Source organism: Photorhabdus khanii NC19 (assembly GCF_000517265.1).
GTDB classification, from domain to species: domain Bacteria; phylum Pseudomonadota; class Gammaproteobacteria; order Enterobacterales; family Enterobacteriaceae; genus Photorhabdus; species Photorhabdus khanii.
In genome coordinates, this window is sequence record NZ_AYSJ01000004.1 from 57,672 (window position 1) to 168,995 (window position 111,324).

Here is a 111,324-nt window from a genome sequence, read left to right on the forward strand (position 1 = left end):
TCTGCGCGATTTCTCCGCGTTCAACCAGCAGCCTGCCAATACTCCGATAAGCCTGTCCATTCTTACCTGAATAACCCAAAAAGGTCAGCGGCTCGCCGTCACCAAAATCGACATAACCACTGCCCTGCACTTCCATAATAAAGTTATCAATCAGAGAATTACTATAGCCAATGATCAGGCTGGAGCTGAGGGCACCATTGTATATCGCAGCCCGGCTTGGTAAATGATATCTGCTTTTAGACGGCATACGGTACAAGGGATATCTAAACTCCCCCTGTTTAACGCGGCGGGCCTGTAACACCGGCGTATAATAACCCGTGAATTGGACATTACCGTAATTATCCACACCTTCCATCTGGTAAGCGCGTAAATTAAATAAATTTAATTTACTGGTTGCACCGCCAGCCAGCACCCAGTTCTGAACTGCGTCAAAAGTCGAGCTATTACGATTATACAAGCGGGGAGCAGACTGACTGATAAGCATAACCTGCTCTGAAAAATCTTTAGCATTAACCGGCCTGCCCTGAGCATTGGGCTGATTAACCAGCAATAAATCCTGAGTGATATGACCATCTTTATATTGTTGGCCCTGGGCTGTTGGACGGGAATGACATCCAACTAACAGTGAAATCACGATCCCACACAGAAAATACTTACTCCAGAATGTCATTGCTGCCTTCTCTCTTACCGACATTGCCTAACGGCAAACAATACCAAACCAACAAAAATAATGAAACTTACCACAAAAAAAATAACTTAACGAAACAGCGACAAAAACGAATACAAAAACACCAACATGCAGAGTAACCAATCAAAAAAGTAACAAAACAAACAATTTTTAATAAAAAAACTTGCAACAGATCTGATCCTGAGTATAGTGCCCGCATCGGACGCGGGGTGGAGCAGCTTGGTAGCTCGTCGGGCTCATAACCCGAAGGTCGTCGGTTCAAATCCGGCCCCCGCAACCAACATAATGAGATAGTTCGATATTTGCGAATGAGGAACCTATTCCGGCAGGCATTAATGATGCAGGAAAACATAAATTAGGTTCTTAACGGACGCGGGATGGAGCAGCATGGTAGCTCGTCGGGCTCATAACCCGAAGGTCGTCGGTTCGAATCCGGCTCCCGCAACCAATTTTCGCAATTCAGGGTATTAAAACAGTATCAAAACGGACGCGGGGTGGAGCAGCTTGGTAGCTCGTCGGGCTCATAACCCGAAGGTCGTCGGTTCAAATCCGGCCCCCGCAACCAATTCTTAATGCGTTTCAGCATATAAATTCCCAAAACAACCTCTGGATTATTTTATCTCCACCACATTTGCATATCTGCGCGGTTTAATTGCGAATATTCACCTATAGTCATTTCTGGCTTGACAGATTATCGTTTATAAACAACGACAAAAGCTATGGTACGTGACACCAAGGCTCAAATTGCCATTGACCGACGCATCATACACATGGAACTAGGCAACTTTAGCGACCATAAACCCCTATCCGAAGGTGTCAGGGAACTGCGTATCGACGTAGGGCCAGGATATCGGGTCTATTACGCCAAGTCTGGCTTAACTATCGTTCTGCTGCTTTGTGGCGGTGATAAACGCAAGCAAGACGCGGACATAGCCCGAGCATGTGAATACTGGCGCGAATGGAAAAGCAGAAACAAATAGGAGAACGAGTTATGAAAGACAGATCACACGACGACGCAATGGCCGAAGTGTTCCGCAAAGATCCAGCTTATGCAATCGAACTGCTAAACAGCATCCTTGAGGATGGAGAACAAGCCGAACTACTGATTGCCCTTCGCCAAATGACCAAAGCCTTCGGTGGCATTCGTAACGTGGCTAAGGAAGCCGAGTTGAATCAGAACCAGCTCTATCGCACCTTGTCAGCCGAAGGCAACCCAGAGGTCAGAAATCTAAGCGCAATCCTGCGTGTCATGGGCTTACGCCTAGCAGTTCAACCCATCACTACCCACTAGCAGGGCTACAATAAATTTAAATCACCACCATTATTAAAATACGCTTTGATACCCGCGAAAATGGACTCCGCTACCTGTTGCTGGAAACGCGCTGTTTTCAGCTTTCGCTCCTCTTCCAGATTACTGATAAACGCAGTTTCTACCAGAATAGAGGGGATATCCGGTGCTTTCAGTACCGCAAACCCAGCCTGATCCACCCGGTTCTTATGCAGTTTATTCACCTTACCCATGCGCTTGAGCACTTCACTGCCAAATTTAAGGCTGTCATTGATTGTCGCCGTCTGTAGCAAATCAAACATGGTATGATCCAGATACTTATCACCGCTTTTACTTACGCCACCAATCTGGTCGGCTTCATTTTGCGTTTGGGCCAGAAAACGTGCGGTATTACTGGTTGCGCCTTTAGTAGAAAGTGCAAAAACCGAAGAACCACGCGCAGCCCGGTTAGTAAAGGCATCAGCATGAATAGAAACGAATAGATCAGCCCGCATCTTACGTGCTTTTGCCACCCGGACTTTTAGCGGGATAAACACATCTTCATTACGAGTCATATACACTTTCATGCCCGGTTCACGCTGAATAATAGTTCGCAATCGACGGGAGATTTGCAGAACAACATCTTTCTCACGGGTTTTATATTTACCGATAGCGCCAGGATCTTCCCCGCCATGTCCAGGATCGAGCATGATAACAATCGGCCTGTCTTTACCTGCTTTACCTGACTTCGGTATTTCCGCTGGTAAATCCTCGGCCAAATTACCTTTATTGTACTCTTCAAGCAGAGCAAGTAATGGATCATCATCCTTATTTGCTCCCGCTGCGGGATAAATATCCAAAACCAAACGATGCTTGAATTCCGCCACGGGTTTCAAAGTAAACATATGCGGGCTGACCGATTGTTTAACTTCAAACACCAGACGGACCGTTTTAGGATCAAACTGCCCCGCCCTGACCAGTTTAAGATAAGGATCGCGGGATTGAATCTGCTCCCCCATCCCTTTGAGGGTATGATTTAATTGCACACCTTCCAGATCAACCACAATTCTGTTTGGATTTGTCAGCGTGAACTGACGATATTTGAGTGGAATATTGGACTCAAGAGTCACACGGGTATAACTGGATGCAGGCCAAATACGAACCGCAATAATTTTTGATGACGCTGCATAACCCACTTGGCTGACACTAAGCAACCACATTGCTGCGGCTCCCTGCAACAAGCGACGTCGTGACAGATTAAGATCTGAATGACTCATCTACTATTTATTCCATTCATAAAATACAAATATTCAGGGTGACTTTCACCTAGAAACAGCCAAGTGGAAAACACTAACCAACCAACATTATACTGTCATCAGTAATAAGCATTTTATATTTGGCAAATTATTCACGTCCACATATATATCGCAATGTTTTTGTTTTAATTGCCTCTTGCCATTTTCTTTCAAAAGGAATAAAAATACATAAATTACGAATAAAAATTCAATCGAGGGTCTGTTATGAAAGAACGCAGCACCGAATTAGTTGAGGGATTTCGCCACTCGGTTCCATACATCAATGCACACCGTGGCAAAACTTTTGTTATCATGCTTGGCGGAGAGGCTATTGCTCACGAGAACTTCCCGAACATCATCAACGACATCGGATTACTGCATAGTTTAGGCATCCGGCTGATAGTCGTTTATGGTGCCAGACCTCAAATTGAACAAAACCTTGCAACCCATCATTATGAACCGATTTACCACAAACACACCCGCGTTACCGATAATAAGACATTAGAATTCGTCAAACAATCTGCTGGCTTACTACAACTGGATATCACTGCACGTCTTTCTATGAATCTGAATAATACCCCGTTACAGGGAGCAAATATTAATGTTGTCAGCGGTAACTTTATTATTGCTCAACCCCTTGGTGTTGATGATGGTGTGGATTATTGCCACAGTGGAAAAATTCGCCGTATTGATGAGGCAGCTATAAATCGTCAGTTAGACAATGGTGCAATAGTGCTCATTGGTCCGGTTGCAGTTTCCGTTACCGGCGAGAGTTTTAATCTGTCATTTGAAGAAGTTGCTACTCAATTGGCTATCAAGCTACAAGCTGAAAAACTAATTGGTTTCTGCTCTACTCAAGGCGTACAAGGCAAAGACGGAAAAATTCTATCTGAAATTTTTCTTAATCAGGCGCCAGATCTCATTAAAGAGCTGGAAGCTGAAGGTGACTATTATTCAGGTACAGCCTGTTTTTTACGGAGTGCCATAAAAGCTTGCCGTCGTGGCGTTCACCGCAGCCACTTATTGAGTTATCAGGCAGATGGTTCTCTGGTTCAAGAATTATTCTCCCGTGATGGTATTGGTACTCAAATAGTCATGGAGAGCGCGGAACAAATACGCAGAGCGAATATTAATGACATCGGCGGTATTCTCGAACTTATTCGTCCGTTGGAACAGCAAGGCATTTTGGTTCGCCGTTCAAGAGAACAACTTGAGAGAGAAATAGATCAATTCATCATTATTGAACGCGACAACCTGACTATCGCCTGTGCTGCCCTTTACCCCTATCCTGGTGAGAAAATTGGGGAGATGGCTTGTTTAGCGGTTCATCCTAAATACCGGAGTTCTTTAAGAGGTGAAGAACTTATGAACCGCATTACAGATCACGCGAAACAGCTCGGACTGGAAAAACTTTTCGTCCTGACTACCCGCAGCATTCACTGGTTCCAGGAACGGGGTTTTGAACCGGCGGAAATCTCAATGCTGCCAATTCAGAAACAAGTGCTATACAACTACCAACGCCGCTCTAAGATTCTTATGTTGAATTTGGAACCTCAGTAATGAGCTGATTAATGTTGAAAAATAACTCATTACCATTGGGAAAACGTCCTGTCTGGCGATCGATCAGATCGCCTAAACCGGGCTCGATTTTATCTGATTAAAATATAGATCCCAGGGAACACCGATAATGCCCTCAGCGATACCCTGAGCCAGCATTTCCATCAGCTTGGCAAATCGGAAAAAAACCGCGTACTGCTGGCAGATGTAATTCATTTGGACAAGTGATAAAAAAGGCTTCGCCATCAACGGTGTTACCTACTCACCCTAGACCCCTATTACAGATGTTTATGTGGATCTTGCGCCTGATGCAACACCCCCAACACTTCGATACCAGTCGGAACTTCCCGATAGTAAATAATGTGGCTCTCAACGGGAAAACTCAGCACACCATAGTGAAGATCTTCACTACGATCACGACCGGGGGATGGGTGACGATCAAGAATTTACGTCATAGTCACACGCAATGAAGTTGCATAAGCCTCCGCGATATTCGCCCCCCACCGGCGCATGGAATAGAGTTTCATTGCACGAATATGCTCTCTGGCCTTCTTAGTAAACCGAACACTCATCCTTAAGCCTTACCCTCAAGCTCATCAGCCGTCAACGGTGCAAACACATCATCAATACTATGCAATTCGCCACAGTCAGCTTGTGCAATAGATTCAGCCAGAACGGCTTTTAAACTCTGTAGCTTGAGCTGCACGAACTGGTCATACTCTTCAGGAGAAATGACCACGGCCACACGCTTACCATGCTTACTAATTTCCACAGGCTCACGCTGCACCTTCATAAGCAGATCACCAAATTGGTTCTTAGCTAATTGTGCGGGAATAACTTCCATACATCACCTACCGTCTAAAATGGCTTGAATAGCTATTATAGCTAAACGTGCAAAAAATCACCAGCAATCAAAAACAGCCAAGCTAACAGATCCTCAACGAAATAGATGTGGGGACACGGATCTGTCGGGAGCCAGATGCGGTAATTCTGCAAGTCCGGTTCTGAGGAGGGGCCTACCTGGGTGACCGGGTAGGTCTACTCATCCCAGGACCCCTAAGACATTCCTGCAAAAGTTAAAATAACACTTTTCCTTATTTTATTTTCAGCCTTAAGTTAAAATAACGCGCAGTCTTATTTTAACTTTAAGCTATGTAAATAAGGAGTAAAAAACCTTGCAACGCGGATCTACAGGTCACTATGTCCCAAGTATTGCTGGCGGTGTCGCCTGCCAGGCTTTTGTGCCTCATCCCCTACCACCGATACCGCCACTTGATATTAATAGCAAATTGCAACGACGGATCAATGAGGCCATGTTAGCACTGGGTCGATTAGATGCGATCAGTACGTTTTTACCAGACGAGCATCTGTTTCTTTACAGTTACGTCCGTAAAGAAGCCGTTATGTCCTCTCAAATTGAAGGTACTCAATCGTCCCTCAGCGATATAATGTTGTTTGAAATGGAAGGGATGCCTGGTGTGCCAATGGATGATGTACAAGAGGTATCTTGTTACGTTAATGCTTTATCATTAGGTGTACAACGTATTCAAGAGTCCTATCCCATCACTTTTCGTTTAATCAAAGAACTACATACCGCTTTGATGACATCAAGGAGAGGTATAAGCCGTGGACCTGGAGAGTTCCGTCAAAACCAAGTGTGGATCGGTGGTCATCGTGCTGATGAAGCTACTTTTATCCCGCCTCCGGCTAATGAATTGGCTGATTGTTGGGCCGCATTGGAGAAGTTTATTAACGATGTTCCTGAGCCGACAGATCCATTGATAAAAGCAGCTTTAGCTCATGTTCAGTTTGAAACTATCCATCCATTTATGGATGGTAATGGTCGGTTAGGACGCTTATTAATTCCCTTAATTTTAGTGGAAGCAAAGGTTCTGAGTCAGCCTCTTCTGTATCTATCCGTCTTTTTTAAAAAACATAGACAAACCTACTATGAACGTCTGCAACAAGTCCGCATAACTGGTGATTGGGAAGCGTGGTTACTATTTTTTGTTGATGCGGTTACGGCTACAGCGACACAAGCAGTCAATATCGCCCAACAACTTTATCAGTTACACCGTGAGCACAAAAAACTGTTGCAGCCATTAGGGCGTATAGAGAACTCAGCGAGCCAGATATTGGATGCGTTATTTGAGCATCCTATCGTCAACATTAATAAATTGGTGCAACTTACAGGGCTGACACCGGCAACAATTGGCAAGGTGATGGAACGCTTATCTCAGGCTGATCTCGTATTGGTCTCTGAACTTACCGGCCAAAAACGCAATCGCGTGTATGCTTATAACCGCTATATAGAAATTTTAAACCAAGATTTCTAACAAAACCATATTAATATCACATGGCAGGATTCCACTTTGTTTATCCTGCCATGTTTAATTCATTTATCAGCGATTCTATACTGCGCTTATTTTACATTTACCTAACTTGCCATAATCATTTAAAATCACGAATACAGAGGTATTAAATCTTTTATATCAAATTTATCTTGATAAATCAGTCTATAAATCGTCTCATGATGCAAAGATATCCCTTTATGTTGCTTCAAATAATCAGCCACTTGTTCAGGACTTAAGTCTTTCCAAATTAACCGTTTTATCCATCTTTTGACTTCCGGCGTTATTTTCACCGCTTTCTTAGCAAAATGACGACGAGCCAGTCCCTTCAAAATGAGCCTGTTCAGGGCAGTATGTCTGGACTTCTTGGTTTCTCTTCAATTCTCTGCTGATAGTCGACGGGCTTCGCTTAAGTAACTGAGCAATGAAACACTGTGAAAAACCCGCTTCTTTTAAACTGGAAATCGGGTATCTTTCTGTTTCGGTTAGTTGTGTACAGGTCATAGTGCGTTTTCATGTGGTGGGAAAGATACCTACTCTAGCAACTGGCCCCTTTCTGAAAAATTGCACTTATTAGTCTAATCAGAAAAATATATCGTTGATTTCACTTTCACTATTATTTTACGCCAATTAATCGCGAATTCAAGTCAGTGATTCTGTTTAATCACATTGAGGCAGTTAATTCTAACCCATTAAATTTCTCATCGTTATTTATTATATCCCGCAAAAAATCTTCAATTTGACCAAAATAAAATTTCGTTATTAAAAGAAAATAAGTGCATTCTTCCTTCCCTTTTCCATTCTCCCATTCGTATGGTAATTAACCAAATTGTTGCACATTGCCCAAAGGAGGATAACGACTGATGGCCGCTGAAAAACACTATGCCGTCATTGACGGTGCCAGCGAACCCCGATTGTTCTTTGTTCTGGAACATTTTAATCCCCCGGTGACCTGTCTTTATAATGAGTCTTTACAACCTGAACTGCTTAAAGTCGCGCCTTATTTAGTGGAAGTCACAGAAAAAGTCGGACTTTATTTGGCGGAATGGCAAACCCCCTGGGGAATTTGTCTTCATTCACAGGCGGACATGCGAACATTGCGTCAACATCTGCGTAAATCTCTTCAGGTATTATTACCGGATCAAGATAAACCGGTCTTTTTCCGGTTTTATGATCCGCGCAATATCTGGGAATTTCTCAGTGTTCTGAGTGACTGGGAAATTCACTGCTTTCTGGGGCCGATAAATAAAATTACCACCTCCCTGATGGGGATTAAACAGGAAGATAATTTTCACGCTGTCAGAAAACAATTTCCTGCAGAAGCGCGCTCCAGGCAAAAGATGTTGCAAATTGCCCCCGAGCAATATGCTCAGTTAAATAACCTGTTCGAGCAAAGATTTATTAATAAACTGACGCGACTCATTAATGAAATCAATTACCATAATGGAGCCGGCACCATAGCGCTGCCACATTCAACCCTGTCGGCAATTGCAGATAAAATATTGCAAGATCCCCTCCCGAATCCGCATTATTTCCCCACTTATCTGGATGAAGAGACCTTTATTCAGCATAAAAACCTGGCGGAGGATTGTTTTTATTTTTGTCAGGAGAACGAAATCACCGATGAGCGTTCCATCGGGGGATTCCTCTACCTGCTGCTGGAGAGAAATATGGGTCAGTTTCAGCAAATTCCACCGACCTGGTTAACCGGACTCCGGGACACTCAATGGCCGGGCTATTATCGGATGGAAACATTATTAAAAAGCGAATTAGGTTTTATCCCCAACTAAACGGCCAATAAGATAATTAATATGACTGAACACACTATTTCACCCCGTGCCGGCGTTGCCTGCATGACCTGTAACAACCCGGATCCCTGCATCTACAAAATAAGCGTCACTTTTGGTCAACATACTCAAGTCTGGCCTGAAAAGCCGGCAATTAAAATGGACCTGATTGATCATGGGAAAGGACAAAAAGGCACAATACACATTGAAGATAAATGTCATAACGCCCCTAAACATCATGCTGTGCTGACCGGGGGACAAAAAGAGGCAACCATAGCGTTTAATACGCCTCAAGCGGTCACGTTATTCTATAAAGATAAGTCAGAAGACACGGAGATTGAAAATGGTTTGCAAAGTGTCTGGTCGTATCTGTCTAATCTTGCCAACCCGACGGATATGTACAGCGATCCCCGTTATTATCAGTTAATAGCGCAAGGATGTATCAGTGCTCAAAAATACGCGACGATGGCAGTTTACCCCTCAGTCAGTTTTATGGTTTCTGTCGGATTCAGCTTTGATTTTTCTCATGGTCAACGGTCAATGAAGGAACGGCGTGATGAACAGGCAAAAGCGCGTAATACCATGGAAAATGTTAAACCTAAAAACGGCAATAAGCTGCGTGCAGGGTGGACAGTTAATACGGATGAATTTTATATTTCCAGAGAGACGGCACTTCATGTTGAGTATGCGTTAACGGTTCAGGATATAGATTATTCAGCCAAATTTGCCGAGGTTAACAAGGTCAGGAAAACCCGGCAGAGTTTAGACGCCATCAAGCGGGTGGAAAAACTGTTAGGTTATACCCAAAAATACCTGGTGCCTGCTCCTGACTCAAACGGTAAAGGGACCCGTAATTACCTGCTGTTTGACCTGAATATAACCCCCATCAATATTGGTCTGGCTTATGCTTATGACCGCACCACCTCAGTCGATGACAGTAGCCATTTTTTGGGTTTCAGTGCCGCCCCTTTTATGGGCATGAGCGCAAAACTGGATCTCATTCAACTGGGTGCGGCGTATTGCAAGATAGAGAGTATTGCTGCCAAATTCAGGAAAGCCCTGGCGCGCAGAAATGCGAAGGATGAAAACTATTTAGAGCTTGAATGTTGCATTATTTTAACCTGTAACCTGTCCTTTCAGCTCGGGGCGGCCTATAAACAAAAACAATGGACGTTCGATGTCGGTGATAAGAATGATCTGAAATTGGGTCTGGCAGGGAAAATAAACGCGGCCTTTAAAACCCATATTATGATCATGGAAATTGCGATGAGTGCTGGCGGGGTTATAAAAACGGCGGCGGGTTTTAAACTCGATCAACATGATGGGGGGATTGATCTCGCCGGGTATCATGATGGGATTGTTGCTGAGATTGAGGTAGCTGCGGATATGAAGGCAGATAGACAGAAAAAATCCATGGTTAAAATCAAAAAGAAGTGGAAATGGATTATTGCCGATCCGTTAAAAGTCAGTGAATCCCCATTAAGAATTAATTTGATAGGAGAAAAACGGCCTGTTGTTCAGCCGGAAATAGTCCCGGGTGCTGAAACTGCATCGTGGGAAATGAATTATGACCCTAACTCTAAACCTAAGCTGGATAAAATCCCATTTATCAATGCGGGATTCCCAAGAATGTAAGCAAGAGTAAAAGGATAAAAAATGAAATTAAAACTGTTATTACTGTTATCAGGAGTGATTTTTATGTTAAGTGCTCAAGCAAATGAACCGAGGCTATACATTCGCAGTTTATTCGATATTCAGTATGCCTTTTGTGCCATTAAAACTAATGATGTACTGGGAATGGATAATCGAGATTCGGCCCGGGAAGGTCGGGGATTTGGTAGCGCCAGCACAGCTTCCATGTTGTTAATGGCTAATGGCGAAAACGAAATCAGTTTGGAATTCGGGGCATTGGACTGGTTTGCATCAGATGAAGTGTCAGATAAAGCCCGCGCTCACTTTAATCCTGAAGCGAAATGCAAGCTGGAACTGACCGCTATGCGAGGTAAAAAGAGTGAAGTGCTGACGGCAATTGAAGTGGCAATGGATAAAAACGGCCAACCGGTGGCAACCACACCAATGAATGAAACTAAATATGCCGCTATCAGCACGCCGGTTGTGCGCCATGTGATACAGGCAGACAATGTAGAAGCTGGGCATATAGAGAAAAAATACTTTGATCCCAAAGAATTTCCACCCAATATGACTTTATACCGGTTTAGCCGTAGCGTAAAAATCAGCGGCTTGCCTGATTGGGAATGGGTGAAGGCAACGCCCTACACGGATACGTCTGAACAACGTCAGCAACTGCAACGGGCTTATATGGCGGTCTGGAAAACCTATAATACCAAAGATATAAATACCATCCGGGAACAACAAAAAACGGCGCTCAAAGCCTGGGCTTGGGCCACTGGTGAAAGTGAAGAGAGTATTTTCACTAGTAAACCAATTTACAGTAATATCAAAGCAAAAAACTTCAAAATGATACCGATTAATTGGGATGACTACCGAGTTAAAATAATGAATCAGGGCAGGATGGTTAAATTGGTGAATAAATCAGATCCTGAGAGTTCCCCACTATCTTATTATTACATTGATGATGAAGATGGGGAAACAGTTCTGGCTACTACCACACCAATCTTCTCATTAATTAACGGTCGTTTTGTCCAGGTGATTTAATGGATGTAATATCGGGTTATTTAGCCCGATATTCTTTCTTAATGGATAATGCAGTAAAAATTGGTAACATCGGCACAGCGTATATAGCGAAAGTGAGGCGACACCGATGATTGTGGATTTTTACAGTATTAAAGTTGGATAATATCCCATTTATCACCCTCCCCCAGGAATGTAAGAATAAAAAATGCGATTAAAATTGTTATTACTATTATTAGGATTAATTATTATGTCCGGCGATAACTCACATGAACCAACTATTAGTAATAGGTGAATTCACATAATAAATGCAACATCGTTAATCTGGAAATAAACATGTTCGTATTCCTTTAAATAATTCATTCGGTGTTTTCCCTCCCCGTGTTTTTCAGGGGGTTATTAAATGAGTTTACTGATTTATTTAAACACCATTTGAATAGATGTCGATCGGTAAACTGTTTTTTTCGGTGATTCGTTAACAACTGAGGATAAAAAACAGATATCCATTAATGCCAGATTTTGAAAAGGTACAGAGTAACTAAAAACGGCTGATTCCCTATCATGTTTAATGTATTTATAAACGACGTTATCCTTCGCTTATTTTACATTTACCTGTCCTGCCATAACCATTTAAAAGTATGAAAACAGATGTATTAAAGCTTTTATATAAAAGACGGATTTAACTATAAGTGCAGTTTTTTAAATGACATTAACCATGAACAGAAAACTTAAAATAAATCAGCGAGAAAAAGAATATTATCCGAAAAAATATAACGGGGTATCTTTATACCACCAAGCTATTTACGGATTGATTTATGAAGATAAAAGACTTATAAAAACTGTTCATAATTGCCAGTAAAACAACGCCAGTAAAGATAAAATCGAATATGATTAACATTGATTAAATATCAGCATTTATATACCGATATAATCTTTGATTATCTGATTCGAGCTTATAGTGAAATAATTAAGAATGTTGCGCTTGTATCATAGTAATTATGGTGGTTAGCTACCATCATATGAGATTTTCACAGATATGAAAGGTATGTATTTATTTGTAATTTTTATTCCGTGGAATTACTGATTTATCTCTCGAAAATAACAGTACACCGACAAGAACAATATTCTGTGGGCCATTTATTATCAGCCCACAGGAAATATTAACTATTCACTATTTCAAGCTAACCGCCAGTTTTGCGCAGATTGCTGTAATGTCCAAAGATCGTGGTAAATCCCTCGATTTGCCAATAATTGCTGGTGCTGTCCTTGCTCTGCAATTTCACCATTATTCATCACCACAATTTTGTCTGCATATTCAATGGATGACAATTTATGTGCAATAACCAACACGGTTTTATTGGCTATCAATGACTGCATCGCTAATTGGATGTCTCTTTCATTTTCCGGATCAAGCGAAGCCGTTGCTTCATCCAAAATAATCAGAGGCGCATTTTTGAGTAATGCCCTTGCGATAGAAAGCCGTTGCAATTCTCCGCCAGAAAGGTGTATCCCATCGGCACCGATTTTCGTATTCAACCCATCAGGCAATTTATTCAGTAAACTATCCAATCTTGCCAAACAACAGACTCGCAATAATTCTTCATCACTGGCATCAGGACAGGCAATTCGCAGGTTATTACCAATCGTATCATTTAGCATGTAATGACTCTGGAATACCACACTGATATATTGCTGCCAATATTCCACCTCCATCGAAGCAATATCGACTTTCTGGTTGTAGCCGCCTACCCAAATACGTCCTTCAGAAAGTTGCCAAAAACGGGCTATTAGTGCAGCCAGCGTTGATTTTCCTGAGCCAGATGCCCCAACCAAAGCGGTCACTTTATTCGCTTCAATAGTTAGATTTATTCCTCGAAAAATTTCTGGTTTATCGGGATAAGCAAAATACACATTATCTAATTCAAGCGTCATATTATTGAGCTGCGGCCGGGTATTTCCCTGCGATAATTCAGGCAATTCAAATACTTTTTTAACCCGTTCTGTTGCCAGACTAAAATAATTCAACTCAGCCAGAAACATTGACATATTCAATAATGGCCGGAAAAAACGTACCGCCGCAATAAGAAATACCAGTACCTCCGCTAATGACAAGGTGTGCCCCAACCACCCCCAAGTCAGTGCGATCAATAATACGATAAATCCGCATTCCACCAACAAATTAAAACTGTATATCGGCCAGACGCCCGCTTTTTCAGCCGTTAGCGATTGCTGATAAGTCGTCGTAAGTACATTATTCAAACGGCCAAAAGCCTGACCAAGCATCCGATAAGATTTCAACACTTTCAGGCCATCAATATACTCCATCAAAGCATCATTAAGTTTGAATAGTAATTGCTGCATCCGACTTTGCCAGCGGCGCGCATATTGTCGCATCAGTAAATAAGCACACACCGCCAAAGGTAAAGTTGAAAGCATAGCCAGTGCCATACGCCAATCTTTTAATAATAATCCGATAGAAAAAAAACAGAGTACGGAAGCCGTTGCAATTATTGGTGCATACAAGTGCGTGAAGATATGTTCGATCATATCGATATCTTTCAGCAATGTATTATTAACGCCACTCATATCCGTCCGCTGAAAAAACCCCATCGGCATACGGCGTAAATGTTCTCCCAGATTTTTACGTAATGTACGCCCGGCATCGAAACCAATCTGTGCAATATTGAAATAAAGTGTACGAGCCAGTAATACCCGAACCAACATCAGAGCCGCACAACCGCCTACCAGTTTAAACTGATACATCATATCGGGCATATCAGAGAGCATGTCGAGAATGATGTAGTAAAGAAATGCGTAAGGCGCTGATGCCAGAAAAGCATCCAATATGGAGAGGGCCACCATACCTGAAAGCCCTTTCAGTGGTTTTCCAACCAGACGGGAAAGATTAAACGCCTTAAACATGTGAAACCTCCTGGTTACGCATAGCCACATGCCAGCTTTTTGCCGCCTGATGAGCATCCCACATATTTTGATAAAGTCGGCACTCCTGCAAAAGTTGCTGATGCGTTCCTTCCGCCACTTTACCTCCATTATCCATCACAATGATTTTATTAACATTGACCAAAGTATTCAGCCGATGAGCAATCACCAGCACCGTGCGCCCTTTCATCAAATGGGACAGTGCCTGCTGGATTTTCACTTCATTTTTCGCATCCGCATAAGCGGTGGCTTCATCCAAAATTAAAACCGGAGAATCTTTTGCTATCGCTCTGGCAATAGAGATCCGTTGAGCCTGCCCGCCACTGAGCGAGCCTTGCTGAACCACGGTTTGATATCCTTGCGGTAATTCACGAACAAATTCATCAACGCAAGCCGCTTTAGCCGCAGCAATAATCTGCGATTCCGTAATATCCTGATTCCCCATCCTGATGTTATTCATAATGGTGTCTTCAAAGATAAATACATCCTGAAAGACAAAACTAACCAGCGACATTAATTGATCCAAAGGCATCGCGGTAATATCGCTTCCCCCAATCAAAATACAGCCTTGCTGATACTCATATAACCGGGGAATAAGTTGAGCCGCGGTTGTTTTCCCGGCCCCAGAAGGGCCGACAAACGCGGTAATTTCCCCTTGCCGCGCGGTGAAAGAGAGAGCATCTACCGTAGGAATAACCGCATTATTATGGCTGAATGTGACATGTTCAAAACAGATGTCACTACCATCAATTGGCTGTGGAGCACCGCCCTCCCGTTGCCGGGGCTGCTCAGAAAAATCACGGATATTTTCCACACCTTTTAGCATTTGGCTGAACATACCCGCAAATTGCAGCAGGTTGTAGAGTGGCTCCATCAAGCCAATTCCCAACAGCATGAAGATAAATAATGTCGCCAGCGCCACATCCCCTTGGGCATACAGCCAGATACCAACGGGCATAATACATAACAATCCCAAATCCAACGCCAGCTTAAACAATGCCGCAGGCGTTCGGGTATCGACAAGCCATCCTGTGACTAATCGATGATGTTGTTCCACGGCATTGGCATACCGCTGATGGGAGTCGACTGTCATATTGAAAGCTTTGACCAGTGGCATACTTTTCACAAAATCCACCACGCTGGTATGCAAATCTGCTACAACCTGATGATAAGCTCTGATACGCGAATCAAACCCCTTGAAAATCCAGCACTGCATGGCAATGGCTACCGGCAAAGGGATCAACGCCAATAACGCCAACCTCCAGTCAAAGAAAAACAGCAATGTGGCCGCTGCCAGCGGTGAGACAATAGCAGCAGCAATATCCGGTAAGTGGTGAGCAATGAATGTTTCGATTCTACCAATATCGTCTGAGATGATTTTCTTCATTGTTGCAGAGGTATGACGATTAGATGTCCCCAACGGTAAATCACCCACTCGTGCAATCACTTTACGGCGTAATTCAAACAGAAGCTGGAAAGCCGCTTTATGCGATAACAAACCGGAAAATAGTTGCAATATGATCTTACCCGCCAACGCCATGACTGCCAGACCGACCAACCACCATACCTGTGATGCAGCCGCATCCGGCTGATGCAGAAAAGTATCTATCAGGCGATAGATCAACACATAAGGCACCAACGCCAACAAAGAGTAGATAACGGCTAAGGTCATGGAAGCGATCACGCTTTTCTTTTGAGTCCCGATCAGTTTCATCAACCAAGAAAAAGCGCTGTCATCTGATTTCATTGTGGTACCTCAACTCGCTGAGGTTGAACCGACGGGCGGTTAATGATCGACGAAACCAGACGGAAACAAACTGCCACAATAACAATTGTGGTCACACTTCCTACCACCGCCGCATAGAAAGCATGGGTGAATCCCCAATAGTGTGCCAACGTTCCGGCAATGACCATTGCCGCACTACTACCAAGCACTTCACAACATTGCAGCAAGGTAAAATTGGTTCCTGGCTGAATAACATCCTGTTTGCTATCACCTTCACTCCAGCACATGAAACAAGAGAAGAAAGAGACGCAGCTCAGATTGAAAAAGAAACCTTCCAACATAAAGAAGATAAAGACCATAGTGGGATCTGTTGATGAGACAGTGAGTGAAATCGCCAGCCCTAACCAACATAACGCACTGGCAATCAGCCCACTTAATGCCAAAGTCGGGCTGGAAAACCAGCGATGAAGAAAACCCGCCGCCAACGCGCCAGTGATATAACTGATAATTAACACACTGCCGGAAATCAGAGCAATAAATTCCAGATTAACGCCCATATCTACGAGCAGAGGTGATATCAACCCAGCACCAAGTGTGCTAGCGAACTTAAACAACAATGCCATCAAAATAACCGGCAAACTTCCCTGACGGCGGAATATTTTCCAGACGGAAGCACTACCCGGTTTAACAGGAAGCTGCTGATCGATATTGAATTTGTCCTTATTAAGCATAAATGGAATATGGCAAACAATCTGAACCAGTAAAAAGAACAGCACCATGTTGTGCCAACCCACAGAGCTGAAAACATAAAGGCTGAGAATACCACCAACCAGCATTCCCAAACTAAACCCGGCAACCTGACCGACATTCACTTTGACATGACGACTGCCGGCAAAAGTGCGCACTGCCAGAGCATCAACCGCCACATCCTGGCTGGCATAAAGAAGATTAATGAATGTGAGTATGATCAGCAAACCGATGACATCAGTTTGTGGGCTGAAAAACCACAGAGAAGCGACAGCAAGCAATGAAAGTATTTTAAATAGTTGAATCCAGGCTAATCCGGCAGAAAGTTTGCCAAATCCCCACGGTTTATGGTTTTCAATGAAAGAAGCCCAGATAAATTTGAATGCCCAAGGTAACATGCATAAACCAATAAGACCGATAAACTGCATATCAGCCCCTTGCTGCCGTAAAATCCCCGGCAAAGCAAAAATTGCCAACCCCAGAGGAGCACCTTGCGCGCAATAAAGGCCAAATAAACCAACAAGGTTATAATTATATTTCATGATATTTCCTAAATTTATTGATTGCGCAATGATACTATGAAGCAGCAATATTACTATTGATATAGTCAAATAAAACTGAAGATTGATCATTGAGGTAAAAATGCCCGCCATCAAATACTTTCAGTTCAAATTTATCGTTAGTTATCCACTGCCACTGCGCCATCTCTTCCGGAGAAACTTCCGTATCGCGTTCCCCAGCGCAAGCAAATACCGGGCAATCAAGTTGTTGTTGGCAACGGCGTTGATATGTTTCAATAGCCTGAAAATCCGCACGGAAAATGGGCATTAACAATGCCTTTAATTCAGGCATGGTCTGATAATCAATCGCAGAACCACCCAGAGAAGTAATTTTGTTCAGCAGTTGCTGCTCATCCCGACGGTGATAATCATTACCACTATTTTTGTGTGGCGGCAGACGGGCAGAAACAAATAATGCGCGAATTTTTCTACCCTGCTGTTGCATACGCAATGCCACCTCAAACGCCAGCGCAGCGCCCATGCTGTGCCCGAAAAAATAAGTCGGACGTAAAGGCAAAATATTCAAGACCTCAACCAAGCTGTCTGCTAACTGATGAATACAGGTTTGCAACGGCTCGCTAATCCGCGAGCCATGTCCAGGTAATTGAACGGCATAAACCGCAGTATCTTTTGAAATTCCGTCACGCCAGGGGATAAAGTATTCTGCTCTGCCCCCGGCATAATGAAAACAGATCAGTTGGCTACCGGTTCCCGGTTTTATCAGTCGCACTGCTCTATCAAGCGATACGTTATCAAACATAGTGAACATCCCCCTGTTGTTGCAGAAATTCGCTGATCTCCGGTTGAGGTGGAACAGGATCAGGCACATGCAAACTTTCTGGGTTACCAACCTTACTCATTAAGGTTTTCCAAACAGAGGCCATTGTCAGTAAATATTGCGCCATGCGGGGATCAGGCCGTTCAATCTGTATGGCAAATTGCCGCAAAGCATGACGAATAGCCTCGGGCCAGTGCTGATTCGTGATCTGTTCCAGACTTGGACAACAGTCATACAACGAAACAGAAGTTGGCGGTTTAAAGTAATGGGCAGCCTGTTGTGGTAATAGAGGCTCCCTTACCCCACTGGTTGTACGCTGACGTGGTATATGGAAGCGTGAATTCCACAACACCGGACCATGTGTATTCACCAACAGCAAATTACCACTGGGCAGACCGACGCAAATACGTTGCATAATGTGGAAATGGTTATCAGGATCGCCGGGATCAAGCTGATTCTGCAAATTCAGGATTAATGGGATCCCCATAATAACCCCTTGAATAGTGGTATAAGGCGGATAACTGGTGGCCTGAGTCAGCAATTGTTTATCCCAGTGATGTGCGTCGCCAAAAGCAAAAGGGGTGAATTTTCCTAATGCACGTCCCAGAATATCCAGTAAACCGCAAATCACTTGAACGCCACAGGTAGCTTCAATAAATAAAGGTTGCTGATGCTGCATAGCCTGTTGCAAATAATCAGTAAATTGCCGTACTGCCGGAACATTCGGATAGTGCGTATTGACGGAGTAACAGCAATTATTCTGGCGAGCCAGTTTCAAACATTCCGCCACATCACGCTGATAAACCGGATGTTCCTGTAAAACATGAATTCCTCTGCTCAACAATTGTTTTGTCAGTTCACTGCCCGCGCCACCGACAATGGCAGAACGTACCACGACACAGGCAATATCAATATCATCCGGCAACTGGGAAACGTGTTCATACAAAGGTACCTGATATTCAGCCGCCAGCCGCTGCGAGCGCTCACTGCCACGGGCAATAATGCCCGCCAATTCAAAACCAGGAAAATGGGTTTTAAACGCTGACAAATAAACCTGACCGAACAACGTACCACAGACGACGACACGTAATGGACGACTCATAGTTCCCCCTCAACATAATCTGCACTTTGACGCGGTTTTATTTCTATCTGCCAGTATTCAAAGGCCCCCATGTGCTCAAGCCCTGACAATAACTGCTCTGCATCAGCTAAATCAGACAGCCATTTCAACCCTGATTGTGGTGTTTTGAGCATCATATCCGCCGCCAATGCAGCAACGATCCCGGTAAAACGGTAACTATCAGTAAAACGCCCTCTGGCAATGAGAGTCACGGGTTGCCCCACCAATACACCTTCTGCTTCCAGCAAAATATGTTGCTGTTGACCATAATGATGCGTTAGTTCTTCACTCTGGCTGATCAGCTGTTTAATTCCCTGCTCACCATTAAATTGATCCGTCAGCAATAGCTGACGATCTGCAAGTAAATTAAATGCAGCGAAATCAACCAGATTGAGTTGCCGGGCAACTCTTTCCAACTCAAAACTGAGATATGGCAGGGCATCAAATGCCCTGTTAGCAGTTTCAGGCTGAACATTTTTTTCTATGGCTGCCCGTTGTAACGCTCCTCCAGATAAGATATGACCTGCTTTACCATTCTGCTCATTCAAGCTATCAATAAAGTCAATGGCGGAAGTCACCGTAAAAGGTTCTATTCCGCCAAGATATGACCGCACTTTACCCATTGTTTTCAGCCGGTTCGCGGCTAAAAAAGGTAAGATCGAGGCAAATCCCGGCACATATCCCGCGCCCAAGACACAAGCGGATTTCTGTAATAAAGGGGCTAATTTTTCATCTGCGGCTAATTGCTGCCAGACAACAGGCTCTCCTGCAACATCCAAATAGTGCGTTGCCGAAGCCAATGCTGCTCTGGCAATTCTGTCCTGAATTTGCGAAGCAGGGCCTGCGGCATTAATGATCAAAGAAAACGGCTGACAAAGTTCAGCCAGTGCTTTTTCATCAAATAAATCTATCTGATGATAATCAGCTAATTCAGCACAGGGGCGACGCCCTGCACCTGACACCTGATAACCCAATTGATTCAATGCAGCAACAACAGAGCTTCCAACTGCTCCCGTAGCGCCTATTACCAGAATTTTCCTATCCCGATTCATTTAGTTCACCTGTGCTTTGCACTGTTCAAGATGGTTTACCAGTGGCATCACATTATCTGATTTAATACAGTCAAAATGGTCGCCATTCAGTGAAAGATAATTTACGTTTCCAAGACAATATTGCTGCCAAAATTCTTTCATGTCCTGCTGGAGCGCAGGCAGCAAATAAGTATCACTATTTTGGCAGGCAAACGTCAGATCACCGGCAAAATAATCTGGCTGATAACGGCAAACACCCCGAATGCTGTGACGGAAAACAGAACACATCCGGATCCACTCTTTCTCAGCAATCTCATTTTTACGGATAGCGCTAACCAATTGCTGTAAACGCTGATCTTCCGGGATATCCACCACCGCCATATAAGCATCGGCAAAGGCATCCATTCCGCGGGCACGGGCATATTCAGCGACGGAATGACGATCAATGACCTCTGGCTTTTCCGCCAGCAAAGCTTCATAAACGGTTTCCAGTTGTTCCTGAGGCAACGTCCATGGACATTCCACTGACAATCCCCAGATAATCGCCATATCTATCATCAACGGATCATCAATCAGGTAAGGGATCTGATAACTGCTGGCAATCGTTACTGAAGCAACAGGTGTCTGATTTTCCATCGCCTGACGCGCCATTTCAAAGGCCAATAACCCACCCATGCAGTAACCAAATAAATGGCAATGACCAGGCAAAGATTGAATATCACGCAGATAATGTCGTGCCAATTGAGAGATTAATTGCTCAGACGGAATTTGCAGGAAAGCGTCTGTATCGACCACACTCAGCGCATAAACCGGGCCAGAAAGTTTTTCAGTCAAAGGCAGGCAAGGCAATACCGTACCACTGCCTTCATGCAGAATAACGACCGGATCACCATGACCTTCCTTCAATAACGTCAAACAAGAATGGTTATCTGATGATCTCTTACCCTGCTCTGACTGCGTACGCAAAAATGCCGCCAGTGCACGAACGGTTGGCTGCTGTAGCACCTGACGCAAGCTGCCTTCCCACGGAACGTTACCTTCCCCAAGCTCCTGACGAATCCGGCTTACCCACTGCGTTATTAATAATGAGTCACCACCGCTGGCGAAAAAATCATCATCAAGACCAATATTATTATGCCCAAGCAGTTCCCGGCACAGCGTCAGTAAGGTCTGTTCCAGTTCGTCACTGCTGTTGCTTTCTGCTACTGGCTCATTCCCGCTATGCTCCGGTAAATCCGGCATACCTTTACGATCAACTTTGCCATTAGCTGTCACAGGCAAACGATCAAGTACGGTAAGGCGAGCAGGCACCATATAAGCAGGCAGTTGTTGTTTTAATGACGCCAACAATTCTGTGCTGTTGCATGGTCTACGGTTGAGATTAAATTGCGCCAAAATAAAACTCTGCCCCAGTTGATAAAGCGCATCTTCTGCTGGCGGATAAGCCCATAACGTCTCCGCACCCACATCGTTCATGGCATTAAGCCAGTTTTTCTGCGGCATAAACGGCGAATCCAGTTCCAGCCGTTCATCGGCAAAATCACTCAGGCCATGCTTAAATTCCATCGAAGTCATCAACTGGTAATTATCCCGTGTTGCTTCAATCACCAGCAGCCATCCATCCGGTGCCAGTAACTGGCGCAGATGTTCTAATCCCTGACGGGCAATAACCGCATTGTGCAGAACATTAGAAGAGACAATCATGTCAAACTGCCCACAATCCAACCCTTGTTCTACCGGTGTACGATTGAAATCAAACAACCGGTAACGAACAAAATCAAACTGCTGATAACGTAATCTGGCCTCATTCAGGAAGAAGGGTGAAATATCGGTAAAGGTATATTCGACGTTCCAGTCTGCCAGTTTCGGGATCAACACGTTACTGGTGCCGCCCACACCAGCCCCAATTTCCAATACCCGCAGGCAACGCCCTTCTTCATGGTTAATCTGAGCCGCTTTTTGTTCAGCCGCAGCCAGCAACAAGCGATTCATCATTTTACTGATCAGATTGTTTTGGTAAGTTTTGATCGCCACATCCAGCTTGCCATCAGGGAACAGCAAATTTAGCGGATCTTCTTTGCCCTGCAACAATTCCGGCAGACACTGGCTACTGCGTTCCAGATAGGTAAGCAAGCCTTGGTCATCATCCAATGCTGACATCAAGTCATAACATTGTTGCCAACACTGCTTGATTTCATACTCTGAAACATCAGCATTGAGCTGGTAATACTCTCCTTGTTGCTGAATTAACTGATGCTGAACCAACGCTCTCAACCACCGGCGTGTTAATTGCCGGTTTTCTGCCGCAATACTGCCGTTTTCCATCACAGAAGCGAGGGTAGCGGGCTTTCCTGCCTGTAAAGCGCCGACATCCACCAACGCACCAACCATATGCAACAGGGCCACACGATCAAGGAACCAAACCAGCTTTTCTACCTTTTGCTTATCTATCGTTGCTTCAATATCGCTGGCAACTGAGCGTACTTTTTGTAATGCCATCTCATAGCGCTGATACAGCTTTTCTGCCCGTTCCAAAGAATTTTCTGTCGCCGCTTCAACAAAAGCGTGTAATCCTTGATTATGCTTATCCCCTTTTACGACAACCGCAGCCTGAGCCACACTATTATGTCGCTCCAACACGGCTTCTATCTCACCTGTTTCCACCCGATAACCACGAATTTTTACCTGATTATCACAGCGCCCAAGAAACTCAATCACGCCATTGACGGTATAACGCCCCCGGTCTCCCGTGCGATACCAGCGTTGTCCCTGGCTGTCAGTGATAAAGTGATGGCGAGTTTTTTCTTCATCCTGCCAATAGCCCTGAGCAACACCACGGCCGCCAATCCAAAGTTCTCCCGCAACCCAATCAGGGCAAGGTTCTCCACGGAGATCCAAAATACGGAACTGCTGATTAGCCAATGGCGTGCCATAAGGAATGCTGTTGTGATAGGTTTTTGCCGGTTCTATCGGCCAGATATTTGACCAAATAGCAGCTTCCGTCGCCCCACCCAGGCTGAATTGATAAGCATTTGGCGCATGTTGATAAATAGCGGTTGGCAAATTAAGCGGGATCCAGTCACCAGACATCATCACACAGCGCAAGCGACCAATGGATTCCTTCCCTCCTTCAGACAGGTAACGGGTCAGCATCGTCATTTGCGCCGGGACAGAGTTCCACAACGTAACCTGATGTTTATCAATTAGCCGCGCCCATTGTGCAGGGTTTTGTAAATCCTGTTCCTGCGGCAATATCAACGCGCCACCTGCGCTAAGTACACCAAAAATATCATAGACAGAAAGGTCAAAACTCAGCCTCGCCAGTGCCAGCATGCGATCAGTCGATGTGACATTCATACGGCGATTGATATCGCTGATGGTATTCAGCGCCGCATCATGGCTTATCATCACGCCTTTCGGTTGCCCGGTACTGCCGGAGGTATAGATAATATAAGCCAGATTATGCGGGTCATTTTGCTTCACTGACACAGCGGAAGTAATTGCCAGTTCTGACACATTCTCGGTGCTGGCAGCATTAAACCCCTGTTCCCGTAACTGTTGAGCCAAAACCTCATTATCTGTCAATACTGCACTAACCTGTGCATCAGTAAGAATTTGCAATATCCGTGGCAACGGCTGTGAAATATCAAGTGGCAGATAAGCACCACCAGCGATTAAAATCGCCAGGGTTGTAATAACCTGCTCCGCACTTTTTTCCATCAATATCGCGCTATGTCCACCTTGGGGTAAAAACGCGGCCAGTTTTGTTGCACGTGTTACCATTTGTTGATAGGTCATCGGCCCACATGCATCAATCAGCGCCAATGCATCAGGCGTTTTACCGGCCTGTTCCAAAACACCCTGATGTAATAGCGCCGATTTAATCATTTCCTCAGTCGCATTAACCTGTTGCCGTGTTTTTTGCTGGTATTCCGGCAGATTAATGACGAGTACCTGATCCCACACATCAACCTGTTCCAATACCTGATATATCGCGCCAGTAAAGCAACTGAACATATCGCGGATCAAATCCACCGGGAATACACCCTCCATGATATCCCAGTTGATCAATAACCCTCCATTACGGGCCATCACCTGGCAATCAATCCATACCTGTGGGGTCTGGCTGATACCATAGCCAATCTCAATATCCATCGGTAATTGGCTGATAATATCCTGCGCCTGCTCTTTACCCTCGCCAACTAATGCACTGGTAAATACTATCGGCATTCTCGCAGCTTCTGCTCCCCTCTGTCGTGCCAGCTCACGCATCACCTCAATACCACTGAATGCGTTATGCTCCAAATCCTGCCACAGTTGCGCCTGTAGATTTTTCACCCGCTCCAGCAATGAGAGGGGCTGACTGATATCCGCCTGCAATAGGCTAACGCTGGTAAAATCCCCAACCATCCGGTGAATATCTTCATGAAGATCACGGCGGTTCATTACTGTCAGATTGAGACAAAAAGATTTCGTTTCTGACCAGCGGACCAGTGTTTCACTAAAGAGCGCCAAAAGCAGTGCAGAAGGAGAGACGCCTTGTAAACGACAATGTTGCTGCAATTGCTCCCACTGTTTAGCAGTGAGTTGCAAATCGTAACGGCTGAAACGGGGAACAACGCCACTTTGTACCGGAAGGTGAGGTAATTGTGGGCTTGCAGGCAACTCAGGCAGACGTTGCAACCAATATTCACGCGCGCCGGCATAGCTGCGCTGACGGTGGCGGTGTTGCTCAAACTCCATCACATCACGGAAACTGGCCTGTAATGGCGCAAATTCTGTCTGCGGCTGTTGATAACCTTTTAATAGTTCTGCCAGCAAAATTTGTACACTGAGAAAATCCGCAATCAGCAAATCAATACTGAAATGAAGGCAAGATTTCCCTGCTGCCTGGCTGACTTTCAGATCAAACAGCGGCCAACAATCTGTCTGATAAACCCGGTGAGACAGGGTTTGCCGAAGTTCTTCCGGCGAAGAAGAGTGGCAATCAATGGTGAAATGATGCACTTCCGGCAAAATCTGTTGCTGCCCCTGAACAGTAAATACCGCCCGCAACATATCATGGCGTTGGATCAGTTGATTCCATACCTGCTCAAGACGTTTAACATCCCAATGTTCAGTCAGAATTTCAAAATAACCATGACAACCCACACCACCATAATCGAACATTGAATGACGCCCGACAAAATAAGCTGACTGCACATCACTTAGAGCGAAAGGCAAATGCTTCTGTGCCGGGTTTACCACAAAATTCTGTGGTTCCTGCCACTCCTGTATTAACGCAACAATTTGTGGTTTCAAATTCTTCAACTGAGCAATAACGTGATGACTCATCACTCCCTCAGGCGCACGAAACTTCAACGCCTCACCTTCCAGCCAGAATTTAGCCTGTTGTTGTTCAAGTTGCAGTAAAAGCTGAACCGCTTGTTGTGAAGCTGATAGCTGTACTGTTTTTTTCTGTATAGTTTCCTGGCTATTCATAGAGAACCTTCCTCAAAAATCATTTCCGCTTCCTCTGCGGGGGCGGATTGTAGTTGTTGCGCCATACGTGCAATGGTTTGCAGGTTGAAAACCTGCCAGAGTGGCAAATCAATGTTATGACACCGCCTCAGTTCAGAAGTGAAACGGGTTGCAATAAAGGAGTCGCCGCCGAGGGCAAAGAAATTGTCATGAACGCTGAGTTGCGTCAGATTAAGCAATGGCAACAGCACATCTGCCAGTTGTTTTTCCAATGGGCTTTCCGGCAACGTGTCCATAGCCTGACTGACAACATTCCGTGGTTGTTGCTCAATTATTTTGCGATCCAGCTTGCCGTTGTCTGTCAACGGCCAGCAAGATAGCCAACCAAACTCAACCGGAACCGTATATTCTGGTAATTGTGCTGACAGTTGTTGCCGCAACAGCGACCAATCCGGCTCTTGCGATGCCAAGACGCAAGCTGAGAGGGATGGACGCTTGCCACGTTGATTAACAAATACCAACGCGTCTTCAATACCGTCACAACCTTTCAAAGCCTGTACGATCTCACCCAGCTCAATACGGTAGCCGGAAATTTTAACCTGCTGATCACGCCGTCCCAGGAATTCCAGTACGCCTGTTGGGTGATAACGCCCCATATCGCCAGTGCGATACCAACGCTCCCCTTGCCAGGAAATAAACTGATTGGCAGTACGCTCATCATCACCGAAGTAACCCAGCGCCACACCATGACCACCAATCCACAGCTCACCGGCAACCCAATCAGGGCAATCCTCTTTTAGTTCACTGACTACACGGAACTGCTGGTTCGGCAACGGTAATCCATAAGGAATAGATTTCCATTCAGGATCAAGCTCGTCCACTAACCAGTAATTCGACCAAATGGCCGCTTCGGTCGCGCCCCCCATAGAAACCAGTTGTACCTGTGGTATCCAGCGCTTCAAACGCTCAGGCAATGCAAGGTTAATCCAGTCACCGGAGAGCATGACCAGACGCAAACTGGTAAGCGCATCGGTCTGTTCATCGTTTTCACACAGTAACAGGGCCATTTCCAGTAGGGCTGGTACGCTGTTCCATAACGTTATCTGGTGCTGTTTTATCAGAGTCAACCAATGTGTAGCATCCTTAGAATAGGTTTCAGGTACCGTGACCAAAGTCCCGCCCGCTGACAGCACACCAAAAATATCCCACACAGAAAGGTCGAAATGCAGCGCAGACAGCGCCAGAACTTTGTCCTGTTTATCAACACAATGCTGCCGATTGATCGCTTCAATAGTATTAACCGCAGCACCGTGACTTATCGCTACGCCTTTAGGTACGCCTGTGCTACCAGAAGTGAAAATAATGTAAGCCAGATCCTGAGCTTGTGAATGCCAGGGTTGAATCGCCGTTGTTGTCAGCGGTGACTGGTTAATATCAACAATTGCGACCGATCCCGTCCATTGCAAGTGGCTATCTGCCACAACACGAATCAACCCCGCCTGCTGGGCAACCTGTTCCCGGCGCAGCACAGGCCATTCGACAGAGATGGGAACATAAGCCGCTCCCAACCACTGAACAGCCAGTACCGCGACGATTTGTTGATAACCCCTTGGTAACGCAACACCAACACAATCACCTGCACAAACGCCTTGTTCAACCAAAACCTGAGCCAATCGTTGCACATGTTGTTCTAACTGTTGATAACTGACCTGCTGCCCACCATCAATAATCGCTGTTCGATCCGCAAACTGTGTCATCGCTTGCCCAACACGTTGATGCATTGGTGTAAAACGCAGTTCCTGATGCGTATCATTAACCCGTTGACGACACTGCTGCTGTTGTATCGGCAGTGCTACATTCACCTGGGTATGCCAGTCCGGAATCACACTTAACTGTGTCAGCAAATCACAATATGCACTGAACATCGCATCGATCATGCCTTGTGGGAACAGACCATCAACCACATCCCAGTTGAAATGTAATTCTCCATCCTGCTCATAGACTTGATGATCGATCCAAACCTGAGGAGTCTGAGAAATTCCCCAGATAGCCGGCGGGAACGGTTGTGCACTCTCTTGATAAGGCATGACTTCTGCCCCTAACGCACTGGTAAACACGACGGGCATAGCCAAATCGGTAACTTGCCGTTGTTTATTCAATTCACGGATAACCCATACCGCCGAAACATCAGTATGAGCCAGATCTTGCCAAAGCTGTTGCTGTAATCGCTGTGCTCTATTGAGCCAGTTTTCATCGGCTAAATGGTGACATTCCAGTAACAGAAGCGAAGTGAAATCCCCCAGAATATGGTTGATATCAGGATGTAATGGCTGACGATCAAACAACGTCACATTGATACTCAATGAAGCCGATTCTGACCATTTCGCCAGCACCTGTGCATAACAAGTCAGCAACAAACAAGAAGGCGTCACTTGATAATGCCGGGCTTTTTCTGTCAAAGTTTGCCACTGCTGCCGTGGCAAAACAGATTGCCAACGTTTAAACCGGGGAGTCCCCAATGACTGCGGATCACAAATCAGTGGCAGCTTTGGCGCTTCAGGTAATTCTGCCAGCCGCTCCTGCCAGTAATTTGCCGATTTACGGCTCTTCTCTTCATCAGAAATCACCGTGGTGAGATAATCTCGGAAACCAATCCCAACGGATGGCAATCCCCCTTCCGGTTGCTGATAAAGCTGCTCAAGTTCGGTGAAGAAAATGCGCATACTCAAGCCGTCAAGGATCAAATTATCCAACCCGATATACAGGCGATTGCGCCCATTATCTGACTGAATCAGCGTCACATGGAACAACGGCCATTGTGTCGGATCAAGTACCCGGTGGGATAAGCTTTCCCGCAATTTACTGGTTTCTTCTGACCATTGCTGCTCAGAACAGTGGATCACGTCTAGCGCAGGTTTTGGCTGCTGTGGCAACACCCGTTGCATTCCTTGCTCATCGAATACAATTCTCAATGCATCATGACGGGCAATCAATGCGGATAAAGCCTGTTCTAACCGCGTTGCATCAAAAGGCTGGCCTTCGTATTCGTTATAATAATGAGTGGCAACCCCACCGAGACGGAAACCAGCCTGACGCCCCATCAGATAGGCGCGTTGTACATCTGTAGGCGGGAATGGCTGATAACGTTCACTTTCCTGATGTTGCAGTTGCATCACTTTTGTTGTTGGCAGTTCAGCAAAAGTCATCAATCGAGCAAAGTCACGCAATACCGGGGAGGAGAACACCTGAGCCAGTGAGACATCTACAGCCCCTTCTGATTCCAACGCCACAACAATCCGGGTGGCATGTAAACTATCACCACCAAGCAGGAAGAAATTGCTGTCAGCCATTGGCTCTGTACCCAATACCTGTTGCCAGACTTTAGCCACCAGATATTCGGCTTTTCCTGACAATTCGACGCCCTGTGCAGATTGCAGAATTTCCTGCTCTGCCCCGTCTACAGCTAATTGTTCAAGTGCTTTGCGATCTATTTTTCCATTAGCACTCAATGGGAGTTTATCTAAAACATGCAAATACTGCGGCAACATATAAGCTGGAAGATAATTTGTCAGATGCTGCGTCAATTCGTGGCGATTAACCATAACGTTGCTACTACGGTTTTTGCACATCAACAGTACGGAGTTTTCCCCCATTACAGTGACAGACTGCACGGGTAAATCACTTTGCAACAACTGCTGTTGCCAACGTTTCTTATCCAGTAACGGATCTCGCTGGCCTTGTCGCAGATCAGTAAAACCATTTTCATCTTGCAGCAGTAACACCGTTAATTGTGCCAGCGGGCTGAGATATTGGCTTTCAAACACCAATACGCCACTGCCGGAAGATGCCAATACTTGCAGATCAGAGATTCCCCGACGGATATCGGCATAACGATGCAGTGCATTATTACTGATGACCAGATCGGCACTATAATCTACCGCTTCCTGCACTGTGCAAACCTGGCTCTGATGCGGATAACCTGACAGACGATATTTCGCCAATTCACGCAATGAACCGGCCTGCTCAACTAAGCAATATTCAATCTCCAAATCAGATAATAGACCGAGTAACTTGCCTGCAAACAGACCACTGCGGCCATTCAGCTCTGCAACTCTGACAGGCCGCTGCAATATCGTGGATAACCGGCGGATTTGATCCGCAATAAGGGTAATGAACACTTCAGTTTCCGGTGAACCAACAACCAGAACTTCCGGTGACAATACAGGATCGTCGATAAGCATTAGTGGGTTCTGTTTCCCCTGAATCACCTGAGCAATCCAGTCACAACACCCATCAAGCGCCCGATAAATTCCGCCCATTCGTGATGCCAGAACCGGCTTGTTATCTGGTTGCCACCCTTGATTCAATTGCCAGCCTTTTTCACTTTCAGATAACCATCCCTGATGAGTCAACCACTCCAACCACTGAATAAACAGTGGTTGATAACGGGGTATCACCCCTGCCTGTTGATAAAGTATTTCTGCACTCTGTGGCTGAGTAAGTGTCAGTTGCAAAGAATCAATCAATATCTTTTGCAACAGCGATAACGCGATACGCTGTTCATCATCCTGACTGCTTTCCGCCTGAATAAATGATGGCATTTCAGGTAATACATTATCGGCTAATGTTGAAGAATCACCCGCTGTCACCTGACCTTCAACAAACAATCTCAGATGTTTCTGTGGTTCAGATAAACACAATGCAACGGCTTTGCTGATTGCAGGGTGACGTAAAACCACCGTTTCAATTTCACCCAGTTCAATCCTGTAACCATTCAGTTTAATCTGGCTATCTTTGCGGCCAAGAAACTCAAGGCATCCCCCCTGCCAAAAGCGCCCATAATCTCCCGTCCGGTAATAACGCTGCCCTTGATACAGAACAAACTGAGTGTCTGTTTTTTCCCGGTCGCCGTAATAGCCCAGCGCTACGCCTTTCCCGCCAATCCACAACTCTCCGGCGACCCAATCAGGGCAATCCCGTTGTTGTGAATCCATGACTCGGTAATGCTGATTAGAGAGCGGATAACCGTAAGGAATTGAGCGCCATTCTGACGGGATAACATCGATATCAATCGCGTTAGACCAAATTGCTGCTTCCGTTGCTCCCCCCATTGCCGTTAATTGAGCCTGACTTCCAACTTCACGCAAACGGGGAAGCAGATCCAAGCCAACCCAGTCACCGGATAACAATACCTGTTGCAATGAATCAGGCAAACCACGGGGATCACTTTCAGCCGCCACCAGCAACATATCAAACAGCGCCGGGACACTGTTCCAGACTGTCACCTGTTCCTGATGCAGCTGTTCCAGCCATTGCTTTGCTTCCCGCTCATGGCCCACCTCAGGCATAACCAAGGAACCCCCTGACGCAAGAGGGCCAAAAATGTCATACACCGACAAATCAAAATTCAGTGCCGACAGGGCATATACCCGTGTTTTTTCCCGCTGACCATAACGGCGATTAATATCATCAATTGTATTAGCGGCGGCCTGATGAGATACCACAACACCTTTAGGTGTACCGGTAGAGCCAGAAGTGAAGATGATATAAGCAGAAAGTTCCGGTTCCCCATAAACCACCTGCGATAATGGCAGTTGTGAGTCACCGGTCTGCTCAATATTCAGAACCGCATCAAACCAACGACTAACCGGCTCCTGATATTCATTGTTTGTAATAATCAACGAAATATCCGCCTGACTGATGATGGTCTGTAAACGGGCTGATTGCTGCGCGACATCCAACGGAACATATACAGCACCAACACTCAAGCAAGCCAAAACAGCAACAACTTGCTCTGTACCTTTTGGCAACAATAATGCCAGGTTATCTCCAGCTTTTACTTTTTGCTCTTTCAACCTGTAAGCCAGCTCCAGTACATCCTGCTCAAGTTCACCATAACTGAGTCGTTGATGAGGCGTGATAACTGCGGGTGAATTTGCCCACAATGCCGCAATCTCATAAAAACGACGATGCAGTAAACGTGGCGTAAAAAGCATACCATCACGATCTTTAGGCTCTGTGCGCTGTTCAATAATTTCCGGCGTGACATAATGCGAAACCGGCTTTAAGAGGCGTTGAGGGTCATCTGTAATTGCGCTGATCAGATGCGTCATAAAACTAAACATTTGATCAAGCATGCCTTGAGGGAATAACCCATCTACGCAATCCCAGCTGACTAATAATTCCCCTTGATGTTCCATCACCTGGCAGTCAATCCAGACTTGTGGCGTCTGGGATACCAGATAATTCAGCTCTCCCAGTTCATTACCACTAAGCAGATCACGGCCAAGATTACTGGTGAATACCACCGGCATGAGAACTTGATGCCCGCATATCTGCGACCAGTCCCGCATAACCTGTATTGCGCTGTAATCCACATGATCCAGATCTGACATAAACTGGCGATTGAGAGCCCGGCAGTTTTCTAAAATGCTGTTCCCTGCCTGCGAATGACAAGCCAGTAACAGTAATGTTGTGAAATCCGCGACTAAATCAGGCAGTTGAGGATGTTCTCCGCGGCGGTTGAAAATCGTCAGATTCAACGTGAAATCCGGCGATTCAGTCCAGCCACGCAATGTTTCAGCAAAGCAATTCGCCAGCAACATGGAAGGGGTTATACCATTGCTGCGGGCAATTTCCTTCAATGATAACCAACGCTGTTGCTCCAGACTCCACTGACGATGATGGAAATCAGGCTTATCAATATGTTCCGGTTTAACTGCCAGTGGTAACTGAGGCGCAAAAGGCAATTGCTCAGCCAATCTTTTTTGCCAGTATTGACGACTGTCGATTAGCTGACTATCAGCGGCCTGTTCACACAAATATTGCGGGAAGCTGTAATTTAATTGAGGAAGAAGCGCACCCGGCATCAAAATAAACTGGCTTAGCTCTTTCAACAAAATCTGAAGGCTCATCGCATCCGCCATCACCATATCGATATTAATATGTAAGCGACTGCTATTGACGGTATGGCTTACCACCACGCCAAATCCGCTTTCAATTGTCAGATCTGCAACTTTAGTTTCCAGATGTTTCCTGAGAGCGAATCGCTTCTCTTCCAATAAATTCAGTGAAAGTTGTTGCCAGTCATAAGATTCAATGGATACCGGCTGGTAAGCGGTAATTTCCCCTTTACCATCACCGGTAATACGCATCCGCAACATATCATGGCGTTGATGTAATTGATTAACTGCCCATTCAATATCACGGTTCTTCAATAGCGGACAATCCAGTTCCAGATAGACCTGACAAGCGATTCCGCCCAGCGTCTGCTCTTTTTGCCGCCCCGTCCAGTAGGCTTGCTGAACTGAAGTGAGTTCAAAAGGTTCGCCATCCCATTTTATAACCGGCTGTGCTGACGCTTTTGAGACATTTTCAGGTTGAGCAGCAGAAAACCAACACTGTTGCCATGCGGCTAATGTTGGCTGTTCGAATAAAGAAGATAATGACAGCATGACATGCTGTTTTTTGCACTCATCCACCAGATCCAACATCTGCAATGAATCAATGCCCAAATTGAGCAAATTATCATCCATTGCTAATGCCTTAGACTCAGTTCCCAGCACGTCTGCTACCCAATTGATAACGAAATCAAAGCCAGTATGACCTGAGAAAGTCTCGGATTGATCCTGTGTTCCCTGTTCAACTAAGCGAAGTTCTTCTGGCCAGTAACTCTGACGATTAAATGGATAGAGAGGAAGTTGTGCTAGTGCAAATCGGCTAACTGGCATGTTCCCAGCATATTTAACCCAGTTATAGGATTGCCCTTGTAGCCAATCGTAAGGATCACTGCCCTTTTCTAGCATTTTTATACGATCAACTTGAATTGGCTCAACATGGCGTAAATACGCAATCAAAGTGGCTAAATTCTGATAGCTGATTAGCACCCGCCAACCAAAATGATGATGACGTTTCTTCAACCAACCATTGAGCAGTTCACCAGCTTGTTGCTGATGATTTTCCAGCAAATCCGCCAGTTGATTAGCCATCTGTTGCAATGCTGATGCACTACAGGCTGAAAGCGGTAATAAACCATTTTCAACACATGGCGCAGGAATAGTGGGGTCAGATAAGTTTGCTTTACTCAGCACTAAACCCGCCATCGTGCCGGTAAAACTGAATGAACTGATTGCAACTCGTTCTATTCGGTGAGATTCAGTCTGTTTACTGTAACGATAACGTGGCATTAACGCTGACAATTTAGTGCTGAACGAGGCCAGAGTTGGATGACCAAACCGTTGTTGTTGTTGTATCTGTGCCACAGCCCGAACCACAGAGGCCACACCCGCAGCGGCTTCCAAATGACCAATCTGTGCTTTACAGGCGGCTAACGGCAATGGTTGGTGTCGTTTACCATAAACACGGTCAATAGCTTGTAACTCAATCGGATCACCTAAAGCTGTACCTGTGCCATGCATCTCCAGCAAATCAATATCATCAGGCGCAATATCAGCCTGTTCCAACAATCGCTTAAGCATGGCTGACTGGGCTTGTGGATTCGGAGCCGTCAAGCTGCTACTTTCACCATCCTGAGCGACACAACTGGATTCAATCACGGCCAACACCGGATCACCATCATCCAAAGCCTGTTGGTAAGGTTTTAGTAATAGTAATGCCGCACCTTCACCTCTGACATAGCCATCCGCATCTTCACTCAGTGTAGCGCACCGACCCTTAGGCGATAACATGCCCGCGTTTATCAATGTCTGTTCAATCTGCGGTGACAGTAAAATATTCACTCCACCCACAACAGCCGCATGGCATTGCCCTTGCTGTAAACTGTGTATCGCCGTATCCAATGCCACCAGAGAAGAAGAGCAAGCCGTATCAATAGTGAGTGCCGGGCCTGTTGTTCCATAGAACTTCGCTAATCGGCCAGAACTTGCACTCGTATTAATCCCAGTAGCCAAATAACTTTTGGCATATTCAGGATTATTCAGTTTCAATAATTGCTGACCAAACTCACTACCGCTCTGACCGATAAAGAAACCCGTATCTGATTGTTTCAGTTGCTCCGGCAACCATCCTGCCTGTTCGAACAGATGCCAGCTTAATTCAAGCAATAACCTCTGCTGAGGATCAAGTAATACGGCTTCCCGGCCTGAAATGTTGAAGAAACGGGCATCAAATTGATCAATATCTTCCAGAGCGCCAATAGGAAGCGCAAACTGGCGAAGTTCCGAATTGCTGGGCCTGACAGCTAGTGATCCTTTTGCCAACCATTGCCCATATTGTTGCCATGTGTTACTTGTTTGCCCCGGCAAGCGACAACTTATCGCAATAATTGCAATCTGTTCATTTTTGGTTGATTCAGATTTTGTAGCAGATACCGTGATTTTTTCATCTGATAATTTATCAATATATTTAGCCAACTGAGTAATAGTTGGGTAAGCAAATAAATCAGCAGGGGTTAGATTACAACGCCAGATTTTATTTATTTGCTGGCAATAGCGGACAGCTAACAGACTGGTTAACCCCAATTCAGCAAAACCACAGGCAGGATCTGGATTATCTACATGAAGCAAACCGCAAAGAAGCTGATAAAGCCAACCGGGCAGGGAAGAAGATTCTTTTTTGTCAATATCACACGGCAAAGCAAAGAGCACTTTGAGTTGGTTATTCTCAAAATCAGCCAACATTTGTTTGCGCCGGATTTTTCCACTGGAAGTTTTCTTCAATGTTCCATGGGGCAATAACACCACATTCGCCAGCGAAAGCTGAAAATCCGATGCGACTCTGGCAGCAATCTGCCGGGCAATGGCCTGTAATTTAGTCCCTTCAAGGTGGCGATAAACTTCGGCAAAGACAAACAACTCACCGCTTTCTACCTGCTGGCAAGCACAAGCTCCACCGATTTTTACGTCTTCACATCCCATTTCAATACTGGCTTCAATATCATTTGGCATGTAATTTTCGCCGGCGACAATAATAAGATCTTTATGTCGCCCACAGATATAAAGTTCTCCCTGCCAGATAAAGGCTAAATCACCCGTCCGCAAATAATAGCTTTTATCTATAGACTGATTAAGGCAAGCCATAAAAGTCTGTCGGCTAAGTTCGGGGTCCTGCCAATAACCAGGCGCTTTGGAATCGCCATCAACCCAAATTTCACCAACCCGCCCTTCCGGTAATATTTCACCGGTTTCAGGATCAACAATCCGCAGTTTCCATCCACTGACAACCTGCCCTGAACTCACCAGCTCACGACCATTTTCCGCAGGAACAGCGTAACCAGCAACAAGTCTATCTGCATCAAAACGCTGGCTAATGAATGGCATCCCGGCGGGTTTGCGGCTGATGACGAGTGTTGCTTCCGCCATACCATAGGCGGGCACAAAGCTCAAAGGGGTAAAACCTGAGACAGAAAAGTGGCGGGCAAACCGCGGCATAGTTTCAGCCCGGATAGGTTCTGCGGCATTCAGTACCATTTTAAGCGAAGAGAGATCAAATTCTGCTGCCTGCTCTTGAGTGATACTATCAACGCACAGTTGCCAAGCGAAATCTGGTGCGGCTGTGGAATTTGCAGAATAATCAGTAATCAGCTTTAACCAACGGGCAGGATCAGCCGCGAAATGGCTGGGAGAAATAAAGTTGCAACAACCGCCAGATAATAGTGGCGTCAATAATCCGCAAAACATGCCCATATCATGATAAAACGGTATCCAATTGGCGGTAATAATACGTGGCTGGCAATCGCGATGTAATTCAAGCAATATCTCATGTTGGGCCTGCATATTTGCATCAAAATTGCAGACAGCTTTCGGCTTACCGGTAGAACCAGAAGAATATTGAAGAAATACTGGGCCATCATTCGGACACATTAGCTCTTTATATTCATTAGCTGATGGTATTTCTGATATATCATTCTCCGTAAGAATATCATCTAGCACAATAACCTGACGACCTACATGCCATTGCCGTTTCTCAATTTCATCAACCGAGCTTTTTAAAGTAATAATATATTCTGGCTGACAATCTTCAAAGATATGATTAACTATATCCGCTACTCGTCCAAGACGATGGCTAGCAGGTAAGTTAACCGGAACAGCCGTAACACCACGGATGATACAAGCTAAAAATCCCAAAATAAACTGAGTATTACCCGGTATCAGAATAATCGCTTTAGCATTTTCGCGGTAACTTATATGGCGTGCAATATAGCTACTGAGACAGATAATATCTTTATAGTTAAATTCTTGTGTATTATCCTTAAGGCAATATCTTAAAACCGTTTCGTCAGGTTGTTTATTTGCATATAAATAAAGAGTATCTCTTACCCACCCTGATAAATTATTTTTATCATTCATACCTTAATTCCTTACAATTATTACTATCATTTAAAATGGTCGTAATAGCAGGCAGTGAAAAATTTATAAATAATGCATAGCATATAAGAGCAGTTAATAAATTTAACTACTCTTATACACCACCACAACAGGGATTGTTGTGGTGGTTTGTGTAATCATTCAGTTTACTATTTATCAGAACTTAATATTGACTGTCGCACCATAAGTTAGAGGTTCTCCTGCACGACCATACCAACCGTTCTCTCCAGTCATTGGGTCACCCATTGGGAATGCACGAGTAACATAAGTCTTATTTAACAAATTCTTCGCCCAGAATGTAATATCGTAATCTGGTGTTTCATATCCAGCCCGAAGATTCAACAAGCCATAATTAGACTGCTTCTGAGAATTAGCATTATCAAAATAAACTTTACCAGCAACATTATAATCCGCACGGATAAAGTATCCGTTCAAGAAACTATAATCGACACCGACACCATAGGTGTAGTTTGGTGTATTTGCCGGGCGTTTATCTTTATAATCAGTAACACCTACAATTTTTCCACTTTTGTCATAAATATTGTCTTTAAACTCAGTAAAGTGAGCATCATTGAAACCTGCATTAGCAGATAATGTCAGCCCCTTAATCACTCTCCAGGAAATTTCCGATTCAAGCCCTCTACTGATTGATTTCCCTGCATTCTGGGTAACGGATTCTGGATAAAACTGCTTTTCAACCTGCTGATCGGTAAAGTCAATCCAAAATAATGCGGTATTCCAGCGCACTGTCTTATCCAACCATTCTGATTTCAGACCAATTTCATAGTTGGTTGTGTATTCAGCATCAAAACGGCGCTGATCCTTAGGTGCCAAACTGTTAAACCCTCCACTTTTATAACCACGGGCAATACTGGCATATAACATAGCGTTATCCGTAGCATAATAATTGACCCCAGCTTTCGGTAACCAGGCATCAAAAGAGAGTTTATCCGTCAAATTTTCTCTGGTTATTCCTGAGAAATTTTCTGTCTTGCCGAATTTCAGATTCTTTTTCTCATAGTCATAACGCAGCCCAGCAACCAGCTCTACATTATCCATAAGATAATAACTGGTATTACCAAACAGAGCATAATTATTGGTCTTAACGTTGGTATTCTTAACCTGATATCCGAACTGTAACATCCTGTAATCAATATCTAATTTATCATCCTGATTGAAATAATACATACCAATCAACCAGTTAAATGGCCCGGTATTTTTAGAATTAAGACGTAATTCCTGAGAGAAGTAATCTTGTTTACGGTCAATTAGCAATTTTGAATGTGATTTACGGGTAAAATCGAGATCCTGGTAATCTTTTTTATCTTCTGAAGTATATGCACTAATTGAAGTCAGATCCATGCGATCCCATTGATAAACCGCTTTAATAGATCCTTTATAAATATTAGCATCTGATTTACCTGCATAATCAGAATCTATCGATTTTGTCCCTCTCTTTATTTTATCGAGCGGTGAAAATGAAGCGTTTCCATTTCTGCGGTTTTGTGCATCAAACGTAGTAATAATATCCCACGGCCCATCTGATGGCTGCCAGCGCAGCTTAAATCTGCCGTTAAAATCATTAATATCATTTATATTCTTTTTATTATCATAATCCCGTTTAAAATAACCGTCGCTATTCAAATAACGTAATGCTGTACGGTAAGACCAATCGCCATATTCATCAATGCCACCACCTAAAATAGCTGTAGTCTGCAAACGATTATAATTACCATATGAAAAGCCAAGTTTCCGTTCGGTTACCGGATCGGGATCTTTGGTAATGATATTAATGACCCCCGCTTCAGTATTGCGGCCATATAATGTTGCCTGTGGGCCACGTAATACTTCAATACGTTCAATATCCAGTAATTCGGTATCAAATGAATGGCTATATACACCATCGGTAAAGAAACCGACCGCTTGTTCCCCTTCCATTCCGGGCGTCACACCACGTAATGAAATAAACCCAGCATCAGATGGGTTACCTGCTTTTATCATATATAAATTGGGAACTTCTGAAACGACTTCGTAAAAGTTTTCAATCCCTTTCCGTTCAATATCAAAATCAGATAATGCCGTCATACTTATTGCTGTTTTTTGCTGATCCGCAGAAACTTTCTCCGCAGTTACAACAATGGTATCCAACGAATCTGTTTTGCTATTTTTATTTGCCAAACTCTGATGAGAATAAAAAACAGATAACACAGCAATAGTGGTTACGCTATGCTTTAACATAGATAGCTAATCTCCAAGAAGAAGCGGGTATAGGCATTCAATAATACCGGCAAAAACGCTTTTACCATCCATTAGTAAAAAACTTGAGGAATTATATAAACAACTAAAAAAAAATGCAAATGCAAATGATAACCACTTGCATTATTATCATTGTGAAGAAAATAACACACCTCAATTTTCAATTCAACTTATTGTTTTAATTAAGATTAATTATTATCCAAATTTGTTAAGGCGGTTAAATTATTCAGATCTGAGACACAAACTGAGTCCTTGCCAAAACACAGAACATAGCTCAAATACTTAAGTCCCTATTTCATTAGGCTATTTTATTTACTGTTTTTATAGTAAAGAGTAAGCCCAAGCAATACAAAATAATTATTTATCCACTCAATGCATTTTAAATATTTCATTATTATCTAATATAAATATGCCGAAATGATGAAAAAATTTAAATATATAGATACAGTGTATTATTAATATCATCAGCCTGACGCTATTATATCCAATAAACCAAACTCAAATTTACTGATAATAAATTTACCGCTATCACCTCGACTCATTTTTTCTAACAATAGGAAACATTGACTGCCCTCCCTCTGATCCGAGGCTGTCAACAAAGACCGGCGTTTCTTACTAATCCACCTACTGACTCAGCCGTTCAGCCAGCCCGCTTCGCCTTTGTGTCGGCGTCTGAATAGCCTGACGCAATACCGCCTCATGTGCATAAAGAGTCAACTTTTCTCTGGCACGGGTCATCGCTGTATAGACCAGTTCGCGGCTGACAACCGGTACAAACTGTGTTGGCAATACCAGAGCCGTATGCTCAAATTCTGAACCCTGGGATTTATGTACTGTCATCACATACGCGGTTTCATGCTGTGGCAAACGACTCGGCTGAATCCCTTTAATCTGTCCATCGGACAGTTGAAAATACGCACGCAGCTCATTATTTTCGTCCCTGAGCATAATACCGATATCGCCATTAAACAGGCCGAGTGTACTGTCATTACGGGCAATCATGACTGGCCGGCCAGCATAACCACGGCTGAAAATCCCAGCGGGGCGACGGATCAGCCCCTGAAGATGCAATAGCTGTTCTATTCGCTCGTTAAGCCCACTAACACCAAATGGCCCCTCTCTGAGTGCACACAACAAGCGATAGCGGTTAAATTCAGCCAGAATTTCTTTTGCAGGCGCCTGCTTTGCCACCAGTTGCAAATAAGAGTGATAACCCGATACCGTTTCTGTCAGCAACCGCTGATAATCTTCGTCCCCAAACAACGGGTAGAAACAGATATCATTCAATGGCTGTTGCAGAATAGCCAGAGCTTCCCGGCTCTTTCCCTGATTAACTGCCGCAGCAAGTTGCCCAATTCCTGAATTTGCATCAAAGCGGTAGCTTTTGCGCAACAGACACAGACGATCACGAACCTCTGGAGCGTTTTCCTGATCGCCTGCAACCAAATGGCATCCCGTCAACCAACTTAGTTGTTCCGCTCTTACAGCGCTGTATCCCAACTCAGCAAAACGGCAAATATCCCCCAACACTGCTCCAGCTTCCACTGACGCCAATTGATCACGGTCACCGAGCAGAACGATTTTCGCCTTGGGTGGCAATGCATCAATCAACCTGGCTATCATGGGTAAATCCACCATTGAAGCTTCATCCACCACCAGCACATCCAGATTCAGTGGGTTATCCCGGTCATAACGCAACCGCTGGCTATCAGGTTGAGCGCCCAACAATCGATGAATCGTCTGTGCCTGATCTGGCATAGATTCAAACTGTTTCTCTGTCAGAGGCAATTTTCTAACTACGCTGTTAAGAGATTCGGTCAATCTGGCGGCCGCTTTTCCTGTCGGAGCCGCCAGTTGGATAACCTGCTTTTTATCCGGACTAAGTTTGATTAAGGCAGCCAACAACTTAGCAACCGTTGTCGTTTTACCGGTTCCCGGCCCGCCAGAGATAACCGAAACTCTGCTAGTCACTGCTACAGCGGCAGCCACCCTTTGCCAGTCCGCGGTTTCATCAGACAGAATGAATAATTCATCCAGAATAGTTCTCAGCTGCTCTTCCTGAATACTATCGGCTGATTGATTAGCAGAGAAAAAAGCAGCCACCTGGCATTCACTTTGCCACATCCTCTGTAAATAAAGTCGGCCATACGAGAGCACAACAGGCGTTGGTTGAAAACCATCACTGACGGCGGCACAGTTTTCCAGTGCCGCCAGTAAACTCTGCTCATCAGGTTTTCCCGCAATTTGCCATAGTTGCTCCGCAAATTCACGATGTCGCCCATCAAAAAAATGTTCAGGTGTTATCCGGTTAACCGGCAGGCAAACGTGGCCGGTACCGGTTTCAGCACTCAACAACGCCATTACCAGCAACAGAACAGGATCTTCATCCTCAATCAACGTATGAGCAAACTGTAAATCCAATGAACGCAGGAGCCTGAGGTCTACGGCCTGTCGTAATAACGAAATCATCAATTTTTCTCTTTATCAGGCTGTTCATTACCACGGAAAAGCAGATCCAAAGCATCGACAAATTCAGCCGCAGCGCGACAACTGAAAATACCATTTCCCGGCTGTTGTTTATCGATTCCCCTCAGGAACAGATAAATCACACCGCCAAAATGTTGTTGGTAATCATAATTAACCAGTCTGTGACGCAAGTAACGATGCAATGCCAGTGTATAAAGCTGGTATTGCAGATCATAACGATGCTCAATCATGGCTGTTTCCATCGCTTCTCGGGTATAAGCCTGACTCCCCTCGCCCAACCAGTTTGATTTGTAATCCAATACATAAAACCGGCCTTGCCAACAGAAGACCAAATCAATAAACCCTTTCAGCATCCCTTTCACCTGCTGAAACTCCAGTTGAGGGCAGCGGGCAGAAACAGGGTCGTAACGACGCATCACCGCATCCAGCTCCTGAGATAGCAAAAGTTGTTCGACCGGCAGATAAAACTGCATTTCATCCTGTTGGTGATGAAGCGGAATTTCTGCAAGCTGTATACCGTCATCACTCAATGGAGTCGTAAAAATATCTGCCATCCACTGTTGTAATACCCCACTCCAGTGTTCATCAAACCCGGCCGATTTCAGTTGTTCTGCCAACCATTTCTCATCAGGCAATTGGCTGAAATCAAGCTCTTCCAGAATAGAGTGCAAAAAAGTCCCCGCAGAGGCTCCCCGTGGAAACGTATGTGGTGTCATTTCAGGTTGTTCTGCTATTTGTTTTTCACCACTGGCATCAACATCCAACTTTGGCGCGATAGACTGAACAATAACCTCAATAGACTCTTCTCCAACAATACGGGGGGAAGTATTACCATAATGAACAGCAGAGTTTTGTAAACCAGAATAACTGGTGATCCGCCAATCATCCTGAATCCTGCGATTAAACTGCCTTGCCGACAGCAATAAATCATTTTGGCTTTGTGATTGCCATGGACGATCATCAGTATCACCGATTGAGGAGACAACAATTCCATCCCCACTTAATTCTTTAAGACATTTCGCCAGAAAATCAGCATCACCTTTAACTCCTTTTTGGAGCAGGTAACCCAGAGCACACTGATGCAGATCGGTATCTCCGGCCTTTTTCTTATTACCTTTTATCAGCGGAGCCACACCGACACTGCAATGGTAAACAGAGCGCGTCAATGCGACATAAAGCAAACGCAAATCTTCTGCCAGCCGCTCTTGTTCCGCCAGTTTGATCGTTTCCTCATCAGGAAAAATATCAAGGCAAGTAGCAAAACTTGTACGATCATGATATATCGCCCGTTTCTGCGCCCTGAAATTACAAACAAATGGCAACCATACCAGCGGATATTCCAATCCTTTAGATTTATGGATAGTACATATTTGTACCAAATGGCGATCACTTTCCAGCCGCATTTGCTGGCTTTCCGACTGCGGATCAGGATGAGATATTTGTTGAGCCAGCCAACGAATAACCGCATGTTCACTGTCGAGTTGTAAAGATATCTCCTGCAACAACTCACCAATATGCATCACATCCATCAAACGCCGTTCACCCTCATAACTCACCAGCAAATTTTCGGCAATATGATGGTTTGTTATTACTGCCCGTAACATCGGTAATACACCACGGCGTTGCCACAGGCGGAAATAACCATCAAACTCATCAACTAACTGATCCCACGCCTTTTCATCATGATTCAGCTTGTCTATCTGACGAGCAGTCAAACCAAACAAACCACTGGCAAGTGCACTTCTCAGAACACGTTCCTTCTCTGGCGACAATACCGCTTGCAGTAACCAAAGAACATCCTTTGCTTCCGCGGTCTCAAATACGCTTTCCCGGTTAGAAAGAAATACGGAAGGAATAGATAACAAGTTAAGTGCATTACGGATCAGTATGGCTTCCTTTCTGCTACGCACCAAAACAGTCATGTCGGCAGCCGTCACAGGCCGGGGATCATCTCCTTTATGTAACAGCGCACGTCCTTCACTGCCAGCCTGCAACCAATCACGAATTTGCGCGGCACAAAGCCGTGACATTGTTTGTTCATAATCTCCGGTAGAAATCCCTTCTCCTGGCTGTAACCAGAAATTCAACGCTGCCTGCTCTTGACCATCATAGCTAAAAGAGAGTCCCCGGTTTTTCTCTGCCGCAGAAACTTCAATAAAGGGGATCTGTTCAAACAAAAATGGATTTTCTGAACGCATAAACAACTTGTTTATTGCCTGTACCATTGAGCAGGCAGAACGCCAGTTTGTCTCCAGAGTATAGTGAGCACTTACCTGAGAGCGGGCACGAATATAAGTGAAAATATCTGCACCACGAAATGCATAAATAGCCTGCTTAGGGTCGCCGATAAATAGCAACCCATTTTCAGGCTGATCGCCATAGATGGTATGGAAAATTCGGTATTGCTGTGGATCGGTATCCTGAAACTCATCAATCAACGCAACCGGATAGCGCTGACGGATAGTTTGAGCAAGCAAATCACTGCCCGGGCCTTTCAAAGCATCATCAAGACGGGTTAATAAATCATCAAACCCCATCTGGCCACGTATCAATTTTTCCCGGCGGATTGATTGGCGAATTTCAACAATCGCTCTGGAGATAATCAAATCACGTAAGGTCAGTGGTTGCTGATATAAATCATCGATAGCAACAAAAAGTGAATGCTTAGGTACATCACCTTTCTTTGTCTTTTCTGCTAATACCGACTGCCGGAATTTCTCCAGCTCTTTTGGCAACTGATAATCCTCTGTAGGTTCCTGAACCCAATCAGTGACTCTGTTCAGCCAATTTGGTAAGTGCTTACTACTATAACTTCTCTTGTCTACACCGGAACCCGCAATTAAATCATGCAATTTTCCAGCCACTTCATTCCATTGGCATTTAACACCGCTGATCAACTGGATAATTTTCTCATGACGGCTTAACAGCGTTTCATCACTGTCTGGCGCATCAACAATATGTGGCATATCCCCTTGTAAATAAGGGTGTAATTCAGCTAACAGTGCTTCCGGCCCACTCCATTCCTGACTGATGACCATTGCCATTGACAACGGCAATGGATAGCAGTAACGGCGCCAGAAATCAGCACACCCTTGTTTTTCCAATGGATGTTGATCCTGAATTAATGTCTGTTCAAACAAAATCCCAGATTCAAAAGCATTATGCGCCAACATTCTCTGACAAAAACCATGAATGGTATAAATCGCGGCTTCATCCATCTGCCGCTCGGCTGCCAGCAACCAGATAGCCGCTTGTTCTTTATCCGGGATTTCATCCAATAGCTGTTGATAGTCGGATCCTGCACTTTCTACTTCGCTTCGAATACAAGCCAGGCGAAGTTTATGAATATTTTCACGGATTCGGCCACGCAGCTCATCTGTTGCGGCTTCAGTAAACGTCACCACCAGAATTTCTTCCACGCTTAAAGGCCGTGGAAAAGCGGCATCTTTCCCCAATCCAAGTAGCAAACGGAGATATAAAATGCCAATGGTGTAGGTTTTACCCGTCCCAGCAGAAGCTTCGATCAGCCGCTGACCATTCAGCGGCAGAGTTAATGCATTAAGCCTATGGACAGATATCTCTGTACTCACTGAGTTCTTACCTCAACAGGTAACTGTTTCTGAAGTTCAGTGACATTATGATAAGTTTTCCAACCTTTCAATTTCGCATATCCATCCGGGTTTGCTGATTTGCCAATCACTTGGGAAATAAATGACAGTCCGCGATGTTTGACTACCGCATCCTGATAGAAATGAATCAGTTGCTTCTGTGTGGTTTTCTTTAGTGCCTCCAGCATCTTATCTCGGCTATCAAAACTAAAGTTATTGCGACTAAAATCACCGGAGAAACGGGCAACTTCGGAATAGAAAGTTTGTGGCGGCTGCTGCCTTTCATTAATCAGCGCATTTTTGTACTGCTCAAAATCAGTTTGAGACATCGCTTCCAGTTTACCCGCGGCTTTCTGATAGAAATCCAGATAACGCTGATTCAAGTATTTTGGTTGTTTACTGTTACTTTGCAGCAGGAAACCCAACCCCCACTGTTCCCCGACACTGGTATTGAAAGCAAACACCGCATACCCCAATTGTTCCGTCGTTCTTAGCTGCTCATAGAACCAAGGCTGAAGCATATTGCTCAACAAACTGGAATAAACATAACCTTCTATGCGGTCATACCCCGTCGGGATATAAACTTCAGCTAAAGCACCGTCGGTACTGCTGCCAGCACGCTGGAAATTAACCGGGTAATTTTTATCAATCACCACCTTGTTCCCACTCCACCAGTGACTTCCTTGATTCGCCAGTTGATGATGGGCAGATTCAGCAATAACTTTGCTCTGCTGTTCGGTCAGGTTTCCCATGATCATCATCTGCAAAGCAGCGTTTTTAATCATCTCATGACGATACTCAACAATATCCTGAACGGTGATGGTTTCCAGCTCTTTCAATCGAACAGATTGTTCAGTGTAAGGCACCCCAGAAAGGCGCTTCAATGGCTGCATAGCCATTTCATAAGCTTTACCGTTATGAGAAACCTCGATCTGTTCACGATACCAGGATTTAGCTTGTTCCAGTTGACTCTCAGTTGGTGTAAACGCCATATAATTACTGATTAAAGAGGTTAAGAGTTGCGGCAAATTCTGAGTGTAGCCACTGACGCCTAATTGCAGTCCCTGCGATGCGCCACTGGAGATATTCATTCCTGCAACGGAAGCCTGATAACCCAACTGGTCAAGGGAAAGCCCTGCCAAATAATCAAGCAAAGAGGAAGTTACCTGCTTACGGGCACTATTCAGACTTTCCGCATGGCGCAAATCAAGAACGATGCTGGCTTTAGGCTCATTAGCAAAATATTGGCTCGGCATATAGAACAAACGGAGATTCTGCTGTTCAAGAATCATCTCAGGATGCTTCTGACTTTTACCTGCTTTTATCAGTTTCAAGTCGTCAGGAATATAAGGATTTGGCACCGGCAGAGAAAAGTTCATTTGTTCCTCTAACTGCTGCCATTTTGTCCGCTGCTGCGATGTGATTCGATCAACCTGATAAGGCGCCTGGACAAAATAAGCCTGTTTATTGTGCGGCTCTTTTGGGCTGATATACCAGATACGCGCATTTTCAGGCGTTAATTCAGCAAGCCGACTGGCAATTGCTTTCGGATTATAATCATCAGCCACATAGCCGGAATTCAATACATTAGAAACAGGAACTCGCAGCATTGCATCCGATAACCATTCGATATAATGCATATCACGAACGATAGAAGCATATTGGAAAGAGAGCTTCAAAACCTTAGCGATCTCATCAAAATAGCTTTTCTGAATGCCTTTTTGTTTTAACAAATTAATATAGGCAAAAATAGCCGCAACAACCTGATCCCGCTGTTCAAGCCCTTTGTCTGTCAACGTCACATAGATAAAAAAGATGCCTTTATTGCGGTCAATCATCGGTGCCGCACCTGCGTTGATACTTTCAGCCAACCCTTGAGATTGCAGCCAGTCTGATAACGTATTCAAACTGCGGTTACCTATCATATAACCGAGATATTCATCCGTTTTACTGCGAAAATCAGCACTGTTATTGTCAATACTGAACTCCAGTTGCAACGCTTTTTGCGGTTGAGCAGGAACATAATGGATAATAATTCCTTTCTCTTTTTCCGTTACTGCCGGGACGGTAATCGCCGGCACGCTCGCTTTTCTGTCCGGTATCCGGCCAAAAGTATCAACAGCAATTTGAGCCAGTTTATCAATAGGCTGATTACCGTAAATGACACCTTTCATCAGATTGGCTGAATAATAGTGCTGATAGAAATCCACCAGTTCTGTTTGTAATTGACTCCCCGGTTTATCTTTCAGCGTTTCCAGATTACCACCAGAAAAACGGGCATTGGGATGCTTAGGGTTCAGGGTTTCTGATCGTATTTGGGCAACCCGCATCCCATCGCGAGAACGCGCCATTGTCAGTTCCGCATTGACTGCGTTTCGCTCCCGATCTGCGTTTACCGGGTCAAGCAGAGGTTCAGCCAGTGCATCAGCCAGACGATCTGTGGCATCAGCTAACGCTTCATTTTCTACTTCAAGGTAGAAAGCCGTACGGTAAGAGGCGGTGCTGGCATTATAACTACCGCCGTGTTTTTGCAAAAACTCAGATAAACTACCCGACTGTGGGTAGCGCGCAGATCCCATCAGAACCATATGTTCCAGATAATGTGCAAGCCCAAGCTGGCTGTCAGGGTTTTCCATACTCCCAACCGGAATCGATACCGCTGCCAGTGATTTTGTCGCCTTCTCATCAGACACCAGCAAAACCGTCATATTGTTTGCCAATTTGATTCCCTGATACTGACGGTGATCATTTTCGCTTTTATAAATTGTCTCTTGCAGTGGCTGCCACTGTTGTGTTTGCGCATAACCTGCCGTTTCCCAGAAAAGCAGGAACATCACAGCAATCATGCGGACAAGATGTTTATGCATTATCGGATATTCTCCCTATGTATTCTGATATCGCGCTATCGGTAACAAATAACTGAGCGCTTCTTGTTTAAGTTTTGCTAAAAATAATTTATCAGCTTGCCTGAAAGCCCGCTGAACATAAGGATCATCACCTTCCCCTCTGCGCCCTTGCTCCCCAAGCCAGGCTTTCAGTAGCTGGCTTTCAGCTTTTGATTGGATTTCATCACTGCTGTCAATCTCACCCGTTTCTTTATTCATGCATGTTGAAAGCCACACCCAACCACTTTTACAAAATAAGGGCAAAGGAATTGTTCTTCCGCGTTGATAACCTTCAACCAATTGATTCAAATAATCTTTCGCTTGTTCTGACGGCACAGGGGCAAAGCGCCATTCACTGTTATCTCGCCCATAACTGCGGCTTTCCCCCTGACCACCAGCAAGACAGTAAGCCAGATGTTCAATCCACAGCTGCATACCATCATTTGCTGTCAGACTAGCCGGCCGCCAACGTAGTAAACCATCCGGCTGTACCTTATTAATTCGTCCTGTCAGAATGACTTGCCCTAAATCATGATGTAAATCGACAGAGAAAGTCTCTATTCGTTGTTCACGAATTTTATCCGCCAGCGGTTGCATCTCTTTTTGCTGCTTCAACCAATAAACTTCACCAAAAGCACCAAAAGGCAGCCCTCCAGCCGCACGAAGTCGGTTGAAGAGCGGCTCAGGCGATTGTTGTTCAATGAGTGTATTCAACAATAGCTGATTAAATTGATAACGTTGAAGATTATCCAAAACAAAAGGTTCTTCCTCAGGTAACTCCGTTTCTTCAATGACAAAGTTTATTTTCAGACAACGCTGGAAAAAAAACCGAACGGGATGACGGTAAAAGCGGATTAAATCATCAAGTGTAATTTCCCGAATGTGTTCCGTTTCGACAGGCTGACAAAATTCAGAATATGCAGCACCTTGCTCAGTCGCTGCCGGTAGCCACTCTCCGGCATAACTTTGCTGATAACTGCCCGGTATAAAGTTTGCCGGCGCAAATGGAACCCGGGTATGAAGAGACAACAGATGTTTTCTGATATTAGCGGCGCTTTCATCAACGTTCAGTTTTTCATTGCCTGGCAAGCAGAAACTCTGGCAAACATAATCCAGCAATTCATTAACCAGCACTGAAGGGTTGCATTCCGTATCATCACGAATGGATTTACCGATGTAACTAATATAAAGAAACTGTTCAGCGGATATCAGCGCTTCAAGGAATAAATAACGATCATCATCCCGCCGTTTTCTGTCTCCCCTTTGACTTTTTTCTGCCATCAGGTCAAACCCAAGCGGTGGAATTGAACGGGGATAAATACCGTCATTCATTCCCAATAAACAGACAACCTTAAAGGGGATAGAACGCATTGGCATTAGGGTGCAAAAGTTGACAGACCCTGCGAGAAAACGCTGACTTATTTTTTCATCATCAAACCGGAGAGCCAATTCATCCCGCAACAGAACCAGTGGCACGATTTCCTGATAGCGGGCATTCAAGCCATTACCTATCACTTTCTGCCACTGCTGCTCTATCATTGCCAGTACTAATTCAGTTTCACTGTCTGCGACGAAAAATGCTTCCAGCAATTGCTGACAGACAGGTAACCAACCCATTAGCGTCTGATTCTCACCCAAAATTTTGCGCCAGTAGCTCAATTGCATTAAAAACTCAGCTAATTGCCCGGCAAGCTCCGCCGCTAAACCGCTGGATTCATCATAAGGCAATACCTCTTTCCAAGGGCCTGACCGGCTATCCATGGCATAACCCAACAACATTCTGGTCAGCCCAAAACGCCATGTATGCTGGCCTGTCACCGGCAAGGACAGCTCTTCCACATTGTCGTCATCCAGCCCCCAGCGAACACCAGATTCTTCAACCCAACGCCTTAATAAACGTAAACCCTCTTCATGAATTTCAAATTTATTCGCCAACGCCGGAACTTCCAGCAATGCTAAAACCTGCTCAGTGGTAAAACGGCTTTGAGGTAAATCAAGCAGTGTAATAAATACCTGTAAAATTGAATGCGCTTGACGGGCTTTGCGATCAGAAATTGCGAATGGAATATAACGTTCAGCAGAGACATTACCAAATACCGCCTGAACATAGGGCGTATAATTGTCGATATCCGCGACCATCACAATAATATCCCTTGGCGTCAGTGATGGATTATCTTCCAGTAACCTTAAAAGCTGATCCTGTAAAATTTCCACTTCCCGTTGAGGGCTATGGCAAACATGGAAAGACAAAGAACGATCCGAAGGAGCAAGCAGCCGTTTTTGCAGGCTATTTTCAAATGTTTCTTTTGTTGAACCAATCTGGGCATGATCCTCCAGATAGAGAATATCCCTTTGGAGCTGATGTAACACGTTATCTTGTTCTAATTCGACAAAAGCGTGAACATCCGAACTTTGCTCAAGCTGCGACAGTAAATAAAGATTATCACGCCCTAATCGCCCCCATGACGCCAACAAGGGGTTACTGATATCCTGTTCACCTTCATCGTTAAACAGTGATTGAGCATTGCTAGGATCTTTAAAATATTCCAATTCCTGCTTATTTTTATAGTGACGCGGTTTACGGCTGCTCAGTTTTGCCAGAAAAGCATAATTCTGAATATCTCCCCAATAGTATTTACATGGGTTGGTAAACATCAGGTGAATATCAATATGCTGTCCCAATGCCTGTAAGGCTTGTAAATACACAGGCGGCAAAGCCGAAATACCACAGATAAATACCCGTTTCGGTAAGCAAGCTGAAAGTTCAGCACTGTTTTCCAATATCGAAATAAAACGGCGATACAAGTTAGCACGATGCCATTGAGGTTGTTGTAGCTGGTGGGTATATTCCGTTAATTCTAGCCACAATCTTTTCTGCCATAACTGATTATCACTCAAACCATCAATAAGCTGCCCTTGCTGCCAGCTTTCCAGCCATTGCGGGCGATAAACAAGATATTGGTCAAACAGGTCAGCAACCCGCCCGGCCAATTGATGAATTTTCCGTTTATCAAAATCCTGATCAAGATAGTGCCTAAGTGGGACAAATTCTGCTTCTGGCAATAATTGAGGCAATAACGCCATCAGTTTCCATGTCATGGCATCTTTACTAAAAGCGCTTTCTTTCGGGATATCAGGCAATACTTTGGTAAACATATCCCAGATAAAAGTAGCCGGAAGTGGAAACGAAATATTGGCTGATATCCCTATTCTTTCAGCCAGTTGGATTTGCAGCCACTGTGACATTCCTGGGCTTTGTACCAGAATGACTTCCTGCTCAAACGGATCAGTCAGTGGGTTATCTCCGATAAGTATGGTTATCAGCTCTTTAAGAAGATCCAACTGATTAGAATGATAAACCTTGAACATCAGGACTCCCGTTTGAACAAATCCACCGGCTTGCTTTACTTTGCTGATTATAAGACGTTGTTACTATAACTGTAAGCTGATAGCAATCAGATAACTGATATGTCGTCTGAAATTCAGCATGCCATCCCGGTGGCGGTGTTAATTCTGATAAAGCACTTTGACCTGCAATTAATTCATATTGTTCCAGGTATCCATAAGATAATTTATCCGCCTTTGATTGTTGCCAATGTTGCTGAAATCCAAATAATAGTGCCTGATGATAACGCATTAATCCCAGTAAAGAGACAGAAAAGACCATAACGGCAACCATAACTTCGGGCAAACTCATCCCTAATTGATGAGCATGAAAAAGATTTGGTTTCATAAACAAAACCCCGTATCTGCCTCGGGACAGAAATCCAGCCAACCGCTTTCTACCGGAATAAGAGAATCACTTCCACCAGAAGAGATTAATTTCATCCATTGATACAATCCGACAGATTGCCCGGATGCCACTTCTGCCACACCTTTCAGCAGAAAAAAATTACTTGAGTACCTTTTTAAACAGCTTGTTAAATGGAACTCCTGCTGTTGCAGGCAATACCACTCTTCTGTTTTATCACGATAAAGTAGCCATGACTGAGCCATTCCCCATGACAATGCAGATTCTGCTTGCTGAAAAGCTTTTAAATATCTGCGTTCATCAACCATCATGATTAATGCGTTATCCAGATGATGATGTAAAGCTTTCAGCATCATAAGGCTCACAGCCAGCAACATCAGCACTGAAATTAACAATACATTTCCTTGCTGAAATTGCAGGCAAACATTTGGAGAATGCTCAGTCACGGTACTTATCCCCTGATATTGCGCAAACGTATTACTGCCTGATATTGGTAGTTTATTGATGGATGTTTAAACCAATGTGCAATAAGCGTCAATTTGATAAAAACTAAACCATCTTTTGTTGGTAATTTTTCTGCTTTAAATGAATCTACCACTATCTCATTTGGGTCAAATAGCCTTTCCCAGCCATTTTCCTGACAGTTACCCGCACCTCTTTTCCATTCCACTGATTTATTACTAAGACGATAGCCAAAGAATTCTGATTCACTGTGTTCTGGTGGCTCCCATTGGTTATTTATATTAAGATCGTATGCAATAATCAGGCATGAACCCTCACTTTCATCATTTCTATTATTGATTAATATTGGCTTTCCATCGCAATAATGCTGGCAATATCCTGCACGACGAATGTCTTTTTCTATAATATACAATGTTTGTTTAACAAAATATCCTAAACGATATCGCTGATATAACTCCATTACTTGTCTGGTTAAAACCGGGTAACTTTTGGCAATCGCCAGTAAAATAATAGTACCAATAGCCATTGCTACAATCACTTCTAACAATGTCATTCCAGATTGGTTTTTATGTTTTATCATTACAATAGAGTATCACTTATTTTATAAGAAAAAGCATAATTAACCACAAGCCGGAATACTATTAAACTTATTATTACTACATGATCTTACTCTTCCTCGTGAAGAAAAAATAACTGATATTTCACCTGCGGAATTAGCCAAGATAAAACTCGCGGGCATCATCGTATTTCTTATTCCATGAAACTCTATCTGCTCCTTAGTTGCTGAGCTTATAACAACATCCTGATAGGATGATTTTATACCCTCAACATTCTCTAAATCACAATCAGCAAGTGCAGATCTAGAAAGCGCTATACACCACTCTTTTCCCGTTTTCAGCCACAATATCACCTCTTTATTCAGATAATTCGCCATAGATTGCTGCCTGGCGATAAATGTCAATACTTTCTGTACTGATTCCTGTAACCTGACTCTTTCCTGATGATCACCCCATTCTTGTATCCCCCATAAAGAAAATATTGAAACCAGAACAATAACAATCATCAATTCCAATAAGGAAAAACCTAATTGATTATCAATATTATCACTACCAATTATATTAATGTTATCTTCCATTAACAATTCCTTACATCCTTTCGCAAAACATTCTATTTGTTTTAAAAACAGAATAAACACATAATTGAATTTTATGCGAGAGTGCATCAATAAAAAAATAACAACATATTATTGTTACATTTAAATTGCGTAGAGCCTCGCAAAAATCAATAAGGATAGACGTTTTTGTTTCTTATTATTATCATGCATTGTAAGCTTATATGGCTATAAGGAAGAAGTTTCATAAATATAATCAAAAAAAACTCTTCATATATCGTATCCCACGCAGAATACGACAGACTAACCGACGACTTACTGGAGAAACAAAGCATGATCAATCTTGCAGTCGTTCAGGAACGGGCTAACGCTCTGTTTTCAGAGATCCCTTGGCTGACCTACATCGGCTTTGTGTCGGATTCCCGCTAATTCCTGCAATGATACTTGTCCTTTCAACAAAATCTTTTCGTTATCAGTGTATGATCAGTAGTTGATACAAGAGGGTAATTAAATCTTGGTTTGTGCTTGCGTATGCCAATATCTGAATTTCACCCCCGACTACATCATAAATGGCACGGAATTGCCGATCTTTGGAAAACCACTGGTGAAATTGAATTCCTTTATCCAGTAACATTGAGGAATAGCCGTATGCTAACGGGTTTTCCCCAATCAATCTCGATGATTCAATCAGTAAATCATCTACCAAATTTTGAGCCGCTTCCAACCCCATTGTGTAAACCTTGTAGTCTTCAATAATAGAAAGTGTCTGGTAGGCTGTTTCAGCAACTTGAACTTTATATATCACGTCCGACATTCCCTGCGTCTACGAAGTGCTTCTTCAGGGGTCATTTTTCTACCATCCATGATATCTTTCTTAGACAGCATAGCGATTTTAAGCAACGCCATCGCCTGTCTTTCTGCGTTTCTATCGGCTTGCTCCCTCTCACGTTCTGCTACCGGTTGAATAAACAATTCAGATATTCCGTTTTTGGTAATAAACAAGCCGCCCTCGAAATTCTCTGGGTTACTGAGTAGATCCCTAGCTTTTTTTTGAGAAATGGTATTCATGGTCTTTTTCCTCCTACTTCTGTGTATCTGTATATTATACCACCAAAATGAAAAGGGGAACAATTTATAATAAATTGTTCCCCCAGATTATTGACAAACACAGAAGAACTGTTTCAGCCATAACCTCTAAATAGCAACCGGTGCCTTTATTCCTGGATACGGGTCATAATCGACAATTTCAAAATCATCAAATTTATAATCAAAAAGTGATTCTGGTTTACGCTTTATAACCAGTTTTGGCAGTGAACGCGGCTCACGACTGAGCTGTAATTGTGTCTGTTCCATATGGTTGTTATAAAGATGCGTGTCACCACCCGTCCAGACAAAATCGCCCACTGCCAGATCACACTGCTGTGCCATCATATGAACCAACAATGCATAGCTAGCAATATTGAACGGCAAGCCAAGGAATACATCACAGGAACGCTGGTAAAGCTGGCAGGAAAGTTTGCCATCCGCAACATAAAACTGGAAGAAAGCATGGCATGGCGCTAATGCCATTTTATCCAGTTCACCGACGTTCCAGGCCGATACAATGATCCGGCGTGAATCCGGATCGCTTTTAAGCTGTTCCAACACCGTTTTCAGCTGGTCAATCTGGCGGCCATCTGCCGCTCCCCATGCGCGCCATTGTTTACCATACACAGGCCCCAAATCGCCGTTTTCATCCGCCCATTCATCCCAAATAGTGACACTATTTTCATGCAGGTATTTGATATTCGTATCACCATTCAGAAACCAGAGAAGCTCATGAATAATTGAGCGGATATGGCAACGTTTAGTTGTCACCAATGGGAAACCATCCTGCAAATTGAAACGCATCTGATGCCCGAAAATGGAGACCGTCCCCGTCCCGGTGCGGTCTGCTTTTGGAGTACCTTCTTCTAGCACTCTTTTCATTAAGTCCAGATACTGTTTCATTTTACCTCTTGTACCTTATTACCTTGGTGTTTGTATGCCCATATCATCATTAAAACTCCCGCCAGGATCATTGGAACAGAAAGAATCTGTCCCATGCTGATTCCATCGAATAAACCCAGTTGTGCATCTGGTTGACGGAAGAATTCCACTATTATCCTGAAAACACCGTAGCCAATTAAGAACAGGCCGGAAACACTGCCCATTGGACGAGGTTTACGGATATATAAATTTAAAATAATAAACAGGACGATCCCCTCTAACGCCATTTCGTAGAGTTGTGAAGGGTGACGGGGAAGAACACCATATTGTTCAAGTATTGATAACAGTGAAGGGTCAGTTGCTGCCAGTGCAATATCCTCACTACGGGAGCTTGGAAACAGCATAGCCCACGGTGTATCCAATGTGACACGCCCCCACAATTCACCGTTAATAAAGTTACCAATTCTCCCCATTCCTAAGCCAAAAGGGACTAACGGTGCAATGAAATCAGCAACTTGTAAGAAATGACGTTTAGTTCTGCGACCAAATAACCACATTGCGCAGATAACACCCACCAAGCCACCGTGGAAAGACATTCCTCCATCCCAAACTTTAAACAAATAAAGCGGATTATCGAGAAAGGCGGGAAGATTATAAAACAGTACGTAGCCAAGACGGCCACCAACAAAGACGCCAACAAAACCTGCATAGAGCAAGTTCTCTACTTCGTTTTTTGCCCAACCACTATTAGGTTTCGCGGCTCTGCGTGTCGCCAGCCACATGGCGAATACAAACCCCACCAGGTACATAAAACCATACCAATGAAGGGATATGGGGCCTATTGAAAAAATAACCGGGTCAATATTAGGAAATGCCAGGTAGCTGTTACTCATCGTTCCCCACTTAATATTTAAAATGAATCCTAAGGCAAATGATTGCGGATCATAGCACAGGCCGTTAAACGGATTAAATTCCGCCTCTGACCAAACCGCCAATCCCATGCCGCTCCATAAACGTTGCTGACAGCTCCTTTACTCTTACGCTGGTTTCAGCCTGTAGTACTTCAGTCATCAACTGCTCAACCTGAACCCTCTCCAAATGACGTAATAAATATTTAATCCTTGGCACACTACAACCACTCATACTCAGGCTGCGATAGCCAAGACCAATCAATAACAGAGCACCCATCGGAGAACCCGCCATTTCACCACAAATACTGATAGCAAGACCCGCTTGCCGGCTATTTTCAAATACCAGTTTTAATGCCCGAATCACAGCCGGATGTAGACAATCATAAAGGGAAGCGACCTGGGTGTTGTTTCTATCCACTGCCAACAGATACTGTGTCAAATCATTGGTGCCAATAGAAACAAAATCGACTCTGCACTTGAGTTGTGGCAAGAGAAAAATGGTCGAAGGAACTTCAATCATCACGCCGAGCTGCGGCATAGGTATCTGATGCGCCAGAATTTGCTCAACTTCCTCTTTCGCTCTGTCTATCAATCTCTTAGCTTCATCAATCTCTTCCACGCTAGTAACCATTGGCAGAAGGATTTTCAAATTACCGCTATTAACATTCGCTCTGAGCATAGCCCTAAGCTGAATAAGAAAAATTTCCGGTTGGTCCAATGTCACCCGTATACCACGCCACCCCAAACAAGGATTTTCTTCGCTGATAGGCATGTAAGGCAGTTGTTTATCCGCACCGATATCAAGTGTACGCAATACCACCGGTTTATCAGGAAATAATTGCAGCATCTCCTGATAACGGGCTTTTTGTTCATCTTCTGAAGGGAAACCACAGTGCAACATAAAGGGTATTTCAGTTCGATAGAGACCAACACCATCAATATTATTGCCTATATGTAACTCATATTTCAGACTCAAACCCGCATTAAGTTGAACAAGAACACGCTCACCACTTTTGAGCCGCGCTTCCTGATCAACATCCCCTTCAGCCAGTTTACTCAGCGCTTTTTCTTCTTCGATGATCTGTTTATATTCCTGAGAAATCAGCGGCTCAGGTTCAATAAAAACTTCTCCGCGGAAACCATCAAGAATCAGCATACGATTGTGCAGGAGTTCCGGCAGGATATCAGCTCCCATAATAGCCGGGATGCCCATCGCCCGAACCAATATGGCAGAGTGTGAATGCGTCGCGCCATCACGAACAATAACCCCTGCTAATCTTTCCTGCGGCATTTCTGCCAATAGGTTAGCACTCAGTTCATCAGCAACCAGAATAAACCATTCAGGCCACAGATGACTGACAGTCGGTGAATCATCCAGATGAAACAGTAATCGTTGCCCAAGTGCCCGCAAATCCGATGCCCTTTCCCGCATATAGGCATCCTGTAAGCTGGCGAATTGCTCTGCGTATTTCTCAATAACTTGTTTAACCGCCCATTGCGCAACAGATCCCTGCTCAATACAAGAAAACAGATCTTGTTTCAGTTGAGGATCATTCAAAAGGTAGGAATAGAGATCAAAAATCGCGGCACTCTCTTTTTGAGAGCCGGTAGTAAAACGCTTACTGAGCCGCCGGCATTCCGCCGTCGCATCTTCAAGTGCCTGAATCAAACGAGAACGTTCTGCTGCATGATCAAGGGTTGATGCTTCAAAAATTTGTTCAAATGAGGGCTGGGAACAATCCTGCCACCCCTGGGCCATGACGATGCCATTGGAAATTGCCAACGCTTTAATTCGGGTCTGCCGGTAGTGCCCAAACAAGCCCTTGGTCTGAGCCTGAGCAAGAATCACAGCCAACTGTGTCGCCAGCGTCACCATAAAGGATTCTTCGGTTTCATTAAACAAGCGTTGTTCCTGCTGCTGAACAACCAGAACGCCTTGCAACTGACGGCGATAAATAACCGGAACCCCTAAAAAAGCGCGGAAGTTATCTTCCTTAACCTGAGGCAGATATTTAAAACTTGGATGACTGCGTACATCCGCTAAATTAATCAGTTCAGATAATTGACCAACTTGTCCAACCACCCCCTCACCAAATGCCAGGCTGATAATTCTTCCACGGGGTTTCCTCAATCCTCGGGTTGCCATCAGGTAATAACACTGCCGTTGATGATCAGCAAGATAGATAGAACACACATCTGTGCTCATCGCCAGGCAGGTCTCATTCACCAATAGCTCAAGCGCCTCGGCCAAATTGGTTGCCATCGCAACTTTTTCAACAATTTCCCGTAAGCGCATAAGCATGGAGCTAACCTAACTTCTTTTGCGACGATAAGAATATGAAGAACGTAATAATGATACGTTTTCCTGCATTGGCATCACAACCGAAGCAAATTCTTTCATCACGCGCCGGTAAACATCACGTTTAAAAGAGACAACCTGCCGGACAGGATACCAATAGCTGACCCAGCGCCAACCGTCAAACTCTGGGGTATTACTGTGCTGCACATTAATATCTTCTTCATTACAAAGCAGTTGTAATAAAAACCAACGCTGTTTTTGGCCAATACAGACAGGTCTTGTATCCCAACGCACCAAACGCTTAGGTAATTTGTAACGTAACCAATTACGGGTAGAGGCCAAAACGCGTACATCTTTCCGGCCTAAACCCACTTCTTCATACAGTTCCCGGTACATTGCCTGCTCTGGTGATTCCCCCGGATTAATCCCCCCCTGAGGGAATTGCCAGGAATGTTGCCCATAACGCCGGGCCCACAAAACCTGGCCTTGTCGATTACAAATTACAATTCCTACATTCGGGCGGTAGCCATCATCATCGATCACCAGACTACCTCAATAAACTAAATTTGAAAGATGACTAATTGTTTCACACTACCCTCAAGTGGTAAACCTCTATCATTGGACTTTGCAGTCGCTAGCTAAATCTCTACAATAGCACCATCTCAACGGGGTGCTGGCTGTTTAAAACGGTCTTGCTGAGAGTAAACCCGCCGAACCTGATCCGGCTAATACCGGCGTAGGGATTTGAGCTGCTAATTGTTTCACAGAAATTATCTTTCCGTTTAGCGCGCCCTCAGATCCTTTGCCAATCCTCTTAATTAAGGAGAGCAAAGTGTTTAAGACGTTATTTTCCAAATTAACCGTACTGACGGTACTGTCAGCCGCTGCTTTGTTATTGAGTCAGGTTGTACAGGCAAAGCCGGTATTAACCGTCTACACCTATGATTCTTTTGCCACCGAATGGGGACCAGGGCCCGCGATTAAAAAAGCGTTTGAAGCTGAATGTGACTGTGAGCTGAAATTTGTTGCACTGGAAGATGGTGTGTCCCTGCTCAACCGCCTCAGAATGGAAGGAAAGCGCACGGCTGCCGATATTATCCTTGGTCTGGATAACAACTTGATTCAAGCGGCCCAACAGACAGGTCTGTTCACTGAAAGCCAAGTGGATACCCGTAAGCTGAAGCTGCCGATACAATGGAATAACACCGTATTTATTCCTTATGACTATGGTTACTTTGCCTTCATTTACAACAAAAATACGTTGCCAAATCCACCAAAGAGCATGGATGAACTGATCAACAGTCACAATAACTGGAAAGTGATCTATCAAGATCCCCGCACCAGCACACCTGGGCAAGGTTTGCTGTTGTGGATGCAGAAAATTTATGGTGATGATGCCCCACAAGCCTGGCAAAAACTGGCAAAGAAAACACTCACGGTCACCAAAGGCTGGAGTGAAGCTTATGGTCTGTTCCTGAAAGGCGAAGGCGATTTAGTCCTGAGCTATACCTCTTCACCGGGCTATCACATTTTGTCTGAGAAGAAAGACTATTATGCTGCGGCAACGTTTAGTGAAGGTCATTACCTGCAAATCGAAGTTGCCGCCCAACTGGCCTCCAGCAAGCAACCGGAACTTGCCCAGAAATTTATGCGCTTTATGCTGACTCCGGCTTTCCAACAGGAAATTCCAACCACTAACTGGATGTATCCGGTTATTGATATCCAACTACCAGAAGTTTATTCACAGCTTTCAATACCAGAGAAATCATTACAGTACAACGCAGAAGAAGTCGCAAAACACCGTAACCAATGGATTCGCACATGGCAAAACGCTGTCAGCCGCTAATAGCCGGATGGCTGCTGCCGGGGGCGATTGCCGCCGGTCTTTTGCTATTGGTCGCTTTACTGGCATTCGGTACACTTTGGTTTAACGCGCCTGAAGACGACTGGTACTTACTGACAGAAGATCGCTATTTGTGGCATGTGGTGCGTTTTACATTCTGGCAAGCTTTTTTATCGGCTCTGTTTTCTGTTATGCCCGCTATTTTTCTTTCCCGGGCACTCTACCGCCGCCATTTTCCCGGCCGAACCTTGTTTCTGCGCCTGTGTGCTATGACGCTGGTTTTGCCGGTACTGGTCGCTCTGTTCGGCATTCTAACTGTCTATGGCAGAGTCGGCTGGCTGGCACAGTTCTGTGAATGGGCCGGTATCAATTACCCTTTCACCCCTTATGGTTTACAGGGCATTTTGCTGGCGCATATCTTCTTTAATATGCCACTGGCAACACGGCTGTTACTGCAATCACTGGAAAACATTGCGGTGGAACAACGGCAATTAGCCTCACAGTTGGGTATGAATGAATGGCAACATTTTCGTTTCGTTGAATGGCCTTACCTGCGCCGCCAAATCCTGCCAACCGGCGCGCTGATTTTTATGCTCTGTTTTGCCAGTTTTGCCACCGTGCTGGCTTTAGGTGGCGGGCCTGCGGCAACGACTGTCGAGCTGGCAATCTATCAGGCGTTAAGCTATGACTACGATCTCGGCCGTGCCGCGTTACTGGCTTTGATTCAGCTGACTTGCTGTCTTGGCCTGGTTCTTCTTAGTCAGAAACTTAACAGTGCTCTATCCATCGGCTATAGCAATCAACAGCAGTGGCGTAATCCACAGGATACTTTACTGAGAAAAATCTGTGACAGCGTGTTAATTACCGCAGCACTGTTACTGCTGGTGCCTCCATTGTTAGCTGTTGTGGTGGATGGTCTGAACAGCGGGTTATTCAACGTATTACGCCAACCTGCATTGTGGCAGGCATTTATCACATCCGTTGTGATTGCTTTAGGTGCCGGATTACTGTGTGTTTTATTCACAATGATGCTGCTGTGGAGCAGCCGCGAGTTGTACCTGCGTTATTCACCCCGCTGGGGACAAGCGATGGAAATAAGCGGTTTGTTGATCCTGGCGATGCCCGGCATCGTGCTGGCAACCGGTTTTTTTCTCCTCCTTAACGACACCATCGGCCTGCCCCGCTCACCCTATGGTCTGGTGATTTTAACCAACGCACTGATGGCAATTCCTTATGCATTGAAAGTTCTGGATAATCCGATGAAAGATCTGGCAGCCCGCTATAATCCGTTGTGCCGATCCCTGAATATTCAAGGTATTAACCGACTGTGTTGGATTGAGCTAAAAGCACTGAAAATCCCGCTGGCGCAAGCTTTGGCTTTTGCTTGTGTCCTTTCGATTGGGGATTTTGGTGTGGTCGCGCTGTTTGGTAATGAAGATTTCCGTACACTTCCTTTCTATCTGTACCAGCAAATAGGGGCTTACCGTAGTCAAGATGGCGCAGTCACCGCCTTATTGCTGTTATTATTATGTTTTATGCTGTTTAGTTTACTTGAACGCTTACCGGGGCGACATAATGCTTAAACTTGAGAATCTGACTTACACCTATGAACATCTGGTGATGTTCTTTGACTTGCAGATTCAGGCTGGGGAGCGTATCGCTATTCTTGGCCCTAGTGGAGCAGGTAAAAGTACATTACTGAACCTGATCGCCGGTTTTCAAACAGCAGAAAAAGGTTCCGTATGGCTGAATGGAAAAAATCACACCAATACGCCACCTTCTCAGCGCCCCGTATCCATGTTATTTCAAGAAAATAACCTCTTCTCTCATCTGACGATTGAACAGAATATTGGGTTGGGATTACATCCCGGATTACGCCTTAATAGCAAACAGCAACAGACATTACAGCAAATAGTCTCCCAAGTTTCGTTGGAAGATTGCCTTACCCGCCTGCCTGCTCAACTTTCTGGTGGACAACGACAACGAGCAGCATTAGCGCGTTGTTTAGTGCGCCAGCAGCCAATTCTGTTACTTGATGAGCCCTTTTCTGCTCTTGATCCAGCACTGCGTAATGAAATGTTGATATTACTGGAGCAAGTTTGCAATGAACGCCAGCTTACTTTGCTGATGGTTTCGCATAATCTGGATGATGCCGCCCGTATAGCTGACCGCGCTTTATTAGTTGTTGATGGCAATATTCATTATGACGGTTCAACAAATGCACTGGTTGCCGGTATTGTTCCTGAAGCGGCTATTTTGGGAAGGAAGGTAGACTCTAATTAGGCGTTATTAATTCCATCGCTATCAGAATAAATGGGAATAGGATATGGCTTGGTATTTCGATTATTTTCTTCTGTGACTAAGGTCTATATTTTAAAAATAAAATTGGATGGTGTAAATCTTTTTTGTTATAAGTATTTTTTATGTATTAATTTTTCATAAAGGATTTAATAATGTCTAATTTGATTTATGCGACCATAAAAGGAAAGAACCAAGGGTTAATCTCAGCAGGCTGTTCTACTTTTGATTCTATTGGTAATAAATATCAAGAGAACCACAGGGATCAAATATTAGTTTACTCCGCTACACATTCTTTAACTCGCGTACAACATGTAAGCCATCATCCTTTTAATATCATAAAACCCATCGATAAATCCTCTCCTTTACTTGGACTAGCAATTTCAAACAACGAAGAACTTCATCAGAAGGTGCTCAAGAAAAGTTTTATTCAATAGAATTAACAAAAGCAAAAATAAATGCTTTTAATATTAATTACCCTCACTCTTTAACTCATGCAGAGAATCAACCAGAAGAGAGTATCTCTGTCATTTATCAAAATATAATTTGGAGTCACCACATTGCGGGTACTTCTGCTTATAGTACCAGAGATGATGAGGTTTATTAAAAATGAATAAATTACGTGACAGGGCATTAAGTAATAATTTCTGTACATATGACCCAAGTTCCAGGCCATCTTTTAGGCGATGAGATGAAATAGATGCTTCGATTTATTTTCTTAATCGATTTATTCCAGGCTCAGTGAATTATCTGGATGGTTATAAAGATGCATATGTAAAATATAACAGGAACCTAATTTTAAAATATGCCCATATAGAACAAATCCCGCCAAATCTTTTGGCAGGTGTTGCCAGAATAGAAGCGGACGGTAAACCAGATATGTGGAAGTTAAACACTATTGCAATGAGACAATGGCGTGAACAGGCTTTTAACCTTGATAAAACTCGCTCAAAAGGCTCAAATGAAACTTCTACGGGTATAGTTGCAATACAGATAAGACATGTAGCAGATATGATGGGTTTCGACTCAAATACATTAACAACAACAGACCAGTTAGAAATTGCAACTTGCCTTCAAATTGATGAATTTAATATTAAAATGGTTGCTCGTTATTTAAGAGATTTAATTCTCTATGATTATCCTACTGCAGATACCAAGAAATTAACAAAAGAACAATATATCATGGCTGGTTCTAGATATAATCGTGGTATAACAAGAGAAAAGGGAGATTTTTCATAAGAATAATGAATACTCCGCCTGAATTAAGCACTACTGATGAAAAAAAATGGATTTCTTACGGAGTAAGTATATATAAACGGCTGGATTATTTAGATAATTTACTTAAAGGATAAAAAATGAAAATATCAGATATATTTACATTTTTTATGTTAAGTTTTTTATCCTTTGGATTAATTAACTCATTCGCTTTTCCCAGGGTTACAGACCTTTTTGACTTCAACTCAGTTGACTGTGATATATGGCAATATGAAGATGGAGGTATTGATATAATCACTTCCATATTTATCTTAATCCCACTTAGTCCTTTTTATATAGCCTGTTTTTACAAGTCATATGTTTTATTTAAAAACAATAAAATTAGATCAATAAGCTATTTTGTTTTTACCTCCGTTTTTATTCTTTATTGGTTCTATACTTACTACGCTAGATTTATGCTTTATTGCTAGACGGGATAAGCGTAATATTGTTCTAATATTTTCCATATAGTTAATTCGCCGCGTGCTTTATAAGGCAACGAAAATTTGGCGATTTGATACGAAATCATAATGGTATTTTTATAAAAGAAATCCAGGAATTCGATTTAACAAAATCGTTAACATGTAATCATAACTCCGACACGCCTGCCTGCCAGACATCACTCTATTTAAATTAACTTTTAGACGTTCAAGTTACCTAAATCACTCTCGATTATAAATATGATTTTCCATCACATCCTAATAGTTCAAAAAAACAATCAAATACAATCAGTTATTTAAGGTGATTAACATCACACTATTTGTTAATTTTAGTTTTAAAACCGAATAATAAATGTAACATATTCTTGTTTTTGCGGTTATTAACATTATTATTTTTCAAAGAGAATGATAAATGGATTATCAGAACTTATTTCAATTAACCAAGCAAGAAAAACATGACCTATTTTTAGCATTAAATAAAATTAATTACGATCCTACGGGGAGTGATTTATATATTCACGCAGTAAGATCTGCAATGATGTCTTTTTTACCTGTAAGGATAATATCAGCCCTGAATAAACAGCGGGCATCTATAGATCCCAGGCCATACATAATTCTAAAGAATACGCCAATAGACTGTGAAATATTCTTCTCTCCATCACCAAACCAATATACTCCCTCAGCAAAATCAGGAAATATTAGTGAAAACCTTTTAACAGGTATAGCTTCACTCATCGGTGAACCCTATTCGATGTTTTTTGAAGGTAAAGAGTTAATTAATAACCTGATTCCAACTCATGAATCGAAAAATGAATATACAGGTTTAGGATTTGATGTTGAACTTGATTTTCATATTGAAAATGCAGCGTTAAAACATTTAGAACAATATAATGTTTCACCACTAGGCTTATTACTTACAGGAGTCAGGAATGATCCCGGTGGTCCTCTGACACATATATCAGACTCACGTATATCCATTGCTCAATTAGAGAAAGAAGATATAGAGATATTAGCAGCACCATTGTACAGTATTAAATTACCTTACCGCTGGAGACAATCCACAGTGATTGGGAAAGAAGAGACCCATCTTGTCCCACTTATATCAGAAAATCATATATTACCCGACATCAGCGCTGTATTTTATCCCGGTATGATAACAGCAAGTACAACTAAAGCTGAAATTGCTTTGGAAAAATTCTACTGTTTGATTAAAGAAAATTCGGTAGGAATACATATTGAACCAGGAGATTTAGTATATATAGATAACAGATTCACTTTGCATTCAAGAGATAAATTCACACCAACATTCGATAATAGAGGAACTCCATTACGTTGGTTGCAACGTGTATTTATCTCACCAAATCTTTGGAATCATAGATATTTAAACCAAATCGAAAATAGAATTTTCTCTATTTAGAAGGATCTTCAGATGCTAAATGTTTTCTTTTCAATTCTGCCTATATTTCTACTAATTATTCTTGGTTTCTTATCTAAAAAATATATAAAAGATGTTTCTAATTTCTGGAACTTTTCAGATAAATTTGTTTACTATCTATTTTTTCCTGCTTTATTAATTTTAGATATTAGCGAAGCTAATTTTTCTGGCGCTGACAATTTCTACCCAATAGTATCAACAATAAGTTCCACAATAATAGTCGCTATTATTATTTTCTTTGGTAGATTTTTATTTAATACTACACCCGCTCTATTTACCTCTATTTTTCAAGGTGGAGTTAGATATAATTCATATGTTTTTATAGCCCTTTCACAATCACTATTTGGCAGTGAAGGTGTTGCATTATCCGGATTTTTTGTCGCCTATATGATAATTATCACCAATATTATGAGTGTACTGGTCATGAATCATTATGGTAGTGGAAGTAAAAAAAGCCTCAGTAGTGCTATCCTTGCTTTAGCTAAAAACCCACTCATCATTGGCGCAATCATTGGTGTGTTACTAAACTTCTTTAACATTCATATTACTGGTTCAATTAAGCAACTTTTTATCTATCTATCTAATGCAGCCACACCATTAAGCTTAATGTCTGTAGGCGCTGGATTGATCATCAGCATGCATATAAGAAAGCTACTTTCGATCTCCTATGCAACTATACTCAAGCTGGTTGTCATGCCACTTATCACCATCTTGATAATTAAATATTTAGGTGCATCAGGCGTGCCTGCGAATATTGCTATTCTATATTCCGCCGTGCCTTGTGCCGGTAATGCTTATATATTAGCCAGACAAATGGGAGGTGACCATGAGGCAATGGCATCTATTATCACATGGACTACGTTATTATCCATCATTACTGTAACTTTAATTCTTGGTAGTATGAAATTATAGAAATATATATAAGAATAAAGCCAAATAATATTAAAAACGTATTACTTATAACAAACGTAATACGTTTTCTCTTACTATACTCTCATAGATATATTCAATAATCCCTGCCTATCCCATTAGGGCTATTTTACTTTCCGTTCTTTGTAATAAAGCAGTGCTTCGATGATCAGTTATACATCACATCACGATATAGCGAGTTCAAACAACTGTACAAATAACCATTGCCCAATGCTATAATTGTGGTTATTTTCAACAAATATAAGCGCCAACCTCTATGATGCAACAGAATCATGCTGAACAAGGTTTTATACTGACACGCCACTGGCGAGATACTCCCTCGGGTATTGAAGTGGAATACTGGCTGGTGACAGATCAGGGGCCACGTCATATAAAAATTCTTCACCAACAAGCTGTTGCTTTTATCCCGCAAGCCAATATGCCGCAAGCGGAAAAAATTCTGGCACAAGAGCGCAACTACCATCTTCGCCCACTTTCATTAAAAGATTTCAATCGCCAACCTGTTGCCGCACTTTATTGCCAGCAATATCGGCAGTTACAACGGATTGAGAAAGTGCTACAGCAACAGGAAATTCAGGTTTATGAAGCAGATATCCGTCCACCAGACAGATTTATGATGGAACGTTTTATCACTGCTCCCATCTGGTTCAGTCAGGCACCTAATGGCAGCTATCAAATGAAACCCAACCCGGCTTATCGCCCAACATTGAAATGGGTATCCCTGGATATTGAAACCAGTCAACATGGAGAACTTTATTCCATCGGATTAGCAGGATGTGATCAGCAAAAAGTATTTATGCTTGGCCCTGCTAACGGTAATGAACACCCGGTAAATTTCGATTTGGAATATGTAGCAAGTCGTCCACAAATGCTGGAAAGACTTAACGAGTGGCTGGAAAAATATGACCCTGACGCCATTATTGGCTGGAACCTGATTCAGTTCGATCTACGCATTTTACAAAAACATGCTGAACGCTACGGTGTCCCGCTGAAATTTGGACGGGCCGGAGGGTTACTGGAATGGCGGGAGCACGGCTTTAAATCGGGGCACTTTTTCGCTTCCACCGCCGGCCGGTTGATTATTGATGGTATTGAAGCACTGAAAACCGCTACCTGGAATTTTCCTTCTTTTAGTCTGGAATATGTAGCACAGGAACTATTAGGTGAAGGTAAAGCCATTAATACGCCCTATCAGCGTATGGATGAGATTGACCGCCGTTTCCAGCAAGATAAGCCCGCACTGGCGCAATATAATCTGCAAGACTGTATTCTGGTAAACCGGATTTTCGATAAAACCCACTTAATGGAATTCTTACTGGACAGAGCAACAGTTACCGGTCTCGCCGTAGATCGCAGTGGTGGCTCAGTCACGGCTTTCACTCATCTTTACATGCCAAGAATGCACCGTATCGGTTATGTGGCCCCTAATCCAGGTGGGAGACCCGAAGATAACAGCCCAGGCGGTTTCGTGATGGATTCTCGGCCCGGTTTGTATGATTCAGTGCTGGTACTGGATTATAAAAGTCTGTACCCCTCGATTATCCGCACTTTTCTTATCGATCCTGTCGGTATGGTGGAAGGTCTGGCACAGTCGGACAGCGAGCATGCAGTTCCCGGTTTTCGCAACGCCTTCTTTTCCCGTACCCAGCACTGTCTGCCTGATATCGTGACGCAAATCTGGCATGAACGTGACGCAGCAAAAAAACAGCATAACGCCCCATTGTCACAAGCATTGAAGATCATCATGAACGCTTTCTACGGTGTTCTTGGGGCAGAGGGCTGTCGTTTCTTCGACCCGCGTCTGACGTCTTCTATCACTATGCGCGGCCACGAAATTATGCTCCAGACCAGAAAGCTGATTGAATCTCAAGACTATCAAGTTATCTACGGTGATACAGATTCTATCTTTATATGGCTGAAACAGGCACATGAGGAAGAACAGGCTATCAGTACCGGCAAAGAACTTGCGCAGTTCGTTAACCAATGGTGGCAAAAGTACCTGCAAGAACATTTTGGGCTTAAAAGTACCCTTGAGCTGGAATTTGAAACTCACTATCGCCGCTTCCTAATGCCAACCATCCGTGGTGCTGAACAAGGCAGTAAAAAACGTTATGCCGGTCTGAGTGGTGACCGCATAGTCTATAAAGGTCTGGAAACGGTACGCACTGACTGGACACCTCTGGCGCAAGATTTCCAGAAGCAATTGTATTCACTGATTTTTCATGAGCAGCCTTATCAGGAGTTTATCCGTGGTTATGTTACCAGTACCCAAAAAGGAAAATTTGATGATAAACTAACCTACCGTAAAAGGTTGGGCCGTAAGCTGTCTGACTATCAGCGCAATGTACCACCCCATGTGAGAGCAGCAAGGCTGGCAGATGAATACAATCTGCAACACAACCGGCCCTTGCAGTACCAAAATGGGGGGTGGATAAGCTATGTCATGACACTATCCGGGCCGGAACCACTGGAAAATCTGCATTCATCACCGGACTATGATCACTATATCAATAAACAGCTTCAACCTATCGCTGATGCTATCCTGCCATTTTTACAGGATGATTTTATAACTTTACTCACCGGACAGATGGTAATGCCTTTTGGCTGATTACTATTTTTTGCAGGTGACGACCGGCTTTGCTTCCATTAACATATCGCCCCTTTAACGAGTGATAAGGCGATTTGTGGGCATCTTGCTATCTGCCCGTTATCTTCGTTAAATCAAATAAAAGCTGTCGTCCTTCACCTATAAATAACATTTATCTAACAGAAACTGAGTCAAAATTTATGCCATTTACCCTCGGTCAACGCTGGATCAGCGATACAGAAAGCGAACTTGGATTAGGAACCGTTGTTGCATTGGACGCACGAATGGTCACTTTGCTTTTTCCTGCCAGCGGTGAAAACCGCCTTTACGCACGCAATGATTCTCCTATTACCCGCGTTATGTTTAACTCGGGGGATGTTGTCACCAGCCATGAAGGCTGGCAACTCAAAGTGGATGAAGTCCAGCAAGAGAATGGCCTGATTATTTATACAGGTACACGTCTTGATACTCTGGAAGAGAATGTCAGTCTGCGCGAAGTGTTCCTCGACAGCAAACTCACCTTCAACAAGCCACAGGATCGCTTGTTTGCCGGTCAGATTGACCGCATGGATCGCTTTGCCTTGCGCTTTCGCGCCCGTAAATATCAAAGCGAACAATTTAAACTGGCTGAAAGTGGTCTGCGAGGTATCCGCGCAAGCTTGATCCCCCATCAGCTTCATATCGCTAATGAAGTAGGCAAACGCCACGCGCCAAGGGTATTGTTGGCTGATGAAGTCGGCTTGGGTAAAACCATTGAAGCCGGGATGATCATCCACCAGCAACTGCTGGCAGGTCGCGCTGAACGTGTTCTGGTTATTGTGCCAGACAGTCTTCAGCACCAATGGCTGGTAGAGATGCTGCGCCGTTTCAATCTCCGTTTTGCCCTGTTTGATGACAGCCGCTATACCGAAGCCCGACATGACAGCGATAATCCATTTGAAACAGAACAACTGATACTTTGCTCGCTGGATTTTGTCCGCCGTAATAAACAACGTTTTGAGCATATGCTTGAAGCCAATTGGGATCTGATGGTGGTGGATGAAGCTCACCACCTGGCCTGGAGTGAAGATGCACCAAGTCGAGAATACCAGGTTATTGAAGAATTGGCTGAACAGATCCCTGGTGTACTGCTGCTGACCGCAACACCAGAGCAGTTAGGACAGGAAAGCCATTTTGCCCGCCTGCGCCTGCTTGATCCAAGCCGTTTTCATGATTATCAGGCTTTTATTGACGAACAACAAAACTACCGCCCGGTTGCCGATGCCGTAACTCTGCTGTTATCTGGTGAACAACTTAACAACAATCAATTAAATCTGATGGGTGAGCTGATTAGTGAGCAGGATATTGAGCCTCTACTAAAAGCAGCCAACAGTCATAGTGCTGAAAGTGAAACCGCACGCCGTGAACTGATTTCCATGCTGATGGATCGCCACGGTACCAGTCGTATTCTGTTCCGTAATACCCGTAATGGTGTGAAAGGCTTTCCTCATCGGGAACTGCACCAGATTAAGTTACCTCTGCCAGCCCAATATCAAACAGCCATTAAAGTCTCCGATATTATGGGCGCTAAAAAATCGCTGGAATCACGCGCAAGGGATATGCTTTACCCAGAGCAGATTTATCAGGAGTTTGAAGGCGAAAACGCCACCTGGTGGAATTTTGATCCCCGCGTAGAATGGTTACTGGGTTTCCTGACCGCAAACCGCGATGAAAAAGTGCTGGTCATTTGTGCTAAAGCAACCACAGCTCTACACCTGGAGCAGATACTGCGTGAACGCGAAGGCATTCGCGGTGCTGTTTTCCATGAAGGATTATCACTGGTTGAACGTGACCGCGCCGCTGCCTACTTTGCTTCTGAAGAAGAGGGGGCACAGGTGTTACTGTGCTCCGAAATTGGCTCAGAAGGCCGTAACTTCCAGTTCGCCAACCAGTTAGTCATGTTCGATTTGCCATTCAACCCGGATTTACTGGAACAACGTATCGGACGTCTGGATCGTATCGGCCAAAGCCGTGATATCCAAATCAGTGTGCCCTATCTGGAAAATACCGCACAGGCCGTTCTGATCCGGTGGTATCATGAAGGTCTGGATGCATTCGAACACACCTGCCCAACAGGCCGTACTATCTACGATAACTATTATGAAACTCTGCTGAGCTATCTTGCCAAACCAAATGAACAGGAAAAATTTGGTGAGTTTATTGAGCAATGCCGCCAACAACATGAGCAGCTCAAATTACAACTGGAGCAAGGCCGCGACCGGCTGCTGGAAATGAACTCCAATGGCGGAGAACATGGCTTACAGTTAGCAGAAAAAATTGCAAAGTATGATGGTGATACTGAACTGGTGAATTTCTCTCTCAACTTGTTTGATATCGTTGGTATCAATCAGGAAGATCGCAGCGACAACATGATTGTGCTGACACCATCCGATCATATGCTGGTTCCGGATTTCCCAGGGCTGCCACAAGATGGCTGTACTATCACATTCGATCGTGAACAAGCGCTGTCCCGTGAAGATGCCCAGTTTATCAGTTGGGAACACCCGATTATCCGTAATGGGTTGGACCTGATCCTTTCCGGTGATACCGGCAGCTGTGCTGTCTCTCTTTTGAAAAATAAAGCATTACCCGTTGGAACCCTGCTGGTAGAGCTGATTTATGTGGTTGAAGCACAAGCGCCAAAACATCTGCAATTGACCCGTTTCCTGCCACCAACACCATTGCGGATACTGATGGACTTGAAAGGCAACAATCTGGCTGGTCAGGTGGAATTTGAAAGCTTTAACCGCCAACTTAACGCCGTCAATCGTCATACTGCGAGTAAGCTGGTTAATGCGGTACAAAAAGAAGTTCACGCTATTCTACAGCAAGCAGAAGGTTTGATAGAAACACAGGCTCAATCATTGATTGAACAAGCGAAACAGGAAGCTGATGAAAAACTCACGGCTGAACTTTGCCGCTTGGAAGCACTCAAAGCCGTCAATCCGAATATTCGTGATGATGAGTTGGAAGCGATTGAATCCAATCGCCAACAGTTATTGCTTAACCTGAATCAGGCAAGCTGGCGTCTGGATGCTATTCGCCTTGTTGTTGTTACGCATCAGTAAGTATTAGAAATACCCGGAGGCGGGACCGGGATGGGGTGTCTCTCACCAAGACCCCTATTCCCACGCCTCCTTATGATATTCTGCTACCGGAGCCTCAATGGAAGCTTATAACCCTCCCACCGATCCCTGGCTACATGTGCTCTATCAGGATCAACACATCATTGTGGTCAACAAACCCAGTGGGCTACTCTCTGTTCCTGGCCGGGCAGAAGAACATAAAGACAGCATTATGACGCGGATACAACAGCAGTTTTCGACAGCAGAATCTGTTCACCGGCTGGATATGGCAACCAGCGGCGTAATGGTGGTTGCATTGACTAAAGATGCAGAGCGTGAATTGAAACGCCAGTTCCGTGAACGGGAACCGAAAAAAACCTATATTGCACGGATTTGGGGACGTCTGGAACCAGAAACCGGCATGGTCGATCTACCGCTGATTTGTGACTGGCCGAACCGACCAAAGCAGAAAGTTTGTTTTGAAACCGGAAAATCAGCTCAAACTGAATACGAAGTACTCGCTTACGAAGATGAAGCGACCCGGGTAAAACTCTCACCAATAACAGGTCGTTCACATCAGCTCAGGGTACACATGCTGGCACTTGAGCACCCTATTCTGGGAGATCGGTTTTACGCTCATCAGCAGGCAAGAGCAATGGCGCCTCGCCTGCAATTACATGCACAGGAACTACATATCGCTCATCCGGCCTATGGAACCCCAATGCATTTTCAGTGTAAAGCCGATTTTTGATTAATAGACAAATACGGTAACCGAATCCAATGAAGCCAATATCAGGCACAAGGCCAAGCCAAAATAACCCGAAAGAATACGGATACTTGCCATTTTCTCATTCCTCAATTTATTTAAAGTCAAAAATATATAAAATACTCTAATATTTTAAAGGAATAAAAAATAAACTCAATAACAGTAGGGGATTTTATTCCTCTATATGTTTAATAGCATGTTTTAAAAAAGAAAAAATAGCTTACTTAAAACCTTTCTCTTTTTTAATCAGATCATAAGCAGCTTGAATTGACTGGGCTTTTTGTTTAGCAATCTCCATCATTTCCGGTGGTAAACCTTTTGCCACCAGCTTATCAGGATGATGTTCACTCATCAGTTTACGATAGGCACGTTTAATTGTTGTCACGTCATCACTTTCACGCACACCTAGCACCTTACAGGCGTCCGCCAGGGTTGGCCCCTGAACAGTGCTCTGGTAGCTACCATACTGATGCTGCCGCCACTCTCCACCACCACTGAAATGACGGCCACCTTCCATCATGGCAAGGAATTGTTCAAACTGGTTACGGGAGATCCCAAGTTCATCAGCAATGATAAACAACACTTTCCTTTCATTCGGATGCAACTGACCATCAGAAAATGCAGCCTGCAACTGAATCTCCAAAAACATCCGAATTAAGTCAGACCGACCGAAACAGGCACGACGTAATTGTCTCAATGTCTCACGCAAAGGAAAATTCAGCTCTTTACCCTCACGAAAAGCGTGCTGGGCCGCAGTCCTAGCTTGCCCATGAAGTTGCATCCGGTCCATTAACTGGCTGGCAAGCTGGATATCTGTTTCAGTCACCCGTCCTTTTGATTTAGTAATATGCCCCATCACCTGAAAGGTACTACTGAAAAACAGCATCTGGCGGGACTGATTATTTGCAAAAAAACCCTGGCTTCTCCGTACACTGGCCCTATCAAACAGATGACCAACAAACAGGCCAATGACAATACCCCAGAAGCCTGCTCCAGACATGACACCAAAGATCAGACCAAGCAATTTTCCCCAATAATGCATATACTCCTCAATTCATCAATGCTCTGAGTGTAGTTTTGCATTATCATACTATTCATTCAGCCCCGTGCCTAACGGCAAGATAAGTAAAGGTATGACTTTACACTGGCGCATACTCATTGAGTGCGCTAGTCTCTTGAGGTTTGCCGGCATAACGCCACTGATGACGGAACCGCATAAATATCTATGAAGAAATGTTATCCAACTTTGCTGGCCACAATGGTATGGGCCGCACTTTATAGTCAGCATGCACATGCTGATCTCGCAGCACAATGCATGCTGGGTATACCTGTTTACGACCAGCCAATAATTAATGGCGATCTAAATCAACTTCCTATCAATATCCTGGCAGATGACTCACACGCAGATTATCCACGTTCTGCTAAGTTCAGCGGTAATGTCAATATTACACAGGGTAATAAAACGCTGACCGCCGATAAGGTACAACTTGATCAAACAGAGGATGAAGTTCCATTAAGGACTGCTACTGCTACGGGCAATGTTCATTATGACGACCCCCAAATTATTCTGAAAGGTCCACGCGCTTGGTCTAATTTAAATAATAAAGACACAGATATGGATCAAGCCGATTATCAGATGGTCGGGCGTCAGGGACGCGGCATCGCAGATAAAATGAAACTGCGTGGTGAAAACCGTTATGCCATTCTGGATAATGGTTCTTTTACTTCCTGCCTGCCTGGTAATGATAGCTGGAGCGTTGTTGGCTCCGAAGTCATTCTCGACCGAGAAGAAGAAGTCGCTGAAATATGGAATGCCCGTTTCAGAGTGGCGAATGTTCCGGTATTTTATAGTCCCTATCTTCAATTACCGATCGGCACTAAACGCCGCTCTGGTTTCCTTATTCCTAACGCCAGCTATTCCAAAAATAACGGTGTTGAATTTATTCTGCCCTATTACTGGAATATCGCACCGAATTATGATGCCACGATTACGCCGCATTATATCAGTAGACGTGGTTTAAAACTGGATAATGAATTCCGTTATTTAACCAAAGCAGGTGCAGGTACACTTGCGTTCGACTGGCTGAATAATGACGATCTGTATGTTAAAGATAAAAATGCAAGAACACGTACCGCCAGAGAGAGTGATAATCGCTGGTTATTTTACTGGGGACACAGTGGTGTGATGGATCAGGTATGGCGCTTTAATATCGACTATACCAAAGTCAGTGATCCTGAATATTTTTCTGACTTTAGTTCTCAATATGGTTCCACCACCGACGGCTATGCTACACAGAAACTTAGCCTGGGATATGCTCAACAAAACTGGAATGCCACCTTATCCACTAAACAATTCCAGATTTTTTCTAAAGATACCAATAGAAAAGCCTACAGAGCTGAACCACAGTTAGATCTGAACTATTACAAAAACGATCTGGGGCCATTTGATCTTAAGGTCTATGGTCAGGCGGTAAAATTTACCAGTGTAGGTAAAGATAATCCGGAAGCAACCCGCTGGCATTTGGAACCCTCCATTAACCTGCCACTTTCCAATGGCTGGGCCAGTATGAATAATGAAGTTAAGCTGATGTCGACTCACTATCAGCAGGATATTCCCAAATCTCTTGAAAATACTGAATATAAAGAATCGGTTAACCGGGTTCTGCCGCAGTTCAAAAGTGAAGCCAAAATGGTGTTTGAACGTTCAACATACCTGAACAGCGATTACACCCAAACGCTGGAACCACAGGTTCAGTATCTGTATGTGCCATACAAAAACCAGGATAATATCAATAACTTCGATTCATCTTTACTGCAAACTGACTATACCGGCCTGTTCCGTGAGCGCTTTTATGGTGGCCTGGACCGCATTTCATCCGCTAATCAAGTCACTACCGGCCTCACTACCCGCATTTATGATGAGAGTTTAGTTGAACGTTTTAACCTGTCGTTAGGTCAAATCTATTACTTTGAACGTCCACGTACCGGTGAGGAAAATATCATTAACAGTAAAGACAGAACAGGTATGATGACCTGGGCTGGTGATACTTACTGGAAAATTAATGATTCCTGGGGTTTAAAAGGCGGTGTGCAGTACGATACCCGTCTGGGCAGCGTAACGATGGGGAATACCGTACTGGAATATCGCCGTGATGCAGACCGGCTTATCCAGTTGAACTATCGTTTTGTTGACAGAGATTATATCCAGGCCACAGCTAAAAATGCCCCAGCCTTCCAGCAAGGGATTTCTCAACTTGGTCTGGTTGCAAGCTGGCCGTTAAGTGATCGCTGGGCTTTGGTTGGCGCTTACTACTATGATACCAAAGAGCAGCAACCTGCAAGTCAGTTAGTGGGCTTACAATACAACACTTGCTGCTGGGCGGTTAACGTCGGTTATGAGCGTAAAATCGTTGGTTGGAAAGACAACAATAGTGAATATGACAACAAATGGTCATTTAATTTTGAACTCCGAGGCTTAAGTAACAATCATAGTCTGGGTAGCCAGAAAATGTTGCAGTCTGGCATCATGCCATACCAGCGTGCATTCTGATGCTAATAACGCTTTGATATTAAACAATATAAGTCCGCTATCGCGGAACCTACATATGATGGGAAAAGTATGAAGAACTGGAGAACGCTCATTCTCGGATTGATGTTTTCAGTGAGTACCGCCTTCGCTGCACCTCAGCAAATGGATAAAATCGCTGCGGTTGTCAATAATGGGGTAGTACTGGAAAGCGACATCAGCAGCCTCTTACAGTCCGTTAAACTGGATGCGCAACGTGCAGGCCAGCAGATACCGGACGAGAAAATGCTACATAATCAGATCCTTGAGCGTCTGATTATGGATAATATCCTGCTACAAATGGCAAAACAGATGGGGATCGCCATTCCTGATCAGGCTCTGGATTCCACCATTGCAAATATTGCAGCCCAGAACCATATAACTGTGGATCAGATGAAACTCCGTATCGCTGCTGACGGGATGAATTTCGATACTTATCGTAATCAGATCCGTAAGGAGATGATCATTGCAGAAGTGCGCAACAATGAAGTTCGCCGTCGTGTCACCATTCTGCCTCAGGAAATTGACGCCTTAGCGAAACAAATTGGCAACCAGAATGCTTATGATACTGAACTGAATATCAGCCACATTCTGATCCCACTACCAGAAAACCCTGACCAGGCACAAATGGAAAAAGCCACGGCTGTAGTACAGAAAATTATGTCTGAACTTAAGCATGGCGTTGACTTCGGTAAACTGGCTATCGCCTATTCCGCTGATCCACAAGCCCTGAAAGGCGGTAATATGGGTTGGAGTAAGCTTCAAGAATTGCCAACCCTGTTTGCCGAGCAACTGCAATCAGCCCCGAAAGGCGCGGTCGTTGGCCCAATCCGTTCTGGTGTTGGTTTCCATATTCTCAAAGTCAATGATATCCGTGGCGGTAATGCGACAATCGCAGTCACTGAAGTTCATGCCCGTCATATTCTACTGAAAATTTCACCCGTCATGACCGATGATCAAGCGCGTACTCAGTTGCAGCAAATCGCCGGTAATATTCGCAGCGGAAAAACGGATTTCGCTGATGCCGCAAAAGCGTTTTCAGAAGATCCCGGTTCAGCCCTGCGTGGTGGCGATCTCGGCTGGACCACACCAGATATCTATGATCCCGCCTTCCGTGACGCGTTAATGCGACTGAATAAAGGTGAAATCAGCCAACCGGTTCATTCCTCTTTTGGCTGGCATCTGATTCAATTGCTGGATACCCGTAAAGTCGATAGAACAGATGTCGCTCAGAAAGATCGTGCTTATCGTATGTTATTCAACCGTAAATTCACCGAAGAAGCACAAAGCTGGATGCAGGAACAACGCGCCTCAGCTTATGTGAAAATTTTAGATGGCAGCGATGCACAACAATAAACCTATTGTGATTACCCCCGGCGAACCGGCCGGGATTGGGCCCGATTTGACTGTCGCTCTTGCTCAACAAAGCTGGCCCATACAATTGGTCGCCTGCGCAGACCCCAGTTTACTTCTGGACAGGGCCAGACAACTCAATTTGCCTTTACAATTATTAGAATATTCGCCTGATAAAATACCCGAACCCCAGGCTGCCGGAACGTTGACTATATTGCCAGTTCCTCTGCATGTACCGGCAATCGCCGGCGAGCTGAAGCAGGAAAACGGCAGATATGTGACTGAAACTCTGGCAAGAGCCTGCGACGGTTGCCTGAATGGCGAGTTTTCAGCGTTAGTCACAGGACCGGTTCATAAAGGGAATATCAATGATGCCGGCGTGCCTTTTATCGGCCATACCGAATTCTTTGCTGATCGCAGTGGATGTCAGCGGGTTGTCATGATGCTTGCGACAGAGGAACTTCGGGTTGCTCTGGCAACAACGCATCTGCCCATTGTTGATGTACCAAAATCCATCACTGCCGATAGTCTGCGGGAAGTTATCACGATCCTTAACCATGACTTAAAAACAAAGTTTGGCCTGGCAAAACCCTGTATTTATGTTTGTGGTCTGAATCCCCATGCAGGAGAAGGTGGTCATATGGGGCGGGAAGAGATTGATGTCATTATTCCCGTGTTAGAAAATCTGAGAGCAGAAGGTCTTATATTAGAAGGACCTTTGCCGGCAGATACCCTGTTCCAGCCTAAATATCTTCAACATGCAGACGCCGTTCTCTCGATGTATCACGATCAGGGATTACCCGTGTTAAAATATCAAGGTTTTGGCAGAGCTGTGAATATTACCTTGGGCCTGCCGTTTATCCGTACTTCTGTCGATCATGGCACAGCATTGGAACTGGCTGGTACAGGTCAAGCTGATGTGGGAAGCTTTATCACCGCATTGAATTTAGCAATTAAAATGATACAAAACAGTAATGAATAATAGAGTCCACCAAGGGCACTTCGCCCGTAAACGCTTCGGGCAAAACTTTTTAACCGATCAGTTTGTCATTGATAGTATTGTTACCGCTATCAATCCACAACCAGGCCAGGCAGTGCTGGAAATCGGCCCCGGTCTTGGCGCATTGACAGAACCGGTTGGTGAGCGCATGGATAAAATGACTGTGGTTGAACTCGACCGCGATTTAGCTGCACGTCTGCAAGTTCATCCGCAATTAAAAGATAAGCTGACCATTATCCAGCAAGATGCAATGACCGTTAATTTTAGCGAATTGTCTCAACAAAGAGAGTTGCCGCTGCGGGTCTTTGGTAATTTACCTTACAATATTTCCACGCCGTTGATGTTTCACCTTTTCAGCTATACTAATGCTATTGCTGATATGCATTTTATGTTGCAAAAAGAGGTAGTAAACCGACTGGTAGCAGGCCCCGGCAGCAAAGCTTTCGGGCGGTTAAGTGTCATGGCCCAATATTATTGTCAGGTTATCCCAGTGCTGGAAGTACCGCCAACCGCGTTTACTCCCGCACCTAAAGTCGATTCAGCAGTTGTACGTCTGATACCGCACAAAAGCATACCTCACCCGGTCAAAAATATTCGTATGCTAAGCCGGATCACTACTCAGGCTTTCAACCAACGGCGTAAAACTATCCGTAACAGCCTCGGTGATCTTTTCACTGTAGAACAGCTCACAGAACTGGGTATCAATCCAGGTACACGCGCAGAGAATATTTCTGTTGAGCAATACTGCAAAATGGCAAACTGGTTATCGGAACAACCTGAAATGCAGTCATAACAGGAGTCAACCATGATTAATGCGCCCAGAGTTTCTATTCAGGTACAAAGTGTTTATGTCGAGAGCCAATCGTATCCCGAGCAACAGCGTTTCGTTTTTGCCTATACAATCACTATCCGTAATCTTGGGCGCGAACCGGTTCAGTTAATCAACCGTTATTGGCTAATTACCAATAGTGACGGTCACCAGACTGAAGTTCAGGGGGAAGGTGTTGTTGGTGAACAACCCATAATCCTGCCTGGTACAGAATACCGTTACACCAGTGGCGCTATATTAGAAACGCCTTTAGGCACGATGCAAGGCCATTATGAAATGGTCGATCACAATGGTGATCCATTCCGCGTTGCCATTCCGGTTTTCCGTTTGGCTATCCCAACTCTGATTAATTAATTATGTCTACCTATCTGATCGGTGATATTCATGGCTGCTATCATGAATTACGAGTTTTATTAACTAAAGCCAATTTTGATCCCAAAAAGGATACATTATGGCTGACAGGAGACTTAGTTGCCCGTGGCCCAGATTCTCTTGAAGTTCTGCGGTATGTTAAACAGTTAGGTTCAGCCGCAAAAATAGTATTAGGCAATCATGATCTTCATTTATTAGGCGTTTATGCCGGGATCAGCCGTAATAAACCTAAAGACAAAATTAATGAATTACTGTCCGCTCCAGATGCAGACGAATTAATTAATTGGCTACGCAAACAACCGCTATTACAGTGCGACGATGATCTGAAACTGGTCATGACACATGCGGGTATTACGCCCCAATGGGATCTGGAAACAGCTAAAATATGCGCTGGCGAAGTTGAAGTCATGCTCAATAGTAGCAGCTATCCTCTGTTTCTCAATTCAATGTATGGGGATATGCCGAATAACTGGTCACCGGAACTTTCTGGACTGGGGCGCTTACGTTTCAGTACCAATGCATTAACACGTATGCGTTACTGTTTTCCAAATGGTCAGCTAGATATGCTTTGCAAAGATAAACCCGAAAGTGCTCCCGCACCGCTGAAACCTTGGTTTGAACTGCCATTGCCAATCCCTGAAGAGTATTCCATCGTTTTCGGCCACTGGGCCTCACTGGAAGGTCAGGGAGTACCAGAAAGATTTTATGCATTGGATACAGGTTGCTGCTGGGGAGGCGAGCTAACCATACTGCGTTGGGAAGATAAACAATATTTTACGCAACCATCGCTGTCAGCCGTAAAACAGCACTAAAACCAGACACGCCGTGAAGAAAGTTCATCGGCGTGTTTTATCAATTAGATACGGCGTTGTAAAATCTCAAAACAGTAGCTGTGAGAATTTAATCCATCTGCATCATGGTATTCAGTAAATTCAGAATCCCACTCATCTGGCTCATAATCAGGAAAATGAGTATCACCTATCACTTCTGCATCAATATGAGTCAGATACATACGGCTAGCCAGCGAGATGAACTGGTCATAAATTTTACCGCCCCCCATCACCATAATCTCTTCTGCATCACCGGCTACTGCCAGTGCTTCATCAACTGAACTTACCCAGGTTACACGTTCATCGTTACCCGGTTGACTACTCAATACAATATTGAGCCGCCCTGGCAATGGGCGACCTATGGATTCATAAGTTACTCGTCCCATAATGACTGGTTTATTCAATGTATTACGTTTAAACCAAGCCAGATCCCCCGGCAGATGCCACGGCATTGTATTCTCCATGCCGATAATCCGATCCATAGCTAAAGCAGCGATCAAGCTGATATTCATTGAGTCACCTTATAGGCAAATAGTATAAAAATTGGTGACACTATACGGAAAGGGATGTACCCAGTCGATAGGATCAACACTTTCTTAAGTACAAAAAATTCATTTATACTTGATTTGTCGATTAAGATATTTATTGATCAAAATAATAACAAATCTAATATTAACTATAGGGTACATTATGCTGGAAACATCACTGTTCGTCATCACCATATCAACTTTGGGCATGCTCTCTCCCGGTCCCGATTTCTTTCTGGTAGTCAAAAATGCCATACGTTATCAACGTCCTGCCGCAATGATGACAGTGATGGGATTAATTGCCGCTATCGCCTGCCATATGGTTTACTGTGTCGCTGGACTGGCTATTCTTATTACCACTACTCCGTGGTTGTTTAATCTGATGAAATATGCCGGAGCGGCTTATCTTATTTGGATCGGGATCAATAGCCTGCTTTCCCGCGGAGGAAATACCGTCACTCTTGATGACCAGACACGACAAATTGTCACTTTTAAAAAAGCGTTTATGCAGGGATTTCTATGTAATCTGCTGAATCCAAAAGCAACCTTATTCTTCCTGGCAATATTTACTCAGATACTAAACGTCAATTCGGGTGTTGATGAAAAATTATGGTATGCCTTTATTATCTGGAGCCTGGCGGCCATCTATTGGCCATTATTGGTAATATTGATCCAGAGTGCGCCAGTACGCCGTGGATTAGTTAAAGCTCAAAAGATTATTGATAAACTGCTTGGCGTTGTTTTGATTGGCTTAGGTGTCAAAGTGGCACTGGGATAACAGGAGTTCATTCCCTCCCTTTAAGTTTTCAATGAATATAAAAAAAGTGCGCTTAAATTAGAGCGCACCTTTTTATTACTTCAATTAATCAGAATACAGACTAGCTATTAATCTCCGCATGCATTTCCTGTACAGAGATCACCTGCTCGGTTGGATCTGCGCTCAGTGCCATTGTTGTAGCAAAACCGCCATTCAATGTAGTGTCATAATGCACTTTATATTGCAGTGCACTACGGCGAATAAGCTTGGAATCCTCAATCGCCTGACGACCAGCGGTGGTGTTCACTATATAGCTATACTCACCATTTTTGATTCTATCCTGAATATGCGGACGCCCTTCGTGAACTTTGTTCACCAAGCGAGGATTGATTCCCGCTTCACCCAGCACAACTGCCGTACCGTGAGTCGCATCCAATTCAAAGCCCTGCTTCAACAACTTCGCCGCTAAATCTACGACTCGGCCTTTATCACCATCACGCACCGACAAAAGGGCTCTGCCACTCTGTTTCATTCTGGAGTCACATCCCAACAGGGCTTTTGAGAAAGCTTCTGCAAAAGTACGGCCAACACCCATCACTTCCCCGGTTGAGCGCATTTCAGGCCCAAGAATCGGATCCACACCAGGGAATTTGTTGAAAGGCAGTACAACCTCTTTCACCGAGTAGTATGGCGGGATGATCTCCTGAGTTGCGCCCTGTTCAGCCAGAGACTGGCCCACCATCACACGAGCGGCAACTTTCGCCAATGGCAAACCGGTAGCTTTAGAAACAAATGGCACAGTACGAGCCGCGCGAGGGTTGACTTCAATCAGGTAAACCTCGTCATTCTTGACTGCAAACTGGACATTCATCAAACCACGGACACACAACTCAAACGCCAGTTTTTCTACCTGCTGACGCATGACATCCTGAATTTCCTGACTCAATGTGTAAGCCGGCAGTGAACAAGCGGAATCACCGGAGTGAACACCTGCCTGCTCAATGTGTTCCATAATGCCACCAATCAGCACACGTTCACCGTCACAGATAGCATCAACATCCACTTCTATTGCATCATCAAGGAAACGATCAAGCAGTACCGGGGCATCATTAGATACACTGACCGCCGTCTGGAAGTAACGACGCAGGTCAGCTTCGTCATATACGATTTCCATCGCACGGCCACCCAGAACATAAGATGGGCGAACCACCAGCGGATAACCCAGCGCATTCCCTTTCTCAACCGCTCGTTCAATCGTCGCCACAGTGGCATTTTCTGGTTGTTTCAGACCGAGACGATTGACCGCCTGTTTGAAACGCTCACGATCTTCAGCACGATCAATCGCATCCGGGCTGGTACCAATAATTGGCACACCTGCGGTTTCCAACTCACGAGCCAATTTCAACGGAGTCTGCCCACCATACTGAACAATCACCCCTTTTGGCTGCTCAACACGCACAATTTCAAGCACATCTTCCAAAGTAACCGGTTCGAAATAGAGGCGATCCGAAGTGTCGTAATCCGTTGAAACTGTTTCTGGGTTACAGTTCACCATAATGGTTTCATAACCATCTTCACGCAGTGCCAGTGATGCATGAACACAGCAGTAGTCAAACTCGATCCCTTGTCCAATACGATTAGGACCACCGCCCAACACCATGATTTTCGGCTTGTCACTATTCGGATTGGCTTCACACTCATCTTCATAAGTGGAATACATGTACGCGGTATCAGTCGCAAATTCTGCCGCACAGGTATCAACCCGTTTGTAAACCGGATACAGATTATATTTGTGACGCAGTTTGCGGATCTCTTTTTCCGCCACACCGACCAGTTGCGCCAGACGTGCGTCAGCAAAACCTTTGCGTTTCAAATGACGCAGGAAATCGACAGTCAGGCTGTTAATTCCCTGTTCAGCTACTTGCTCTTCCAGTCGCACCAATTCTTCAATTTGCACTAAGAACCAGCGGTCAATATCAGTCAGATTGAAAACACCATCAACCGACATACCGGCACGGAAAGCATCGGCGATATACCAAATACGCTCCGCACCAGCATCTTTCAATTCACGGCGTATTTTGGTCAATGCTTGTGGATCATCCAGACTAACTTTCGGATCAAAGCCGGTTGCGCCCACTTCCAAACCACGCAACGCTTTTTGCATGGATTCTTGCTGAGTACGGCCAATCGCCATCACCTCACCAACAGATTTCATCTGAGTCGTCAGGCGATCATTGGCGCCGGCAAATTTCTCGAAATTGAAACGAGGAATTTTAGTCACTACGTAATCAATAGAAGGTTCAAAGGAAGCTGGCGTGCGACCACCAGTGATATCATTCATCAGTTCATCAAGGGTATAACCTACCGCCAGCTTGGCGGCAATTTTAGCAATCGGGAAACCTGTCGCTTTCGAAGCCAATGCAGAAGAGCGGGAAACCCGCGGGTTCATTTCGATGATAACTAAACGGCCATTTTTCGGGTTCACCGCAAACTGAACGTTAGAGCCTCCGGTTTCCACACCGATTTCACGCAGTACCGCCATCGAAGCGTTACGCATGATTTGGTATTCTTTATCTGTCAGGGTTTGGGCCGGTGCAACAGTGATGGAATCGCCAGTGTGAATCCCCATGGCATCGAAGTTTTCAATCGAACAGACGATGATGCAGTTATCATTTTTATCACGCACCACCTCCATTTCATACTCTTTCCAACCAATCAGCGATTCATCAATCAATAGCTCATTGGTCGGCGAAAGATCCAAACCACGCTCACAAATTTCTTCAAATTCTTCGCGGTTATAGGCAATCCCCCCCCCACTTCCTCCCATAGTAAAGGAAGGACGGATAATACAAGGAAAACCAACTTTATCTGCAACGGCCAGCGCTTCTTCCATTGAATGGGCGATACCAGAACGCGGAGTTTCCAAGCCTATCTTTTTCATTGCCATATCGAAACGGCGACGATCTTCCGCTTTATCAATCGCATCTGCGGTAGCGCCAATCATAGTCACGCCAAATTCTTTCAAAACCCCCTGGCGTTCCAGTTCCAACGCACAGTTCAGCGCAGTTTGTCCACCCATGGTTGGCAAAACTGCATCAGGACGCTCTTTTTCAATGATTTTACGTACCACTTCCCAGTGGATCGGCTCAATATAAGTGGCATCCGCCATTTCTGGATCAGTCATGATGGTGGCAGGGTTTGAGTTCACCAACACAACACGATAACCTTCTTCCCGTAACGCTTTGCAAGCCTGTGCACCTGAATAATCGAATTCACACGCCTGGCCGATAACAATTGGACCAGCACCCAAGATCAGGATACTTTTAATATCAGTACGTTTTGCCATTTTATTCTCTCCTGATTACTTGGTGTTATGACGATTATTTTGCTGACAGTGCTGTTTAATCAGCTCGATAAAGTGATCGAACAATGACGACGTTTCATGTGGGCCAGGGCTAGCTTCCGGATGCCCCTGAAAGCTGAATGCCGATTTATCTGTGCGATGAATTCCTTGCAACGTACCATCAAACAGGGATTTATGGGTCACACGCAGATTGGCCGGCAATGACTTTTCATCTACAGCAAAACCGTGGTTCTGTGCGGTAATCATCACAATATTACGATCAAGATCTTTTACCGGATGGTTAGCTCCGTGATGGCCAAATTTCATTTTCATTGTTTCGGCACCACTCGCCAATGCCAGCAATTGGTGCCCAAGGCAAATACCAAAGATTGGAATATTTGTCTCAAGGAGAGTTTTAATTGTTTCAATCGCATAGCCACAAGGTGCCGGATCGCCCGGGCCATTGGACAAGAAAATACCATCTGGATTCAGCTTCAATACATCCTCAGCCGGTGTCTGAGCGGGAACCACTGTCAGGCGACAGCCACGATCTACCAGCATCCGCAAAATATTGCGTTTTGCACCAAAATCGTAAGCAACAACATGATAAGGCAGCTCTTGCTTCTCTTCCGGTAATCCATCTGCCAGAGTCCAACTTCCCTGTAACCACGGATAAACCTGCTCCGTTGTCACCTCTTTTGCTAAATCCATCCCTTCCAGCCCTGGGAACGCTTGTGCTTTTTCTAGTGCAACCTGAGCGTTAATCTGCTTACCTGCTATAATACAACCATTCTGTGAACCTTTTTCCCTTAACAAGCGGGTCAGTTTACGGGTATCGATATCCGCTATCGCAACAATATTATGGCGTTTAAGGTAATCAGAAAGCGTTTCTTCGCTACGGAAGTTACTGGTCAATAACGGCAGATCACGAATTACCAGCCCCTGGGCCTGAACTTTTAGTGATTCTTTATCGGCTGAGTTAACACCGACATTACCAATATGGGGATAAGTAAGAGTGACAATTTGGCGGGAATAGGAAGGGTCTGTGAGAATTTCTTGATATCCGGTCATTGAGGTATTGAAAACCACTTCCCCAACTGCCGCCCCTTCAGCACCTATGGCGCGACCGTGGAATTGGGTTCCGTCTTCCAGAACCAATATAGCTGACTTAATCAAAACACCCTCCAGAGAATAATAAATCACAATTAGTGCATATTAATTCAGATTTGTTCGTCAAAATCAATGCCAAAGCTGCTTTTTAGGCAAAATTTCGGCAAATTGCGCGCATTCTAATGATGAGAGGGATAGTTGTCTATAAAAAATGTTACTTTTATTATTTTTTTGCACACTTCACCGAAAAAACCAACAAAAGAAGACCAAAAACAGAAATAAAGTTAACTTAGAAAACGGTTGCCAGCATAGAAGATTTAATTTTTAGGCGAAAAACTGAAAAGAATCATAAAAAGGAGAAAAAATAAGACAATAACGGTAAAAAATAAGACAAAAATAAGAAAAATCAATGACAATAAAATATAATAAAACAAAACAACCAAAAATCGCACAATATATAAATTAATCATGCGATATCAGGTGGTTATAAAAATATTTTTTAAATTAAATCGAGCTTTAATACATCTTTCATATCAAAAAGACCATTTTTTTTACCACTTAACCATAATGCTGCCTTCACTGCCCCATTTGCAAACGTCATCCGGCTGGAAGCCTTATGAGTTATCTCAACTCTCTCGCCAATATCTGCAAACATAGCGGTATGTTCACCTACGATATCCCCGGCACGGATAGTAGCAAAACCAATACTTTTCGGATCACGTTCACCGGTATAACCTTCACGGGCATAGACAGCACACTCTTTAAGATCCCGCCCTAAAGCATGGGCAATAGATTCTCCCATCGCTAACGCCGTTCCTGATGGCGCATCCACTTTATGGCGGTGATGTGCTTCGATAATCTCGATATCAGTATATTCACCCATCACTTTCGCCGCTTTTTCCAGTAATTTAAGCACCAGATTCACACCAACACTGAAATTTGCAGCAAATACTATCGGGATCTCCACAGAAGCATCTTTAATCGCCTGCTTATCTTCATCATCAAAGCCTGTGGTACCGATAACCATCGCTTTACCGTTCTGACGACAGATTTCAAGATGGGCAAGCGTGCCTTCCGGGCGGGTAAAATCGATAATGACATCAAAATTATCAACAACATTTTTCAGGTCATCACAAACAGTAACGCCTGTATTACCGATACCCGCCAATTCTCCGGCATCCACGCCAATCAGAGAAGAGCCTGAGCGTTCTAAAGCTGCACCAAGAGCGACGCCACTCAATTGATGGATAGCCTGTATTAACTGACGCCCCATACGCCCACCAGCACCAACAATCGCAACACGAATTTCTGTATCAGCCATAAACCCTCACTGTGAATTAATCCCTTTCCTGATTTAACACAGGCGATCAGTCAGATAAATATCTTAAATCAATAGATTACGAGCAACCTCACTCATAATCCGGCGCAGTACTTTAAATTACTTAACTAATCTGTTTAACTTCAACACGTAACTCTTTCGGCACTTCGAAAACAATATTTTCTTCCCTGCCATGTAATTCCTCGACAGAATCAGCACCAAGATTTTTCAGCCGCTCAATGACTTGCTGAACTAAGATATCCGGTGCCGAAGCTCCCGCAGTCACGCCAATCAGAGAAACACCTGTTATCCATTCTTTTTTAATATCATCAGCAGAATCTATCAGGTAAGCAGGTTTACCAACACGTTGAGCTAACTCTGCAAGGCGGTTAGAGTTAGATGAATTCTTCGAACCCACAACCAATACAACATCAGCATCAGATGCCAGATCCCGTACCGCTTCCTGGCGGTTAGTCGTCGCATAGCAGATATCATCTTTACGCGGGCCGACAATGTTGGGAAATCGCTCATTAAGCGCATCAATCACTTCTGAAGTATCATCAACAGATAACGTTGTTTGAGTCATAAAACACAAGTTATCTTCATCTTTGACGTTCAGATTCCACACATCTTCGGGAGATTCAACCAGATACATTCCACCATCAGCATTATTGTACTGACCCATTGTCCCTTCAACTTCCGGATGCCCAGCGTGACCAATAAGAATAGCTTCTTTGCCTTTGCGACTAGCTCTGGCTACTTCCATATGGACTTTAGTTACCAAAGGACAAGTCGCATCGAACAGCATCGTCAGATTGCGGGAACGGGCTTCTGCGCGGATCGCCTGTGAAACGCCGTGGGCAGAAAAAATCAGAATCGCATCATCGGGTACTTCTGCGATGTCTTCAATAAAGATAGCACCCCGCTTGCGCAGGTTATCCACAACATAGCGGTTATGTACAACCTCATGGCGAACATAGATCGGTGCACCATATAATTCCAGAGCACGTTCTACAATACTGATGGCTCGGTCAACGCCGGCACAAAAACCACGCGGGTTAGCCAACAATATCTGCATGGTTTTCCTCCAACTGTGGATCAATTTCCAACACTTCAATCTCAAATGTGATGTTCTGATCGGCTAACGGGTGATTGAAATCAACAGTGACGGACTCCTCTGCCACTTCTTTTACAATGCCTGGCATTTCACTGCCATTCATTGCCATAAATAACATTATAGTTCCAATTTCAGGAATCCCCGTTTCGGCAAAATCACGCGGAGTAAAATATTGAATCAGATCAGGATTCGGTTTACCAAATACAGCCTCACCAGCCAGAGTAAATGTGTGTTTATCTCCCTCTTTCAGACCAGTAAGCTGCTGTTCCAAAGGAGCAGAAAGGGTTCCATCACCTAAACGGAATAATGCAGGTTTACCCTGATGGTGGGAGGAATCGGCAGTAGAACCATCTTGCAGTTTTAATGTGAAATGCAGTAAAACCGCACTATCTGCATGCACCTGCTTTGACATATTGCTTAGAACCTATTTTATTTGCCTATTTTATTTGCCGTTTTTTGTCGTAAAAAGTGAACCTGAGCACTGCCAAGTTCACTATTCATTCACAAGAACGACTTGGACAATAACGCCTAGTAAAATAGGCTTTTATCCCGCTTTAATTGTCTTTTCATCCGGGCTTAAAAAGCTATCAATGATAACCAATGCGGCCCCGATGCATATCGCCATATCGGCGATATTAAAGGTTGGAAAGTGCCAGTCACCGACATAAAAATCAATAAAATCGATGACAAAACCATGGACCAACCGGTCAAATAGATTACCCAATGCTCCACCAATAATCAGGGCATAAGCGATATTACTCAGTTTCTTCTTTGCACTGGAACGATACATCATCACCATCAATACGACTGAAATAGCAACGGCAATTAATGCAAACAACCAACGCTGCCAGCCGTCTTTATCCGCAAGGAAACTGAAAGCCGCCCCCAGATTCTGGGCATAAGTCAGGTTGAAATAAGGTATTAATGGAACGGATTCATACAGATAAAAGTGCTTCAGCACTAACTGTTTACTACCCAGATCCAGAATCAATACCACGACAACTAACCAAAGCCAGCGAAGGCCAGTGGAACAAATGGGTCTATTCATCAGGCAAATTTACGCTCTTCACCGTTACCGGCAACATTAGTTACACAGCGGCCACAAAGTTCTGCGTGCTCCGCCACCAATCCCACATCTTTAGCGTAATGCCAGCAACGAGGACATTTTTCACCATCCGCTTTACGGAAAGCAACTTTCAGGCTGTCGATTTCGCTTTGCTGCGCATCGTCACCCGCCTGTTCATAAGCCGCAACAGAAACCTGAGATGTCAGCAGAACAAAACGCAATTCATCTCCCAGGTTGTTCAATTTATCAGCCAGTTCATTATTTGCATACAGAGTGACGGCGGCTTCCAAAGAGCTGCGGATGTGTTTATCAGCACGTGCCTGCTCCAGCACTTTATTGACTTCACCACGAACAGCCAGTAAATCAGCCCAGAAAGCATCATTCATTTGTTCGCCGGCGGCCAGACCAAACAAGCTGTCATACCACTCTTCGGTAAAGACATACTGAGCGCGTTTACCAGGCAATTCATTCCAGACTTCATCTGCGGTGAAGGAGAGAATAGGCGCCATCCAGCGAACCAGTGCTTCTGCAATATGATACAGCGCAGTCTGGCAACTGCGGCGAGCCAGACTATCGCCCTTCGCGGTATACTGACGGTCTTTAATAATATCGAGATAGAACGACCCCATTTCCACAGAACAGAACTGCATTAAACGCTGAACAACAGAGTGGAAATCATACTGATCGTAACATTTTATAATGTCTGCCTGAGCAGCCTGAGCACGGCCTACAGCCCAGCGATCCAACACAGCCATCTCTTCCGGTTTAACCCTATGTTGTTCAGGATCAAAACCATTCAGGTTTGCCAGCAGGAAACGCGCTGTGTTACGGATACGACGATATGCATCAGCAGAACGTTTCAAGATCTCATCCGATACCGCAATTTCACCGGTGTAATCAGTAGAGGCAACCCACAGACGCAAAATATCCGCCCCTAATTTATTCATCACATCCTGTGGACTGATAGTGTTGCCGATAGACTTGGACATCTTACGGCCCTGACCATCCACCGTGAAACCGTGTGTCAGTACCTGACGGTAAGGCGCTTTGCCTTTCATTGCGGTGGAGATCATCAGGGAAGACATAAACCAGCCACGATGCTGATCTGAACCTTCCAGATAGATATCCGCAGAATTACCCTGAAATTCAGAACGAGCATCAACAACCGATGAATGGGTTGATCCAGAATCGAACCATACATCCAGAGTATCAAAGATTTTGACATAGTTAGCCGCATCATCACCCAGCAGTTCGGCTGGATCCAGATCCCACCACGCCTGAATACCATCCACTTCAACACGTTTGGCAACTTCTTCCATCAGTTCGACAGTGCGTGGATGAAGTTCTTCCGTCTCTTTATGGACAAACAGGGACATAGGGGTGCCCCAGGTACGTTGACGTGAAATACACCAGTCAGGGCGGTTCTCGACCATTGCCTCAATACGGGCCTGCCCCCAGCCTGGGATCCACTGAACACCTTTGATCTCTTTCAGAGATTGTTTGCGCAGACCATTTTGATCCATGCTGACAAACCACTGCGGCGTAGCACGGAAAATGATGGGTGCCTTGTGACGCCAGCAGCAAGGGTAGCTGTGCTGTAATTTTTCCAGATGTAACAACGCATGGTTTTCACGCAGGATATCCGTAATGATGTCGTTCGCCTTAAAGACAAACATGCCATCCAGAGAAGGATGAGTCCCCGGCAGATAGCAGCCATTCGGGCCAACCGGGTTTGCGACTTCTAAATCATATTTCTGACCAATGACAAAATCGTCCGGGCCATGACCTGGCGCGGTATGAACAGCACCAGTACCTGCATCCAGAGTCACGTGATCACCGAGCACAACCGGTGAATCAAAGCCCATAAATGGATGTTTGAAGCATAACCGTTCCAGTGCAGCACCCGCACAATTCCCCAGCACTGTCCACGCAGTCACACCCGCACGCTTCATCACACTTTCAACCAAATCAGCAGCCAGGATCAGACATTCACCCTCAATCTGTACTAATTGATAGTCAAATTCAGCATGCAAAGCGATCGCCCGGTTAGCCGGTAACGTCCACGGCGTGGTTGTCCAGATCACCAAAGAAACGGGTTGATCTGATGCCTGCACGCCAAATTTCTCGTAAACAGCTACCGTATCAACAGCACCAAAACGCACGTCAATCGATGGCGAAGTTTTGTCATAATACTCAACTTCCGCCTCAGCCAATGATGAACCACAATCCGTACACCAGTGAACAGGTTTTGCCCCTTTCAACAAATGTCCATTGGCAACAATACGGCTTAATGCACGAATAACATTGGCTTCAGTCTTAAAGTCCATCGTTAGGTATGGACGTTCCCAATCACCTAATACGCCCAGACGGATAAAGTCTTCCTTCTGACCTTCTATCTGCTCTTTGGCATATTTGCGGCATTCGGCACGGAATTCAGCAGCGGAAAACTTTTCTCCCGGTTTACCAATAATCTGCTCAACCTTGAGCTCAATGGGTAAACCGTGACAATCCCAACCGGGTACATATGGCGAATCATATCCCGCCATCCCTTTGGATTTAATAATAATATCTTTGAGAATCTTATTAACTGAGTGACCAATATGAATGCTGCCGTTCGCATAAGGAGGGCCGTCATGCAGAATAAATGTTTTTTTACCGGCTTTTGCTTTACGAATTACCTGATACAACTCATCTTTGTACCAACGTTTTAGCATGTCTGGTTCGCGCTTTGCTAAGTCTCCGCGCATTGGAAACCCTGTTTCTGGTAAGTTCAGGGTATTTTTATAGTCACTCATTCGATTCTCAATTCCAATTTTCCGCTAGATACATGACACTGGCTGCTGTTTAAAGAATTCCTTCGCAGCGACCAAATCATTAGCAATTTGCTGCTTGAGTGCATCAAGGGAAGCAAACCGCTGCTCATTACGCAGTTTTTTGCGTAACACCACATCAATATGACGCCCATACAGATCCATTTGGGTATCAATCAGATGAACTTCAAGTTGTTGGCCCTGACCAGAGACGGTTGGACGTGTACCAATATTGGCAACCCCCGGTAAAGGCTTATCTCCCAAGCCATAGACTTCAACGACATAAACGCCTTGTACAGGAGCCACTAAACGTTTTAATGGTAAATTAGCTGTTGGAAAGCCAATAGTACTCCCCAGCCGTCTACCATGAACAACCCGGCCACAAATACTATATGGATGTCCCAATAATGTTTCAGCTAATACCAAATCATCATCTTGCAGTGCCTGACGGATAGCGGTGCTGCTGATCCGTAAGCCACTGTCACAAAAACTTTCGCTATTGGTCACGTCAAAACCGTATGTTTCACCGGCTTGCTGTAGAAAGGCAAAATCACCACTGCGGGATTTACCAAAACGAAAATCATCTCCTACCGCCAGAAACTTAACACCCAATTTTTCCACGAGCAACCGCGAAACAAAGGCTTCTGCCGTATTTGCCGCAAAATTCCTGTCAAATTTCACACATAATAAATAATCCACTCCATACCGGGCGAGATATTTAGCTTTATCCCTCAATCTCGTCAAACGGGCTGGAGCATCATCCCTGGCGAAAACTTCCAAGGGTTGTGGTTCAAAAATCATAACCGTTACCGGTAAACCCAGACGCTGCCCTTCGCGTTTTAAGTGCTTCAGTAGTGCCTGATGGCCTCTGTGGACGCCATCAAAATTACCAATCGTCAGCACGCAACCATGGTGACGCGCCCGAATATTACGTATACCGCGAATTAGCTCCATAGCTGGCTCAATACCCTGGAAATTGCCAAATTATACCTTGTACAAAGCACAAGGTTAACCCACCATCATAAGATGGCTTAAATTAATAACCCTGATTCATACAACAAAAACGAACAGGAATCCCGAAAAATATTCATTTTATTTCTCATCTGGACTATTCAATGAGATTTTTATTGTGAAAGACTGTATTCCAGCTAAGTAAGCTGATAAAATCCTGCGCCATCACAACGTAACAAGTGCCGCGGTACAACGGCGCTTATTTGCACAAATCCATTGACAAAAGAAGGCTGAACAGGCATATTCCTCGGCCTTTGAATTGTCCTCGATAGAATATATTTGGGAGTTGGACCTTGGCTAATATCAAATCAGCTAAGAAACGCGCCATTCAGTCTGAAAAACGTCGTCAGCACAACGCTAGCCGTCGTTCTATGGTGCGTACCTTCATTAAGAAGGTCTATGCTGCTATCGCCACTGGCGATAAAGAAGCTGCACAGAAAGCATTTAATGACATGCAACCTATTGTCGATCGTCACGCCTGTAAAGGTCTGATCCACAAGAATAAAGCAGCACGTCATAAATCTAATCTGGCAGCTCAAATCAACGCAATGTAATAATTTGCGTTTAGATTACTGAAAAACCGGCTTTCGCCGGTTTTTTTGTGTTTGCAATTATTATCAATTATTTTTTAAGTCCGCTTCTTCGATGGCACATTAAACAACGCGGAAAAATCTTTATTACACACTCGCTGAACAGCCGGATGTTGAATCATTCGTTCAGCAAAAATCACATAATACTCTTCCTGCACTGCATCCAGCCGGCCAATTTCAGCAATATCATTGTCAGCAAAAATATCATTGGTATACAAAGACGGCGCAACGAAAATCGCATTGTGATACATACCAAACGCTTTCATTAATGCGGCATCATCAAATTCACCCAGAACTTCAACCTGAAGGTTTTTATTACGGATCCAGGTCAACAGCTTACGCCCTAACATAGAGCGACGTCCTGGAACCAACAGGCGACGTTCCTCTAAACATTCTGGGAAAGGCTTTTCCGGAATAGGTTGCCGGCAAAAGAAACTGACATTGCACTCACCCAGTTTTACCGAGAACAACCCTTCCTGCTGGGAAGAATCCACTGGGCAATCAGACAGTATCATATCGAGTTTGTGCTGACTCAGTTGCTCAAGCAGCAATTCATGGGTTGATTCAAAACAGCGCAGATGGATCTGCTCATGTTCCACCACCGCCGTTTCCAATACCTGGCTAACCAGACGTTTAGATAATGCATCAGCAACACCAACATCAAACAACAGGTTGGATTCACGGCTGTAGTTAACAATATCCAGCATCTCCTGACTCAGCATAAACATCTTATCCGCATAGCGGAAGATAAGCTGTCCCAGTTCTGATGGCACCAGACCCCGGCCTTGGCGTTTGAACAACTTTCCGCCTAAACGCTCCTCCAGTGCTTTTATTTGCCCTGTAATCGTCTGCGGCGTCAGGTAAAGCGCTTCTGCCGCCCCAACCACAGACCCTTCCTTACAAACATGCCAGAAATAATAGAGATGATTAAAATTCAGATGTGACACCCGCATATATTTTTCCTTGTGTATCGCTTTCGTCTGATAATCAACGCCAGCCATACATTCCTAATTTTTACCGTTTTACGGCGATTTCCTGTTTTTTCGCTACATAAAATATCCGCGATACAATTTTATTGTTGTACCGCGAGTACAAAAATGAGAGTCAGTTCGGAAATTCTTTCTGAAACTATCAGGCTAAGTTAATTAATTTATCACGGCTCTGCCATCACTTTTTCTTTGGTAAGACCATTCGTAACAAACCATAGCCCATTAGCGCGGCAGTTGTTGAGCCAATCAGAATTCCCAGACGGGAATAGGTACTGAAAGATTCACCTGCTCCCTCAAAAGCCAACCCTGAAATAAAGATGGACATGGTAAAGCCAATCCCACAAAGAACCGAAACAGCAAATATCTGTTTAAGACTAATCCGTTGTGGCAATTTAGCCAATCCCATCTTGATGGAAATATAGCTGAACAGGAAAATTCCCAGTGGCTTACCAAGAAACAGAGCCGCCGCAATACCCAACGGTAACATATCAGTCAAACCATTCAACGTAACGCCACTCAGGATCACACCTGCATTGGCAAATGCAAATAACGGCAAAATAAGATACGCCACCCAAGGATGTAATCCATGTTCAAGTGATTCAGAGGGTGAATGACCATTCCGGCAACGCAGAGGAATAAGAAAACCAACGATGACGCCGGCCAGCGTTGCATGAACACCCGATTTCAAGATGCAAACCCAAAGAATTGTGCCAATAACCAGATAAGCCGATGTTTTTTCGACACCACGCCAATTCATCCAAATCAGCAAAGCAATCATTGCTGCCGATAATCCAAGCGCAACAAGGGAAACTGTTTTGGTATAAAACAGAGCAATGATCACAATAACGCCCAGATCATCAATAATCGCTAATGCCAGTAGAAAAACCTTGAGTTCTGTTGGTACCCGTTTAGCCAATAGCGCCATCACACCCAGGGCAAATGCGATATCTGTTGCCGCAGGAATAGCCCATCCCTGACGGGTAAACTCATCACTGCCATTAAATAGCAGATAGATCAATGCCGGTGCGACCATACCACCCATAGCCGCTATCACTGGAAATACCGCTTTATCACGCCCCACCAAAGAACCTTCCAGCAGCTCACGCTTAACTTCTAAACCAACAATCAAAAAGAAGACAGCCATCAAGCCGTCATTTATCCACAACAATAAAGGTTTATTTATCTCCAGTGCAGAAAATTGTACTGCTACCGGAATGTTAAGAAATTGCTGATAAACACCCTGTAATGGCGAATTCGCCATTATCAGCGCAATAATGGCTGCAATGATAAGAAGAAGCCCTCCAGCCGCTTCTAATTTCAGGAATTGACGAATAATTGCTGTCACGATGATTAACCTCTGAAATTGATCGGGTCATAAATAGTACTCCAACTATAATTTCGAAAAAAATCGATTTTATAGCCAGAATAATTCGCTATAACCGATCTATTGATGATCTACATCTCAATAAAAGTAGATTATCAACCAGAGGGAGCCATTAAATGAATTTGAGCAACAGAGTTGTAATGGTAGCTACCACACCAATAAGGCAGGAAGCGACGACAATCAGATACCACATGGCCTCACGGTTTATCTTTGTTGTTTTTGCCATTAATTTTACTATTTCAGCATGGATTTTTTCGAGTTCAGCAGTAGTCATTTCATAGTGCTCATCGCAAAATATTCGTATTCAACATGAATGCATATTATGTGAAATATATTAAGAAAATCATTAACACATATAAATAACTTAAAAAATTAACACTTATTAATAATTAGCAAAGAATCCTTAACCGCCATAACCGATTTTTTCTCAGCAGGAATTATTTCACAATATTCTTCGCTATTAGTGATAATAATCGGTGATATCAGTTGAATCTGATTCTCTTGAAGAAAAGAAATATCGAAATTAACTAATATGTCACCGGCAACCACAATCTGACCTTCCATAACCTGCAAATTAAACCCCTTTCCTTGTAAATCTACAGTTTCAATACCAATATGAATCAATAATTCAATTCCTTGATCGGAAATTAAACCAATAGCATGTCCAGTTGGAGTAATCATTGAAACCTTACCATTAAAAGGCGCTTTCACTATACCTTCGGTAGGAATAATAGCAATGCCATCGCCAATGATTTTTTCAGAAAAAGTGTCGTCAGGTACGCTTGAGAGAGGTTTAATTTCACCCGTCATAGGAGAAAGTAATGTAAATTTTTTAGTTTTCGAAGAGTGTGGATTTGTTAATACCATAGACTCACTATTAGGTTCTAATTTCATTAATAACGTGAGTATAAACGCAACTAAGAAACTACAACAAATCCCAAACAAAATAGAAAGAAAATTATTGCTATCTTTTTGCATATAAAAAGGGAGTGATACCAATCCTGGAATACTAAAAGCAAATATTTTTATAGAAAAAATACCCACAATAGCCCCACCAACTGCCCCTCCAATTAATGCTGCATAAAAAGGCTTTTTTAATTTAAGAGTAACACCATACATTGCGGGTTCAGTTACCCCTAAAAAAGCAGAAAATGAGGCTGAATATGCTAATGATTTCATCTGTCTATCTTTAATTTTAATTGCAACTGCCAATGTAGCGCCAGCTTGTGCGATATTACTGGCAAAACTGATTGGTAATAGCATAAAATCATATCCGAGAGATTTAAAATTAGCAAAAACACTCGGTAAAAAAGCATAATGCATCCCAGTAATCACCAAAATAGGTATCAGTCCTCCCAGTAATAATCCCGCAAATGGTCCAACCACAGAAAATAATTCTAAAATCATCTTCTCAAGATACAAGCCAATTGCATTTCCTAACGGCGCAGCAATAATTAATAAAATTGGCACGGAAATCAATAAGACTAACAATGGCGTAAATATTATTTTTAATACCATTGGAATAAATCTGTCTACCCATCTATGGATATAACTAAGTAACCAAACACCTAAGATAATTGGAATGGCAGTGTAGCTATAATGAATAGCGGGAACAGAGACACCAAACACATCGAAATATCCACCACCAGAGGCGCTTATAAGATCAGATAATGTTGGATAAATTAAAACACATGCTAACGTTGCCGCAATAAATTCGTTAGTTTTAAATTTTCTTGCCGCCGAAAAGGCAAGAAGAACAGGCAAAAAATACAGAGGCGCATCAGAAATAATATATAATAATTTATACTCATTACTCTCCGCTGAAATCCAGTTCATCGTATAGAAAAAAATCAACCCGCCTTTCAGTAACCCAGCGCCAACTATCGCTGGCAATATGGGAACAAATATACCTGAGATTATATCAAAAATATGACTTACCCGGCTTTTATTTTGGTCATAACAACCACTTTCACTCTCTTTCAATTGCTTAATTATTTCACTAAATATTTCAATAACTCTATTACCAATAATTATTTGCAACTGTCCACTATGGAAACGCGCCCCCATAACCCCCTGAATTTTCTTTATCCCGGCAATATCTACTTTACTATCATCTATAACATTAAAACGTAATCTGGTAACACAATGCCAACTTTTATTTATATTCCCCCCTCCCCCAAGAAAAATAATAATATCTTTCGCTAAGTCTTCATAATTCATTTTTACCACCCACATCTAATCTATTGTCAAAAATAACCAAACCACATAAATCTATTTATCTCATATTGTTTAAATTAATACCTGTCTACAAACCTATTTGACGACTCATTTGCTATTACTATTAATTTCTGGCCTTATAACTATCATTGACCACCCGTTCTATATGAATCACCAAATAAATCAGTTCATCATCGGGAACTTTCCACTGATATTTTTCTCGCAGATATTTTATTAATTTCACTGCACAGTTGTAACTTTTGAAATATTTTTCCTCTATCAATTCTTGCAATGAGAAATCCATTTCAATAGCAGACGAGTGCTGATTTTTATTTTGTCTGATTAAGAAATAGCGCAGATGAGTAATAAAACGAGAATAATTTACTGACGTTGAATCAAGGTTAACATGAAAATAGTAGTGAATGAGTTTAACAGTTTTATTAATTAAATTCGTTAATTTTAATGTATCTCCCATCGTTTGCCCTTCATATTGAGCATTAACAAAATGCAAGGCAATCAATGAGGCTTCTATCGGTGGTAATGGCGTTTCAATCTGGTTATTAATATGAATAAGCGCCTGTTTACCAATTTCATATTCTAACGGATAAAGATGGGGAATCTCCCACTGCAAGACATTACCAATCTGATACCCTTTGCGCACACGCTCAAATGCAAAGTTTAAATGTTCTGACAAAGTAATGAGTAATGAATCGTTAAGAGGCTTGGCAAGAAAATCTTTACCCAATGTGATAATTTTCTCAGTTAACTCTATAACTGAAACAGGGATAGTAGAAAGGATCTGATTTATTTTACAGTGTTTTTCGACAGTAAAAATTTTTGCAACATCTTGAATATGTAGCCTGTCCCCTTTTTTCCGATTAAATCCTATGCCCTTATCCATAAGAATCATTTCATTATTATTCTCATCAATAGCAAGAACGACATTATTATTTATGAGTTTTATTATCGTTAACAAAAGGTATACCTTAAGGATAAACTATTATCAGCCCTAACCTATAGAATAGGTAAGATATATCCGTGACCTAGTTGTGCCTGATCTAGTCAGTCCTAGTCATTGACACTCCTATACACTAATTCATATAGATATTCCATCTTTCAGGCTAAGGTATAATTTTTATAAAGTCAATGATACAACAACAGGCGCAGTTTACCTGGGGCATTTATGATAAGTATCACATTTTTGCCAAAATTATTCTTAATGACTTGCAAGTATCATAAGGAATAACTAATTTATAAATATTGATCTAGGCTTGTTACCGACTTAGTTGCGACTGATGTCGGGCAAAACCTAATCCATTATCTACTATGCCCCTATTCCAGGGCTATTAGATGGTGGGTTAGGTTTTTTTTTGACTTAAATTCGGCCTTTCGCTGTTTTCAACTTAATTCAAAGAAGGGGAAGTCTAATGAGGTACGAAAGTCTGGCTGATAAGATAGTCAGCACAATAGGCGGGAAAGAAAACATATCCAGCCTTGTCCATTGTGCCACACGTTTACGATTTAAACTTAAAGATAGGAGTTTAGCTAACAGCGAATTACTTAAACAGACAACAGGAATTATCACCGTAGTAGAGAGTGGTGGGCAATATCAGGTGGTTATTGGTAGCCATGTAGGTGATGTCTACGATGATATCAATAATAAATATTTACAGGATAATACGAAGAAAACCGAGAATAAACAAGGTGTAACCTCACAACAAGAGATAAAAAAAGAGAATACAAAAGGTTTAAAACGTATTTTTGATGGCGCAATTGATATTATTTCCAGTATTTTTACACCACTATTAGGTGTGCTGGTTGCTGCCGGATTAATTAAAGGAATAATCGCTTTATCCAATGTATTTAATTGGATGAATATAGACAGTGGCACCTATAAAATTTTATTCGCTACCGGCGATGCAATGCTTTATTTCATGCCTATTTTATTAGGGTATACCGCCGGTAAGCGATTCGGTGGAAACCCTTTTATTACTATGGTTATTGGGGCGGTATTAACTTATCCAACCATGACCGAAGCATTTAAACTTTCTCAAACGACGCCAGACATTCACTTAGATTTCCTGGGTATTCCCATCACTTTCATTAATTACAGCTCGACAGTGGTTCCTATTATTTTATCCGCATGGTTTAGCTGCTTTTTGGAAAAGAAGCTCAATAGTTGGTTTCATTCCTCCTTCAAAATATTTATTACGCCTTTCCTGTGCCTGTTGATTACCATTCCTCTGACTTTTCTGGTCATTGGCCCTGTGGCAACGGAACTCAGTAATGGTCTGGCGGCAGGATATCTCTTTTTCTATCAACTGAACCCGGTCATTGCTGGGATTATAATGGGAGCAATATGGCAAGTTTGTGTCATTTTCGGTCTGCATTGGGGACTCATCCCAATAATAATCAATAATATGATGACACAAGGAAAAGATATGCTCTCCCCACTGCTCCAGCCAGCAATATTTGGTCAGGCAGGTGCAACATTAGGTGTATTTCTACGTACACGCGATAAGAATATGAAAACGTTATCAGGAACTGCATTCATATCAAGTCTCTTTGGCATTACTGAGCCGTCTATTTATGGTGTGACACTACCACTGAAACGTCCATTTATTATCGGTTGTATTGGCGGTGCACTTGGTGGTGCTGTTGTCGGCTTCTATTCTGGGACAGCACATAACTTCGGCGGTATGGGTGTCTTTGCGTTTACCTCATTTATTTCCCCGGCTGGAATAGACAACGCTTTCTGGAGTGTAATTTTAGGTTCACTGGGTTCATTCATGTTTTCCTGTATTACAACCTATTTATTCGGTGTACCGTCAGAGGCTAAAGCTTCACAAAGCATATCCCGCACAACAAATTAATTTAAACGCTGATAAAACGTGTCGTATTAAGACGATATCTTCTAAGTTTAACGAGTAATAAAAAAGAGGAAAACCATGAAAAAACAATTTCCAGCAGACTTCCTTTGGGGAGGCGCATTAGCTGCAAATCAGGCCGAAGGCGCTTATCAAACAGGTGGAAAAGGGTTATCAACCTCAGATATGCAACCTCACGGCGTTATTGACCACAGTATAGAACGCAATTTGGGTGATTTCCATATCAAGGATATTGGTATTGATTTTTACCATCGTTATCCTGACGATATTGCGCTGTTTGCTGAAATGGGATTTAAATGTCTGAGAACCTCTATCGCCTGGACACGGATATTTCCCGAAGGTGATGAAGAAACTCCGAACGAAAATGGTCTAGCTTTTTATGATCGCCTTTTTGACGAAATGAGAAAATATCATATTCAACCATTAATTACGCTGTCTCATTTTGAAATGCCTTATGGTTTAGTAAAAAAATATGGCGGCTGGGGAAATCGTAAAACAATTGAGTTTTTTGACCGTTACGCCAGAACGGTCTTTGAACGTTACAAACATAAAGTAAAATACTGGCTGACATTCAATGAAATTAACATGTCTTTATTTTCTTGCTTTACCGGTGCAGGATTACCGGAAAACAGTAAAATTCAGGATATTTATCAGGCTCTACACTATCAGCTAGTTGCCAGTGCCAAAGCGGTTAAAGCCTGCCATGAAATCATTCCTGATGCAAAAATCGGTAATATGGTAGCGGCAGCATCTTACTACCCATTAACTTGTCATCCTGATGATGCACTAGAATCATTGAAAAAGAATAGAGAATCGCTGTTCTTTTTTGATGTACAGGCACGTGGGTATTATCCATCCTATATGACACGCCTGTTTAAAGAGCAGAATATTACGCTCGATATAACAGATGAAGATATACAAGCACTAAAAGAAACCGTAGATTTCCTTTCTTTCAGTTACTACATGAGCTGTTGTGCAACGACAGACCCAGAAATTAATAAGACCGCTGGGAATCTGATTAATCCGGTGAAAAACCCTTATTTGTCCAGCTCAGAATGGGGATGGCAAATAGATCCTAAGGGCATTCGTTATCTGCTCAATATGCTGTATGACCGTTACCAGAAGCCACTGTTTATTGTAGAAAACGGTTTGGGCGCCAGAGATGTTATTCAAGACGATGGCACTATTATTGATGATTATCGTATTCAATATCTCAACGATCATTTATTCCAGGTACGGGAAGCCATTGAAGATGGTGTTCAGTTATTAGGATATACCTCATGGGGGCCAATAGATTTGGTCAGCGCTTCTACCGCGGAAATGTCAAAACGATACGGGTTTATTTATGTCGATCGTGATGACCAGGGCAATGGCACACTGGAACGGCGGCGTAAGAAAAGTTTTAGCTGGTATAAAGATGTTATAAGCAGTCACGGAAATATTCTTAAAGCCCCGGAGGTAAAAAATGAAAATAGCCAATAAATTTCTTTTATTAACGCTGTCGCTTATTCTGCTTCATAGCAATACAGTTGCAGCGACAAAAAGTGACTGTAGTTCATATGATGCCCTTTTACCAAGAGGTCCGGAAACACCTTCGGTTTCATCCGCCTGCGATACCGTATTTCCTGAATGGGGCGGTCTCAGAAAAGAGATGGCAGATCATGGTTTTTATGCAAATATCCAAATGTTAACAAATCTAACCTATGATGTTTCAAGAAACTGGAAAAATACCTCTAATCCTAACTATGTAGGCCAACGCTTAACCACCGGTAATATGTTTATTACAGAACTGACCTATGATTTATCGCGGATTGGTTTCACTGATAAGGCACAATTACGTGTAGGTCTAAACTATGCTTACAATAACTTTAAAAATAATGGTCAAGATGGGCATCCTTTTATTTCCGCTTTTTCTATTAACCAACCTTTATTTAATGATCGGGTGATATTGAATTACGGCTACACAACACTGCTCTCTCATTTCTATGGGCTGTTTTTCGGTAGCAGTACAGCGTCATCTGCCCTGGGGCCAACCAGCGTGATGTTGTCCCAGGCCGGTCTGCCCAGTACAAAACCGAGTCCATCGATAGATATTCGGTTTTTATCGGAAAATAAACGTTGGTATGACCATATTGGCGTTGCCAGAAGTCAAAGCTCGGAAGGTTTAAGAGCGGACTCAAAATACAATACTTATGGCCTGCGCTGGAAACTTCCCAGTGCGGGTACGTTAGTCATCAATGAATTAGGTTATCGTGTTAATGCCAATGAAACGGAAAACATGATCTGGATTCGAGGCGGCTCGGTGTTTAATAAAACACCTTATTTTAACTATAACAACTCAGAATATGAAGATCATACCTACTCTCATTATATCGCGGTTACCCGCCAGATAACCAAACCGGATGCGTCAATGCCTTTCCGCGGCTGGTATATTGATGGTAAAGCCAACTATGCACCAAAGGATCGTAACCTGTTTAATACCGATGTTTCGTTATCGTTGTTCAGCATTGGTCCATTCGATTCACGTCCGACCGATATGCTTACTTTTGGTTTGTCATATAATAAGTTCAGTGATGACGCAAAAGATTACTTCGCCCGTAACGGTCAATCTGCTGAAAGTTATAGTGCAACCGCTTCCGCGTCATATTCGTATCGTGTTTACAACGGGATCTATTGGACCAACAGCTTATCCTATACTCATCACCCCTCAGTAACACCAAAAGAGGACGATGCTTATAATTTACTCACACAAATTACCTTTAGTTTATAATTTTCAGCCAGAACAAAAAGTCCTCGCGTGAAAACGAGGACTTTATCAATAATCTGAGCTGTATTTATAAACACAGCGCTATTATGAAAATATGCACGGCTATTTGGTCAAATCATCAAAAAATTTCTTTACGCCATCAAAGAAACTTTTAGAACGTGGGCTGTTGGTTTCGCCACCAGTACCACCTAAAGATTCTCCCAATTCACGCAGTAATTCTTTCTGTCTTTCGTTCAATTTAACCGGAGTTTCTACTACCACCCGGCACAGTAAATCACCCTGAACGCCGCCACGGACAGATTTAACACCTTTACCTTTCATGCGGAACATCTTACCTGTCTGGGTTTCAGCAGGTATTTTCAGTTTCACACGGCCATCAAGGGTTGGGACTTCGATTTCCCCACCCAGTGCCGCCATGGCAAAGTTAACTGGCACTTCACAATAGAGATTATTTTCTTCACGCTCGAAAATATGGTGCTTTTTCACCTGTACCTGAACATACAAATCACCTGCCGGTGCGCCCTTACCACCCGCTTCACCCTCACCACTCAGGCGAATGCGATCACCGGTGTCTACACCAGCCGGGATCTTAACAGACAGCGTTTTATATTTTTCGACACGACCATGACCATGACACTTGTTACAAGAATCTTTAATGATCTGACCACGCCCATGACAATGTGGGCAAGGTTGCTGAACGGTGAAGAAACCCTGACGCATATGAACCTGACCAGAACCCTGACAGGTTGAACAGGTGACAGGGCTGGTACCGGCTTTAGCACCACTGCCATGACAGGCATCACAGGTTTCCAATGTCGGGATACGGATCTCTTTGGTCACACCACGAACCGCTTCTTCCAGTGTCAGTTCCATGCTGTAACGCAAATCAGCACCGCGGCTTGGACGCTGCTGACGACGACCACCACCGAAGATATCACCGAAAACGTCACCAAAGATATCACTGAAATCAGCACCGCCACCACCGCCGCCCATGCCACCTTGCTCAAAAGCAGCATGACCATATTGGTCATAAGCAGCCCGTTTCTGATCGTCAGTCAGAATTTCATAGGCTTCTTTAACTTCTTTGAATTTGCCTTCCGCATCTTTATCGCCCTGATTACGATCAGGATGATATTTCATTGCCAGCCGTTTATAGGCTTTTTTAATCTCTTTTTCGTCGGCTGTTTTGGAGACCCCCAAAACTTCGTAACAATCTCTTTTTGCCATCTCTTATTTTACCCTTAACATGCGCGCACGGGCGCAGAGTTCCCTCAACGCCCGTGCCGGTTAATCAGCAACAGTTGTTATCCACTGTCACTGCGCCCGCTAAGGGCTAATCATTTTTTGTCTTTAACTTCTTCGAATTCAGCGTCTACAACGTTGTCATCTTTTTTCGCGCTGTCACCCGCGTCTGCTGCACCAGCCTGAGCCTGCTGCTGAGCAATTTCCAATAGTTTAGCGGAAGCCTGAACCAGAGCCTGAATTTTCGCTTCGATATCCGCTTTATCTTCGCCTTTAGCGGCAGTTTCCAATGCAGTTACCGCGCTTTCAATAGCTGTTTTATCTTCTGCTGGCAGTTTGTCACCCGCTTCTTCTACTTGTTTACGAGTACCGTGAACAAGTTGATCTGCCTGGTTACGCGTCTGTACCAACTCTTCAAACTTACGATCAGATTCAGCGTTAGCTTCTGCATCACGAACCATCTGTTGGATCTCTTCCTCATTCAGACCAGAAGAAGCCTTAATGGTGATCTGCTGTTCGCGGCCACTGTTTTTATCTTTAGCAGATACGTGCAGAATGCCGTCGGCATCGATGTCAAAAGTGACTTCGATCTGAGGCATACCACGAGGTGCCGGCTGAATACCATCCAGATTGAACTGACCCAGAGATTTGTTATCGCCGGAACGTTTACGCTCACCCTGCAATACATGGATAGTTACCGCAGATTGGTTATCTTCTGCCGTAGAGAACACCTGGCTGTGTTTAGTTGGGATAGTGGTGTTTTTCGTAATGAGGGAAGTCATCACGCCGCCCATCGTTTCGATACCCAGAGACAGAGGCGTTACGTCCAGAAGCAATACGTCTTTCACATCACCAGCCAGAACACCGCCCTGTACCGCAGCACCCATCGCTACCGCTTCGTCAGGGTTCACGTCTTTACGTGGTTCTTTACCGAAGAAGTCAGCAACCACTTTCTGCACCATTGGCATACGGGTCTGACCGCCCACCAGAATCACATCTTGCACATCAGAAACTGACAGTCCAGCATCTTGCAATGCAACCCGTACCGGCTCCATACAACGTTTAACCAGGTCTTCTACTAGTGATTCCAGTTTCGCACGGGTCACTTTGATGTTCATGTGCTTAGGACCCGTTGCATCCGCAGTGATGTACGGCAGGTTAACATCGGTCTGCTGTGCAGAAGAAAGCTCAATTTTTGCTTTTTCCGCCGCTTCTTTCAGACGTTGCATTGCCAGTGGATCATTACGCAAATCAATGCCCTGATCTTTCTTAAATTCGTCAACCAGATAGTTGATCATACGGCTGTCGAAATCTTCACCACCCAAGTGAGTATCACCGTTGGTTGCAAGAACTTCATAGGTTTTTTCGCCGTCAACTTCATCAATTTCGATAATAGAGATATCGAAAGTACCGCCACCCAGGTCATAAACCGCGATAGTACGGTTACCCACTTCTCTGTCCAGGCCGTAAGCCAGTGCAGCTGCGGTTGGTTCGTTGATAATACGTTTTACTTCCAGACCTGCGATACGACCTGCGTCTTTTGTTGCCTGACGCTGAGCATCGTTGAAATAGGCAGGTACAGTGATAACTGCTTCAGTTACCGGCTCACCCAAGTAGTCTTCAGCTGTTTTCTTCATTTTCTTCAGAACTTCAGCAGAAACCTGAGGAGGAGCCATTTTCTGGTCTTTCACTTCCAGCCATGCGTCACCGTTATCTGCCGCAATGATTTTGTATGGCATGATAGCTACGTCACGTTGTGCTTCTTCGTCCTGGAAACGACGACCAATCAGACGCTTAATAGCAAACAGCGTATTTTGCGGGTTAGTAACAGCCTGACGTTTAGCCGGTTGACCAACCAGAGTTTCACCATCCTGGGTATATGCAATAATGGAAGGAGTTGTACGATCACCTTCGCTGTTTTCCAGTACACGAGCTGTCGTGCCATCCATAATAGCTACACAAGAGTTGGTAGTTCCCAAGTCGATACCAATAATTTTACCCATCTAAACGCCTCCACAAGAAATTCGTAATCAGTCAAGTTGCTAATCAATATGAGGATGGTTATCTGCTTTTCAACGGCACCTATTTTTATTGCCTCTATGCGATTCCTCACCTTTGCTTATATACATCAGCTGTATAGGACAGCGATTAGCAACCGCGGTTGATTATAAGATGGGGCCGTTAAAACCATCATCAAGGGGGGCGTGAAAAAAAAACCTTTTTATTATTTCACAGGTCATTGTTTCCTTGCTGACAGATCATTATGATTCGCCACCTTTGCTATTTATTACTTTTACGATTTTCTTTCAGAGGACTTATGAGCACTAATCAGTTGGCAAATCCCGGCCCTTTAGGTTTGATGGGTTTCGGCATGACAACCATTCTGCTTAATCTGCACAACGCAGGTTTCTTTCCACTGGCATCAGTTGTCCTGAGCATGGGCATTTTTTATGGCGGTCTGGCCCAAATACTGGCGGGACTTTTTGAATATAAGAAAGGCAATACTTTTGCCGCAACGGCTTTCACCTCTTATGGGCTGTTTTGGCTCAGTCTAGTCGGGTTACTGTTTCTGCCAAAAATGGGACTGGCAGAAGCCACCAGCAGTCAGTATTTGGCGGTATATCTTGGTTTGTGGGGTGTTTTTACTCTGTTTATGTTCTTTGGCACCTTCAAGACTAACCGCGTACTCCAGTTTATCTTTGGTGGCCTGACACTGTTATTCGCTTTGTTAGCCATTGGCAACTTTACTGGAAATACCGCGCTTCTGACGATTGCCGGTTATGAAGGGATCATTTGTGGCGTCAGTGCGTTTTATCTGGCCATGGCGGAAGTACTGAATGAACAGTATGGCCGCACTATCCTGCCTATTGGCGAGATAAAATAGTCATAAACCGCGGGTTGGAAGAGGGAAAGTTTTCTCACTCCCTCTTTCAACTAAGCTTGCACCATCCATAGCCTGACACACATAAAGGGTCTCTTTCAGACCTGTCGATGCAAAATAGTGTTGTTCTACCGCGGCCTTAACAGCATCAACCTGTACTTGTGGCACTAACGCAACCACACAACCGCCAAATCCCCCTCCAGTCATTCTTACCCCACCCTGTTTACCGATAACTTGCTTCACAATATCAACCAAGATATCAATTTCAGGTACGGTAATTTCAAAGTCATCACGCATTGACTGATGTGATTGTGCCATGAGTTCCGCGATTAACGATATATCACCACCGGCCATTAATGCTTTTGCTGCCAAAAGCGTACGCTCATTTTCTGTGATCACATGGCGTGCACGTTTAGCGACTACCCCATCAAGCTCAAAGATACGCTTTTCAAACTCATCTATTGTCACATCCCGTAAAGCTTTAACACCAAATAATGCCGCCGCTTGCTCACATTGAGTCCGGCGAATATTATATTCACTGCCAACCAATTCTCGTTTCTTATTTGAATTAATAATAATAACCGCTATATCTTTAGGCATAGACACAGCCTGAATGGTTAAATTCCGACAATCAATTAATAACGCATAATTATTTTTCCCTTCTGCTGAAATTAATTGATCCATAATGCCGCAATGACATCCCACAAATTCATTTTCCGCCTGCTGTCCATTTAGCGCAATTTCTGTTTGACTAATCGTTAAGTGGTAAAGGGTTTTAAATGTTTGACCAATAGCCGTTTCCAATGCAGCCGATGAGCTTAATCCAGCGCCCTGCGGCACATTACCCGTCACGACAATATCTGCCCCTTTAAATACATATCCACGATGGAGCAAATACTTCACAACCCCTCGAATATAATTAGCCCACATTTTACTTTCGTGAAATATAATAGGCTGACTGATATCAAACTCATCTAATTGATTACCATAATCAACTGAAACAACACGAATAATATTGTCCTGTCGCTTCGCCGCAGCAACCACAACTTGGTAATTAATGGCACATGGCAATACAAAGCCGTCATTATAATCAGTATGCTCTCCAATCAAATTAACCCGACCTGGCGCTTGAATAATATGTGTCGGTGTATAATGGAATACTGAATTAAAAATATCTTTAGCACAATTAATTAAAGTTTTCATCACTTTATTCTCAAATATAGCGTTAACCGCACGATACTTTCAATGAAATATCGCCACCGGGCATAATCACTTTTGCTCTTTATAATGTACATCACTCAAAGCACGCAAAATTTGAGCTGCTTGCTCTGCCGTTAAATCACGTTGCGTTTCAGCAAACATTTCATAGCCCACCATGAATTTTCGCACGGTAGCAGACCGCAATAACGGCGGATAGAAAAGTGCGTGTAATTGCCAATGCTCAATATCTGTATCTTGTTCAAAAAACGGGGCAAAATGCCAGCCCATCGAATAAGGAAAAGAACTTTGAAATAAATTATCATAACGGCTAGTGAGTTTTTTAAGTGCGACCGCTAAATCATCACGTTGTTCATCTGTTAATTCACTCATACGACGGACATGAACTTTAGGTAACAACATTGTTTCATAGGGCCATGCTGCCCAATAAGGCACAACCGCCAGCCAATGCAGGGTATTAAC

General features: G+C 43.8%; 75 protein-coding genes, 3 tRNA genes, 2 pseudogenes and 1 riboswitch (1 of these 81 cut by a window edge). Of the genes and pseudogenes, 32 read left to right on the plus strand and 48 right to left on the minus strand.

The genetic code is table 11. The features are described from left to right. Window positions 1-670, minus strand: partial view of a murein transglycosylase A gene (gene mltA, locus PTE_RS04790; RefSeq protein ID WP_036843780.1) — the 5' portion only. 428 nt of this gene lie to the left of the window's left edge; 670 of the gene's 1,098 nt are visible here — the first part of the coding sequence; its start codon is at window positions 668-670; the stop codon falls past the left edge of the window. 221 nt (window positions 671-891) lie between these two features. On the opposite strand from mltA, the gene PTE_RS04795 reads away from it, so the two are divergent. From PTE_RS04795 to PTE_RS04815, 5 genes are all read left to right on the plus strand, one after another. Continuing rightward, a tRNA-Met gene (locus PTE_RS04795) sits at window positions 892-968 on the plus strand. Between the two features lie 91 nt (window positions 969-1,059). Then, window positions 1,060-1,136, plus strand: a tRNA-Met gene (locus PTE_RS04800). A gap of 40 nt (window positions 1,137-1,176) precedes the next feature. Continuing rightward, window positions 1,177-1,253: transfer RNA gene (locus tag PTE_RS04805), tRNA-Met, on the plus strand. A gap of 154 nt (window positions 1,254-1,407) precedes the next feature. Next, the gene (locus tag PTE_RS04810; RefSeq protein ID WP_081738159.1) at window positions 1,408-1,668 is read left to right on the plus strand and encodes a type II toxin-antitoxin system RelE/ParE family toxin; all 261 of its coding nucleotides are present in this window, start codon (window positions 1,408-1,410) and stop codon (window positions 1,666-1,668) included. A gap of 11 nt (window positions 1,669-1,679) precedes the next feature. Then, window positions 1,680-1,979 (plus strand): helix-turn-helix domain-containing transcriptional regulator, encoded by a 300-nt coding sequence (locus tag PTE_RS04815; RefSeq protein WP_036843782.1) that lies wholly within the window; start codon window positions 1,680-1,682, stop codon window positions 1,977-1,979. A gap of 5 nt (window positions 1,980-1,984) precedes the next feature. Here the strand turns inward: PTE_RS04815 and amiC are convergent, their stop codons facing one another. After that, on the minus strand, window positions 1,985-3,232 hold the full coding sequence (gene amiC / locus PTE_RS04820; protein ID WP_036843783.1) for an N-acetylmuramoyl-L-alanine amidase AmiC: 1,248 nt from the start codon (window positions 3,230-3,232) through the stop codon (window positions 1,985-1,987). A gap of 243 nt (window positions 3,233-3,475) precedes the next feature. On the opposite strand from amiC, the gene argA reads away from it, so the two are divergent. Continuing rightward, window positions 3,476-4,810: an amino-acid N-acetyltransferase gene (gene argA / locus PTE_RS04825; protein WP_036843784.1), complete on the plus strand. Its 1,335-nt coding sequence runs from the start codon at window positions 3,476-3,478 to the stop codon at window positions 4,808-4,810. Window positions 4,811-5,085: 275 nt separating this feature from the next. On the opposite strand, the gene PTE_RS26325 is transcribed toward argA, so the two are convergent. Genes PTE_RS26325 through PTE_RS04835 form a run of 3 tightly spaced genes read right to left on the minus strand, consistent with a single transcriptional unit; the run spans window position 5,086 to window position 5,651 of the window. Then, entirely contained in the window at window positions 5,086-5,253 is a 168-nt protein-coding gene (locus tag PTE_RS26325) for a type II toxin-antitoxin system RelE/ParE family toxin (protein WP_274534121.1), read from the minus strand. Continuing rightward, window positions 5,254-5,379 (minus strand): hypothetical protein, encoded by a 126-nt coding sequence (locus PTE_RS26810; protein WP_274534120.1) that lies wholly within the window; start codon window positions 5,377-5,379, stop codon window positions 5,254-5,256. It lies immediately after the preceding gene. A 2-nt stretch (window positions 5,380-5,381) separates the two neighbouring features. Continuing rightward, entirely contained in the window at window positions 5,382-5,651 is a 270-nt protein-coding gene (locus PTE_RS04835; protein ID WP_036843786.1) for a type II toxin-antitoxin system Phd/YefM family antitoxin, read from the minus strand. A gap of 331 nt (window positions 5,652-5,982) precedes the next feature. Between PTE_RS04835 and PTE_RS04840 the strand changes: the two genes are divergently transcribed. After that, entirely contained in the window at window positions 5,983-7,143 is a 1,161-nt protein-coding gene (locus PTE_RS04840) for a Fic family protein (RefSeq protein WP_036843787.1), read from the plus strand. A 143-nt stretch (window positions 7,144-7,286) separates the two neighbouring features. Here the strand turns inward: PTE_RS04840 and PTE_RS24345 are convergent. Continuing rightward, window positions 7,287-7,662 (minus strand): annotated as a pseudogene (locus PTE_RS24345) (transposase); the annotation flags it as partial. A gap of 359 nt (window positions 7,663-8,021) precedes the next feature. On the opposite strand from PTE_RS24345, the gene PTE_RS04850 reads away from it, so the two are divergent. Genes PTE_RS04850 through PTE_RS04860 form a run of 3 tightly spaced genes read left to right on the plus strand, consistent with a single transcriptional unit; the run spans window position 8,022 to window position 11,621 of the window. Continuing rightward, window positions 8,022-8,948: a DUF4123 domain-containing protein gene (locus PTE_RS04850; protein WP_036843788.1), complete on the plus strand. Its 927-nt coding sequence runs from the start codon at window positions 8,022-8,024 to the stop codon at window positions 8,946-8,948. A gap of 21 nt (window positions 8,949-8,969) precedes the next feature. Then, on the plus strand, window positions 8,970-10,580 hold the full coding sequence (locus tag PTE_RS04855; protein ID WP_036843789.1) for a hypothetical protein: 1,611 nt from the start codon (window positions 8,970-8,972) through the stop codon (window positions 10,578-10,580). Window positions 10,581-10,601: 21 nt separating this feature from the next. Then, on the plus strand, window positions 10,602-11,621 hold the full coding sequence (locus PTE_RS04860) for a hypothetical protein (protein ID WP_036843791.1): 1,020 nt from the start codon (window positions 10,602-10,604) through the stop codon (window positions 11,619-11,621). A gap of 1,152 nt (window positions 11,622-12,773) precedes the next feature. On the opposite strand, the gene PTE_RS04865 is transcribed toward PTE_RS04860, so the two are convergent. From PTE_RS04865 to rppH, 23 genes are all read right to left on the minus strand, one after another. Further along, window positions 12,774-14,519: an ABC transporter ATP-binding protein gene (locus tag PTE_RS04865; protein ID WP_036843793.1), complete on the minus strand. Its 1,746-nt coding sequence runs from the start codon at window positions 14,517-14,519 to the stop codon at window positions 12,774-12,776. Next, a complete protein-coding gene (locus PTE_RS04870) occupies window positions 14,512-16,284 on the minus strand; it encodes an ABC transporter ATP-binding protein (protein ID WP_036843796.1) in 1,773 nt (590 codons plus the stop codon). The genes PTE_RS04865 and PTE_RS04870 overlap by 8 nt, the downstream gene beginning before the upstream one ends. Beyond that, on the minus strand, window positions 16,281-17,552 hold the full coding sequence (locus PTE_RS04875; protein WP_070974998.1) for an MFS transporter: 1,272 nt from the start codon (window positions 17,550-17,552) through the stop codon (window positions 16,281-16,283). The genes PTE_RS04870 and PTE_RS04875 overlap by 4 nt, the downstream gene beginning before the upstream one ends. 34 nt (window positions 17,553-17,586) lie before the next feature. After that, the gene (locus PTE_RS04880) at window positions 17,587-18,330 is read right to left on the minus strand and encodes a thioesterase II family protein (RefSeq protein WP_051477175.1); all 744 of its coding nucleotides are present in this window, start codon (window positions 18,328-18,330) and stop codon (window positions 17,587-17,589) included. Then, window positions 18,323-19,450: a Gfo/Idh/MocA family oxidoreductase gene (locus PTE_RS04885; RefSeq protein ID WP_036843797.1), complete on the minus strand. Its 1,128-nt coding sequence runs from the start codon at window positions 19,448-19,450 to the stop codon at window positions 18,323-18,325. Before PTE_RS04885 ends, PTE_RS04880 begins: the two co-directional genes overlap by 8 nt. Further along, entirely contained in the window at window positions 19,447-20,520 is a 1,074-nt protein-coding gene (locus PTE_RS04890; protein WP_036843798.1) for an NAD-dependent epimerase/dehydratase family protein, read from the minus strand. Before PTE_RS04890 ends, PTE_RS04885 begins: the two co-directional genes overlap by 4 nt. Beyond that, window positions 20,521-25,980, minus strand: a complete 5,460-nt coding sequence (locus PTE_RS04895) for a non-ribosomal peptide synthetase (protein WP_051477177.1) — start codon at window positions 25,978-25,980, stop codon at window positions 20,521-20,523. Then, on the minus strand, window positions 25,977-37,265 hold the full coding sequence (locus tag PTE_RS23380; RefSeq protein ID WP_071992941.1) for a non-ribosomal peptide synthetase: 11,289 nt from the start codon (window positions 37,263-37,265) through the stop codon (window positions 25,977-25,979). Before PTE_RS23380 ends, PTE_RS04895 begins: the two co-directional genes overlap by 4 nt. A 174-nt stretch (window positions 37,266-37,439) precedes the next feature. After that, complete coding sequence (locus PTE_RS04910) at window positions 37,440-39,521, minus strand: TonB-dependent receptor (RefSeq protein ID WP_036843799.1); 2,082 nt, start codon at window positions 39,519-39,521, stop codon at window positions 37,440-37,442. 642 nt (window positions 39,522-40,163) lie between these two features. Further along, window positions 40,164-42,008 carry an exodeoxyribonuclease V subunit alpha gene (gene recD, locus PTE_RS04915; RefSeq protein ID WP_036843800.1) on the minus strand — a complete coding sequence of 615 codons (1,845 nt, stop codon included), beginning with the start codon at window positions 42,006-42,008 and terminating at the stop codon, window positions 40,164-40,166. Further along, window positions 42,008-45,616 (minus strand): exodeoxyribonuclease V subunit beta, encoded by a 3,609-nt coding sequence (gene recB, locus PTE_RS04920; RefSeq protein ID WP_036843802.1) that lies wholly within the window; start codon window positions 45,614-45,616, stop codon window positions 42,008-42,010. Before recB ends, recD begins: the two co-directional genes overlap by 1 nt. Continuing rightward, complete coding sequence (gene ptrA, locus PTE_RS04925; RefSeq protein ID WP_036843803.1) at window positions 45,613-48,501, minus strand: pitrilysin; 2,889 nt, start codon at window positions 48,499-48,501, stop codon at window positions 45,613-45,615. The genes recB and ptrA overlap by 4 nt, the downstream gene beginning before the upstream one ends. 15 nt (window positions 48,502-48,516) lie before the next feature. Further along, window positions 48,517-51,888, minus strand: a complete 3,372-nt coding sequence (gene recC / locus PTE_RS04930; RefSeq protein WP_036843805.1) for an exodeoxyribonuclease V subunit gamma — start codon at window positions 51,886-51,888, stop codon at window positions 48,517-48,519. Then, window positions 51,866-52,252, minus strand: coding sequence for a prepilin-type N-terminal cleavage/methylation domain-containing protein (locus tag PTE_RS04935; RefSeq protein WP_036843807.1), 387 nt, complete (start codon window positions 52,250-52,252; stop codon window positions 51,866-51,868). Before PTE_RS04935 ends, recC begins: the two co-directional genes overlap by 23 nt. Beyond that, a complete protein-coding gene (locus tag PTE_RS04940; RefSeq protein WP_051477179.1) occupies window positions 52,249-52,716 on the minus strand; it encodes a YgdB family protein in 468 nt (155 codons plus the stop codon). The genes PTE_RS04935 and PTE_RS04940 overlap by 4 nt, the downstream gene beginning before the upstream one ends. Before the next feature lie 5 nt (window positions 52,717-52,721). Further along, on the minus strand, window positions 52,722-53,312 hold the full coding sequence (locus PTE_RS04945; RefSeq protein ID WP_036843809.1) for a prepilin peptidase-dependent protein: 591 nt from the start codon (window positions 53,310-53,312) through the stop codon (window positions 52,722-52,724). 39 nt (window positions 53,313-53,351) lie between these two features. Continuing rightward, window positions 53,352-53,867 carry a prepilin peptidase-dependent protein gene (locus tag PTE_RS04950; RefSeq protein WP_051477181.1) on the minus strand — a complete coding sequence of 172 codons (516 nt, stop codon included), beginning with the start codon at window positions 53,865-53,867 and terminating at the stop codon, window positions 53,352-53,354. A 448-nt stretch (window positions 53,868-54,315) separates the two neighbouring features. After that, complete coding sequence (locus tag PTE_RS04955) at window positions 54,316-54,657, minus strand: type II toxin-antitoxin system RelE/ParE family toxin (RefSeq protein WP_131601418.1); 342 nt, start codon at window positions 54,655-54,657, stop codon at window positions 54,316-54,318. Next, window positions 54,645-54,911: a hypothetical protein gene (locus PTE_RS04960; RefSeq protein WP_036843812.1), complete on the minus strand. Its 267-nt coding sequence runs from the start codon at window positions 54,909-54,911 to the stop codon at window positions 54,645-54,647. The genes PTE_RS04955 and PTE_RS04960 overlap by 13 nt, the downstream gene beginning before the upstream one ends. 126 nt (window positions 54,912-55,037) lie before the next feature. Next, on the minus strand, window positions 55,038-55,832 hold the full coding sequence (gene thyA, locus PTE_RS04965; protein WP_036843814.1) for a thymidylate synthase: 795 nt from the start codon (window positions 55,830-55,832) through the stop codon (window positions 55,038-55,040). Then, the gene (lgt, locus tag PTE_RS04970) at window positions 55,829-56,704 is read right to left on the minus strand and encodes a prolipoprotein diacylglyceryl transferase (RefSeq protein WP_036844272.1); all 876 of its coding nucleotides are present in this window, start codon (window positions 56,702-56,704) and stop codon (window positions 55,829-55,831) included. Before lgt ends, thyA begins: the two co-directional genes overlap by 4 nt. Window positions 56,705-56,777: 73 nt before the next feature. Then, window positions 56,778-59,024: a phosphoenolpyruvate--protein phosphotransferase gene (gene ptsP, locus PTE_RS04975; protein WP_036843816.1), complete on the minus strand. Its 2,247-nt coding sequence runs from the start codon at window positions 59,022-59,024 to the stop codon at window positions 56,778-56,780. A gap of 9 nt (window positions 59,025-59,033) precedes the next feature. Then, window positions 59,034-59,564 carry an RNA pyrophosphohydrolase gene (rppH, locus tag PTE_RS04980; protein ID WP_036843817.1) on the minus strand — a complete coding sequence of 177 codons (531 nt, stop codon included), beginning with the start codon at window positions 59,562-59,564 and terminating at the stop codon, window positions 59,034-59,036. Between the two features lie 113 nt (window positions 59,565-59,677). Beyond that, window positions 59,678-59,782, plus strand: a riboswitch (TPP riboswitch). Between the two features lie 71 nt (window positions 59,783-59,853). Here rppH and thiB point away from each other — a divergent pair. The 10 genes and pseudogenes from thiB to rluA all read left to right on the plus strand — a co-directional run bounded on the left by thiB (window position 59,854) and on the right by rluA (window position 73,663). Next, window positions 59,854-60,867 carry a thiamine ABC transporter substrate binding subunit gene (thiB, locus tag PTE_RS04985; RefSeq protein WP_036843818.1) on the plus strand — a complete coding sequence of 338 codons (1,014 nt, stop codon included), beginning with the start codon at window positions 59,854-59,856 and terminating at the stop codon, window positions 60,865-60,867. Then, on the plus strand, window positions 60,843-62,447 hold the full coding sequence (gene thiP / locus PTE_RS04990; protein WP_036843819.1) for a thiamine/thiamine pyrophosphate ABC transporter permease ThiP: 1,605 nt from the start codon (window positions 60,843-60,845) through the stop codon (window positions 62,445-62,447). The genes thiB and thiP overlap by 25 nt, the downstream gene beginning before the upstream one ends. Further along, window positions 62,440-63,147, plus strand: a complete 708-nt coding sequence (thiQ, locus tag PTE_RS04995; RefSeq protein WP_036843820.1) for a thiamine ABC transporter ATP-binding protein ThiQ — start codon at window positions 62,440-62,442, stop codon at window positions 63,145-63,147. The genes thiP and thiQ overlap by 8 nt, the downstream gene beginning before the upstream one ends. Window positions 63,148-63,317: 170 nt before the next feature. Further along, window positions 63,318-63,769 (plus strand): annotated as a pseudogene (locus PTE_RS05000) (Hcp family type VI secretion system effector). A 134-nt stretch (window positions 63,770-63,903) separates the two neighbouring features. Further along, entirely contained in the window at window positions 63,904-64,401 is a 498-nt protein-coding gene (locus PTE_RS05005; protein ID WP_051477183.1) for a hypothetical protein, read from the plus strand. An 867-nt stretch (window positions 64,402-65,268) separates the two neighbouring features. Beyond that, the gene (locus PTE_RS05015; RefSeq protein ID WP_036843822.1) at window positions 65,269-66,273 is read left to right on the plus strand and encodes a TauD/TfdA family dioxygenase; all 1,005 of its coding nucleotides are present in this window, start codon (window positions 65,269-65,271) and stop codon (window positions 66,271-66,273) included. A 12-nt stretch (window positions 66,274-66,285) separates the two neighbouring features. After that, window positions 66,286-67,203, plus strand: coding sequence for an AEC family transporter (locus PTE_RS05020; protein WP_036843824.1), 918 nt, complete (start codon window positions 66,286-66,288; stop codon window positions 67,201-67,203). Between the two features lie 277 nt (window positions 67,204-67,480). Continuing rightward, window positions 67,481-69,829: a DNA polymerase II gene (locus PTE_RS05025; RefSeq protein WP_036844273.1), complete on the plus strand. Its 2,349-nt coding sequence runs from the start codon at window positions 67,481-67,483 to the stop codon at window positions 69,827-69,829. Window positions 69,830-70,008: 179 nt separating this feature from the next. Further along, complete coding sequence (gene rapA, locus PTE_RS05030; protein ID WP_036843825.1) at window positions 70,009-72,915, plus strand: RNA polymerase-associated protein RapA; 2,907 nt, start codon at window positions 70,009-70,011, stop codon at window positions 72,913-72,915. 97 nt (window positions 72,916-73,012) lie between these two features. Further along, window positions 73,013-73,663 (plus strand): bifunctional tRNA pseudouridine(32) synthase/23S rRNA pseudouridine(746) synthase RluA, encoded by a 651-nt coding sequence (gene rluA / locus PTE_RS05035; RefSeq protein ID WP_036843826.1) that lies wholly within the window; start codon window positions 73,013-73,015, stop codon window positions 73,661-73,663. Between the two features lie 235 nt (window positions 73,664-73,898). On the opposite strand, the gene djlA is transcribed toward rluA, so the two are convergent. Further along, the gene (gene djlA, locus PTE_RS05040) at window positions 73,899-74,720 is read right to left on the minus strand and encodes a co-chaperone DjlA (protein WP_036843828.1); all 822 of its coding nucleotides are present in this window, start codon (window positions 74,718-74,720) and stop codon (window positions 73,899-73,901) included. Window positions 74,721-74,903: 183 nt separating this feature from the next. Here djlA and lptD point away from each other — a divergent pair, with 183 nt between their 5' ends. From lptD to apaH, 6 genes are all read left to right on the plus strand, one after another. Then, a complete protein-coding gene (gene lptD / locus PTE_RS05045) occupies window positions 74,904-77,228 on the plus strand; it encodes an LPS assembly protein LptD (protein WP_036843829.1) in 2,325 nt (774 codons plus the stop codon). A 69-nt stretch (window positions 77,229-77,297) separates the two neighbouring features. Then, entirely contained in the window at window positions 77,298-78,599 is a 1,302-nt protein-coding gene (gene surA / locus PTE_RS05050) for a peptidylprolyl isomerase SurA (protein WP_036843831.1), read from the plus strand. Beyond that, window positions 78,586-79,578, plus strand: coding sequence for a 4-hydroxythreonine-4-phosphate dehydrogenase PdxA (gene pdxA / locus PTE_RS05055; RefSeq protein ID WP_198539234.1), 993 nt, complete (start codon window positions 78,586-78,588; stop codon window positions 79,576-79,578). Before surA ends, pdxA begins: the two co-directional genes overlap by 14 nt. Beyond that, complete coding sequence (rsmA, locus tag PTE_RS05060) at window positions 79,571-80,389, plus strand: 16S rRNA (adenine(1518)-N(6)/adenine(1519)-N(6))-dimethyltransferase RsmA (RefSeq protein WP_036843833.1); 819 nt, start codon at window positions 79,571-79,573, stop codon at window positions 80,387-80,389. The genes pdxA and rsmA overlap by 8 nt, the downstream gene beginning before the upstream one ends. Window positions 80,390-80,401: 12 nt before the next feature. Next, window positions 80,402-80,779, plus strand: coding sequence for a Co2+/Mg2+ efflux protein ApaG (apaG, locus tag PTE_RS05065; protein ID WP_036843834.1), 378 nt, complete (start codon window positions 80,402-80,404; stop codon window positions 80,777-80,779). Window positions 80,780-80,781: 2 nt separating this feature from the next. After that, window positions 80,782-81,609 carry a bis(5'-nucleosyl)-tetraphosphatase (symmetrical) ApaH gene (gene apaH, locus PTE_RS05070; protein WP_036843836.1) on the plus strand — a complete coding sequence of 276 codons (828 nt, stop codon included), beginning with the start codon at window positions 80,782-80,784 and terminating at the stop codon, window positions 81,607-81,609. Window positions 81,610-81,653: 44 nt separating this feature from the next. Here the strand turns inward: apaH and folA are convergent, their stop codons facing one another. Next, window positions 81,654-82,139 (minus strand): type 3 dihydrofolate reductase, encoded by a 486-nt coding sequence (gene folA, locus PTE_RS05075; protein ID WP_036843837.1) that lies wholly within the window; start codon window positions 82,137-82,139, stop codon window positions 81,654-81,656. 178 nt (window positions 82,140-82,317) lie between these two features. On the opposite strand from folA, the gene PTE_RS05080 reads away from it, so the two are divergent. Beyond that, window positions 82,318-82,932, plus strand: coding sequence for a LysE family transporter (locus tag PTE_RS05080; protein WP_036843838.1), 615 nt, complete (start codon window positions 82,318-82,320; stop codon window positions 82,930-82,932). A 100-nt stretch (window positions 82,933-83,032) separates the two neighbouring features. On the opposite strand, the gene carB is transcribed toward PTE_RS05080, so the two are convergent. From carB to ribF, 8 genes are all read right to left on the minus strand, one after another. After that, window positions 83,033-86,257, minus strand: a complete 3,225-nt coding sequence (carB, locus tag PTE_RS05085; RefSeq protein WP_036843839.1) for a carbamoyl-phosphate synthase large subunit — start codon at window positions 86,255-86,257, stop codon at window positions 83,033-83,035. Window positions 86,258-86,272: 15 nt separating this feature from the next. Continuing rightward, on the minus strand, window positions 86,273-87,430 hold the full coding sequence (gene carA / locus PTE_RS05090; protein ID WP_036843840.1) for a glutamine-hydrolyzing carbamoyl-phosphate synthase small subunit: 1,158 nt from the start codon (window positions 87,428-87,430) through the stop codon (window positions 86,273-86,275). A 433-nt stretch (window positions 87,431-87,863) separates the two neighbouring features. After that, window positions 87,864-88,685: a 4-hydroxy-tetrahydrodipicolinate reductase gene (gene dapB, locus PTE_RS05095; RefSeq protein ID WP_036843842.1), complete on the minus strand. Its 822-nt coding sequence runs from the start codon at window positions 88,683-88,685 to the stop codon at window positions 87,864-87,866. A 121-nt stretch (window positions 88,686-88,806) separates the two neighbouring features. Beyond that, a complete protein-coding gene (ispH, locus tag PTE_RS05100) occupies window positions 88,807-89,760 on the minus strand; it encodes a 4-hydroxy-3-methylbut-2-enyl diphosphate reductase (RefSeq protein ID WP_036843843.1) in 954 nt (317 codons plus the stop codon). Continuing rightward, window positions 89,741-90,211, minus strand: a complete 471-nt coding sequence (gene fkpB, locus PTE_RS05105; RefSeq protein WP_036843844.1) for an FKBP-type peptidyl-prolyl cis-trans isomerase — start codon at window positions 90,209-90,211, stop codon at window positions 89,741-89,743. Before fkpB ends, ispH begins: the two co-directional genes overlap by 20 nt. Window positions 90,212-90,343: 132 nt before the next feature. Next, on the minus strand, window positions 90,344-90,847 hold the full coding sequence (lspA, locus tag PTE_RS05110; RefSeq protein ID WP_036843845.1) for a signal peptidase II: 504 nt from the start codon (window positions 90,845-90,847) through the stop codon (window positions 90,344-90,346). Continuing rightward, a complete protein-coding gene (gene ileS / locus PTE_RS05115) occupies window positions 90,847-93,660 on the minus strand; it encodes an isoleucine--tRNA ligase (protein ID WP_036843846.1) in 2,814 nt (937 codons plus the stop codon). The genes lspA and ileS overlap by 1 nt, the downstream gene beginning before the upstream one ends. A 24-nt stretch (window positions 93,661-93,684) precedes the next feature. Further along, window positions 93,685-94,629, minus strand: a complete 945-nt coding sequence (gene ribF, locus PTE_RS05120) for a bifunctional riboflavin kinase/FAD synthetase (protein ID WP_036843847.1) — start codon at window positions 94,627-94,629, stop codon at window positions 93,685-93,687. Window positions 94,630-94,979: 350 nt separating this feature from the next. On the opposite strand from ribF, the gene rpsT reads away from it, so the two are divergent. After that, window positions 94,980-95,240: a 30S ribosomal protein S20 gene (rpsT, locus tag PTE_RS05125; protein WP_036843848.1), complete on the plus strand. Its 261-nt coding sequence runs from the start codon at window positions 94,980-94,982 to the stop codon at window positions 95,238-95,240. Window positions 95,241-95,314: 74 nt separating this feature from the next. Here the strand turns inward: rpsT and nhaR are convergent, their stop codons facing one another. The 5 genes from nhaR to PTE_RS05145 all read right to left on the minus strand — a co-directional run bounded on the left by nhaR (window position 95,315) and on the right by PTE_RS05145 (window position 100,842). Then, on the minus strand, window positions 95,315-96,229 hold the full coding sequence (gene nhaR, locus PTE_RS05130; RefSeq protein WP_036844274.1) for a transcriptional activator NhaR: 915 nt from the start codon (window positions 96,227-96,229) through the stop codon (window positions 95,315-95,317). A 214-nt stretch (window positions 96,230-96,443) separates the two neighbouring features. Continuing rightward, entirely contained in the window at window positions 96,444-97,610 is a 1,167-nt protein-coding gene (nhaA, locus tag PTE_RS05135) for a Na+/H+ antiporter NhaA (RefSeq protein ID WP_036843849.1), read from the minus strand. A 151-nt stretch (window positions 97,611-97,761) separates the two neighbouring features. After that, window positions 97,762-97,923 (minus strand): hypothetical protein, encoded by a 162-nt coding sequence (locus tag PTE_RS25590; RefSeq protein ID WP_165577073.1) that lies wholly within the window; start codon window positions 97,921-97,923, stop codon window positions 97,762-97,764. A gap of 98 nt (window positions 97,924-98,021) precedes the next feature. Further along, complete coding sequence (locus PTE_RS05140; protein ID WP_036843850.1) at window positions 98,022-99,869, minus strand: beta-glucoside-specific PTS transporter subunit IIABC; 1,848 nt, start codon at window positions 99,867-99,869, stop codon at window positions 98,022-98,024. 121 nt (window positions 99,870-99,990) lie between these two features. After that, the gene (locus tag PTE_RS05145; protein WP_036843851.1) at window positions 99,991-100,842 is read right to left on the minus strand and encodes a PRD domain-containing protein; all 852 of its coding nucleotides are present in this window, start codon (window positions 100,840-100,842) and stop codon (window positions 99,991-99,993) included. 451 nt (window positions 100,843-101,293) lie between these two features. Between PTE_RS05145 and PTE_RS05150 the strand changes: the two genes are divergently transcribed. The 3 genes from PTE_RS05150 to PTE_RS05160 all read left to right on the plus strand — a co-directional run bounded on the left by PTE_RS05150 (window position 101,294) and on the right by PTE_RS05160 (window position 105,524). Then, window positions 101,294-102,739, plus strand: a complete 1,446-nt coding sequence (locus PTE_RS05150; RefSeq protein ID WP_051477184.1) for a PTS transporter subunit EIIC — start codon at window positions 101,294-101,296, stop codon at window positions 102,737-102,739. A 75-nt stretch (window positions 102,740-102,814) separates the two neighbouring features. Further along, window positions 102,815-104,236: a 6-phospho-beta-glucosidase gene (gene ascB / locus PTE_RS05155; protein WP_036843852.1), complete on the plus strand. Its 1,422-nt coding sequence runs from the start codon at window positions 102,815-102,817 to the stop codon at window positions 104,234-104,236. After that, a complete protein-coding gene (locus tag PTE_RS05160; protein WP_081738160.1) occupies window positions 104,220-105,524 on the plus strand; it encodes a carbohydrate porin in 1,305 nt (434 codons plus the stop codon). The genes ascB and PTE_RS05160 overlap by 17 nt, the downstream gene beginning before the upstream one ends. Before the next feature lie 99 nt (window positions 105,525-105,623). Here the strand turns inward: PTE_RS05160 and dnaJ are convergent, their stop codons facing one another. Then, window positions 105,624-106,748, minus strand: coding sequence for a molecular chaperone DnaJ (gene dnaJ / locus PTE_RS05165; RefSeq protein WP_036843854.1), 1,125 nt, complete (start codon window positions 106,746-106,748; stop codon window positions 105,624-105,626). Between the two features lie 110 nt (window positions 106,749-106,858). Then, window positions 106,859-108,766 carry a molecular chaperone DnaK gene (gene dnaK / locus PTE_RS05170; RefSeq protein ID WP_036843855.1) on the minus strand — a complete coding sequence of 636 codons (1,908 nt, stop codon included), beginning with the start codon at window positions 108,764-108,766 and terminating at the stop codon, window positions 106,859-106,861. 314 nt (window positions 108,767-109,080) lie between these two features. On the opposite strand from dnaK, the gene satP reads away from it, so the two are divergent. Then, entirely contained in the window at window positions 109,081-109,647 is a 567-nt protein-coding gene (satP, locus tag PTE_RS05175; RefSeq protein ID WP_036843856.1) for an acetate uptake transporter, read from the plus strand. Here satP and galK read toward each other — a convergent pair whose 3' ends face one another. Both galK and galT read right to left on the minus strand, forming a co-directional pair. After that, complete coding sequence (gene galK, locus PTE_RS05180) at window positions 109,648-110,847, minus strand: galactokinase (protein ID WP_051477186.1); 1,200 nt, start codon at window positions 110,845-110,847, stop codon at window positions 109,648-109,650. Between the two features lie 66 nt (window positions 110,848-110,913). Further along, on the minus strand, window positions 110,914-111,324 hold a 411-nt coding region (gene galT, locus PTE_RS05185), incomplete at its 5' end, for a galactose-1-phosphate uridylyltransferase (protein WP_036843857.1).

Coding starts and splice junctions, on each gene's coding strand:
- PTE_RS04810 (WP_081738159.1), top strand. CDS start 1,408: ATGGTACGTGACACCAAGGCTCAAATTGCCATTGACCGACGCATCATA.
- PTE_RS04815 (WP_036843782.1), top strand. CDS start 1,680: ATGAAAGACAGATCACACGACGACGCAATGGCCGAAGTGTTCCGCAAA.
- amiC (WP_036843783.1), bottom strand. CDS start 3,232: ATGAGTCATTCAGATCTTAATCTGTCACGACGTCGCTTGTTGCAGGGA.
- argA (WP_036843784.1), top strand. CDS start 3,476: ATGAAAGAACGCAGCACCGAATTAGTTGAGGGATTTCGCCACTCGGTT.
- PTE_RS26810 (WP_274534120.1), bottom strand. CDS start 5,379: ATGAGTGTTCGGTTTACTAAGAAGGCCAGAGAGCATATTCGTGCAATG.
- PTE_RS04835 (WP_036843786.1), bottom strand. CDS start 5,651: ATGGAAGTTATTCCCGCACAATTAGCTAAGAACCAATTTGGTGATCTG.
- PTE_RS04850 (WP_036843788.1), top strand. CDS start 8,022: ATGGCCGCTGAAAAACACTATGCCGTCATTGACGGTGCCAGCGAACCC.
- PTE_RS04855 (WP_036843789.1), top strand. CDS start 8,970: ATGACTGAACACACTATTTCACCCCGTGCCGGCGTTGCCTGCATGACC.
- PTE_RS04860 (WP_036843791.1), top strand. CDS start 10,602: ATGAAATTAAAACTGTTATTACTGTTATCAGGAGTGATTTTTATGTTA.
- PTE_RS04865 (WP_036843793.1), bottom strand. CDS start 14,519: ATGTTTAAGGCGTTTAATCTTTCCCGTCTGGTTGGAAAACCACTGAAA.
- PTE_RS04870 (WP_036843796.1), bottom strand. CDS start 16,284: ATGAAATCAGATGACAGCGCTTTTTCTTGGTTGATGAAACTGATCGGG.
- PTE_RS04875 (WP_070974998.1), bottom strand. CDS start 17,552: ATGAAATATAATTATAACCTTGTTGGTTTATTTGGCCTTTATTGCGCG.
- PTE_RS04880 (WP_051477175.1), bottom strand. CDS start 18,330: ATGTTTGATAACGTATCGCTTGATAGAGCAGTGCGACTGATAAAACCG.
- PTE_RS04885 (WP_036843797.1), bottom strand. CDS start 19,450: ATGAGTCGTCCATTACGTGTCGTCGTCTGTGGTACGTTGTTCGGTCAG.
- PTE_RS04890 (WP_036843798.1), bottom strand. CDS start 20,520: ATGAATCGGGATAGGAAAATTCTGGTAATAGGCGCTACGGGAGCAGTT.
- PTE_RS04895 (WP_051477177.1), bottom strand. CDS start 25,980: ATGAATAGCCAGGAAACTATACAGAAAAAAACAGTACAGCTATCAGCT.
- PTE_RS23380 (WP_071992941.1), bottom strand. CDS start 37,265: ATGAATGATAAAAATAATTTATCAGGGTGGGTAAGAGATACTCTTTAT.
- PTE_RS04910 (WP_036843799.1), bottom strand. CDS start 39,521: ATGTTAAAGCATAGCGTAACCACTATTGCTGTGTTATCTGTTTTTTAT.
- recD (WP_036843800.1), bottom strand. CDS start 42,008: ATGATTTCGTTATTACGACAGGCCGTAGACCTCAGGCTCCTGCGTTCA.
- ptrA (WP_036843803.1), bottom strand. CDS start 48,501: ATGCATAAACATCTTGTCCGCATGATTGCTGTGATGTTCCTGCTTTTC.
- recC (WP_036843805.1), bottom strand. CDS start 51,888: ATGTTCAAGGTTTATCATTCTAATCAGTTGGATCTTCTTAAAGAGCTG.
- PTE_RS04935 (WP_036843807.1), bottom strand. CDS start 52,252: ATGAAACCAAATCTTTTTCATGCTCATCAATTAGGGATGAGTTTGCCC.
- PTE_RS04945 (WP_036843809.1), bottom strand. CDS start 53,312: ATGATAAAACATAAAAACCAATCTGGAATGACATTGTTAGAAGTGATT.
- PTE_RS04950 (WP_051477181.1), bottom strand. CDS start 53,867: ATGGAAGATAACATTAATATAATTGGTAGTGATAATATTGATAATCAA.
- PTE_RS04955 (WP_131601418.1), bottom strand. CDS start 54,657: ATGTCGGACGTGATATATAAAGTTCAAGTTGCTGAAACAGCCTACCAG.
- PTE_RS04960 (WP_036843812.1), bottom strand. CDS start 54,911: ATGAATACCATTTCTCAAAAAAAAGCTAGGGATCTACTCAGTAACCCA.
- thyA (WP_036843814.1), bottom strand. CDS start 55,832: ATGAAACAGTATCTGGACTTAATGAAAAGAGTGCTAGAAGAAGGTACT.
- lgt (WP_036844272.1), bottom strand. CDS start 56,704: ATGAGTAACAGCTACCTGGCATTTCCTAATATTGACCCGGTTATTTTT.
- ptsP (WP_036843816.1), bottom strand. CDS start 59,024: ATGCTTATGCGCTTACGGGAAATTGTTGAAAAAGTTGCGATGGCAACC.
- thiP (WP_036843819.1), top strand. CDS start 60,843: ATGGCAAAACGCTGTCAGCCGCTAATAGCCGGATGGCTGCTGCCGGGG.
- thiQ (WP_036843820.1), top strand. CDS start 62,440: ATGCTTAAACTTGAGAATCTGACTTACACCTATGAACATCTGGTGATG.
- PTE_RS05015 (WP_036843822.1), top strand. CDS start 65,269: ATGGATTATCAGAACTTATTTCAATTAACCAAGCAAGAAAAACATGAC.
- PTE_RS05020 (WP_036843824.1), top strand. CDS start 66,286: ATGCTAAATGTTTTCTTTTCAATTCTGCCTATATTTCTACTAATTATT.
- PTE_RS05025 (WP_036844273.1), top strand. CDS start 67,481: ATGCAACAGAATCATGCTGAACAAGGTTTTATACTGACACGCCACTGG.
- rapA (WP_036843825.1), top strand. CDS start 70,009: ATGCCATTTACCCTCGGTCAACGCTGGATCAGCGATACAGAAAGCGAA.
- rluA (WP_036843826.1), top strand. CDS start 73,013: ATGGAAGCTTATAACCCTCCCACCGATCCCTGGCTACATGTGCTCTAT.
- djlA (WP_036843828.1), bottom strand. CDS start 74,720: ATGCATTATTGGGGAAAATTGCTTGGTCTGATCTTTGGTGTCATGTCT.
- lptD (WP_036843829.1), top strand. CDS start 74,904: ATGAAGAAATGTTATCCAACTTTGCTGGCCACAATGGTATGGGCCGCA.
- surA (WP_036843831.1), top strand. CDS start 77,298: ATGAAGAACTGGAGAACGCTCATTCTCGGATTGATGTTTTCAGTGAGT.
- pdxA (WP_198539234.1), top strand. CDS start 78,586: ATGCACAACAATAAACCTATTGTGATTACCCCCGGCGAACCGGCCGGG.
- rsmA (WP_036843833.1), top strand. CDS start 79,571: ATGAATAATAGAGTCCACCAAGGGCACTTCGCCCGTAAACGCTTCGGG.
- apaG (WP_036843834.1), top strand. CDS start 80,402: ATGATTAATGCGCCCAGAGTTTCTATTCAGGTACAAAGTGTTTATGTC.
- apaH (WP_036843836.1), top strand. CDS start 80,782: ATGTCTACCTATCTGATCGGTGATATTCATGGCTGCTATCATGAATTA.
- folA (WP_036843837.1), bottom strand. CDS start 82,139: ATGAATATCAGCTTGATCGCTGCTTTAGCTATGGATCGGATTATCGGC.
- PTE_RS05080 (WP_036843838.1), top strand. CDS start 82,318: ATGCTGGAAACATCACTGTTCGTCATCACCATATCAACTTTGGGCATG.
- carB (WP_036843839.1), bottom strand. CDS start 86,257: ATGGCAAAACGTACTGATATTAAAAGTATCCTGATCTTGGGTGCTGGT.
- dapB (WP_036843842.1), bottom strand. CDS start 88,685: ATGGCTGATACAGAAATTCGTGTTGCGATTGTTGGTGCTGGTGGGCGT.
- ispH (WP_036843843.1), bottom strand. CDS start 89,760: ATGCAGATATTGTTGGCTAACCCGCGTGGTTTTTGTGCCGGCGTTGAC.
- fkpB (WP_036843844.1), bottom strand. CDS start 90,211: ATGTCAAAGCAGGTGCATGCAGATAGTGCGGTTTTACTGCATTTCACA.
- lspA (WP_036843845.1), bottom strand. CDS start 90,847: ATGAATAGACCCATTTGTTCCACTGGCCTTCGCTGGCTTTGGTTAGTT.
- ileS (WP_036843846.1), bottom strand. CDS start 93,660: ATGAGTGACTATAAAAATACCCTGAACTTACCAGAAACAGGGTTTCCA.
- ribF (WP_036843847.1), bottom strand. CDS start 94,629: ATGGAGCTAATTCGCGGTATACGTAATATTCGGGCGCGTCACCATGGT.
- nhaR (WP_036844274.1), bottom strand. CDS start 96,229: ATGCGGGTGTCACATCTGAATTTTAATCATCTCTATTATTTCTGGCAT.
- PTE_RS25590 (WP_165577073.1), bottom strand. CDS start 97,923: ATGACTACTGCTGAACTCGAAAAAATCCATGCTGAAATAGTAAAATTA.
- PTE_RS05140 (WP_036843850.1), bottom strand. CDS start 99,869: ATGAATTATGAAGACTTAGCGAAAGATATTATTATTTTTCTTGGGGGA.
- PTE_RS05150 (WP_051477184.1), top strand. CDS start 101,294: ATGAGGTACGAAAGTCTGGCTGATAAGATAGTCAGCACAATAGGCGGG.
- ascB (WP_036843852.1), top strand. CDS start 102,815: ATGAAAAAACAATTTCCAGCAGACTTCCTTTGGGGAGGCGCATTAGCT.
- PTE_RS05160 (WP_081738160.1), top strand. CDS start 104,220: ATGAAAATAGCCAATAAATTTCTTTTATTAACGCTGTCGCTTATTCTG.
- dnaJ (WP_036843854.1), bottom strand. CDS start 106,748: ATGGCAAAAAGAGATTGTTACGAAGTTTTGGGGGTCTCCAAAACAGCC.
- dnaK (WP_036843855.1), bottom strand. CDS start 108,766: ATGGGTAAAATTATTGGTATCGACTTGGGAACTACCAACTCTTGTGTA.
- satP (WP_036843856.1), top strand. CDS start 109,081: ATGAGCACTAATCAGTTGGCAAATCCCGGCCCTTTAGGTTTGATGGGT.
- galK (WP_051477186.1), bottom strand. CDS start 110,847: ATGAAAACTTTAATTAATTGTGCTAAAGATATTTTTAATTCAGTATTC.